Source organism: Amylibacter marinus, assembly GCF_030160015.1.
Lineage (GTDB): Bacteria > Pseudomonadota > Alphaproteobacteria > Rhodobacterales > Rhodobacteraceae > Amylibacter > Amylibacter marinus.
On sequence record NZ_BSNN01000002.1, the window covers coordinates 1,148,871 to 1,236,302 of the forward strand.

92 protein-coding genes (1 of these 92 cut by a window edge) are annotated in these 87,432 nt (G+C 53.0%); 47 read left to right on the top strand and 45 right to left on the bottom strand.

What is annotated here, in order from left to right; translation table 11 throughout:
- From cobU to QQL62_RS06495, 4 genes are all read left to right on the top strand, one after another.
- Positions 1-431, top strand: partial view of a bifunctional adenosylcobinamide kinase/adenosylcobinamide-phosphate guanylyltransferase gene (gene cobU / locus QQL62_RS06480; protein ID WP_284377082.1) — the 3' portion only. It extends 94 nt beyond the left edge of the window; the window shows 431 of its 525 coding nt (coding positions 95-525); the start codon falls outside the window, past its left edge; it ends in the stop codon at positions 429-431.
- Complete coding sequence (locus tag QQL62_RS06485; protein WP_284377083.1) at positions 428-1,009, top strand: histidine phosphatase family protein; 582 nt, start codon at positions 428-430, stop codon at positions 1,007-1,009. Before cobU ends, QQL62_RS06485 begins: the two co-directional genes overlap by 4 nt.
- A 59-nt stretch (positions 1,010-1,068) precedes the next feature.
- Positions 1,069-1,941, top strand: a complete 873-nt coding sequence (locus QQL62_RS06490; protein WP_284377084.1) for a glutathione S-transferase — start codon at positions 1,069-1,071, stop codon at positions 1,939-1,941.
- A gap of 153 nt (positions 1,942-2,094) precedes the next feature.
- Entirely contained in the window at positions 2,095-3,597 is a 1,503-nt protein-coding gene (locus QQL62_RS06495; RefSeq protein WP_284377202.1) for a YifB family Mg chelatase-like AAA ATPase, read from the top strand.
- On the opposite strand, the gene QQL62_RS06500 is transcribed toward QQL62_RS06495, so the two are convergent.
- The 4 genes from QQL62_RS06500 to rsmI form a co-directional block, all read right to left on the bottom strand.
- Complete coding sequence (locus QQL62_RS06500; RefSeq protein ID WP_284377085.1) at positions 3,586-4,497, bottom strand: alpha/beta hydrolase; 912 nt, start codon at positions 4,495-4,497, stop codon at positions 3,586-3,588. The genes QQL62_RS06495 and QQL62_RS06500 overlap by 12 nt on opposite strands.
- On the bottom strand, positions 4,497-5,438 hold the full coding sequence (gene gshB / locus QQL62_RS06505) for a glutathione synthase (protein ID WP_284377086.1): 942 nt from the start codon (positions 5,436-5,438) through the stop codon (positions 4,497-4,499). Before gshB ends, QQL62_RS06500 begins: the two co-directional genes overlap by 1 nt.
- A 68-nt stretch (positions 5,439-5,506) precedes the next feature.
- Positions 5,507-5,854, bottom strand: coding sequence for a YraN family protein (locus QQL62_RS06510; RefSeq protein WP_284377087.1), 348 nt, complete (start codon positions 5,852-5,854; stop codon positions 5,507-5,509).
- The gene (gene rsmI / locus QQL62_RS06515; RefSeq protein ID WP_284377088.1) at positions 5,851-6,708 is read right to left on the bottom strand and encodes a 16S rRNA (cytidine(1402)-2'-O)-methyltransferase; all 858 of its coding nucleotides are present in this window, start codon (positions 6,706-6,708) and stop codon (positions 5,851-5,853) included. The genes QQL62_RS06510 and rsmI overlap by 4 nt, the downstream gene beginning before the upstream one ends.
- 106 nt (positions 6,709-6,814) lie before the next feature.
- On the opposite strand from rsmI, the gene QQL62_RS06520 reads away from it, so the two are divergent.
- From QQL62_RS06520 to murJ, 3 genes are read left to right on the top strand one after another with little or no spacing between them, the layout of a single operon-like run.
- A complete protein-coding gene (locus tag QQL62_RS06520; RefSeq protein ID WP_284377089.1) occupies positions 6,815-8,005 on the top strand; it encodes a penicillin-binding protein activator in 1,191 nt (396 codons plus the stop codon).
- On the top strand, positions 7,971-10,802 hold the full coding sequence (locus tag QQL62_RS06525; protein ID WP_284377090.1) for a [protein-PII] uridylyltransferase: 2,832 nt from the start codon (positions 7,971-7,973) through the stop codon (positions 10,800-10,802). Before QQL62_RS06520 ends, QQL62_RS06525 begins: the two co-directional genes overlap by 35 nt.
- Positions 10,799-12,343: a murein biosynthesis integral membrane protein MurJ gene (gene murJ / locus QQL62_RS06530; RefSeq protein ID WP_284377091.1), complete on the top strand. Its 1,545-nt coding sequence runs from the start codon at positions 10,799-10,801 to the stop codon at positions 12,341-12,343. Before QQL62_RS06525 ends, murJ begins: the two co-directional genes overlap by 4 nt.
- Here murJ and galE read toward each other — a convergent pair.
- Positions 12,340-13,353 (bottom strand): UDP-glucose 4-epimerase GalE, encoded by a 1,014-nt coding sequence (galE, locus tag QQL62_RS06535; protein WP_284377092.1) that lies wholly within the window; start codon positions 13,351-13,353, stop codon positions 12,340-12,342. The genes murJ and galE overlap by 4 nt on opposite strands.
- Positions 13,354-13,633: 280 nt before the next feature.
- Here galE and QQL62_RS06540 point away from each other — a divergent pair, with 280 nt between their 5' ends.
- On the top strand, positions 13,634-13,858 hold the full coding sequence (locus QQL62_RS06540; protein ID WP_284377093.1) for a hypothetical protein: 225 nt from the start codon (positions 13,634-13,636) through the stop codon (positions 13,856-13,858).
- 82 nt (positions 13,859-13,940) lie between these two features.
- Here QQL62_RS06540 and QQL62_RS06545 read toward each other — a convergent pair whose 3' ends face one another.
- Positions 13,941-14,639: a rhomboid family intramembrane serine protease gene (locus tag QQL62_RS06545; protein WP_284377094.1), complete on the bottom strand. Its 699-nt coding sequence runs from the start codon at positions 14,637-14,639 to the stop codon at positions 13,941-13,943.
- Positions 14,640-14,725: 86 nt separating this feature from the next.
- On the opposite strand from QQL62_RS06545, the gene trpS reads away from it, so the two are divergent.
- Complete coding sequence (trpS, locus tag QQL62_RS06550; RefSeq protein WP_284377095.1) at positions 14,726-15,742, top strand: tryptophan--tRNA ligase; 1,017 nt, start codon at positions 14,726-14,728, stop codon at positions 15,740-15,742.
- 33 nt (positions 15,743-15,775) lie between these two features.
- Here trpS and QQL62_RS06555 read toward each other — a convergent pair whose 3' ends face one another.
- From QQL62_RS06555 to QQL62_RS06565, 3 genes are read right to left on the bottom strand one after another with little or no spacing between them, the layout of a single operon-like run.
- A complete protein-coding gene (locus QQL62_RS06555; RefSeq protein WP_284377096.1) occupies positions 15,776-17,161 on the bottom strand; it encodes a sensor histidine kinase in 1,386 nt (461 codons plus the stop codon).
- Positions 17,162-17,183: 22 nt separating this feature from the next.
- Positions 17,184-18,596 carry a dihydrolipoyl dehydrogenase family protein gene (locus tag QQL62_RS06560; RefSeq protein WP_284377097.1) on the bottom strand — a complete coding sequence of 471 codons (1,413 nt, stop codon included), beginning with the start codon at positions 18,594-18,596 and terminating at the stop codon, positions 17,184-17,186.
- On the bottom strand, positions 18,593-19,303 hold the full coding sequence (locus QQL62_RS06565) for a TVP38/TMEM64 family protein (RefSeq protein ID WP_284377098.1): 711 nt from the start codon (positions 19,301-19,303) through the stop codon (positions 18,593-18,595). Before QQL62_RS06565 ends, QQL62_RS06560 begins: the two co-directional genes overlap by 4 nt.
- 279 nt (positions 19,304-19,582) lie before the next feature.
- On the opposite strand from QQL62_RS06565, the gene rpmH reads away from it, so the two are divergent.
- Genes rpmH through yidD form a run of 4 tightly spaced genes read left to right on the top strand, consistent with a single transcriptional unit; the run spans position 19,583 to position 21,895 of the window.
- On the top strand, positions 19,583-19,717 hold the full coding sequence (gene rpmH, locus QQL62_RS06570; protein ID WP_284377099.1) for a 50S ribosomal protein L34: 135 nt from the start codon (positions 19,583-19,585) through the stop codon (positions 19,715-19,717).
- A gap of 25 nt (positions 19,718-19,742) precedes the next feature.
- Positions 19,743-20,156, top strand: a complete 414-nt coding sequence (rnpA, locus tag QQL62_RS06575; protein ID WP_284377100.1) for a ribonuclease P protein component — start codon at positions 19,743-19,745, stop codon at positions 20,154-20,156.
- Positions 20,157-20,201: 45 nt separating this feature from the next.
- Positions 20,202-21,674: an AMP nucleosidase gene (locus tag QQL62_RS06580; RefSeq protein ID WP_284377101.1), complete on the top strand. Its 1,473-nt coding sequence runs from the start codon at positions 20,202-20,204 to the stop codon at positions 21,672-21,674.
- A complete protein-coding gene (yidD, locus tag QQL62_RS06585; protein WP_284377102.1) occupies positions 21,674-21,895 on the top strand; it encodes a membrane protein insertion efficiency factor YidD in 222 nt (73 codons plus the stop codon). The genes QQL62_RS06580 and yidD overlap by 1 nt, the downstream gene beginning before the upstream one ends.
- Before the next feature lie 15 nt (positions 21,896-21,910).
- On the opposite strand, the gene QQL62_RS06590 is transcribed toward yidD, so the two are convergent.
- Positions 21,911-22,780, bottom strand: coding sequence for a DMT family transporter (locus QQL62_RS06590; RefSeq protein WP_284377103.1), 870 nt, complete (start codon positions 22,778-22,780; stop codon positions 21,911-21,913).
- 196 nt (positions 22,781-22,976) lie between these two features.
- Between QQL62_RS06590 and ttcA the strand changes: the two genes are divergently transcribed.
- From ttcA to QQL62_RS06655, 13 genes are all read left to right on the top strand, one after another.
- Positions 22,977-23,816 carry a tRNA 2-thiocytidine(32) synthetase TtcA gene (gene ttcA / locus QQL62_RS06595; protein ID WP_284377104.1) on the top strand — a complete coding sequence of 280 codons (840 nt, stop codon included), beginning with the start codon at positions 22,977-22,979 and terminating at the stop codon, positions 23,814-23,816.
- A gap of 79 nt (positions 23,817-23,895) precedes the next feature.
- Positions 23,896-25,734: a membrane protein insertase YidC gene (gene yidC / locus QQL62_RS06600; protein WP_284377105.1), complete on the top strand. Its 1,839-nt coding sequence runs from the start codon at positions 23,896-23,898 to the stop codon at positions 25,732-25,734.
- Positions 25,734-26,483 carry an MOSC domain-containing protein gene (locus QQL62_RS06605; RefSeq protein WP_284377106.1) on the top strand — a complete coding sequence of 250 codons (750 nt, stop codon included), beginning with the start codon at positions 25,734-25,736 and terminating at the stop codon, positions 26,481-26,483. Before yidC ends, QQL62_RS06605 begins: the two co-directional genes overlap by 1 nt.
- A complete protein-coding gene (yihA, locus tag QQL62_RS06610; RefSeq protein WP_284377107.1) occupies positions 26,480-27,130 on the top strand; it encodes a ribosome biogenesis GTP-binding protein YihA/YsxC in 651 nt (216 codons plus the stop codon). Before QQL62_RS06605 ends, yihA begins: the two co-directional genes overlap by 4 nt.
- Positions 27,131-27,207: 77 nt before the next feature.
- Positions 27,208-28,053 (top strand): acetylglutamate kinase, encoded by an 846-nt coding sequence (argB, locus tag QQL62_RS06615; protein ID WP_284377108.1) that lies wholly within the window; start codon positions 27,208-27,210, stop codon positions 28,051-28,053.
- Positions 28,054-28,063: 10 nt separating this feature from the next.
- Positions 28,064-28,855, top strand: a complete 792-nt coding sequence (locus QQL62_RS06620; protein ID WP_348520657.1) for a sterol desaturase family protein — start codon at positions 28,064-28,066, stop codon at positions 28,853-28,855.
- Entirely contained in the window at positions 28,852-29,502 is a 651-nt protein-coding gene (locus tag QQL62_RS06625) for a ferredoxin (RefSeq protein WP_284377109.1), read from the top strand. Before QQL62_RS06620 ends, QQL62_RS06625 begins: the two co-directional genes overlap by 4 nt.
- The gene (locus tag QQL62_RS06630) at positions 29,499-30,002 is read left to right on the top strand and encodes a SixA phosphatase family protein (RefSeq protein WP_284377110.1); all 504 of its coding nucleotides are present in this window, start codon (positions 29,499-29,501) and stop codon (positions 30,000-30,002) included. Before QQL62_RS06625 ends, QQL62_RS06630 begins: the two co-directional genes overlap by 4 nt.
- A gap of 53 nt (positions 30,003-30,055) precedes the next feature.
- Positions 30,056-30,886 carry an SDR family NAD(P)-dependent oxidoreductase gene (locus QQL62_RS06635; protein WP_284377111.1) on the top strand — a complete coding sequence of 277 codons (831 nt, stop codon included), beginning with the start codon at positions 30,056-30,058 and terminating at the stop codon, positions 30,884-30,886.
- 17 nt (positions 30,887-30,903) lie between these two features.
- Positions 30,904-31,107, top strand: a complete 204-nt coding sequence (locus tag QQL62_RS06640; RefSeq protein ID WP_284377204.1) for a twin transmembrane helix small protein — start codon at positions 30,904-30,906, stop codon at positions 31,105-31,107.
- Positions 31,107-31,679 (top strand): cob(I)yrinic acid a,c-diamide adenosyltransferase, encoded by a 573-nt coding sequence (locus QQL62_RS06645; protein WP_284377205.1) that lies wholly within the window; start codon positions 31,107-31,109, stop codon positions 31,677-31,679. The genes QQL62_RS06640 and QQL62_RS06645 overlap by 1 nt, the downstream gene beginning before the upstream one ends.
- 134 nt (positions 31,680-31,813) lie before the next feature.
- Complete coding sequence (locus QQL62_RS06650; RefSeq protein WP_284377112.1) at positions 31,814-32,575, top strand: electron transfer flavoprotein subunit beta/FixA family protein; 762 nt, start codon at positions 31,814-31,816, stop codon at positions 32,573-32,575.
- Entirely contained in the window at positions 32,575-33,501 is a 927-nt protein-coding gene (locus QQL62_RS06655) for an electron transfer flavoprotein subunit alpha/FixB family protein (RefSeq protein WP_284377113.1), read from the top strand. Before QQL62_RS06650 ends, QQL62_RS06655 begins: the two co-directional genes overlap by 1 nt.
- Before the next feature lie 76 nt (positions 33,502-33,577).
- Here QQL62_RS06655 and QQL62_RS06660 read toward each other — a convergent pair whose 3' ends face one another.
- From QQL62_RS06660 to QQL62_RS06690, 7 genes are read right to left on the bottom strand one after another with little or no spacing between them, the layout of a single operon-like run.
- Positions 33,578-34,444 (bottom strand): lysophospholipid acyltransferase family protein, encoded by an 867-nt coding sequence (locus QQL62_RS06660; protein WP_284377114.1) that lies wholly within the window; start codon positions 34,442-34,444, stop codon positions 33,578-33,580.
- Positions 34,444-34,710, bottom strand: coding sequence for an HPr family phosphocarrier protein (locus QQL62_RS06665; RefSeq protein ID WP_284377115.1), 267 nt, complete (start codon positions 34,708-34,710; stop codon positions 34,444-34,446). The genes QQL62_RS06660 and QQL62_RS06665 overlap by 1 nt, the downstream gene beginning before the upstream one ends.
- Positions 34,711-34,725: 15 nt before the next feature.
- Entirely contained in the window at positions 34,726-35,121 is a 396-nt protein-coding gene (locus QQL62_RS06670; protein ID WP_284377116.1) for a PTS sugar transporter subunit IIA, read from the bottom strand.
- The gene (gene rapZ, locus QQL62_RS06675; protein ID WP_284377117.1) at positions 35,118-36,017 is read right to left on the bottom strand and encodes an RNase adapter RapZ; all 900 of its coding nucleotides are present in this window, start codon (positions 36,015-36,017) and stop codon (positions 35,118-35,120) included. Before rapZ ends, QQL62_RS06670 begins: the two co-directional genes overlap by 4 nt.
- Before the next feature lie 14 nt (positions 36,018-36,031).
- The gene (locus QQL62_RS06680) at positions 36,032-36,460 is read right to left on the bottom strand and encodes an HPr kinase/phosphorylase (RefSeq protein ID WP_284377118.1); all 429 of its coding nucleotides are present in this window, start codon (positions 36,458-36,460) and stop codon (positions 36,032-36,034) included.
- The gene (locus QQL62_RS06685) at positions 36,457-38,136 is read right to left on the bottom strand and encodes a sensor histidine kinase (protein WP_284377119.1); all 1,680 of its coding nucleotides are present in this window, start codon (positions 38,134-38,136) and stop codon (positions 36,457-36,459) included. The genes QQL62_RS06680 and QQL62_RS06685 overlap by 4 nt, the downstream gene beginning before the upstream one ends.
- 20 nt (positions 38,137-38,156) lie before the next feature.
- A complete protein-coding gene (locus tag QQL62_RS06690) occupies positions 38,157-38,861 on the bottom strand; it encodes a response regulator transcription factor (protein ID WP_284377120.1) in 705 nt (234 codons plus the stop codon).
- 289 nt (positions 38,862-39,150) lie between these two features.
- Here QQL62_RS06690 and QQL62_RS06695 point away from each other — a divergent pair, with 289 nt between their 5' ends.
- The 3 genes from QQL62_RS06695 (at position 39,151) to QQL62_RS06705 (ending at position 42,270) form a co-directional block, all read left to right on the top strand.
- A complete protein-coding gene (locus QQL62_RS06695; protein WP_284377121.1) occupies positions 39,151-40,755 on the top strand; it encodes a phosphoenolpyruvate carboxykinase in 1,605 nt (534 codons plus the stop codon).
- Positions 40,756-40,828: 73 nt separating this feature from the next.
- Positions 40,829-41,215, top strand: coding sequence for an META domain-containing protein (locus tag QQL62_RS06700; RefSeq protein WP_284377122.1), 387 nt, complete (start codon positions 40,829-40,831; stop codon positions 41,213-41,215).
- A 50-nt stretch (positions 41,216-41,265) separates the two neighbouring features.
- Positions 41,266-42,270: a LacI family DNA-binding transcriptional regulator gene (locus QQL62_RS06705; protein ID WP_284377123.1), complete on the top strand. Its 1,005-nt coding sequence runs from the start codon at positions 41,266-41,268 to the stop codon at positions 42,268-42,270.
- Here QQL62_RS06705 and QQL62_RS06710 read toward each other — a convergent pair whose 3' ends face one another.
- The 12 genes from QQL62_RS06710 to folK all read right to left on the bottom strand — a co-directional run bounded on the left by QQL62_RS06710 (position 42,271) and on the right by folK (position 51,460).
- Positions 42,271-42,936, bottom strand: coding sequence for a DNA-3-methyladenine glycosylase I (locus tag QQL62_RS06710; RefSeq protein ID WP_284377124.1), 666 nt, complete (start codon positions 42,934-42,936; stop codon positions 42,271-42,273).
- Positions 42,927-43,664 carry a DNA repair protein RecO gene (gene recO, locus QQL62_RS06715; protein WP_284377125.1) on the bottom strand — a complete coding sequence of 246 codons (738 nt, stop codon included), beginning with the start codon at positions 43,662-43,664 and terminating at the stop codon, positions 42,927-42,929. The genes QQL62_RS06710 and recO overlap by 10 nt, the downstream gene beginning before the upstream one ends.
- Before the next feature lie 8 nt (positions 43,665-43,672).
- A complete protein-coding gene (locus QQL62_RS06720; protein WP_284377126.1) occupies positions 43,673-44,005 on the bottom strand; it encodes a DUF1491 family protein in 333 nt (110 codons plus the stop codon).
- Positions 44,002-44,913 (bottom strand): GTPase Era, encoded by a 912-nt coding sequence (era, locus tag QQL62_RS06725; RefSeq protein ID WP_284377127.1) that lies wholly within the window; start codon positions 44,911-44,913, stop codon positions 44,002-44,004. Before era ends, QQL62_RS06720 begins: the two co-directional genes overlap by 4 nt.
- The gene (rnc, locus tag QQL62_RS06730) at positions 44,910-45,596 is read right to left on the bottom strand and encodes a ribonuclease III (protein WP_284377128.1); all 687 of its coding nucleotides are present in this window, start codon (positions 45,594-45,596) and stop codon (positions 44,910-44,912) included. The genes era and rnc overlap by 4 nt, the downstream gene beginning before the upstream one ends.
- A complete protein-coding gene (lepB, locus tag QQL62_RS06735) occupies positions 45,593-46,375 on the bottom strand; it encodes a signal peptidase I (protein WP_284377129.1) in 783 nt (260 codons plus the stop codon). The genes rnc and lepB overlap by 4 nt, the downstream gene beginning before the upstream one ends.
- A gap of 59 nt (positions 46,376-46,434) precedes the next feature.
- The gene (gene acpS / locus QQL62_RS06740) at positions 46,435-46,839 is read right to left on the bottom strand and encodes a holo-ACP synthase (RefSeq protein WP_284377130.1); all 405 of its coding nucleotides are present in this window, start codon (positions 46,837-46,839) and stop codon (positions 46,435-46,437) included.
- Entirely contained in the window at positions 46,836-47,588 is a 753-nt protein-coding gene (locus QQL62_RS06745) for a pyridoxine 5'-phosphate synthase (protein WP_284377131.1), read from the bottom strand. Before QQL62_RS06745 ends, acpS begins: the two co-directional genes overlap by 4 nt.
- A gap of 39 nt (positions 47,589-47,627) precedes the next feature.
- Entirely contained in the window at positions 47,628-48,263 is a 636-nt protein-coding gene (locus QQL62_RS06750) for a DUF2062 domain-containing protein (RefSeq protein WP_284377132.1), read from the bottom strand.
- Between the two features lie 14 nt (positions 48,264-48,277).
- A complete protein-coding gene (locus QQL62_RS06755; RefSeq protein ID WP_284377133.1) occupies positions 48,278-50,413 on the bottom strand; it encodes a RelA/SpoT family protein in 2,136 nt (711 codons plus the stop codon).
- 42 nt (positions 50,414-50,455) lie between these two features.
- On the bottom strand, positions 50,456-50,806 hold the full coding sequence (rpoZ, locus tag QQL62_RS06760) for a DNA-directed RNA polymerase subunit omega (RefSeq protein ID WP_284377134.1): 351 nt from the start codon (positions 50,804-50,806) through the stop codon (positions 50,456-50,458).
- 69 nt (positions 50,807-50,875) lie between these two features.
- Positions 50,876-51,460 (bottom strand): 2-amino-4-hydroxy-6-hydroxymethyldihydropteridine diphosphokinase, encoded by a 585-nt coding sequence (folK, locus tag QQL62_RS06765; RefSeq protein ID WP_284377135.1) that lies wholly within the window; start codon positions 51,458-51,460, stop codon positions 50,876-50,878.
- Between the two features lie 113 nt (positions 51,461-51,573).
- On the opposite strand from folK, the gene QQL62_RS06770 reads away from it, so the two are divergent.
- The 3 genes from QQL62_RS06770 to rnhA all read left to right on the top strand — a co-directional run bounded on the left by QQL62_RS06770 (position 51,574) and on the right by rnhA (position 53,665).
- Positions 51,574-52,161, top strand: coding sequence for a LabA-like NYN domain-containing protein (locus QQL62_RS06770; protein ID WP_284377136.1), 588 nt, complete (start codon positions 51,574-51,576; stop codon positions 52,159-52,161).
- A gap of 84 nt (positions 52,162-52,245) precedes the next feature.
- Complete coding sequence (ispH, locus tag QQL62_RS06775; RefSeq protein WP_284377137.1) at positions 52,246-53,196, top strand: 4-hydroxy-3-methylbut-2-enyl diphosphate reductase; 951 nt, start codon at positions 52,246-52,248, stop codon at positions 53,194-53,196.
- Between the two features lie 10 nt (positions 53,197-53,206).
- On the top strand, positions 53,207-53,665 hold the full coding sequence (rnhA, locus tag QQL62_RS06780) for a ribonuclease HI (RefSeq protein WP_284377138.1): 459 nt from the start codon (positions 53,207-53,209) through the stop codon (positions 53,663-53,665).
- Here rnhA and QQL62_RS06785 read toward each other — a convergent pair whose 3' ends face one another.
- Genes QQL62_RS06785 through def (QQL62_RS06800) form a run of 4 tightly spaced genes read right to left on the bottom strand, consistent with a single transcriptional unit; the run spans position 53,666 to position 55,903 of the window.
- Positions 53,666-53,920: a GlsB/YeaQ/YmgE family stress response membrane protein gene (locus QQL62_RS06785; RefSeq protein WP_284377139.1), complete on the bottom strand. Its 255-nt coding sequence runs from the start codon at positions 53,918-53,920 to the stop codon at positions 53,666-53,668.
- A gap of 44 nt (positions 53,921-53,964) precedes the next feature.
- Entirely contained in the window at positions 53,965-54,876 is a 912-nt protein-coding gene (gene fmt, locus QQL62_RS06790; protein ID WP_284377140.1) for a methionyl-tRNA formyltransferase, read from the bottom strand.
- Positions 54,876-55,385 carry a peptide deformylase gene (gene def / locus QQL62_RS06795; protein ID WP_284377141.1) on the bottom strand — a complete coding sequence of 170 codons (510 nt, stop codon included), beginning with the start codon at positions 55,383-55,385 and terminating at the stop codon, positions 54,876-54,878. The genes fmt and def (QQL62_RS06795) overlap by 1 nt, the downstream gene beginning before the upstream one ends.
- Positions 55,385-55,903, bottom strand: a complete 519-nt coding sequence (def, locus tag QQL62_RS06800; RefSeq protein WP_284377142.1) for a peptide deformylase — start codon at positions 55,901-55,903, stop codon at positions 55,385-55,387. Before def (QQL62_RS06800) ends, def (QQL62_RS06795) begins: the two co-directional genes overlap by 1 nt.
- Before the next feature lie 82 nt (positions 55,904-55,985).
- Between def (QQL62_RS06800) and QQL62_RS06805 the strand changes: the two genes are divergently transcribed.
- The 3 genes from QQL62_RS06805 to QQL62_RS06815 all read left to right on the top strand — a co-directional run bounded on the left by QQL62_RS06805 (position 55,986) and on the right by QQL62_RS06815 (position 59,663).
- The gene (locus QQL62_RS06805) at positions 55,986-57,416 is read left to right on the top strand and encodes a protein adenylyltransferase SelO (RefSeq protein WP_284377143.1); all 1,431 of its coding nucleotides are present in this window, start codon (positions 55,986-55,988) and stop codon (positions 57,414-57,416) included.
- Between the two features lie 55 nt (positions 57,417-57,471).
- On the top strand, positions 57,472-58,638 hold the full coding sequence (locus tag QQL62_RS06810) for a MalY/PatB family protein (protein WP_284377144.1): 1,167 nt from the start codon (positions 57,472-57,474) through the stop codon (positions 58,636-58,638).
- Positions 58,639-58,703: 65 nt separating this feature from the next.
- A complete protein-coding gene (locus QQL62_RS06815) occupies positions 58,704-59,663 on the top strand; it encodes an acetyl-CoA carboxylase carboxyltransferase subunit alpha (protein WP_284377145.1) in 960 nt (319 codons plus the stop codon).
- A 31-nt stretch (positions 59,664-59,694) separates the two neighbouring features.
- On the opposite strand, the gene QQL62_RS06820 is transcribed toward QQL62_RS06815, so the two are convergent.
- The 4 genes from QQL62_RS06820 to QQL62_RS06835 form a co-directional block, all read right to left on the bottom strand.
- Positions 59,695-60,711 (bottom strand): hypothetical protein, encoded by a 1,017-nt coding sequence (locus QQL62_RS06820; RefSeq protein ID WP_284377146.1) that lies wholly within the window; start codon positions 60,709-60,711, stop codon positions 59,695-59,697.
- 118 nt (positions 60,712-60,829) lie between these two features.
- Positions 60,830-61,564 carry a lysophospholipid acyltransferase family protein gene (locus QQL62_RS06825; protein ID WP_284377147.1) on the bottom strand — a complete coding sequence of 245 codons (735 nt, stop codon included), beginning with the start codon at positions 61,562-61,564 and terminating at the stop codon, positions 60,830-60,832.
- Complete coding sequence (locus tag QQL62_RS06830; RefSeq protein ID WP_284377148.1) at positions 61,564-62,466, bottom strand: cell division protein FtsX; 903 nt, start codon at positions 62,464-62,466, stop codon at positions 61,564-61,566. Before QQL62_RS06830 ends, QQL62_RS06825 begins: the two co-directional genes overlap by 1 nt.
- Positions 62,466-63,143 (bottom strand): cell division ATP-binding protein FtsE, encoded by a 678-nt coding sequence (locus QQL62_RS06835; RefSeq protein ID WP_284377149.1) that lies wholly within the window; start codon positions 63,141-63,143, stop codon positions 62,466-62,468. The genes QQL62_RS06830 and QQL62_RS06835 overlap by 1 nt, the downstream gene beginning before the upstream one ends.
- A 148-nt stretch (positions 63,144-63,291) precedes the next feature.
- Here QQL62_RS06835 and QQL62_RS06840 point away from each other — a divergent pair, with 148 nt between their 5' ends.
- A complete protein-coding gene (locus QQL62_RS06840; RefSeq protein ID WP_284377150.1) occupies positions 63,292-65,106 on the top strand; it encodes a zinc-ribbon domain-containing protein in 1,815 nt (604 codons plus the stop codon).
- A 34-nt stretch (positions 65,107-65,140) separates the two neighbouring features.
- Here the strand turns inward: QQL62_RS06840 and QQL62_RS06845 are convergent, their stop codons facing one another.
- The 5 genes from QQL62_RS06845 to argH are packed head-to-tail and all read right to left on the bottom strand — an operon-like array spanning position 65,141 to position 70,839.
- A complete protein-coding gene (locus QQL62_RS06845; RefSeq protein WP_284377151.1) occupies positions 65,141-67,795 on the bottom strand; it encodes a DUF4175 domain-containing protein in 2,655 nt (884 codons plus the stop codon).
- A gap of 29 nt (positions 67,796-67,824) precedes the next feature.
- Complete coding sequence (gene lysA / locus QQL62_RS06850; RefSeq protein WP_284377152.1) at positions 67,825-69,090, bottom strand: diaminopimelate decarboxylase; 1,266 nt, start codon at positions 69,088-69,090, stop codon at positions 67,825-67,827.
- A gap of 5 nt (positions 69,091-69,095) precedes the next feature.
- The gene (locus QQL62_RS06855; protein ID WP_284377153.1) at positions 69,096-69,362 is read right to left on the bottom strand and encodes a DUF2834 domain-containing protein; all 267 of its coding nucleotides are present in this window, start codon (positions 69,360-69,362) and stop codon (positions 69,096-69,098) included.
- Positions 69,344-69,466 (bottom strand): hypothetical protein, encoded by a 123-nt coding sequence (locus tag QQL62_RS06860; protein WP_284377154.1) that lies wholly within the window; start codon positions 69,464-69,466, stop codon positions 69,344-69,346. Before QQL62_RS06860 ends, QQL62_RS06855 begins: the two co-directional genes overlap by 19 nt.
- Positions 69,445-70,839 carry an argininosuccinate lyase gene (gene argH / locus QQL62_RS06865; protein ID WP_284377155.1) on the bottom strand — a complete coding sequence of 465 codons (1,395 nt, stop codon included), beginning with the start codon at positions 70,837-70,839 and terminating at the stop codon, positions 69,445-69,447. Before argH ends, QQL62_RS06860 begins: the two co-directional genes overlap by 22 nt.
- A gap of 25 nt (positions 70,840-70,864) precedes the next feature.
- Here argH and QQL62_RS06870 point away from each other — a divergent pair, with 25 nt between their 5' ends.
- Positions 70,865-71,458: a TlpA family protein disulfide reductase gene (locus tag QQL62_RS06870; protein ID WP_284377156.1), complete on the top strand. Its 594-nt coding sequence runs from the start codon at positions 70,865-70,867 to the stop codon at positions 71,456-71,458.
- A gap of 95 nt (positions 71,459-71,553) precedes the next feature.
- The gene (locus QQL62_RS06875; RefSeq protein ID WP_284377157.1) at positions 71,554-72,096 is read left to right on the top strand and encodes a CAP domain-containing protein; all 543 of its coding nucleotides are present in this window, start codon (positions 71,554-71,556) and stop codon (positions 72,094-72,096) included.
- Between the two features lie 300 nt (positions 72,097-72,396).
- On the opposite strand, the gene QQL62_RS06880 is transcribed toward QQL62_RS06875, so the two are convergent.
- Positions 72,397-74,307, bottom strand: coding sequence for an ABC transporter substrate-binding protein (locus QQL62_RS06880; RefSeq protein WP_284377158.1), 1,911 nt, complete (start codon positions 74,305-74,307; stop codon positions 72,397-72,399).
- A 337-nt stretch (positions 74,308-74,644) separates the two neighbouring features.
- On the opposite strand from QQL62_RS06880, the gene QQL62_RS06885 reads away from it, so the two are divergent.
- The 5 genes from QQL62_RS06885 (at position 74,645) to QQL62_RS06905 (ending at position 82,062) form a co-directional block, all read left to right on the top strand.
- Positions 74,645-75,628, top strand: a complete 984-nt coding sequence (locus QQL62_RS06885; RefSeq protein WP_284377159.1) for an ABC transporter permease — start codon at positions 74,645-74,647, stop codon at positions 75,626-75,628.
- A 46-nt stretch (positions 75,629-75,674) separates the two neighbouring features.
- Positions 75,675-76,769 (top strand): ABC transporter permease, encoded by a 1,095-nt coding sequence (locus QQL62_RS06890; RefSeq protein ID WP_284377206.1) that lies wholly within the window; start codon positions 75,675-75,677, stop codon positions 76,767-76,769.
- Between the two features lie 12 nt (positions 76,770-76,781).
- Positions 76,782-78,524 carry an ABC transporter ATP-binding protein gene (locus QQL62_RS06895; RefSeq protein ID WP_284377160.1) on the top strand — a complete coding sequence of 581 codons (1,743 nt, stop codon included), beginning with the start codon at positions 76,782-76,784 and terminating at the stop codon, positions 78,522-78,524.
- Positions 78,525-78,645: 121 nt separating this feature from the next.
- Positions 78,646-81,255, top strand: a complete 2,610-nt coding sequence (gene acnA, locus QQL62_RS06900; RefSeq protein WP_284377161.1) for an aconitate hydratase AcnA — start codon at positions 78,646-78,648, stop codon at positions 81,253-81,255.
- Positions 81,256-81,351: 96 nt separating this feature from the next.
- Positions 81,352-82,062, top strand: coding sequence for a GntR family transcriptional regulator (locus tag QQL62_RS06905; RefSeq protein WP_284377207.1), 711 nt, complete (start codon positions 81,352-81,354; stop codon positions 82,060-82,062).
- Here the strand turns inward: QQL62_RS06905 and QQL62_RS06910 are convergent.
- The gene (locus QQL62_RS06910; protein ID WP_284377162.1) at positions 82,059-82,925 is read right to left on the bottom strand and encodes an amidohydrolase family protein; all 867 of its coding nucleotides are present in this window, start codon (positions 82,923-82,925) and stop codon (positions 82,059-82,061) included. The genes QQL62_RS06905 and QQL62_RS06910 overlap by 4 nt on opposite strands.
- Positions 82,926-83,007: 82 nt before the next feature.
- Between QQL62_RS06910 and QQL62_RS06915 the strand changes: the two genes are divergently transcribed.
- The 4 genes from QQL62_RS06915 to QQL62_RS06930 are packed head-to-tail and all read left to right on the top strand — an operon-like array spanning position 83,008 to position 86,872.
- The gene (locus QQL62_RS06915) at positions 83,008-83,928 is read left to right on the top strand and encodes an SMP-30/gluconolactonase/LRE family protein (protein ID WP_284377163.1); all 921 of its coding nucleotides are present in this window, start codon (positions 83,008-83,010) and stop codon (positions 83,926-83,928) included.
- Positions 83,929-83,966: 38 nt separating this feature from the next.
- Positions 83,967-84,509, top strand: a complete 543-nt coding sequence (locus QQL62_RS06920) for a TRAP transporter small permease (RefSeq protein ID WP_284377164.1) — start codon at positions 83,967-83,969, stop codon at positions 84,507-84,509.
- Positions 84,506-85,825, top strand: a complete 1,320-nt coding sequence (locus QQL62_RS06925) for a TRAP transporter large permease (protein WP_284377165.1) — start codon at positions 84,506-84,508, stop codon at positions 85,823-85,825. Before QQL62_RS06920 ends, QQL62_RS06925 begins: the two co-directional genes overlap by 4 nt.
- Positions 85,826-85,870: 45 nt before the next feature.
- A complete protein-coding gene (locus QQL62_RS06930; protein WP_284377166.1) occupies positions 85,871-86,872 on the top strand; it encodes a TRAP transporter substrate-binding protein in 1,002 nt (333 codons plus the stop codon).
- Positions 86,873-87,142: 270 nt separating this feature from the next.
- Here the strand turns inward: QQL62_RS06930 and QQL62_RS06935 are convergent.
- A partial coding sequence (locus QQL62_RS06935; protein WP_284377167.1) for a hypothetical protein occupies positions 87,143-87,432 on the bottom strand: 290 nt, incomplete at its 5' end.

Sequence of the window (87,432 nt, forward strand, 5' to 3'; positions counted from 1 at the left end):
TGCAAAAAACCTATATAGCGACGGCGCAATCCTTTGATGATGAAATGGCCGCTAAAATCAAACACCACCAAATCACACGCGGCGATGGATGGCACACACGGGAATGCCCGCTGGATTTCGCCACCCAGCTAGGCGCAGGCATTACTTTGGTAGATTGCCTGACCATGTGGATCAGCAATCACCTAATGGCGCAGACCACGCCAGATGCTGATGCGGCCATCGCATCCCTTGATGCCCATCACGCCCCCGTAGTCTGTGTCTCTAACGAAACGGGCCTTGGGGTGGTGCCCGATAATGCACTGGCGCGGCGGTTTCGCACCCTGCAGGGGCGCATAAACCAACAGATGGCCGCGCGCGCAGATTTGGTGATCTTTGTAGCCGCTGGCCTGCCAATGGTTCTAAAGGGCACGTTGCCTAAGGGTATGCCATGACCAATTGGTGGTGGGTACGCCATGGGCCAACGCATCACGCGGGCCTTGTGGGATGGTCTGATATTGCGGCCGATCTATCGGATAGCGATGCGATTGCGCGTCTTGATGCGCATCTGCCTGATGATGCGCTTGTGGTGTCGTCGGATTTGATCCGCTGTGTCGCCACCGCGGACCGCCTATCTGGAACGCGTGAACGTCTGCCCCATACATCTGATCTGCGCGAATTACACTTTGGAGATTGGGAATTGAAAGGCTTTGGCGAGGTGGCGGCCCAAGACCCCGAAATCTCGCGCGCTTATTGGGAAGATCCCGGCGATATCGCCCCCCCCAATGGTGAGAGCTGGAATGAAGCGGCGGCGCGTATTGCCCGCGCGGTGGCCCGTATTACCGCCGCACATCAGGGACGCAATATCGTGGCCGTAGCCCATTTCGGGGCGATCCTGACCCAGATACAGCGCGCCACCAACATCCCGGCTAAATCAGCGCTGGGATTCAAAATCGACAACCTGTCCGTGACACGGCTAGAACATCTGGGCCAAGACGATTGGCGTGTTCATGGGGTAAATCACGTTTTGTGATGGGCATCCGCACAAGTTGCTGATTGCGAAAAATTCCGTTTTCGCGCAAATCTACGCTCATGACTTATGAACTTGCTATTGGCGACAGAACCTATTCCAGTTGGTCCCTTCGGGGCTGGTTACTGTTTGCCGCATTCGATCTGCCCGTGAATGTCCGGGCGGCGCGTATGTATTCCGATGAATTCAAAACTCTGCTGATGGATTTTCAGCCCTCTCGTCTGGTTCCCGCCGCGCGCCTTGATGGCACGGTGGTCTGGGATACGCTGGCCATTGCCGAAGAATTGGCGCAGCGCCACCCAGATGCTGGTCTGTGGCCCAGCAATCCACGCGCACGAGCAATGGCACGCGCCATGTCTGCAGAGATGCACTCAGGCTTCGCCGACTTGCGCACAGATTGCACCATGAACCTGCGCCGTCACTATCCGAGCTTTGCCCCCAGTGACGCGGTGCTGGCCAATTGCGCCCGCATCACCGATCTATGGGCCAGCGCGCGCTCCGAATTTGGGGCTGACGGTCCATGGTTGTTTGGAAAATACTCGATTGCCGATGTGTTCTATGCCCCCGCCGCCACCCGCTTTGCCACCTATGATTTGCCAACAGATGAGATCGGCTCAGCCTATATCGATGCACATCTAAACGAGCCAAATTTCCGCCGCTGGCGCGCAATGGGGCTGGCGGAAAACTATGTCCAACCCGGCTATGACATTGACCTGCCCGAAGGCGAGTGGACAGGCCCAGCGCCCCTAAGCGCGCAGGCAGTTGACGACGGTTCAGATGTCGAAAACACCCACTGCCCCTATTCCGGCGATCCGGTCACACATTTCTTCAAGATCGAGGGCCGCGTTTTTGGCACATGCAATGCGTTTTGCCGCGATAAGACAGTAGCGGATCCCGCGGCTTGGGATCAATTCATGGCAATATATAAAGGCTAGTGATAGATGTCGCGGGGTAACCCGCGGCATTTTCAGCGTCCGAGAAGAGATGTGCGGAGCCAAGTAATTTAGTTTTTCTGAATTCCTGCGCAAACTTAACCAAAAATAAACCATACTGCTCCTAGCTGTTAACCAAAGTTAACGCGAGGGAATATAATCACACGGGCCTACACAGTTGCCTTTCAGGGGTTAGAGGGCCGCCTAATCGAGGTGCAATGCGCCCTGTCCCCCGGCATGCCCGGCTTTCAAATCGTTGGCCTACCAGATAAGGCCGTTTCAGAGGCCCGCGAGAGGGTTCGATCCGCAATTTGCGCCATGGGTCTGGCCATGCCCAGCAAGAAAATCACCGTTAATTTGTCTCCTGCGGATCTGCCTAAGATCGGTTCGCACTTTGATCTGCCCATTGCACTGGCGCTGTTGGCCGCTATGGAGGTTGTCCCCGCAGAGGCAATTGCCCGCCAGATTGCCTTGGGAGAGCTGTCGTTAGATGGTAGATTATCCCCGATTGTTGGCGCACTACCTGCGGCCATGGCCGCCGCCGAGGCGGATTTTGACCTGATTTGCCCCTTTGCCTGTGGCCCCGAGGCCGCATGGGTTGGTGCCGTACAGGTGACCGCCCCCAGAACCCTGCTGGAGGTAATGAATCATTTCAACGGTCGCGCGCCCCTACCCGCCGCACAACCCGGCGAAGTATCCGCCCCGCCCGAACATCGAAACCTTCAAGACGTAAAGGGCCAAGAGCGCGCCAAACGCGCAATGGAAATCGCCGCCGCTGGGCGCCATCACCTATTTATGGTCGGTGCACCAGGATCGGGGAAATCCATGATGGCCGCCCGCATGCCCAGCCTGATGCCCGACTTAGACCCAAGTGAGGCCTTAGAAACATCGATGATCCATTCCTTGGCGGGCATGCTATCCGAGGGCGGCATTTCCAAAACACGCCCCTACCGCGCGCCCCATCACACGGCCTCGATGGCGGCAATTGTTGGGGGCGGGCGCGGCGCTAAGCCGGGGGAAATTTCGTTGGCTCACAATGGCGTTTTGTTTATGGACGAGTTCCCCGAATATGCGCGCAGCGTCCTTGAAACCCTACGCCAACCTATCGAAACCCGACAGGTCAATGTATCGCGGGCTAATGCGCATGTCTCTTATCCCTGTGCCTTTATGCTGATTGCGGCGGCCAATCCGTGCAAATGCGGCCACCTGACGGATGCGGGGCGTGCCTGCTCGCGCGCACCAATTTGCGGCGAGGATTATTTGGGGCGTATATCCGGCCCGATGATTGATCGGTTTGATTTACGCGTTGATGTGCCGCCGGTATTTTTATCTGACCTGATAGATGCGCCCGCCGGTGAAACCAGCACGGCAATCGCCGCGCGCGTGAAATCCGCATGGGCACACCAAGCCGCGCGATTCACTGCCGTACCAAATGTCCGTCTGAATTCCGAGGCCGAGGGCAAATTGTTGGATGAAATTGCCACACCAGATCGCGAGGGCATGGCGCTGTTAAGCGCGGCGGCGGATCGCTTTGGGCTTAGTGCGCGGGGCTATCACCGCGTTCTGCGAGTGGCACGAACAATTGCGGATCTAGAGGGTGCATGCGATGTTGGCCAGCCGCATGTGGCAGAGGCGCTAAGCTATCGCCTAGCCTCCTAGGTGTTTGCAGCAAAAACTGGCCACATCTGCCACGGCCTGATCTGCCTCGGGGACTATGCCGCGCAGAATTTGAAACACATGGAAGTTGTTCTCAAAAATCTGCAACTCAACATCGCACCCTTGCGCGCGTAGCGCATCAGACATCAACTGGCTGTCCCCAAGCAGAATTTCGCCGCGCGAGGCCTGCATTAAAATTGGTGGTGCACCAGCAAAATCCGCAAACAGAGGCGAAATTTTCGCCGAATCCGCCGCAACATCCGGCGCATACATCGCCTTCATATCGTCAAATCGGGATAGCGCCAGAACGCAATCGGATTTCTGATTTTCCATCATCGTTCTAGATGATTTTGATAGATCAGTCACCGCGCCAAAGGTGAATGCACAAGCTGGCATCTGTGTGCCGATTTCCGCTAGGCGCGACAGCAACAAAAGAGCTAAATTCCCGCCAGCGCTATCACCACCAAGCACAATATCATTGGGTGACACCCCTTGATTTAGCAGGGCCAGATAACAGGTCGTGACATCCTCGATCGCGGTGGGAAATGGATTCTCTGGAGCCAATCCATAATTGGGTAAAACCGCCTGTGCACCGATTTTTTGCGCTATATCTGCGGCCAGATGGCGATGGGTGCGCGCACTGCCAAAGATGAACCCACCGCCGTGAATATAGAGCAAGACACGCGTCGTATCATTGGCCGGCTTAGCCCATTCCACGTGCACTGTACGGCCCATATGCGTAAGCCTGTCTGCATGATACTGCACGCCCTTGGGATTGCGCGCATTGCACTTGGTCACCAGATCAAGATAGCGGCGCAAAACCGTCTCATTGCGGATATGCTTCAGAGCGGCCTTGAAAAACACCCGCGAAACACCAGAAAATAGCGCCAAGCGAATTGACATCAAGGGCGCTTGGCCTCGATGGCCTGCCAAATCATTTCCGTCACATTGATATTGTCAAAGCGTTCCAGTTCTTGAATGCCGGTGGGCGAGGTCAGGTTGATTTCCGTCAGGTTGCCACCGATCACATCAATCCCAACAAACACCTGCCCCTTCTCGCGCAACAGTGGCCCAATGGCTGCACAAATCTCTAGGTCACGGGCAGTCAGCTCTACAGGCTCTGGGCGCCCCCCAACATGCATGTTAGAGCGGGTTTCGCCTTTGGCGGGTACACGATTAATTGCCCCAACAGGCTTCCCATCCACCAAAATCACCCGTTTATCACCATTGGATACATCAGGGAGAAACTTTTGCGCAATAAGTGGCTCGTTGTTAATCCCTACAAACAACTCGTGCAACGAATTCAAATTGCGATCATCTGGCCCAAGGCGGAACACACCCGCCCCACCGTTGCCATAAAGGGGCTTAAGAATGATATCCCCGTGCTCTTCCTTGAAGGCCTTTAGAACATCTAAATCCCGAGCAATTGTCGTGGGCGGTGTTAAATCCGGGAATTGCAAAACCAACAGCTTCTCAGGATAATTTCTGACCCAGCGCGGATCATTTACCACCAGTGTGTCCGGATGTACCATATCCAAGATATGCGTTGTAGTAATGTAGCCCATGTCAAATGGCGGATCTTGGCGTAACCACACGACATCAAAATCAGACAAGTTTACCTTGGTCAACGCGCCCTTGGTAAAATGATTACCCCGTTCACGGCGTACCTCAATCGGCCATCCGGTTGCACTCACAATACCATTCTCAAATGCAATTTTATCTGGGGTATAGTAAAACAGGCTGTGCCCACGGGCTTGGGCTTCCTCCATAATGCGAAATGTGCTGTCAGCGGCAATATCGATTGGCTCAATAGGATCCATCTGGATCGCAACAGAAAGGTTCATTTGGGGTCACTCCATCAGATTGTTCCCTGATACATGACCCATGCCCAAAGGCGATGCAAGGGCTGGGCCTAAAATGCGTTTGGGATAACCTTAATGTGACCAAGGCCATCAACCAGCGCGGCATCAAAGCGCATGTTGGTCTCAAGAGGGCGCTTGATCGATACCAAAAACTCCAAGGCAGCGGCGCGGATCCGTGCGATCTGGCGCGGCGTTATCCGTTCCACCGCGCGCTCAAAGGTCTTACTGCTTTTAACCTCGACAAAATAATAGTGATCGTTGTGCTCTGCGATTAAATCGATCTCGCCGCATCTGGTTTTAAACCGCTCGGATACCACCGAGAAACCAGAGGCGCGGTATTTTTGTGCAACGGATTGCTCCGCGGCCAAACCTGTATAATACCCAGTGGCACCTGTCATTTCTGATCCTTTATCAGCAGCGCTATTTCATAGGCTTGTTTGCGCGGAATATTAAAATGCGTACTGGCCGCAGCCGCCGCATCCTTTACGCGAGATGTTTGCAGCAGCTCAATTAAGAATTCATGAATATCTTCTTCCTTCACCACCTTTTCCAGAGGTGGTCCAAGCACCAAGACCACCTCACCTTTGATACTCTCTCGGCCTGCGACAATCTCTTCAACCTCTACCAGAGATCCCCTTATCACTTCCTCGAATTTTTTCGTAAGTTCGCGACAAAGAGAAACAGAACGCTCAGCCCCGAATACCGTGATCATGTCAGACAGGCACGCACGCACGCGTTTTGGAGATTCGTAGTAAACCAATGTAGAATCTAACGGCGCGATTTTTTCCAGCATCGCCTTTCTGTGGCCAGTTTTATTTGGCAAAAACCCCCCAAAGAAGAACCGATCCGTCGGTTGCCCCGCCATACACAGGGCGGTTAGCACAGCGCTGGCCCCTGGCGCCGCTTGGATTTTATACCCCGCTTCGCGCGCGCCAAGCGCTAAACCAAATCCGGGATCTGCAATCAAAGGCGTACCCGCATCCGATGCATAGGCTACGGTTTTTCCCTGCTCTAGGGCCGCCAGTAGCTTGGGTCGCTGAGCATCCCCATTGTGATCGTGATAAGGCACAATACGCCGCCCCTGCAGCGCAATTCCATGGATATCCATCAATCGGCGCAGGTTGCGGGTATCCTCCGCCGCCAACACATCCGCCTGTGCCAAAATGTGAAGCGCACGTAGCGTAATATCATCCGCCGTCCCAATTGGGGTCGCCACAATATACAATCCTGCTGGTAGTTTTTTATCACCCATAAGAAGAATTCTGCCTTATTCTCACAGACCCGTTGAATTACGGGTCTGTGTACCTTAACTTTTGGCACAGGTATTGTTCAATACGCATTCTTTGGGAGAGATTTAAATGTTTGGGAAAAAACCACTAGATTTTGCGCGCCGCAGCACAGTCGCGCTTCTGTTCGCCGGCGGGTTATCCGCATGTGTACCAAGCACGGGCACCACCACCTCTTCGAACGGTGACGGCCCAAGGGTTAACCCCAAAGCCACCGTAAAGGTCGCCCTGTTAGTTCCAAGCGGGTCAGGCAATGCCAACCACGATTCATTGGCCGACAATCTAACCAAAGCGGCGGAAATGGCGCTAAAGGACCACCCAGAAGCCAAAATCCGCCTAAAGGTTTATAGCACAGGCGGTAATGCCCAACAGGCCGCATCGGCCGCTCGCGCCGCACTAAGTGATGGATCCAAGGTGATCATCGGTCCATTGTTTGCCGAGGCAGCAAACGCCGTTGGCCAAGTTGCCGCCACCAAGGGCATCAACGTTCTCAGCTTTTCCAACAACACAGACGTGGCCGGCGGCAATGTTTTCGTGATGGGCAACACATTCCAAAACACCGCCAATCGCATTGTCAGCCATGCCTCGGCACAGGGCTTTAAATCCATTGCCGTCATTGCCCCCCAAAATGCCGCGGGGCAACTGGCCAGCTCTGCGGTGCGCTCTGCGGTGTCCCGTTCTGGTGCGCGCTTTGCAGGTGCCCACAGCTATCCATTTTCTCCGGAGGGTATTTCCAGCTCGATGCCCGGCATTATGTCTAAAATTTCGGGTTCTGGCGCTACTGCGGTTGTCCTAACCGCCGATAGTGCCTCTGGGTTACCAATTATCAGTTCGATGATGCCCACAAGCACTGATGATCTGGAACAATCTGTCAAGGTTCTGGGGCTAGCACGCTGGGATATTCCCTCGACCACCCTATCTGCGCCAGGGTTGCGCGGCGGCTGGTTCACCATACCAGATCGCGCGGCCATCACTGCCTTTAACAGCCGCTTTAGCCAAACATATGGCACCACCGCCCATCCGCTGGCAGGGATTGCATATGATGGTGTTTCGGCAGTAGCAGAACTATTGACCGAGAAAAACCCAGGCGCTGTACAGCGTAGCCAGCTGACCCGCACCAAAGGGTTCTTTGGCGCGTCAGGGGCCTTTCGCTTGATCAAAGATGGCTCTACACAACGTGCCCTTTCTGTGGCAGAAGCAGGAATAGGCTCATTCAAGGTTATCTCGAATGCGCCAACTTCTTTTGGCGGTTCAGGGTTATGATTTAATGGATCAATCACAGGTTTTGTTTGAAACGGGCGCGCTCATTGGTGCGCCCGAATTGCTTTTCGATGCACAGGAGTTTTATGCCAATGTGCGATCTGTGTTCGACCAAGAAGGTAAATCCGCCGTCAAAGCGCAGGTGGCAAAAATTCTAAGCCAAGCCAATACCAATGGGCGCGCGTTTATTGAACAAAAACTTACAGAAGATCCCTATGATGCACGCCGCGCCATCCATTCCTATTCCTATCTGACCGATTGTCTGGTCGCCGCTGCCTATGATGTGGTGGCAACCTATCTGCACCCCAACCCAACGCCCACCAAAAATGAAACCCTTAGCATCGTCTGTGTCGGCGGGTATGGGCGCGGGGAAATGGCGCCTTTCTCGGATGTAGATCTGCTGTTCCTAACCCCCAACAAGATAAGCCCATGGGCCGAGAGCACGATCGAAAGCATGCTATATATCCTGTGGGATATGAAGTTAAAGATCGGCCATTCCACCCGATCCGAGATTGACTGCGTGCGCTTAGGCAAGGCCGATCAAACGATCAAAACCGCCCTAATGGAATGTCGCTATCTGTGCGGGAACGAGCCCCTGTACGATAGCCTGCAAAAACGCATGTGGCATGATCTGTTCAAGGCCAAAGCCAGCGACTATGTGGACGAAAAACTAGAAGAGCGCGCCGCGCGCCATGCCCGACAAGGCGGCCAACGCTATGTGGTGGAACCCAATGTCAAAGAAGGCAAAGGCGGGTTGCGCGATTTGCAATCTCTGTTCTGGATCACCAAATACGTGGCCGGCGCTAAGACGCACTCTGAAATGATCGCACAGGGCTATTTCACACAGGATGAATATGATGCCTTTGAGCAGGCCCATGAATTCCTATGGACGACACGTTGCCACCTGCATCTGGCTGCCGGGCGCGCCACAGAACAGCTGACATTTGACCAACAGGTGGATGTGGCCCAACGTCTGGGGTATAAATCAGACGAAGGCATGCGCGCAGTCGAGCATTTCATGCAAGATTATTTTCGCCACGCCACCCATGTGGGCGAGTTGACCCGCGTCTTTATAACCGCCCTAGAGGCACAACACCTAAAAGAAACACCATCGCTGGGTAACCGGCTGCGCAACATGGTTTGGCGCCGCAATGCAGGCAACGATGGCCTGTCTGCGGACTACGCGCTGGAACAAGGCCGAATTAATCTGGCTAACCCAGACACCTACCTAGACGATCCTGTGAATATCTTGCGCCTATTCGAGGCCGGTCTGCGCACAGGCTATTTGATCCACCAAGACGCCATGCGCGTGATCACCGCGAATTTGGATTTGATCGATGATACCGTACGTGCCAGCCCAGAGGCGCGGCGTATTTTCATGTCCTTGATGCTGGATTATGGCAACCCGGAACGCGCGCTGCGCCGAATGAACGAGTTGGGCGTATTGGGTGCCTTTATCCCTGAATTCAAGCGTATCATCGCGCTGATGCAGTTCAATATCTACCATCATTACACGGTGGACGAACACACAATTCAGTGCATTTCAGTACTCGCACGTATCGAAGAAGGCGAGCTGGAAGAAGAGCTACCGATTGTATCGAAAATACTAGACCAAGGCGTGAATCGCCGCGTGCTCTATGTGGCCTTGCTGTTGCATGATATCGGCAAAGGGCTGCCTGAGGATCATTCGATTGCTGGCGCGCGGCTGGCGGGCGAGATCTGCCCCGCATTGGGCATGAATGAGGCAGAAACCGAAATCGTGGTCTGGCTGGTGGAAAGCCATCTGATCATGTCAGATTTCGCCCAAAAACGAGACCTGTCCGACCCGCGCACCGTATCCAATTTCGCCGCCGTTGTGAAATCAACCTCACGGCTGAAATTGCTAACCGTGCTGACCGCCTGTGATATCATGGGGGTTGGGCCGGGCACATTGAACAATTGGCGCGCCCAGCTGATCCGCGAGCTGTATCTGGCAACACGCGATATCATCAAGGGCGGCCTAGATACCCAAGGTAAGCATAACCCAGTGCATGATGCCCATAAGGCATTGGCGACGGCGCTGCCCGATTGGGACAAGGGCGCGATCGACACCGAATTGGCCCGTCACTATGATCATTATTGGCAAGGGCTGGACACCACTGCCCATGTGGGATTTGCGGAAATGTTGCGCGAAAATACCAACAACCGCTTGATCACCAAATTTGAGCAAGACCCCGATCGCGATGCCACCCGCGCCATGTTCGCCATGCAAGATCACCCCGGGATCGTTTCGCGTATTGCAGGTGCACTCGCACTCGCCAATGCCAATGTTGTGGATGCACGCAGCTATACCTCGTCTGATGGGTTTGCCACGTTGCTGTTTTGGATCCAAGACGACAAAGGGCACCAATTTTCGACCCAAAAATTCAAACGCTTGCGAGAAACCATCGAAAAGATCCTGCATGGTGATGTAATCGCCAGCACCCTCTTAAAGGACCGCAACAAGCTGAAAAAGCGCGAGCGCGATTTTCAGGTTCCTACCGAGATTGTATTCGATAATCAGGGGTCCGAATATTACACTATTATCGAGGTCGACACCCGTGACCGCCCCAGTCTGCTATACGATCTGACACGCACACTCACAGATTCCAACATCCAAATCGATAGCGCGGTAATTGCCACATATGGGGTACAGGCAGTGGATGTTTTCTATGTCAAAGATATCGTTGGGCTAAAAATTCACTCGCGAGACAAGCAAAAGAAAATTGCCAAGCGATTGGAAGATGCCATTCAGCGCGGCGCGAAGGCGGCGATGGCATGAAACGCGGCATAAATCTGATCGGCGCATTTGTTACGGTGGGCGGCTGGACATTGCTCAGCCGCGTTGTGGGATTGGTGCGCGATTTGATGTTGGCGGCCTATCTGGGCACCGGTGTTGTGGCCGAGGCCTTTCAGGCGGCATTTGCCCTACCAAATCTATTTCGCCGTTTTTTTGCCGAGGGGGCCTTTAACCTAGCCTTTGTACCGCTCTATGCGAAAAAACTAGAAAATGCTGATGATCCGGATCGCTTTGCCTCTGATGCTCTGTCCGTGCTGGCAGGTATGTTGATCATGCTGACACTGGTCGCACAGCTGTTCATGCCTTATTTGGTATACGCACAAGCCAGCGGATTTGCGGGCACTGCGCGGTTTGATCTGGCGGTTGCGCTGTCTCGGATCATCTTTCCGTATGTTCTGTTTATCTCGCTGGCGGCTGTGTTCAGCGGGATGTTGAATGCCCATGGTCGCTTTGCCGCCGCCGCCGCCGCGCCGGTGTTGCTGAACGTGATTTTGATCGGCGCGATGATTTTGGCCAGTTACGCGGGCTGGGATATGGGCAAAACACTGGCGATTGCGGTGGCCATTGCGGGGATTGCTCAGATGGGGCTTGTCTGGGGGGCCATTCGAAAATTGGGCATTCGCATCAAATTCCACCTGCCCAAACTCACGCCTGATTTGAAACGCCTGTTTGTGATTGCTGTGCCTACCCTGCTGACAGGGGGGGTTATACAGATAAACCTGTTGGTGGGGCGGAATGTCGCCAGCCATTCCGAAGGCGCCTTTGCTTGGCTATATTATGCGGATCGGTTGTATCAGTTGCCCCTAGGGGTTGTGGGCATTGCCATTGGCATTGTGCTGTTACCCGAACTGGCGCGCAAACTGGCCGCCAAGGATTCTGTTGCAGGACAAGCGGCGTTTAACCGCGCCCTAGAGTTCTCCTGTATGCTGACTCTGCCTGCGGCCGTAGCATTGGCGCTGGTGCCAATTCCCTTGATCTCGGTTTTGTTTGAACGGGGCGCATTCGATGCCGCCGATTCGCGTGCCACTGCAGCGGCTCTGTCGATTTATGCGTTGGGCTTGCCTGCATTTGTGATACAAAAGGTGCTACAGCCCCTGTATTTCGCGCGCGAAGACACCCGCACCCCGTTTCGCTATGCCTTGGTAGCCATGGTCGTGAATTTCGTGCTGGCGGTGGGCTTGTCGCTCTATTGGGGTTATTTGGCCGCGGCCATCGGTACCACGCTCTCGGCATGGGTGATGTTGGTGTTATTATGGCGCGGCACGCGCCGGATGGGGCTGGCTGGCGCCCTTGATGCGCGCATTCGTGCGCGCCTGCCTAGAATTCTGATCTCTAGCATTGCAATGGGCGGCGTTATTTTCGCAGTACAATATTTGCTGTGGGATGCGCTGAATGCGGATGGTATCCGTTATATCGCATTGTTAGGGCTGATTTGTGCAGGTGCTGTTAGCTATGGCGCGGTATTGCTGTTATCCGGTGGCATTCAAAAATCAGACCTGCGCGGATTTATCCGCCGATCCTAGGCGTGCTGGGCACCCGTGGTGATCCAATGCCAGCTAGAGGCGCACATCTCGTCTAGGCCCATTTCCGCCTCAAATCCCAACAACGCTGCGGCGCGGGTGATATCGGCACGCATCTCGGCAATATCACCTGCACGCCGCGGGGCTATCTCATAGGGCAAATCCCAGCCACAGGCTCGCCCATAGGCGGCCAGAACCTCGCGGACAGAATAGCCCCGCCCTGTTCCCAAATTCACCGTGTGCCCGCGCCCAGTGTGCAACAGGCTGTTCAGAGACAAAACATGGCCTCGCGCCAGATCATCCACATGGATGTAGTCGCGAATGCCCGTGCCATCAGGGGTGTCGTAGTCATCGCCAAACACCTGTAGGTGCGGTAGCTCACGGCTGGCGACCTTGGCGATATACGGCATCAGGTTATTGGGAATATCATTGGGATCTTCGCCAATAATCCCCGAGGCATGGGCCCCTACAGGATTAAAGTAGCGTAAAATACCCGCACAGAATTTGGCATTAACGGATGAGATTTGATTTAGTATCTGCTCACCTGTCAATTTGGTATGAGCATAAGGGTTAGAAAAGCTGGTGGGTGCATCTTCTTGGAACGGCAAATCGGCCCCTCCGCCATAGACCGTGGCCGAGGATGAAAACACAATCGTCCCCACATCATTAGCCTGCATCGCAGATAAAACATTGCTTAGCCCCGTTACATTCACGTCGAAATACCGCAGCGGCTGCGACACGGATTCCCCCACGGCTTTTAGCCCAGCAAAATGTACCACTGCGTCGAATTTTTCTGCATGGAACAGCGCCTCTAGGCCCGCGCGATCCAAAATATCCAATTTGCGAAAATCTGTTGGGCGATTGGTGATCTGTGCCAAACGGCCGGCGACAGAGGCCTTGGCATTGGACAGGTTATCAATCACCACCACATCATAGCCCGCCCGAACCAAAGCCACATAGGTGTGTGACCCGATGTATCCCAATCCACCCGTCAACAATATCCGACCCGTCATGCAGCTCTCCTTCAGCCAAATATGCGCCAATTATAACGCCCGTCAGTTCTTTGTTGGGTTTAACTGGATTCTCTAAATTTAAAACCCATTTCTGAAACTAGCGAATCGCCACAACAGTTTGCTACAACTATAGGCAACTAAATCCACGGGTTTCGCTAGTATTCACAGGTGTTATCCCGAAATTAATCAACAACCGCACAAGTAGGTTGAATTTCAGTACCGCAATGTTTAGTTTAGCGGTATCCTCTACTGAGGCAATTTTAATTCTAGGAGCACTATTATGAGCCTATCAAAACTTACTGTGGCAACATTTGCTGCTGCCGCTTTCGCAACTGCCTCATTCGCAGGTACTCTAACTGAGCCAGATGTTATGACAGTAGAAGAGCCAGAAGCAGCTTCTTCGTCTGCTGGTTCTGCAGCATGGTTGATCCCACTTCTGCTAATTGCAGCTATCGCAGCTGCTTCTTCTGATGACACATCAGCAACAAGTGAATCAGAACGCTAAGAATTTTACACCAACACAGTTGGTACTACAGTTTAAAAAAGCGAGGATTAGCCTCGCTTTTTTTATGTCCAAATTTTGATAACTAGCGCGCTCTAATCCGCGTAAGTAATGCGCGCCACCGCGCCGCGGCCTTGGGCTCTAACAATATCGCCAAACTAAACCCTGTTGCGAAACCCGTTAGTTCCGCCGCCAGATCATTGTTACCCCCAAAGGCCAACATATAAAGCAACTGAATAACAATCAAAAATCCTATCAGGCGAAAGGCCATATAGCCATTGTCTCCGCGATCACGCATCAAAACAAATTGGAGCCACGTAAAGGCCCCGATCAGCCCATAGACCGCAGGATACCCCCCCAACAACAGGGTATTCCCTGTGGTAAACAGCGCCTGCGCCAAGGCGCCGAATAACCCGCTTAGCAAAAACATCGCCAGCACCGCCAAGGGATGGCAAATCTCGCCCACATATTTCCCCATTGCCAATGTAAACACGCATACAAACAGCGCATGTATGGCCCCCGTGTGGATGAAAATATAGGTAACAAAGCGAATAATATGCTCGATAGGATAGCTGGCATTCTGGATCATCCAATCAAAAATCGCCCCCACAAAACCAAATGCCCGGCTGTATTCCAGCCGCCAACCTATGGCCTCGCGCCCGCCAATAAATCCCGCCTCGCCCAATTGAAAGATCACCTCTATCCCCGCCATCAACACCACCAGAACCACAATAACCGCAGGCACCGAATTAAAAGGTGATGCATTTGCATTTGGATCAAACATTCAGATGGTCTCCATTGGTTGACGTTCATTGGGTGTTTTGTGATAACCCACCCAACAGCATCTAATCCAAACGGAGCACAATTGCCATGACAGAAGCGCAGATCACCCCGCGCGTATTTTCAGGAATCCAACCATCGGGAAACCTGACCCTTGGGAATTACCTAGGCGCGCTACGCCGGTTTGGTAAAATGCAAGATGACGGTATTGAAACCATCTACTGCGTGGTAGACATGCACGCCATAACGGTATGGCAGGATCCAGCCGCCCTGCGCAACCAGACCCGCGAACTGGCGGCGGCCTATATCGCCTGTGGACTAGATCCCCAAAAGTCCATTCTGTTTAACCAGAGTCAGGTGCCCGCACATGCCGAATTGGCTTGGATCTTGAACTGTGTGGTGCGTATTGGCTGGATGAGTCGCATGACCCAGTTCAAGGACAAGGCCGGTAAAAACGCCGAGAAAATGTCCCTAGGGCTCTATGTGTACCCTGCGTTGATGGCGGCGGATATCTTGACCTATAAGGCCACACATGTGCCCGTTGGTGAGGATCAGAAACAGCATGTTGAGCTAACCCGTGATGTGGCCGCTAAATTCAACCATGATTACGGTGTCGATTTCTTCCCGATCCCCGATCCCGTAATCGAGGGCACCGGCACGCGTGTGATGTCCCTGCGCGACGGTAACAAGAAAATGTCGAAATCCGATCCGTCAGACAAAAGCAGGATCAATTTGATTGATGATGCGGATACAATTGCCGCCAAAATTCGCAAGGCCAAGACCGATCCAGATGCCCTGCCATCCGAGGCCGCTGGCCTTGCGGATCGCCCAGAGGCCCGTAATTTGGTAAATATCTATGCAGGCCTTGCTGACATTTCTGTAGACGATGTTTTACGTGAATTTGGTGGCCAACAGTTTGGCGCATTCAAGCCCGCCCTTGCGGATTTGGCTGTGAACCATATGGCCCCGATCAGCTCTGAAATCGCGCGCCTATTGGCACAGCCAGACGAGATCGACCGCATTTTGGCCAATGGCGCAGAACGTGCCGATGCAATCGCTGCTCCTATTTTGGCAGAGGCCAAACAAATCGTCGGATTTATTAAATAAAGCTCGGGTGTAATGGCGGGCCCCCTTGGGGCCCTAGCCTGCCTTGGGCAGTCGAATTTCAAAGATCGTGCCCATGTCATCACTTTGGATTAGTTCCAGTGTACCATTGTGATTTTGAATCAACTCGGCCGAAATGGCCAAGCCCAGACCCGATCCACCAACCCGCGCACTGCCCTCAAAGGGTTTGAACATATTCTCACGCGCGCGTGGCGGCATACCCGGCCCATTATCGCTGATCCGCATTACAAAGCTCTGCCCATCCTCGCTGGCATCTAGTGTAATCAGCCCTGACGTTCCACGGGCTGTCAGAACCTGACGCGCATTGCGGGTTAAATTCGACACCACCCGAAATACTTGATCCTTATCCGCCCAGCAGCTAAGCGTCGGATCAGCCGCAATGTCTATTTGCACATCCCCATCCCCAATCGCCAGACGCTCTGCCTCGGCCACATCCTCGAACATCTCTAGGATCGGGAATTTAGACAGCTCAGGCGTGGGCTCTTCGGCTTTGCCAAAAGACAGGGTGCGCTCGCACAGGTTTACCGCCCGCGACAGGCTGTTCACCAGCTTTGGCGCAATGCGTTGAATGCGGGGATCATCACTAATCTCCATGCGATCCGCCAACAATTGTGTGGTGGTCAGAATATTGCGTAGATCATGGCTGATCTTTGAGACAGCCCCCCCCAAGGCAACCAGCCGTTTGCGTTCCAGCAAGGATTGGTTCAGCTGTGTTTCCATTTCCGCCAAGGCCTGCTCGGCTTGATACAGCTCAGTTACGGGAGCCTTGGGTTGAATGATTTTCTTGGCATCTTCGGGCGCAGATTGGAAATTTTGGATTTGGGTCACCACACGGCTGATTGGTGCGCCGATTAATTTGCGCGTGGCTACAAACAACATCAATCCAATGGCCAAAGATAGCCCCAAAGACAGCCAATAAATCCGCCAACCATACCCCACCATAGCATTTCGCAGAGGCCCCTCGGCCATGGTGGCCTCGATCAACGTGCCGCCCCCTTTGACCGGTGCGCCAACGACACGGATGACACGATCTGATCCATTAATCAGTGTATCAAAGGCATCGCGGATCAAAGTCCACGCGCCGTTTTGGCGCAAATCTACCGTCATATCCACCGCAGCAGGCATTGGGCTCGCCAACACCAATTCGCGCATTTCATTGCGGTTTAGCACAATATTCAGCACCTCAGCATTGTCCAATAGCTCTTCTTGTAACTCTAATGAGATCATCGCATCCGGTGCCGCCAATAACGTCAGCGAAGCGATCTGCGATCTTTCAAGCCGCTCGCGCAAATAATCCTCGCGAAAGCGTGCAACCGAGGGCACAAAAATCATTACCTCTGCCACCATCACAAATATGATAGTCAGCAACAAAAAGCGCCCCGAAAGTGTTCTTAGAAACATATACCTGCCTTGCTTGGGGTGTTCAGAACCTTTGAACCAAACCCACTACGTTTTTTACGACCTTACTATCAAATAGGCGAGGGGTAAAATAGGCCCCTGCGGCGCGTTTATTCACCTCGCCAAGAGTGGGATAGGGGCTGATCATCGCGGCCACCGCCCCCATTTTCAACCTATTTGCCAAGGCCAAGGCCCATATCTGGATCAGCTCGCCCGCTTGTTCACCAACAATAGATGCGCCCACAGGGCGCCCCTTGACCACCATCACCTTTACAAATCCCTTGGTCAGGTGGGATGCGCGGGCGCGGTCATTATCGGCGTAGTCTGCGCGCACAACGCTTAGCGCCTCTCCATATTTTTCTCGGGCCTGCGCCTCTGTTAACCCTACCTGCGCCAATTCAGGGTCGGTATAGGTTACCCACGGCACATGATCCATGCGTTGTTTGCTGGGCAGACCGAAAAGCGCCGATTTGATGATCACCCCCGCATGATACCCCGCCACATGGGTGAATTGTAACCCCGCCGCCACATCACCAATGGCATATACACGTTTATTTGTGGTCTTTAACGATGCATTCACTTTGATGCCCCCGCGCGTCGGTTCTATGCCCGCCGCCTCTAGGTTCAGGCGATCAACATTGGGTTTTCGCCCCACGGCCATCAAGAGATGCGATCCGCTATAGCTGGGCCCATCTTTGGTGTTCAGGGTAATCCCGTGCCTGTCTTGGGCAACATCGGTGACCAAGGCCCCCTCGACAATATCAATACCCTCAGCGCGCAGCGATTCTATAACTACGGCTGCTAATTCTGGATCATCATTGCCCAGCGCCTTTGCGCCCTCTAGCACCGTTACCTTGCACCCAAGGCGGGCATGGGCCTGTGCCATTTCCATGCCGATCGGCCCGGCACCGATAATGATCAGATGTTCTGGGCGCTCTTGTAACTCAAACACATTTTCATTGGTCAGGTAATCCACATCAGCTAGCCCAGGAATGGGCGGCACAAAGGGCGCAGACCCTGTAGAGATCACAAACCGGCGCGCGGTAATGATCGTATCCCCCGCCTGCACCTCGCGCGGTGAAATGAAGGTGCCGAACTCAGAAATCACATTCACCCCCAGCCCCTCGAAACGCTCGACACTGTCGTGGGGTTCTATCCCCTTGATCACAGATGCCACATGGGCCTTGGCGGCGGCGTAATCCACCACCGGCACCTGTGGGGTTACCCCCATTGCGGCGCCCTTGGTCTGGCTATGGGCGGCCTTGCCCGCGGCCAACAGCGCCTTGGACGGCACACAGCCATAATTCAGGCAATCACCGCCCATTTTGTGGCCCTCTAGCAGAACCACATCGGCCCCCATCTGCACAGCACCCGCCGCTACAGACAGGCCACCCGAACCCGCCCCAATTACACAAAGATCCGTTTTGATACGTTTCATGGTGCTGTTTCCTTTTTAAATTTTGAAATCAAGATCGGTAATGCGGCCAATGCCGCCAACCCTAGAATTGGCCCCAAAATATGAGGTTCGAATATAATACCAAGATTTGGCGTTTCTCCGCGGGCAAATATTTCACCTAGGCCCGCCCCAACAGAGGTATAGACCACCGCCCCCGGCATGATCCCGAAAAACGTGGTCCATGCAAAACGGCGTAGAGATACCCCAACAAACGCTGGTGCAAGGTTGGCCACGAAAAACGGCACCGCAGGTACAAGGCGCATCAGTAACAGATAGCTCACCTCGTTCTGACGAATTTCCTTTTCCATCTTATCCAAAAAGCCGCTTTTCTGGCTATCGCCCAGCTTTGCGGCGAAACTATCCCCCAATCCCGTCTTGGCGGCGATGAAAATCGCACAGGCCCCGATGCTGGCCCCAAGTATATTAAACAGGGCACCCGGAAATATCCCGAATAGAAATCCACCCGTTAGGGTCAGAATTGTGGCACCCGGCAGGGAAAATGCCACCGCCACCACATAGAGCGCCACAAAGACCAAGGCGGCGATCACATAGTTATTGTCGCGCCATTGGCTCAGGGCCTCTTGGTTAGCGGCAAGATTTTCAAAACTGACGATATCACGTAGGAAAAACGCACCCAATCCAGCCCCCAACGCAATAACCCCTAGGGGAATCATTTTGCGAATATTCATAGCAATCTACCTTTGTTGTCCTGTGTTGCATCTTTAATGCGCGATTGGTCTTTTTGACGCTAGCCCCATCACGCGGGGTTGATCTTGGGTGATCAATTGTTTCAATTCTCCCAAGTTTTAGGTCACCATCAGCGGTTTTGGCATTTTTTTTCAATTTCCTGTAATAAAACTGATGCAATGCGAATTGACTTAGCCCCAGCATCGGCCTAAAGAGCAACTCTCGAACACCACGGGCTTCGAATCCTTTGTGGTTTGGCCCAAGACGATCAGGAGATCGAAATGAAACGTACATATCAACCAAGTAACTTGGTTCGCAAACGCCGCCACGGCTTTCGCTCACGCATGGCTACCAAAAATGGCCGCAAGATCTTGAACCGTCGCCGGACACAAGGTCGTAAGAGCCTGTCAGCATAGGCTGACGTTTTTTGCGTTTTTGCACATGAAACCGCCAGAGGCAAAATCAGACCCCACTTTGGGCGCTGGTGATCCTCCGCTGGCGGTTTTTCCACGTCTGGAAACCCTGAAAGTGCGTGCGGATTTTCTAAGTGCTTCGCGCGCGGCGCGCCGTGGCACATCAGGCCTATTGCTACAGGCACGGTTTCGCGATGACGGAAATCCACACATTCGCGTGGGTTACACCTGCTCTAAAAAAATTGGCAATGCGGTGGCGCGCAATCGCGCCAAAAGACGCCTGCGCGAAATCGCCCGCGCAGTTCTGCCCAAACACGCCAAACCGGGCTGGGATTATGTGTTGGTGGGCAAACCCCGCGCCACGATTGATCGTGCCTACGATGCCTTGCTAGGCGATCTGCGCTATGCATTAAAAAAAATCCATTCCCCCTCCAAGGATTGAATTCTACCCTGAGCAAGTCTATCCTATGACTAAAAAGATAGACATATGCCAGACAGCGCCCCCCACATCGAAATCCCAGACGTTCCGAATGATGCCAAATTCACGGATGCCGCCGCCGCGGTAGAACGCATCATCGATATTTATCAGCATTCCCAGGGCTTCTTGCGCGCAGCGTTTCTAAATGTACTGGGAGGCACAGGTGCAGAGCAGAAATACCGCGCCTTCTATCCCGAAATTCGGGTGCGTGTGACCAGCTATGCCGCCGTCGACACCCGCCTATCGTTTGGTTATGTGGCCGAGCCGGGCAAATACGCCGCCACCATCACCCGCCCAGAGCTGTTCCGGGGTTATCTGACCCAACAATTACAATTGATTATCGACAATCACAATGTTCCGATCGAAGTAGGCATTTCAAAAATGCCAATGCCGGTACATTTCGCCATGAAATCCAGCGATGTAATCACCACCACCGAAGATGCTCCAACCCTGCCCCTGCGCGATATGTTCGATGTGCCACAGCTCGATGAGATCGATGATGCGATTATGAATTTTGGTGCCATGGGCACATCTGACGAGGATCGCCACCTTGCGCCTTTCACGGCCCTGCGCGTGGATTATTCTCTGGCCCGCCTAGAGCATTACACAGCCACCTCGCCAGAACATTTCCAAAACCATGTTCTGTTCACCAACTATCAGTTCTATATCGAAGAGTTTGTGAAATATGCCAAAGCCGCCATCGCAGACCCTGCATCGGGTTATGTGGCGCTGGTGGAACCCGGCAATGTGATACACGATGCCGATGGAACCAATGATGCGGATGCCAAATCTCCACAAATGCCTGCCTACCACCTAGCGCGCGCCGATGGATCGGGGATTACCATGGTGAATATCGGGGTTGGGCCTAGCAACGCCAAAACCATCACCGACCACATCGCCGTTCTTCGTCCCCATGCGTGGATTATGGTCGGCCACTGTGCTGGCCTGCGCAATTCACAAAAGCTTGGGGATTACATTCTAGCCCATGCCTATGTGCGCGAGGATCACGTCTTGGATGATGATCTGCCCACATGGGTGCCAGTCCCCGCTTTGGCTGAAATTCAGGTGGCCCTAGAAGAGGCCGTAGAAGAAGTCACAGCCCTGAAGGGCTATAACCGCAAGAAGGTTATGCGCACTGGTACTGTCGCCACCATTGACAATCGCAATTGGGAATTGCGCGAGCAGTCTGGCCCCGTGCACCGGCTATCACAATCGCGAGCCGTGGCGCTGGATATGGAAAGCGCGACAATCGCCGCCAATGGCTTTCGCTTTCGTGTGCCCTACGGGACATTGCTGTGCGTTTCAGACAAACCCCTACATGGAGAGCTAAAGTTACCGGGCATGGCCTCGGCCTTTTACAAGCAGCAGGTCTCTCAGCATCTGCATATCGGGATCAAGGCCATGGAGCGCATCCGCGATATGCCAATGGAGCGCCTGCATTCGCGCAAATTGCGCAGCTTTGATGAAACGGCATTTTTGTAATGTCGCCACTTGCATGGGTGTTTTCGATGATCGTGCGGTTCTATCGCATGGTTGTCAGCCCCCTATTGGGCGGTAACTGCCGCTTTCAGCCCACCTGCTCGTCCTATGCCCTAGAAGCGCTAAAGAAACACGGCGGCATCAAGGGCGGCTGGCTGGCCCTGCGCCGCATTTCAAAATGCCACCCATGGGGCGGGTCTGGTGTGGACAATGTGCCGGATTAAAAGAAATCCCCCGCGCTATGCTTGGCGTGCGGCGATTCTCTCGCGCCATACGGTATAGATCCCCGTTACAATCACAATTGTTGCCCCCAACAGCGTCCATAGATCTGGTCGTTCACTAAAGATAAAGAACCCAACCACCAACGAGAAAATCAGCCGCGAATAGCGAAAAGGTGTCACAATCGCCGCCTCTCCGATACGCGTGGATAATACCAGCCCAAAATACCCGATCACCCCAAAAGAAACCCCACCGGCGATAAACGCCCACTGTACCCCCGAGGGCGCTTGGAATGTGGTCTCGCCAAACATCACCATGCCACCACCAACCACAGCCACCGCATAAAACGCCTGAAAGGACAAAACCGCCGAAGGCACATCCGCAGGCAACCACCGCGTTATCAAATCGCGCATAGAAACGAACAGAACCGCGATCAAAACAAACACTATATCGGCATTAAACACCGCAAATCCAGGCCGAATGATAATAAGGACCCCCGTAAATCCGATCAAGATCGCCGCCCAGCGCCGCCAGCCAACCGCCTCGCCCAGAAACAGGGCCGCACCCATAGTAATCACCAAAGGCGTCACCTGAAACACCGCCGCAACCGTAGACAGAGGCAAGATGCTAATCGCATACACAAAGGATACCCCCGAGGCTGCCTCTGATAGAAACCGCAGGATCATCCCCCGATTCCAATACCGACCGGTGGCCAGCCGGTGCCCCTTAGCCAGGGCAATCGCCACGAAAATGGTGCCCCCGCCCAGCCCAAGCATCAACAATATTTGCCCCGTGGACAAATCCGCGGACATTTTCTTCACAAACAAATCTTCCATAGTAAAGCCAGCCATGGCCACTAACATCAATAAGATGCCCTTGATATTATTCATCACAAAACTTTCAGAAGGGTATTGCCCGTATCAAGACAGGGAACCAAGCGACTTCGCAACCCCAAAATCATTCTAACCAAAACTATCGCATGTTTCACCGCTATAGGGCCAGCGCACGCCCTTAGGCCGACAGAATTCTCCCCCTAGCCCCCCCCGCAGATCCCCGCTATAAGGCCCCCGCGCGAAGGAGCCAGCTATGCTAGACCAACAATCAGAAATTCACGCCCTTTTCGAAGGCGCCCCCAGCACCACAGAATTCAAAAAACTGCGCAAGCGGATCATTCGCCAAACCCGCGAAGCGGTCGAGCAATATGGCATGATCGAACGCGGCGCCAAATGGCTGGTCTGCCTATCGGGGGGCAAAGACAGCTATACATTGCTAGCCGCCCTAACCGAGCTACAGTGGCGCGGCCTGCTGCCCGTGGAAATTCTGGCCTGCAATTTGGATCAGGGCCAACCCAATTTCCCAGCCACGGTTTTGCCTGAATTTCTAGAAAAAATGGGCGTGCCTAATCGGGTAGAATTCGAGGACACCTATTCCATCGTCAAAGACAAAGTGCCAACAGGGCGCACATATTGCGCCATGTGTAGCCGCCTGCGCCGCGGCAACCTCTACCGCATTGCCCGCGAAGAGGGATGCTCGGCAGTGGTTTTGGGCCACCACCGCGATGATATCTTAGAAACCTTTTTCATGAACCTATTCCATGGCGGGCGGCTGGCCACCATGCCGCCCAAACTGGTCAATGACGAGGGCGATCTATTCGTGTATCGCCCGCTGGCCCATGTGGCCGAGGCCGATTGTGAGAAATTTGCCAATGCCATGAATTATCCCATTATCCCCTGCGATCTGTGCGGTTCCCAAGATGGGCTACAACGTCAACAGGTGAAACAAATGATCGATCAATGGGAACAAAACAGCCCCGGCCGACGCCAAGTGCTGTTCAAATCCTTAACAAATGCGCGTCCCAGCCACCTGTTGGATGAAAAACTGTTCGATTTCGCAGGGCTTACGCGCCCCAATCCCAAAACCCCATAGCCGATCAATCTCTTGACCTTTGGGCCAAGAGTCTATTGAAGCTATCTAACCTCAAAATTCCAGTTATTCGGGCCTAGAAATGCAAGACGATAGTAACAAGAATATGATCCTTGCCACCGTGCTAAGCATGTTGGTTCTGTTGGTGTGGTTTATTATTTTCCCACCAGAGCAACCCCAACCTGTACAACAAACACAGGTGGTGAATGCAGATGGATCCGTGCAACCCCCACAAAACAGCACAGGTTCGCTGGCCCCCAGCATTACCACCACCGCCACGCAAACCCGCGACGGTGCCTTGGCCAGCAGTGCACGTCTACCCATTAAAACAGACCGCCTAGAGGGGTCGTTGTCGTTGACGGGTGCACGCATCGATGATCTGCGCTTGATCGATTACAATCGCAAACAAAACGACGATAGCGAAAAGGTCACCCTCTTGTCCCCTGCGGGCGGGCCGGCGGCCTATTATATCCTGCACGGCTTTATTCCCGCGGGATCCCTGACCTATGATGATGTCCCCGGCGCCAGCACCCCATGGGCGATCGAGGCAGGCAACACCCTAACCCAAAACACCCCCGTAACATTGAAATGGGAAAATGCTTCTGGCCTGATTTTCCGCCGCACCTTGTCGATCGATGACAACTATATGTTCAACGTTCAGCAAACCGTCGAAAACACCGGCCCCGGCGATGTGATCCTGCAACCCTACGGCATGATCGTACAGCGCGGCCCAATTGCCCGCGCCGCCTATGGCCGCAAAGAAAGCTCGACCGGCGGTGTATACATCCTACACGAGGGTATCATCCTAAATGATGGTGAGGCCCGCGAAGAAATCGACTACAAAGATATGCCAGACGAGGACTACTCTGATCGCGAACGCGCCAACCTGCGCATTATCCCCGCCGACCAAAACGGCTGGATCGGCTTTACAGGTAAATACTGGATGACCACGCTGATTCCGGATGCGGTCAACGGCTTTGATGCGGTATCGAAATACACCGAAGGCGCGGATCGCTACCAAGCAGAGGCCCGCCAAAAGCCGATCACAGTGGCCGCAGGCTCCTCCACCACCGTGACATCGCGCCTATTTGCTGGCGCCAAGGAATACCAAACCATCAAGGACTATGGAAATGAGGCCGGTATTGCCGATTTCATCGATAGCATTGACTGGGGCTGGTTCTTCTTCCTAACCAAGCCGATGTTCGCCGTACTGCATTGGCTGAATGGCATCATTGGCAACATGGGTTGGGCAATTATCGCCCTGACCGTGCTGATCAAGGCCATCCTATTCCCGCTCGCCTATAAATCATTTGTCTCTATGGCCCGCATGAAAGAATTGCAGCCAGAAATGGAGAAACTGAAGGAAAAACACGGCGATGATCGTGCAGCCATGCAACAAGAGGTGATGAAGCTGTACCGCACCAAGAAGGTGAACCCTGCGGCGGGTTGTCTGCCGATCTTGCTGCAAATCCCGATCTTCTTCTCGCTGTACAAAGTGATCTTCGTAACTCTGGAATTGCGCCATGCGCCATTTATTGGCTGGCTAACAGACCTGTCAGTGCCTGATCCAACCTCTATCCTGAACCTCTTTGGCCTATTGCCATGGGGTGTTCCGGGGCCAGAAAACTTCTTTGCTATTTTCTCTATTGGTGTTTGGCCGATCATCATGGGCATAACCATGTGGCTACAACAAAAGCTGAACCCAGCCCCCACGGATAAAACACAGGCACAGATTTTCGCATGGATGCCCTTTATCTTTATGTTCATGCTGGGCGGCTTTGCCTCTGGTCTGGTGATTTACTGGGTGGCCAACAATACGCTGACCTTTATTCAGCAATACACCATCATGCGCTCACAGGGTGTGAAACCAGACATTCTAGGCAACATCTTTAAGCGCCTGAAAAAAGAAGAGGCAAAATAATGGGAACCGTCACCAACCTGTGGCGGCATCCGATCAAGGGGGTCGGATGCGAACCCCTAACAACCAGCCTGATGATCCATGGGCAATGCATGCCAATGGATCGTCACTGGGCCCTAGCCCACAGCGCCAGCAAGGCCGATTTTGATAATCCGCAATGGGCCCGCTGTTTGAATTTTGCGCGCGGTGCACGTACCTATTCGTTGATGGCCGTCACCGCATCCCTGGATGAAACCAGCGGTGAAATCACCCTTAACCACCCAGATCAACCCAGCATCACCCTAGATCCAGAACAGGACGAACCCGCCCTGATCCAATGGGTGCGCGCCATTTCTGACCCAGACCGCGTGATGCCAGAGCGCCTTTACAAGGCTGATCGCGGCCTAACCGACAGCCGAGAACAGACGGTCTCGATCCTCAGCAATTCCAGCCTAAGCGCCCTTGGACAGTCCATGGGAATGGATCTCGATCAACGCCGCTTTCGCGGGAATATCTGGCTAGATGGTCTGGCCCCATGGCAAGAGTTTGATCTGGTCGGTCAGGTTCTGCGCATCGGTAGCGCTGAATTTGATATCATCGACCCAATCGAACGCTGTATGGCCACCACGGTGAACCCCGATTCCGGCACATCAGATGCCCCCACCCTAGCAACACTAGAGCGCGACCATGGCCATAGAAATTTCGGCATCTTTGGTGTGGTGCGAAAAACCGGCACCATAACTCTTGGCGATACAGCACAGGTCATCTCATGAAAATCGACTATACATTGGCCCCCGATCCTGAAAAACCGGAAATCGAGGCCGCGCGTTTGCTCTTTGCACAAGAAACTGATTTCTTAAAGGGCGTGGTGGCCATGGATGGCATGCCCCCCGCTGATCGCCTAGAGGTTTGCTTTGCGGGACGCTCGAATGTAGGTAAATCCAGCCTGATCAATGCCCTAACCGGGCGTAAATCTCTGGCCCGTACATCCAATACGCCCGGCCGTACCCAAGAGATCAATTTCTTCACCCTACACGACAGCCATTATCTGGTGGATGTGCCCGGCTATGGTTTTGCCAATGCCCCCCTGCCCGTTGTCAAAAAATGGCAAGCCCTGCTAAAGGCCTATCTCTCGGGGCGCGCCTCTTTGCGCCGCGTGTTCCTGTTGATCGACAGCCGCCACGGCCCCAAGGCGGTGGACGAGGAGATCATGGCACTGCTGGGTAAATCGGCTGTGACCTTTCAGGTGGTTTTGACCAAATCAGACAAGCCCAAGAAGGGCGAGCTGGACAAAATCATCACCAAAACCAAAGAGGTGGTTTCAAAATACCCCGCCGCCTATCCGGAATTCATCTTGACCAGTTCAGAAAAAGGCGATGGCATAGCCACCCTGCGCAATACCATCCGCACACTGGTTTAAACCTTTGAAATTCGCACCAATCACGCTATCCAAGTAGAAAACAACAAATGGCCGCGCAAATGGAGAAATCACAAGCAATGAAACGCGACTCTATCGCCACCGCTCGCATGCTGTCTGAGGCCCTGCCTCATATTCAGCGCCACGATGGATCGATCATCGTGATCAAATTGGGCGGGCATGCCATGTCATCCCCCGATGCTATGGCTAGTTTTGCGCGTGATATTGTGATGATGCACCAGTGTAATCTAAAGCCAGTGATCGTGCACGGCGGCGGGCCCATGATTAATGCCATGCTGGAAAAGCTGGAAATCCCAACAGAATTCAAAGACGGCAAGCGGATATCAACCCCGGAAACGGTAGAGGTGGTTGAAATGGTGCTGTCTGGTACCGTGAATAAAACCATCGTTCAGGCTATCAATGATCAGGGCGGGCGCGCGGTGGGCCTATCGGGCAAGGATGCTAAGCTGTTAGTCTGTGATCAGGCCGAAGGCGGGTTGGGACTGGTAGGTGCCCCCAAGAAGGTTAACGCAGGTGTTATAACGGCCATGCTGGATGGCGGGTTCATCCCGGTGATAGCCCCCTTAGGCGCGGGGGAACAGGGTCAGACCTTTAACGTAAATGGTGATACCGCCGCAGGGGCAATCGCGGGCGGATTGGATGCAGATCGCCTGTTGTTGCTAACGGATGTAGCGGGTGTAAAGGATGGCGAAGGCGATGTTTTGACCAACCTCTCGGCTGAGCAGGTACATGCAATGACCCAAAGCGGAGTCATTTCAGGCGGCATGATCCCCAAAACCCAAACCGCCCTAGATGCCATAAGCAACGGCGTTCGCGCAGTTGTGATTTTGGATGGGCGCGCGGATAATGCATGTTTGTTGGAATTGTTTACAGACCACGGCGCAGGATCAATGATCCGCGCCTAAAGGCGGGATAATGAACGACGCAACACTACGACTGGCGATTTTCTTGGGGCTATTGGCCCTGTTGATTGCGGCGGAATATATGGTGCCACAACGCGCGCGCGCACTACCGCGCACATCACGCTGGCGCACCAATATTTCCGTAGCCTTCTTGAATGTTGTCACCCTGTGGATCATGGGCGCACTTCTGCCTGTGATGGCAGTGGGGGCCGCGCTTGATGCTGGGGCGCATGGTTTTGGTCTGCTAAACCACCTCTCTTTGCCCTATGCTGTGGAATTTATGATCGCACTCATCGCGCTGGATTTCTCGATCTGGGCGCAACATCTGATCACCCATAAAATCCCACTGTTGTGGCGCCTGCACCGCGTGCACCATGCGGATCGCGATATGGATGTGACCACGGCTGTGCGCTTCCATCCCGTAGAAATCGCGCTATCGATGGCCTTGAAAATCGGGCTGATTTATGCGCTGGGTCCTGCCGCCTTGGCGGTGCTAACATTCGAGGCATTGTTGAACGGTTTGGCCATGTTCAACCACGCCAATATCAAATTGCCGCCTCGGGTTGATGCGATTCTGCGCCTGTTTATCGTGACCCCAGATATGCATCTGGTGCATCATTCAACAGACCGCGCAGAACACGACAGCAATTATGGCTTTGGGCTGTCGATCTGGGATCGGCTATTTGGCACCTATACCGCCAGACCGCGCAATGGGGTGCGCGATATGCGCATTGGCCTGCACTGGCAGGATGACCGGCCCAGCCGCCTGAAATGGGTGCTTGGCCTGCCCTTTCATAAAAAATGACCCTGTCGCAGATAAACACCGTGGCCCTGGCGCAGGGGCTGGTGATCAACGGGGCCTTCCATCCCGAAATTTCAGATAACATCGCGGCAAAAACCCTTATTTTACTGGGGCCATCTCAAGGGTTCTGGGATATTTTTAGCACCTCGCCAGAATATAATGACCGCAAAGATAACCCTCTGGATCGCTGGTCTATGCGCATCATTACCGCCATAGCACAGGAATTTAACGCCACACCACAATTCCCCTTCGGAGGGCCACCCTATGCGCCCTTTCTAAGTTGGGCCATAGAAAGCCAACGGGCCTGGCCTTCGCCCATTGGTATGTTGGTGCACGACAATCAGGGGCTAATGGTTTCTTATCGCGGTGCCCTGTTGCTGGATCACCCCCTGCCCCTGCCTACACCACCCAGCGCCAGCCCCTGTGGCACCTGCGACGCCCAGCCCTGCACCAGCGCCTGCCCTGTGGATGCCTTTGCGCAGGGCGGCTATGACGTGGCGCGGTGTCGAACATACCTGCACAGCCCCGAGGGCCAAACCTGTCTCGAGGGTGGGTGCCTTGCGCGTAGGGCCTGCCCGATCTCCAAACCCAAGTCTCGCCCCAAGGGTCACAATCTGTTACATATGATCCCATTCAAGGAGAACACATGAAAAAATTGATACTGACCAGACATGCCAAATCAGATTGGAACAACCTGAACGCTTCGGATCACGAGCGCACCCTGAATCCCGCTGGACGATCCGCCTGTGGGATTATAGCGCGCTGGCTAATTGACCAAGCGACCCTGCCCAAGCAGGTTCTATGCTCGGATGCCACCAGATGCGTAGAGACATGGTCTTATCTTGAGGCAGATCTGAATACAGATATCGAGGCGAATTATCTTCGCAACCTCTATAATGCCAGCGCCGATCAGATCAGCGCACAACTAAAATCTGCCTCTGGAGATTGCGTCATGCTATTGGCCCATAATCCAGGCATCGCCGAGGCCGCCAGCCAACTGTGTAAAACCCCGCCAAACCACCATAAATTCGCCAGCTACCCAGCGGCAGCGACTGTAATACTGGAATTCGAGATCGCCAATTGGGCCGATTTGACACCCCATAGCGGCACCGTATTAGGCTTTACCGTACCCAAAGATCATATGGCCTAGCACCGCGCCACAAATCGGGCTATGACCATAGAATACTAATTCACAGGGGCCCCATGCCACAATCGATCTTGATCACAGGCTGTTCGTCTGGCATCGGCTATGATGCCGCACATACATTGCACAAACAGGGTTGGCAGGTCTTTGCCACCTGCCGACAACAGGTTGATTGCGACCGCCTGCGCACCGAGGGGCTAAACAGCTTGGTATTAGATTATGCTGATGAGGCCTCGATCAAACAGGCCCTTGCACAGGTGTTGGATCAAACTGGCGGCACGCTCGATGCACTGTATAACAACGGTGCCTTTGCGCAGCCTGGGCTGGTTCAGGATTACCCCCGAGATGCATTGCGTGCAATATTCGAGGTAAACCTGTTTGGCTATTTTGACCTGATAAACCAAGTCCTGCCCGTGATGTTCAAACAAGGCCATGGGCGGATCATAAACTGTTCGTCGGTGCTAGGGCTTGGGGCATTGCGCGCCCGCGGCGCCTATAATTCCACCAAGTTCGCCATGGAGGGCCTGACCGATACCCTGCGCCTAGAGCTTAGGAAAACCCCCATCCACATTTGCCTGATAGAACCCGGGCCCATCACCACCGATATCCGCACCAAGGCCCAACCGCATTTTGAAAAATGGATCGATTGGGAAAAATCACAGGGACGCCTTTTCTACGAAAAACAATTGATACCGCGCCTCTACGCCACCAACACCACCCCAGATTTCGGCGAATTGCCCGCCAGCGCCGTGACCAAAAAGCTGATCCATGCGTTGACGTCCAATCGACCAAAGCCGCGCTACTATGTCACCGTGCCAACCTATATGGTAGGGATTATGAAACGATTGCTCAGCACCCGCGCGCTTGATCGCGTACTGGGGCGGATGTAACCTAAACCAAAGGCCACCTGATGTTTGACCCTCTCTATATTCTTGTTTTGCTTGCGCTTTTGGCCGTTGTGGTGGTGCTCACCATCGGGCTGTTAGGCTTTATGACTGGTGGCGAGTTTAACCGCAAATATGCCAATAAGCTGATGCGCTTGCGCATCGTCATGCAGGCGGTTGCGGTGGTTCTGATTCTAATCTTTATCGCACTACGGGGTGGCAGTTGATGGTTCGCCTAGACAAAATATATACCCGCAAGGGCGACAGCGGCAAAACCGCATTGGGAAATGGCGCGCGTGTTGCCAAACATGATCCACGGGTCAATGCTTATGGCACCGTCGATGAAACCAATTCTTGCGTCGGCCTTGCCCGCCTACACGCCACGGGCGATATGGATGTAGCATTGGCACGCATCCAAAATGACCTATTTGATCTGGGCGCAGACCTCTGCCGCCCCGATATGGCCCGCGACAAGGATGCCGAGTACCAACCGTTGCGCGCAAATGACGCACAGGTCGCACGCCTAGAGGCCGAAATCGACGAGATGAACACCGAACTGGCCCCCCTAAGCAGTTTTATCCTACCCGGAGGCACCCCAGTGGCGGCACATTTGCACCTATGTCGCACTGTTTCGCGCCGTGCGGAACGTTTGGCGGTAGAATTAGCGGAATCCGAGGATATAAACCCCGCGGTTATTCAATATTTGAACCGTTTATCCGATTGGTTTTTCGTTGCCAGCCGCTGGGCGAACGAAAAAGGCGCCTCAGACGTGTTGTGGGTGCCCGGTGCGAACCGTTAATGAACACTATCGCACTTACGCGACGTTTTCCGACAGTTGACTGGTTATTTTGCACTTTTCTGTGCGAAACACATTGTTTAAACCAATCACAGTATGTTCCGCCCAAAACCTTGGGCTCTTAGAGGAGAAACGCAGTGAAGGTTATTGTACCCGTCAAACGCGTGATCGATTATAACGTAAAGGTACGTGTAAAAGCGGACGGAAGCGGTGTTGATCTCGCCAATGTAAAAATGTCTATGAACCCATTCGACGAAATAGCCGTCGAAGAGGCGATTCGCCTGAAAGAGGCTGGAAAAGTAGAAGAGATCGTTGCGGTTTCTATCGGTGTTAAGCAATCCCAGGAAACATTGCGCACCGCCTTGGCCATGGGTGCAGATCGCGCGATCCTGATCGTCGCATCCGAGGATGTGCACAACGATATCGAACCTCTGGCCGTTGCAAAATTGCTAAAGGCTGTGATCGACGAGGAAAAACCAGAATTGGTTCTTTGCGGTAAACAAGCCATCGACAACGATATGAACGCCACCGGCCAAATGCTATCTGCATTGCTGGGCTGGTCACAGGCCACATATGCATCCGAGGTTGCCCTTGAGAGCGATAGCGCCACAGTCACACGCGAAGTGGACGGCGGCTTGCAAACCATCAAGGTGAAGTTGCCTGCGATCATCTCTGTTGATCTACGCCTGAACGAGCCGCGCTACGCATCTCTTCCCAATATCATGAAGGCCAAGAAAAAGCCGCTGGACGAGAAAACCGCCGCTGATCTAGGTGTCGATGTAACACCACGCCTTGAAATTGTGAAAACATCAGAGCCAGCCGAACGCGCTGCAGGTGTGATCGTATCCGACGTGGCCGAATTGGTTGCCAAACTTAAAGACGAAGCAGGGGTGATATAATGGCTGTTCTTCTACTTGCCGAAGTTAACGGCGCTGACATTTCTGTTGACCAAACCGCCAAGGCCCTAACAGCCGTTGCATCACTGGGTGATGTAACCGTGCTATGCGCCTCTGCTGGCTGTGGTGATGCGGCGGCCACGGCGGCCACGCTTGATGGTGTTGCGCGCGTAATCTGTGCCGACGATGCGGCCTATGGCAATGGCCTAGCCGAGCCTGTGGCTGATTTGATCGCATCGCTTGCGGGCGACTATGATCACATTGTGGCCCCGGCTACCTCTTCTGCCAAAAACATCCTTCCCCGCGTTGCGGCATTGCTGGATGTGATGGTGATTTCTGATGTCACCGCCGTAGTTGATGGCGATACATTCGAGCGCCCAATCTATGCAGGCAACGCGATCCAAACCGTTAAATCATCCGATGCAAAGAAGGTTGTTTCTATCCGTACCGCAGGATTTGATGGTGCTGGCGAAACAGGTTCTGCTGCTGTGGAAAATATTGCCGCTGTTGCAAACCCTGGCCTATCGGAATGGGTTGAGGACAAGGTGCAAGAATCAGATCGCCCAGACCTGACCAGCGCAAAGGTGGTGGTATCTGGCGGTCGTGGTGTTGGATCTGAGGAAGACTTCAAGATCATCGAGGCCTTGGCAGACAAGCTAAATGCAGCGGTTGGTGCATCGCGCGCAGCTGTGGATTCTGGCTATGCCCCCAATGATTGGCAAGTTGGACAAACAGGTAAGGTGGTTGCACCCGATCTCTATATCGCCTGTGGTATCTCTGGTGCAATTCAGCACCTTGCAGGTATGAAAGATTCCAAAGTAATCGTGGCTATCAACAAAGACGAAGAAGCCCCGATTTTCCAAGTGGCTGATTATGGTTTGGTTGCAGACCTGTTCGACGCGGTTCCCGCCCTAACAGACGCACTATAAGCCCCTGAAATACCAAAAGGCCCTCGCATTTGCGGGGGCCTTTTTTGTGGCCTACGGGCCGCGTATGACAATGACGCTATTTCTTGCTTGGCTTCAACTTTAGTGTCTCTTCGCGCAAAAATGCCATCATACCCTTGGAATCTTTCTCAAAGGGCTTTAACGCCTCTGGATCAATCAATTCCCCGATCACAGGGCTTTGGTTTTTGTTAAATGCTGCGCGGATTTCATACAAAAGTAGACTTTGGCGCAATGTGTCGCCCAGCTTGTTCGCTATGTGAAACAGCCGTGTGTTAGACCCTGTAAAATAGATCGGTAGAACCCGCGCGCCGGATTGACGGATCATTTTTGAGGTGAAGGTCGCCCATTCACGCTCTTCCGGCTCGCCAAAAAATGTCGGCGATGTAGAAACAGTGCCCGCAGGGAACAGGGCGATGCAATGCTGATCCTTTAGCGCCTGAACCGCCGCTTGGCGCATCTTGATGTTTTTTCGAACGCTGTCTTCCTCATGTGGGAAACTCACCGGCAGCAAATATTTCTCTACCCGTGTGACCCCCACCAACAATGCACGGGTCAGGATCTGGTAATCATCACGCACATGGCTGATCAAATGTGCCATCACGATGCCATCAATCAACCCATGGGGATGATTGGAAACAATCACCAACGGCCCCTCTGCGGGAATACGCGCAATATCCTCTTTGGACGTGGTCAACTTGATGTTCATCTCTTCCAATACAGAGACCCAGAAATCAGGATCCTTGTTTGGATTGCGCTCCCATTTGCGCATTTTGTACAGCAGATAATAGCGCGCGGTTAGCGCTTCGACGATCGAAATAAACCAGCGTTTGTAAAATTGTGGAAAGGAGTTCGCATAAGTAAGATCAGATCGATCATATAGCTTGTTCGGATCAAAATCCTTTGGGTTTTGGTTTTGCTCTACCATTACTTTCCCTCACCAAAGTAGCCTTCAACCAACTCTTTAATCGCAATCCCCAGCTGCTCTGCTTGGGCACCCGATGTTTCCACCTCTATATCACAGCCCTTTGAGGCCGCCAACATCATCAGCCCCATAATACTGTCACCGGAGACATCCAGCCCATCCTTGATCACAATAGCCTGTGCATCATGCTCTTCAACTGTGGCTACAAATTTTGCTGAGGCGCGGGCATGCAGGCCCTTTTCGTTGATTATAGTCAGGGTTTGTTTCACTGAAACCTCTATTCTCTATATTCCAGCGGTGCCCTGGCAACAATTAATGTACTTGCGCCCCGCGTCCATGCTTGCCTGTAAGGCTTTCTCAACGCTCAGACCTCGCGATTTCGCCAGCTTTATCAACATCGGAAGGTTGGCGCCATATAAAATGCGTCGCTGGCTGGGCATACAGGCCTTCATGGACAGATTAGAGGGCGAACCACCGAACATATCGGTCACAACGATCACGCCATCCCCTTGGTCGACCTCGTTGGCGATTCTGCAGATCTCTTCTTGCTTAGAGCTTCGGTCGCATTCCGCCGCGATTGGCACAGCAACGATGCCACGCTGGGGGCCCATTACGTGCTCAATTGCCGCTAAATATTCCTGCGCCAATCGGCCATGTCCGACTATCACAATACCTATCAAAGCAAACCTACTCCTGCATCTTTAGCTATGTCTGCACGGCGCTCTAGTTCACGATGACGCACCGAAATTTGCCACCCCAGGTCAGACAGCTGTGTTGCTAATTCTTGTGTAACACAAACGGAACGATGCCGACCACCCGTACAGCCCAGACCGATTGTGAAATGTGCCTTACCCTCTTCGCGATAAGCTGGCAATAACATCTGCGCCATTTCCAACAATTTATTGAAAAATGGTAAATACCGCGTGTCTTCCTGGACATAGGCACGAACCAACGAATCCATGCCTGTTAGATCGCGCAAATCAGGGCTCCAGTACGGGTTGCGCAGAAACCGGCAATCCAAAACCATATCAACACCGCGCGGCACACCGCGTTTGTAAGAAAAGGAATGCACATTCACCGCCAAACCCTTGCTCAGCACACCACCAAACAGCTTGCCCACCTCTTCTTTCAAATCATGTGGGCTCATTTCTGATGTATCCAAATGCACATTGGCGCGCCTCTTTAGGCGCTGTAACAAATCTTTCTCGCGGGTAATGCCGTCGCTCGGGGCGCCATCGGGGGCCGATGGATGTCTGCGACGCGTCTCGCTATAGCGGCGCAGCAAAACCTCTTCGCCACAATCAATATAGAACAAGGATACCTCTACATCTTCGCGCGCGGATAGGGTTTCTAACAGCTCCAGCACCCCGCGGACACTAAAATCGCGGGTGCGCATATCCACCGATAAAACCAAACCACGTTGTAATATCGGCCCCTTAACCAATCGGGGCATCAATGAAATCGGTAAATTCTCGATGGTTTCAAACCCCAAATCCTCGAAACTGTTCACCGCAGTACTGCGCCCCGCCCCCGAGGGGCCGGTGATCAAAACAACAGTAGAGGGTTGGGTATTCATTCTGAAGCCTGTTACTATCCCTGTGGAGTGCCGCCTATCGCTAGCTGTTTTATTACATAGTGTAAGTGTGGGATATTTTTAGCGTGAATCAAGCGAACTCTCAATTGTTTGAACACTGCGTGATGCTTTTTGGGTAGCCGCTCAGGTTCTTCCTGATCCAAATCCACCACCAATTGCAATGGCCGAGGCCCAGACAATCTAGCATCTATCAATCCCACGCCGCGTACCTCGATCTTGGCGATTGCGGTTTGAGGGGGCGAGATCATTATGTCCGTGCCGTGCGAATCTATCTCGACCATATCGTCGCAAATCAGCCCCGCACCGACGCCCATACAGGCCAGCGCCAAATGAGATTTTCCCTGCCCCGAGGCACCAGAAATTAAAACCCCAAAGTTTCCAAAACAAATACCACTAGCGTGCATATGCCCGCGCGTCAGGATCATAGGAACGCAGGCAGGCCAACCACAAAGCGCGCGCCTAAAACCTCGCTCTGTCCGCCCTCTTGGCCACTGCGGATATTCTCTGCCCATATCGTACCGCCATGGGCCTCGATAATCTGCTTGGATATCGCCAAACCCAGCCCCGAATGCGTGCCAAAATCATCTGTCGGCCGCTGGGAATAAAAACGGCGAAAAATATCCTCAAGGCTGTCCTCGGGAATGCCCGGTCCGGTATCCTCGACCACCGCTAAAATGCGATTGCCCCGCACCCGCGCCCATACACGAATGGCATCATTTTCCACACAGAACGACGCCGCATTGGTCACCAGATTCACAAATACCTGCGCCAGCCGCTCTTCCAACCCTTCAAACATGATCGGTCGGGTCGGGCCCTCCCAGAATAGATCAACGCCGTTTTTATTGGCCTCGATGCGGTGAAATTCTACGATGTTACTTAGCATCTTACCCAAATCAAAGGCCTCGGTCTCTTCTTTCACCAATTCCGCATCCAGACGTGATGCATTGGATATATCAGAAACCAAGCGATCGAGGCGCTGAACATCCATTTCCAGAATATCCAACAGCTTGCGTCGCCCAGTGTCATCGCGCGCAACACGCAATGTTTCGACCGCCGATCGCATCGAAGCCAGCGGGTTTTTAATCTCATGGGCCACATCCGCGGCAAAGCTCTCGTTGGTTTCTATGCGGCTATAGAGCGCCTGTGTCATATCCCCCATGGCCGCCGCCAAACGCCCAACCACATCATGACGTCCCGCCAAATCAGGGATCAGCACCTTGCGCGCATCCTCTTGGCCCAGCTCTGCGGTTTTGCCGATTTCGGCGGCACGCGCCAGATCATTCAGCGGATCAGTGATAGAGCGCGCCAACACCACCGCAAAACAAAAGGACACAAACAATGACAACCCGAAGAAGGCAAAAATCCCGCGGGTACGCGCCGACAAAATACTGCTCAGCAACCCACGCGGCGTGGTCAGCACAATATAGCCCACCTCTTGCCCATCAAAAGAGATGCTGCGCGCAACGCCCAACACCGTGTCATCACCGCGCAACACCGCCGATTGCACCTTTTGATTGCCCTGCGATAGCAATGTTAGCAAAACTGTGTTGAATTCCTCTGGTTCCATCACATCATCAATCGGCAGACGATCACCCTGCATCACCTCGATCAGCATCCTCAACAGTTCAGGCGTACCAGACATGGCCCCCTCAGCCTCCGAAACCTGTGATGCATTCTGAAATGGTCGCGCCGCCTTCTCTCCGATTTTATCAAGAACGTCCGAATACAATACCAGTCCCGCGCTTGAATTTTGTGGCAACCCCTCCATAGCCTGTAGCAAGCTGGTGTTCATATCCGCCGCACGGGCCTCGGGCATCACCCTTAGGGCGTATTCGATCACACTTTTTTGCAAATCCGCCTGTTGCTCGATATAGCCGCGCAGCAGGTTCAAGGTCTTGTTTTGTGGTTGGGTAATAAACAAAACCCCAATCAGAAACAGACCCGTAGCGATAAAACTGGTTAGGAAAATTCTACGCACCAGATTAAAGCTGCGAAATATTCGGAAAGCGCCGCTATGATTGTTGTCCCCTGCCGAGACGATAAGATCGGGATTCCCAACCCATCCATCTATGGATTGCAACTCTTTTTCATTCTCGGCCAACAGATTTCCAGTCGTGCAGGTTAACTCTCGGTGTATCGGTATCCGATACCATATAATGTCTCTATTGCACTAAAATCTTCGTCAGCAGAGCGCATTTTCTTGCGCAGGCGCTTAATGTGGCTGTCAATAGTACGATCATCAACATAAACCTGATCATTATACGCCAAATCCATCAACTGATCGCGGCTTTTTACAAACCCAGGGCGCACAGCCAATGCATGCAGCAGCAAAAACTCTGTAACCGTTAGATTGACCGGCTTGCCACACCAAGTAACAGAATGGCGCATTGGATCCATTGTCAGACGTCCACGCTCAATCAATTCATCATCAGGGGCGCGAGCGGTATCCTCAATATCATCAGCGGCACCGCGGCGTAGCAACGCTTTTATGCGCTCAACCAGTAGGCGCTGAGAGAACGGTTTTTTGATATAATCGTCTGCCCCCATTCGCAGCCCCAACACCTCGTCAATCTCGTCGTCCTTTGAGGTTAGAAAAATGACGGGAATTTGCGATATCTGGCGCACCCGCGTTAGCAGATCCATCCCATCCATGCGCGGCATCTTTATGTCAAACACCGCTAAATCAGGCAATGCGCCATTGGAAATCGCGGTCCAGGCCTCTAGACCGTCATTGTATTTTTCTACATCAAATCCTTCTGCCTCTAATGTCATAGAGACCGAGGTCAGGATATTTTGATCGTCATCAACCAGTGCAATTTTCGCCATTATTCCGCAAAACTTTCTATATTCACCCAATTTCGCCCCATAGAAGGAACGAATTATCTACCACCTCTCCTTAAAGGAGATTAAGAAATAATGATATTCCCTATTTATTTAAAAACACTACCCTATGGCCCGCCCAAATCAAGTACCGAGTTGGTTTGTGTAACTGTTCTGTAACGTTTCTACCGGTAGATGGGGCAATACGCCCTATTTATAGCTGTCGACTCACTAGAAACCATTGGGTATAGCTCGATTACCAAAGCAAGACGAAAGCATCATGAAGGAGCACATAATGGATTTCGGTCGTTTTAACCCCGCGGAAAAACTCGAGAAAATGGGAATTACTGGGCTAAAAGCAGTCCATTATAACCTACTTGAGCCGCAAATTATTCAAGAATCCCTTAAAAGAGGCGAGAGCGATCTCGGACAAGGGGGCGCATTATTGGTTGAAACTGGCGAATATTCAGGCCGTTCCCCCAAAGATAAGTTCGTGGTTAACGAACCATCGGTTCAAGATAGCGTATGGTGGGAAAACAACCCCCCCCTTGAAATGGATGCGTTCGAACAACTGAAAACAGATATGTTTGCACATATGTCTGGCCGCGAATATTTTGTGCAAGACCTTTTCGCAGGGTCAGACCCAGAACACCGCCTAAACACCCGCATGATCACAGAGCTGGCATGGCATAACCTGTTTATTCGCCACATGTTGCGCCGCCCAGAACAGGCCGAGCTTGAAACATTCGCCCCCGAATTCACAGTCGTAAATTGCCCATCATTCAAGGCAGACCCTGAAAAACATGGCTGTCGTTCCGAAGTCGTGATCGCCATTTCCTTCGAACAAAAGCTGATCCTGATTTGCGGCACCGAATATGCCGGTGAAAACAAAAAATCGATCTTCTCGATCATGAATTACCTATTGCCCGCCAAAGGCGTGATGCCAATGCATTGCTCTGCCAACCACGAAATTGGCAACCCAGACGAAACGGCCGTGTTCTTTGGCCTATCTGGCACTGGTAAAACCACCCTTTCTGCCGATCCCAATCGCACGCTATTAGGCGATGACGAGCACGGCTGGTCAGACAACACCACCTTCAATTTCGAAGGCGGCTGTTATGCCAAAACCATTTCTCTATCTGCCGAGGCCGAGCCTGAAATTTTCGCAACCACATCCAAGTTTGGCACCGTGATCGAAAATATGGTCTACGACCCCTACACCAAAGAATTGGATTTTGAAGACGATAGCATCACCGCCAACATGCGCTGTGCATATCCCCTCGATTACATCTCTAACGCATCCGAAACAGCCATTGGCGGCACGCCTAAAAACATCATCATGCTGACCTGTGATGCTTTTGGTGTTTTACCCCCAATTTCGCGCCTAACACCAGCACAGGCCATGTACCACTTCTTGTCTGGCTTCACATCCAAGGTGGCAGGTACAGAGCGTGGCGTTACAGAACCACAATCGACATTCTCGACCTGCTTTGGAGCCCCGTTCATGGCCCGCCGACCAGAGGTATATGGCGCGCTACTGCGGGATAAAATCGCATCCAATGGCGCCACCTGCTGGTTGGTAAACACCGGCTGGACAGGCGGAGCATATGGCACTGGATCGCGCATGCCCATCAAGGCAACCCGCGCCCTCTTAACGGCGGCGCTGAATGGATCTTTGAACAGTGTTGATTTCCGCAAGGATGCGAATTTCGGGTTCGAGGTTCCAACAGCCGTCGCCGGGGTTGATTCCCAACTGTTGAACCCGCGTGCGACATGGGCCAGTGGCGATGCCTATGATGCCGCTGCCGCGCGCTTGGTTGCCATGTTCTCGGATAATTTCGAGCAATACGAACAACACGTTAGCGCAGATGTTTTGGATCAGGCCATCAAAGCCTGCTAAAACAACCTCAGAATCTCCTAAAACCCGCCCCGAGCGGGTTTTATTTTGCCCAAATTTTCCCTAATCTAGCTCAATGTATAAATTTCTTGTTCTATGCGCCCTGCCCCTATCTGCCTGCGCGGCCGATGAAACCATTTCTGGCTATGTAGATGCAGATGCCATATGGGTCTTGCGGCAAATGGATCAGCAACCCGTGCACGCCCAAATCACCCTTCAGTTCCCAGCCAAGGGTCAAGCGCGCGGGCAAGCCCCCTGCAACAGCTATCACGCCCAGCAAACAGCGCCTCTGCCGTGGTTTCAGCTGGGCCCCATCGCTGCAACCAAACGCGCATGCCCAGACCTGCCCTTAGAAACCCGCTATTTTTCCGCCCTTAGCCGCGCCACGATGGCCGAAAGCACCGGCAACACGCTGATACTATCCGATGATGATGGGCTGGAATTGATCTACCAGCGTCGCTAAATTCGTGATTTGATGCGTGACAAACCAGCTAGAAAGGCTAGTGTCAGCCTATGACAAAACGCCTAACTCTCCGAGACATAGCCGAAGCCGCCGGCGTCAGCGAAATGACCGCATCACGTGCATTACGCAATGCTGGTGATGTATCTGATCGCACCCGCAAGCGTGTAAAAGAGGCAGCAGACCAGCTGGGCTATGTACGCAACAAAATCGCCGGCTCTTTAGCCTCGAGCAAAGTCGATCTGGTCGGCGTGGTTATACCCAGCGTCAAAAGCTATGTATTCTCCGAAGTTCTAGATGGTATTTCCAGCGTCCTTGCGGACACCAATCTGCGGCCGGTTTTTGGGCTGACCAATTACGATCTAAAAACCGAAGAAGATGTCATTAACGAAATGCTGTCATGGCGCCCCAGCGGCCTGATCATCGCTGGCCTAGAACACACCGATACCGCAGCGCGCATGTTGCACGCAACGGATACGCCCGTGATCGAGATCATGGATACCGATGGTACCGCCATCGATGCATGCGTGGGTATTTCGCACTATCAAGCCGGCTATGATATGGCCGATACAATCCTGCAAAAGGGTTACCGTAACATCGGCTTTATTGGTACGAAAATGGAGAGCGACTTTCGCGCCACCAAGCGGTTAAACGGCTTTCGTGATCGCCTAGAACAAGATGAAATCTCCCTGATCGATCAAAAACTATATTCATCCGGTTCCTCAATTGAAAACGGCAAGCGCTACACCGACGCCCTCATACGGCAAAACCCCAATATGGACTGCATCTATTGCTCGAATGATGTCAGCGCCGTTGGCGCATTAATGTATTGCATCGAGAACAAGCTATCAGTACCCGATGATCTGGCATTGGTCGGATTTAACAACCTTAACCTGCTGGATGGCCTGCCCGTTAATCTGGCCACGATGGATTCCATGCGCTTCGAAATCGGCCGACGGGCGGCGCAAATTGTGATTGATCGCAACGCCACCCCTCCCTTATCCCCCCCTAGGGTGCAACAACTATCCCCCAAGATCATCACCGGCAACAGCCTGTAATCAAACAGAAAACGCCAATGTTCTGCTAATACGGGTCAGGCTTTGGCCGCTCTCCTGAGCCCATTGGTTAAACGCGGCTTGTATTTTCGCCTGTGCGCGCTTTGATGTGGCAGGCCCATCAATCACCCCCGCAGACGTCAGCGCATGCACCACGTCACTGCTTAGGATAAAGGTGTCTTTGCCCATAAATCGCAGAGCATATTGCCCAGTCACCCCACCCAAACGCGCACCTCGGGCCTTCATCATCTGCCACAGGCCCACCAAATCCTCACTGGGCCAATCCGCAATACACCGCGCGGCCGATCCGTGCGTATGCGCCAAATCAGATAGAAAAATCGCATTGTCACGTACCGACAAAATCTTGGTGGCATGGCGGATGATATCAGTGTTTTTCAGATGCCGATCCAAATCCTCGTCGTTCATCATCGCATTGCGCCCGAGATCGAATTGATGAAAGGCCGCCTCAAAACCCTGCCATTTGTTTTCCACCACCGACCAATTGAACCCCGCCTGAAAAACCCGTTTGCTGAATTCTGACAAGATCCGATCATCCGTCAGCGCAGAAATATCCTGCGCGGGGGGGCTATCCGCTAATAGCGCCTCTAACGCGCCGTTCTTGTTGTCATTCGCGCGGGCCGCGATACTGGCGAAACTGCTTATTGGCATGACACAGTATCCTTCTCTAATCGTTTCATCAATCGATCGCGCGCGGCCGGCAGCGGCCTATTCCCCAGCGCTGGCGCAAGCGCAGTCTCTAGGAAATGTCCCGTGGTCTTTAGCGCATTCAACACCTCTATGCGATTATCTTCGGCAAAACTGTTGCGCAGAAAATCCGGTAACGGCAGTAGTCGATCCGCCCATTCAGCCCCGCCAGCGCGGCTAACCGCACGCCCAGTACGGGGGCTAACATAGATCAAGTCCTGGGTCACGCCACTGGCGGCACATGCACTTAAATCCAACCCATGACCCAGATCTTCGAGCACGGATAATTCCCACAACGCATAGGCATCCGCCCATGCACCCGTACCATCAATTCGATCCATCAAATCAATGGTTCGGGCATATAACCCCGCCAATTCCATACGCTCTGGGAAGGCAAAGCAGGCCAATGCGCATGTAGCCGTCAGCCCCGCCAACCGCAGGCGATCCTGCAGAGCATTTGCCCGCGATTTCAGGGGCTCTACTCGGTATGATCCCAAATGTTCTTCTAGGCGGGCGCGCCATTCCACCGCCACCTGTGTGCCGGGCTGTAATATCGGGGCCATCTTGCGCGAGGCACCTGCGCGCACAACGCCTGCATGACGCCCACGATCAGGGGTAAATACATCAATAATTGCAGAGGTTTCCCCGTGTTTACGCACGGATAATATCACCCCTTCACCAGACCAGTCCATACCGCATGCTAACTGCTAAGGCCCTCGTCGCCAAGCAAATGTCGCCCTGCGCGGTCTTCGACCTCGATCACCCATATATCAGGGTCAAATTGGCGCTGTTTGCGCACCATCTCATCTATATCGCGATCACTGCCTTGTGCAAGGGTGACCCAAATGCGCGCACCATCCAGATCAAACGAGCGTTGGAATAATTCCGCATTCCCATCTAGCGTATTCAACTTTATCAATATCGCCCCAGCGGTGGCATCGCCGCGCGCGGTAATAAAGACGGGGATATTAAGCATGCCCAACCGGCGCCGATAGGCCCCAACCCAAAAATCGCTGGTAACCTTGGGGGTCATTTGGTGTCTTTGAAATCCAGACCCATCTCGCTATAGCGCTCGGCCTCGTTTTCCCAATTCGGGCGCACCTTCACCTGTAGGAACAAATGTACTTCGCGCTCCATCATCTCCTTCAGCTCTTTGCGTGATGCCATGGACACACCTTTGATGGTTTCGCCCTTGGGGCCAAGGGCAATGCCCTTGTGGCCTTCGCGCGCCACATAGATCACCTGATCAATGCGCACGGATCCATCCTTGCGTTCTTCCCATTTTTCGGTTTCGACCGTCAGGGTATAGGGCAATTCTTGGTGCAGGCGCAGCATCAGCTTTTCTCGGGTCATCTCGGCCGCAATCATGCGCATGGGCACATCGGCAATTTGATCCTCTGGGTATAGATACGGCCCATCGGGTAGGTTGGCCGCCAAGAAATCCAACAGCACAGGTACGCCGTAGCCCTTTTCCGCAGAGATCATAAAGGTCTCCTCGAAATCTAATCGCTTATTCAACTCTTCGGTCAAAGCTAACAACTCTTGGGATTTCACCTTGTCGATTTTATTGATCGCCAGCACAAGGCGCTGTTTGGGGGCGTCACGTTGCTCTAGGCCCTCCAGGATCATCTCGACGCCTTTGGTAATACCGCGGTGTGCCTCTACCAGCAATACCACCGCATCGGCATCCGCCGCACCCGTCCAAGCGGCGGCCACCATGGCGCGATCTAGCTTGCGACGCGTGCGAAACAGGCCAGGAGTATCCACAAAAACGATCTGCGCATTATCCTGCATGGCAATGCCGCGAATACGCGCACGCGTGGTCTGTACCTTGTGGGTTACAATGGACACCTTGGCCCCCACCATCCGGTTCATCAGGGTGGATTTACCGGCATTCGGCTCACCGATCAGTGCTACAAAGCCGCATTTGGTGTTGCTCATGATGTCGTTTCCAATTCTTTTAATAGGAGTGCCGCCGCCTCTTGGCTGGCCGCGCGTTTCGAGGGCGCGCTTGCCTGTGCCGATTGCCCTGTTTCTAGGCGAACTTCAATACTAAATACAGGCGCGTGGTCAGGGCCGCTGCGGGCCACCTCGATATATTGGGGTGGGGGCAGCTTGCGCGCCTGTGCCCATTCTTGCAATGTGGTTTTGGCATCGCGCGCATCATCGGCGGCATTCGCCACCCGGGCGCCCCACAGGCGTAGGATCATTGCGCGCGCCGCATCAAACCCGCCATCCAGATAAACGGCGGCAATCACGGCCTCCATGGCATCCCCCAAAATCGCCTGCTTGCGCCGACCACCAGAGAGCATCTCGCTACGCCCCAGCTTTAGCACCTCGCCCAGCCCAATCTCTTGGGCGACCTCAGCACAGGCCTCCTTGCGTACCAAGGAATTAAACCGCGGGGCCAATTGCCCCTCTTGGGCCTCGCTATCATGATCGATCAATGCGTTGGCAATCACCAAACCCAGAACCCGGTCTCCCAAAAACTCTAGGCGCTGATTATCCTCGCGCGTGGCCGAGGATAATGACGAATGCGTCATGGATTTGATCAGCAAATCAGGATCTGCAAACCGATACCCCAAACGGGTGCTAAAATGATCTAGGTCCTTGGAAAGTTTCACTTCAATGCCTTAAAGAATCGATCCTTGCGCCATGTCCAAAAATACATAATCCGCGCACCAGCGGAGGAAAATATCACCCGATCCGCCCGCCCGATTAGATTTTCAAATGGCACAAAGCCCACGCCATTGGCGCTAACGGGAATGCGGCTATCGCCTGAGTTATCGCGATTATCCCCAACAAAGAAATATTTGCCATCAGGCACGGTATAGGCGGGGGTGTTATCGGCGAAACTGTCACCAATATTCAAAACGGCATGCTCAACACCACCGGGCAATGTCTCTATGGCCAATTGTTTTTCACAATCAGCGCCCTCGCCCACCACGCGGTTGGAACAACGCGGCGTGTGGCGCATGGGGCCTTGCTGTGCCATGGCCTCGACAAATACGCCTTGATCCTCTTGGGGGGCGGCTACATCATTGATGTATAAAATACCCTCGCGCATTTGCACGCGATCCCCTGGCAACCCCACCAAGCGCTTGATGAAATCCACATTGGTGACAGGGTGCTTAAATACGATGATATCGCCGCGCTCGGGTTCTTCGCCGAAGATGCGCCCCGAAATTGGACAGATAGACCACGGACAAGAATGGCGCGAATAGCCATAGGCCATTTTATTGACGAACATAAAATCGCCAATCAACAGCGTGTTCTTCATAGAGCCAGAGGGAATCCAAAACGGCTGAAAAAACAATGTGCGCACAACACCGGCAATCAATAATGCATAAACGATGGTCTTGATATTCTCGCCGAGCGTGTCTTCTTTTTTGGCAGTGGCCATGGGAATTCCTTAGATTTGCTTGGGGTTTTCTTACGCACAGCTTTGGCTAAGTCAACCGATCATTCACTATGAGGCAAAGCCTCGATCACCACAAAGGCCTGCGCCCAGGGGTGATCATCGGTCAGGGTTACATGCACCACGGCGCGATGCCCATCCGGGGTCATCTCATCCATCTTCTTGGCCGCCCAGCCTGATAGGTGCATCGTCGGTTGCCCCGAGGCCAAATTGGAAACAGCCATGTCTTTCCATGATATCCCCATCGCCAGCCCCGTGCCCAGCGCCTTGGAACAGGCCTCTTTGGCAGCCCAGCGTTTGGCATAGGTGCTGGCGACATCTCGGCGGCGCTCGGCTTTGGTCTGTTCAATTTCGGTGAATACGCGGTTTTTAAAACGATCGCCAAAACGATCCAGCGTTTTCTGAATGCGCTCTATATTTGCCAAATCCGTGCCAATGCCCAAAATCATTTACGTGCCGTATCCATGGCCGCGCGCATCTGGCGCATGGCCGCCTCTAGGCCAATAAAGACGCTCTCGCCGATCAAGAAATGCCCGATGTTCAGCTCTGCTACCTGTGGGATGGCAGCAATGGGGCCAACACAGTCATAGGTTAGCCCATGGCCCGCATGCACCTCTAGCCCTAGATGCGCCGCTACGCCGGCCATATCGCGCAGGCGCTCCAGCTCTGCGTCGCGCGCATCGAAATCGCCCTCTGCATGGGCATCGCAATAGGCACCCGTATGCAGCTCGATCACCGGCGCACCAATGCGCGCTGCTGCCTCGATTTGCCCTCGATCAGCGGCAATGAATATGGATACACGACACCCCGCCGCGCGCAAGGGGGTAATGAATTCAGTCAGGCGCGCCTCATCTCCCAGAACATCTAATCCGCCCTCGGTGGTACGCTCCTCGCGCTTTTCTGGCACGATACACACCGCATGCGGGCGGTGGCGCAGGGCAATGGCCTGCATTTCATCCGTCGCCGCCATTTCAAAATTCAGCGGTACCTGCAAAACCTGCATCAACATGTCTATATCACCGTCGCGAATATGGCGGCGATCCTCTCGCAGATGTGCGGTGATGCCATCTGCGCCCGCGGCCTGTGCCAAAAGTGCCGCGCGCACAGGATCAGGAACCATTCCACCACGCGCATTGCGTAGGGTTGCCACGTGATCAATATTCACACCCAATCGTAATTTATTGCCGTGCTCTATCATCTCTTTAATCCTTCGCTTTGCATCGCTGGGGGCCGCGCCCTATTCTACTGTATCAGTTTTTTTGGCTAGGCGCTCTTTCAGCCGGCGGTACAGATATTTTTTACGCCGCTGTTGATAGGCCGCCACCAAGGGCTTGGTGGTGAAGTACATTACCAATGCAGTGATAAACCCAGGAATAAGGCCACCGATAAAATAGGGCACCATAAAATCGTGAAACAGATCCACAAACCCATCCCAGCGGCTGGGCCCATAGCCAAATATCGATTTTACATTGGCCCAAGAAGATTCCGCAAAATCCACCAACCCATCGCGTGCCTTGCGCCATGCATTGCGCTCGGTTGAATTTCCGGTCATCCATTGGCCCAATGAATAGCTGATCGCGCCAATAAACGGGAAGGTGATCGGATTGCCGAAAAACGTGCCAATCAAGGACGACAATACATTGCCGCGCAAAACATAGGCCAGCCCTGCTGCCAAGAAAAAATGCAATCCAAACAGCGGCGAGAAACACACGAATGCCCCGCAAGAGAACCCAAGCGCAATGCGATGGGGTGTATCAGGTAGGCGCTTGACGCGGTGTCCAACATAATTCAAAACCCGTCGCCACCCCGCCTTTGGGTAAAAACCTTCTTTGAACCATTGCCAAAGGGTTACTGGATTACGTCTTTTGAACACTCAATACATCTTTCTTACTGCGCGTTTGACACTGAGCTTCGCCGCGATTGCACCACACCGGCCACATCCGAATCTGCCTCAACAGCCGTGATCACATTGGCCAAATGTTTCACATCCCGCACCTCTATATCAATGGCAATCCGGAAATAATCCTGCTTGCGATCCGAAAAATGCATGTCGGCGATATTGGCCTCTTGTTCCGAGATCAAGATGCAAATGCGACCCAGAACCCCCGTATAATTGGCCATCGTCACCTCTAATGTAACGATATGTACGGTTTCTGTACGCCCCTGTGTCCAATTTAGGTCAATCCAGCGTTCGGTCTGATCTTCGTAATCTACCAATTTCTCACAATGAATTGAATGTACTTCCACGCCGGTACCACGGGTGGTAATCCCCACAATCCGTTCGCCAGGCAAGGGCTGACAGCAATTCGCCCCCTGTACATACTGCCCCGCACTAAGGCCGACAATTTTCGCCAATGGCGTATCTGCCTGATCCGCTTGATCCTGTAGCAATGCAGGGTATAGCGCACGCACCAGATCCACACCTGTGATCTCGGCACTGCCGATTTGGGCCAATAACTCGTCGCGATCCTTTAGGCCCATTTTCCTCGCCGCGGTTTCCAGCGCCTTGGGGGAGGCACTTTTGCCTACATGCTCTAATGCAACCCGCGCCAATTCTTGGCCCAGCTTGCGATATCCCACCTGATGATCCTCGCGCAGGGCCTTACGAATGGCCGATTTGGCGCGCCCGGTTTTTACGATATCAATCCATGTGGCCTGCGGGCGCTGTGCCACCGCAGTTTGGATCTCTACAGATTGCCCATTGCGCAGGCGCGTCCAGAGGGGCACGCGGCTACCATCAACCTTGGCCCCCACACAGGCAGACCCGATGCGGGTATGGATCGCAAAGGCAAAGTCAATCGGTGTTGCACCGCGGGGTAATTTAATCACATCCCCCTTAGGGGTGAAACAGAACACCTGATCCGAGAACATTTCTAGCTTTACATTTTCTAGGAATTCTTCGTGATCTTCATCATCAACATTGCCAAAACCATCCGTTAGCTTGGACAACCATTCCAGCGGATCAACAGAGAAGCGGTTGTGCGTGCGTTTGCCATCCTTGTAGGCCCAATGCGCGGCCACGCCGACCTCGGCCACCTCGTGCATTTCTTTGGTGCGGATTTGGATCTCCACCAACTTACCATCACGCCCGGCCACCGAGGTATGGATCGAACGGTAACCATTGGATTTGGGGGCGGATATATAATCCTTGAACCGGCCGGGCACACAGGTCCAGCGCTGATGCACTGCCCCTAAGGCCGCATAGGCATCCTGCTCTGTCTCGGTGATAATGCGAAATCCGTAAATATCTGAGAGGCGAGAGAAGCTCTGCTGCTTTTCCTCCATTTTACGCCAGATAGAATAGGGTTTCTTCTCGCGGCCCGTGATTGTGGCCTCGATGTTATTGGCATCAACCAAGATATGAATATCTTTGATAATACGCGGGATCAGATCATCACTTTTGTCACGCATGGTGATAAAGCGGCGCATGATAGAGCTGCGCGCCTCTGGATTCAGCACCTTAAAGCACAGATCCTCCAGCTCGTCGCGCATCCACTGCATACCCATACGCCCCGCTAGCGGGGCGAACACATCCATAGTCTCGTGGGATTTCTGCACCTGCTTGTGCTCGGGCATATGTTTGATGGTGCGCATATTGTGCAACCGATCGCCCAGCTTTACCAAAATAACCCGCAGGTCCTTGGACATTGCCAGCAATAGCTTTCGGAAATTCTCGGCCTGTTTGGTTTGCTTGGATGATAGCTCTAGGTTGGTAAGTTTGGTCACCCCGTCTACCAATTGCGAAATCTCTTCGCCAAATTCGGCGGCCAACATTTGGTGGGTTAGTTTGGTGTCCTCGACGGTGTCATGCAACAGAGCGGTCACAATGGTAGCATCATCCAGCTTCTGTTCGGCCATAATATCGGCCACGGCCACCGGGTGGGTAAAATAGGGCTCGCCTGAATGGCGCTTCTGACCCTCGTGCATCTTCATACCATAGGCATAGGCGCGACGAATCAAATCAGCATTGGTTTTCGGGTTATATTCTCTGACGTGATCGACCAGCGTCTCAACATCGATCATTCGGCAAGCTCCTTTGGGGAGGGAGACCTCCCCAGAATCACCTTATTTTACTTCTTGCGCTTCCATCAGCGCACGCAACAGGTTCTCATCGTTCATATCGTCGCCTGGCTTGTCATCACCCGCTCCCATCAACAATGCCATTTCGTCTTCTTCTGGCTCATCAACTTCGATTTGGGTTTGGTGGCTCTGAATCGCGGCCTCTAACAATTGATCCGCGGTCAATGTCTCGTCGGCGATCTCACGCAAGGCCACGACAGGGTTCTTGTCATTATCGCGGGGAATAGTGATTTCTGAACCAGATGCAATTTCGCGCGCACGATGTGCCGCCAGCAAAACCAAATCAAAACGATTCGGTACTTTATCAACGCAATCTTCAACGGTCACACGTGCCATTCTAACATTCTCCAGCCAAATGCGGTTACAAGACCAGCCGTTTACGCATTTTTACAGCGATTTGCAAGCCTAAGACGACGCATCATACAGAGATATCTCATCTCTGTCCATCTGCGGTAAATTGGCCAACATTTCCAATGTGCTGAACCCCAGCACAGGATGGCGCCAATGCGGCGCGATATCCGCCATAGGCCGCAGCACAAAGGCACGATCCTGTAGCCGCGGATGAGGCAGCAACAGATGCTCCGGCGTGCGCTGCATCTGCTGATCCAACGGCAGATCAATCCAGCCCTGTAGCGTCTCTAAATCTGGCGCAATTTCGCCATGATGGGCGATCAAATCCAGATCAATACTACGTTGCCCCCACCTGAGGCTACGCACCCGCCCCAGCTGTTTCTCTATATTATGCAGTGTTTCTAGTATTTGATTGGCCGACCGCATGGTCTCGCACAAAACAGCACAGTTAATAAAATCAGGCCCAGCCCCCTTTGGGAACGCTGGGGTGCGGTAGAATTCACTAATTTTTAAGGCCTTTAGATCATTCCTTGACAGAAGGTCAATTGAGGCTACGATTTGAGAATGAGCTTTGCGCATATCTTTTGAAGTATTCGATCCGATGGCGATTATAGTGGTGTTCGAAATACTACGTGTCATTTTATCTTGCACATTCCAATCGGGTGCGTATTTTGCACATGCTTTTGAGATGGGTCTAACACGCAACGGACTTAACTGTCGATTAAGCAATTAAAGAGAAAAAAGGAAAAAGAATGTTTTATCGAGACGAGCGTCTTGCGCTCTTTATTGATGGGTCAAATTTATATGCCGCCGCCAAAGCATTGGGCTTTGATATCGACTATAAACTGCTCCGTACCGAATTTATGCGCCGTGGGAAGATGCTCCGCGCATTCTATTACACCGCTCTACTAGAAAGCGAAGAGTATTCGCCCATACGCCCACTGGTTGACTGGCTCAACTATAATGGGTTCACCATGGTGACCAAGACCGCCAAGGAATACACCGATTCCATGGGCCGACGTAAGGTTAAAGGAAACATGGATATCGAATTGGCCGTGAATGCGATGGAATTAGCCCCGCATGTCGACCATATCGTGCTGTTCTCTGGCGATGGCGATTTCCGCCCCCTCGTTGAATCTCTACAGCGCCAAGGCGTGCGCGTTTCTGTGGTGTCCACCATTCGCTCCCAGCCACCAATGATTTCAGACGATCTGCGTCGCCAAGCCGATAATTTCATCGAACTAGACGAATTACGTGACGTGGTTGGCCGCCCCCCCCGCCCCGAGGGCGATGCACCGGGTTTTGCCCCCGCAGAGGTGGGCGAACACGCCGAAGATTAAAAGATAAAGCCCTACGGGGCTTTTTTCTTGCCTTATCGGCGCATCTGCTTGCGCGCCGATTGAATTGCGGTTTAAAACCGCATCATGACAAAACAACCTCTCTCTTTATATTTGGCCGCACCGCGTGGATTTTGTGCCGGCGTTGATCGTGCCATTAAAATCGTTGAAATGGCGCTAGAAAAATGGGGGGCACCCGTCTATGTCCGCCACGAAATCGTGCATAACAAATTCGTGGTTGATGGGCTGCGCGACAAAGGGGCGGTGTTCGTCGAAGAACTGTCTGAATGCCCCGATGACCGACCCGTGATTTTTTCCGCCCATGGTGTGCCAAAATCCGTGCCAAATGCCGCGCAGGCGCGCAATATGGTCTATGTTGATGCCACCTGCCCCTTGGTATCCAAGGTGCACATAGAGGCTGAACGGCACTCCGCCAATGGCCTACAAATGGTGATGATCGGCCATGACGGCCACCCCGAAACCATCGGCACCATGGGGCAATTGCCCGAGGGCGAAGTCCTGCTGGTAGAAACAGCAGACGACGTGGCCAAATTGGCCCCTCGCAATCCAGATCAGCTGGCCTATATCACCCAAACAACCCTCAGCGTAGACGATACGACCGAAATCGTAGCGGCCCTACAGGCGCGCTTCCCCAATATCGTTGGCCCCCACAAAGAGGATATCTGCTACGCCACGACCAACCGCCAACAGGCTGTCAAAGATGTGGCCCCAAATGTGGATGCATTGCTGGTGATTGGTGCGCCAAATTCGTCTAATTCCAAACGTTTGGTCGAGGTCGGGCGCAAATCGGGCTGTGCCTATTCGCAATTGGTACAACGCGCGGCTGATATCGACTGGCGCGCCTTGGATGGCATTAAATCCATCGGCATCACCGCTGGCGCATCCGCCCCAGAGGTTTTGATCGCCGAGGTGATATCCGCCTTTACAGACCGCTATGATGTCACCAGTCATGTGGTCGAAAGCGCCGTCGAGAACATCGAATTCAAAGTACCGCGCATCCTGCGCCAACCCGCCTAAGGATCCCATCATGGCCGAGTTATTTGCATATACCGATGGCGCCTGTTCTGGCAATCCCGGCCCCGGAGGTTGGGGGGTATTGTTATTTGCAAAACAGGGCGAAACGGTTCTAAAATCACGCGAGCTATCTGGCGGTGCGCCAGACACAACCAACAACCAGATGGAACTGATGGCCGCCATCACCGCCTTGGAAACATTGGAAAAACCCAGCGCCCTGACCTTGGTCACCGATAGCAATTATGTGAAAGACGGCATCACCAAATGGATTTTCGGCTGGAAAAAGAACGGCTGGAAAACCGCCGCCAAAAAGCCCGTGAAAAACGCAGACCTCTGGAAGCGTCTGGATGAGGCCACCAAACGCCACGACATCACTTGGAAATGGATCAAGGGCCACGCAGGCCATGCCGAAAACGAGCGCGCCGACGAACTGGCCCGCGCTGGCATGGCGCCCTTTAAACCCGCGAAATAGCTATTTATCTTTGCGAAACAGCACGCGGTACAGGATTATCAGCACTGCCGAGCCAAATAACGCGGCCACAAACAGGCTGGCCACCGTAGAGGCCCCCGCCATCAAAACCATCAGCCCACGCAAGCTAATCATGCCCAAAATCGTCCCGATCACCCCAATAGCAATCGCCACGAAGGGCGAAACCTTCAACTTTAGCAAATACGCCACCAGCATTCCTGCCGCGGCCCCAACGATTATTGTCAATAAAATAGGCATCAGCCCTCCTTATATCCTATAAATAGGAACTAATCGCATGGATTTTAAGAACCAAGCAGGGTTTTCTCTGCAATTTCAAAGCCGCGCTGAAAATCAGAGGCCGCCATTGGCCCCTTGCCCGCGCGTTGCAGAGTAACCAAGCGCACCGCCCCAGATCCGCAGGCCACTGTCAATGAATCATCCAGCACCTGCCCCGCAGGCCCGGAGGCATCCACAACCTCGCTCATCAACACCTTGATCCGCGCATCCCCAATGGCAAACCACGCCCCAGGAAAGGGCGACAACCCGCGAATATGCGCATCCACCTGATCCGCAGATCGCATCCAGTCTATCTGGGCCTCTGCCTTTTGGATTTTTTTGGCATAGGTCACGCCATCCTCGGGCTGTGGCACAGGTACCAAGCCCGCCAATTGCCCCAGCGCATCACAAATCATTTGCGCGCCCATACCCGATAATCGATCATGCAGCGCCTGTGTCGTATCAAGGCGCGTAATATCCGTGGTGGCACGCAACAAAACCGGCCCCGTATCTAGGCCCGCCTCCATTTGCATTATGCAAATACCAGTCTGCGCATCCCCTGCCATAATCGCACGGTGAATAGGTGCCGCCCCGCGCCAACGCGGCAACAGCGAGGCATGTATATTCAAGCAACCCGCGCGCGGCGCATCCAAAATCACCTGTGGCAATAACAGACCATAGGCCACCACCACGGCCACATCTGCCTTTAAGGCTTGAAACTCTGCCACATCGGCCGGATCCTTAAAATTTAGGGGCGTGCGCACCAGCAACCCAAGTGCATCCGCACGGGCATGTACGGGGGTTGGGCGCTCTTTCTTGCCCCGCCCAGCGCGGCGCGGCGGCTGGCAATAAACAGCGGCAATGTCATGCCCCGCATCCACCAATGCATCCAATACAGACACAGAAAAATCAGGCGTGCCCATAAAGATAACCCGCATTATTCTGATCCTTTTTTGGCAATCTTGGCGGCCTTGGCCAGCAGCATCTTGCGCTTCACAGGGCTTAGATGATCAAAATACATCTTGCCATTCAGATGATCAATTTGATGCTGTACGGATGTGGCCCATATACCGATCAAATCCTTTTCTACCACCGCACCACTTTCATCGCGATAAGCTACGGTTACGGCGCGCGGTCGGCTGATCTTGGCCCAAACACCAGGCAGGTTTGGGCTGCCTTCCTCATGTTCGCGCAACTGCGCCGACGCATGTAGTATCACAGGGTTTGCCATCATCAGCGGCCCGCTGAAATCATCCTGACAATCAACCACCGCAAGGCGTTGCATCACCCCAATTTGATTGGCACCAAGCCCAACACCGGGCATGGCATACATGGTGTCAAACATATCTTTCCATGCGTCTTTCACCGCATCGGTGATCTCTGTTACATCTGCACAGACGCTGCGCAATCGCTTGTCGGGATAGGGTATAAACCGCTTGATCGCCATCAACCACGCGCCACTTCTTTTTTGTATTTCACCATCTTTTTGGTCATCATAGAGCGCTTGATCCGTGACAGGTGATCAATAAACAAAACCCCGTTCAGATGATCCAACTCGTGTTGCGCACAGGTGGCCCACAACCCATCATATTGCTCTTCACGGGGTGTGCCATCGATATCCAAAAACTTGATGCGTACCTCTTTGGGGCGCTCGATATCTTCGAAGAGATCCGGCAAAGACAGACAACCCTCGTTGTGGGTATTCAACTCTTCCGACACCCATGTGATTTCTGGGTTGATCAAAACCGTCGGCTCATCGCGCACTTCTTTATCGCCGCAATCCATAACAAACAGGCGGTTCAAGGTACCGATTTGCGGCGCGGCCAAGCCAACACCTGGGGCGTCATACATGGTTTCCAGCATCGAATCTGCCAATTGGCGCAACTCTTTGCTGACGGTTTCAACAGGATCACAGGTTTTCTTCAAACGTGGATCTGGGTGCAGGATAATCGGTAAAATGCTCATGCCTTGCCATAGGCCAATCCGCGTCTGGGTTCAAGTTGCCTAGCACCTTTTCATTCCCTTTCGAAACGGGCACAGTGGGCGAATGAAATTCGACAACACATTCTACGATCAAATGCAGGGCTTCTATGCAGAAGTGGGCCCAGAAGCCCCCCCTAGCCCCGAACTGCTGCTGTTCAACACTGCCCTAGCAGATGAATTGGGGCTTGATCTTAGAGATCAAAACAAGGCGGCGCTGTTCTCCGGTGCTGAAATCCCCGCCGGGGCGGCCCCACTGGCACAGGTCTATGCGGGGCATCAATTCGGCGGGTTCTCGGCGCAATTGGGCGATGGGCGCGCGATTCTGTTGGGCGAGATCACCAGCCCCAGCGGTGCGCGCATGGATATCCAGCTAAAAGGCTCTGGCCAGACGCCATTTTCGCGCAATGGCGACGGCAAGGCCGCCCTTGGGCCAGTGCTGCGCGAATATATCATGGGCGAGGCCATGCATGCATTGAATATACCCACGACCCGCGCCCTGGCCGCCACCACAACTGGCGCGCGGGTACAACGCGAGACCGGCCTGCCCGGCGCGGTGCTAACCCGCATCGCCAGCAGCCATATCCGCGTTGGTACCTTTCAATTCTTTGCGGCGCGCGGCCAAAATGATCAGGTAAAGCAACTGGCCGATTATGCAATTGCGCGCCATTTTCCCGACATCAGCACCAGCGACACCCCCTATTTGGATTTCCTGCGTGCGGTGGCGGATCGACAGGCAGCATTGATCGCCAAATGGATCGCCGTTGGGTTTATCCACGGGGTGATGAATACCGACAACATGGCCATTTCTGGCGAGACCATCGATTACGGCCCCTGCGCTTTTATGGATACTTATGACCTAAAAACCGTGTTCAGCTCGATCGATCGGCAGGGACGTTATGCCTATGGTAACCAACCCTTGATCGCGCGCTGGAATTTGGCCCGACTGGCCGAGACCCTGCTCCCGTTGCTTAGCAATGATGACGACACGGCCATCCAACTGGCCACAACAATCATCGATGATTTTGCCCCCACCTACGAGGCCGCTTGGCTCGCTGAAATGCGTAAAAAATTCGGGTTGATCTCAGCGGACGGCGGGGATGCAGATCTTGCCAATGATTTTCTAAACCTGCTGGCACAGCATAAATTAGATTTCACCACAGCATTTCGCGCCCTTACATCTAGTAGCGAACACCCAAACCTGTTTCAGGATATAGATGCATTTGCGAATTGGAAGGCCCGCTACCGCGCGCGATGCGCCGGCGAACATAAGACAAAATCCCGCGCCTTAATGCGCGCCAATAATCCCATCTATATCCCGCGCAATCATCTGGTGGAACAGGCCCTTGATGCCGCCCAATCAGAGGGTGATCTTGGCCCCGTCAAGTCCCTGCTGACACGCCTGAAATCGCCATTTGACGATACCATGGTCGATACCAAATACGCACAGCCCCCCGCCACCGTTAACAGCGGTTATAAAACCTTTTGTGGGACATGATTTCGCCCTTGCACCGCCCTCACCTTGCGCTAGTCTCGACCCAAAGGAGTCCCCCATGAATTTCGACACACGAATTGATCGAGTAAATACCCAATGTGCCAAATGGGACTTAATGGAAAAGCTGTACCAAGTTTCCCCATCCGAGGGCACCGCGATGTGGGTGGCAGATATGGACTTCCAACCGCCTCAACAGGTGCTGGATGCGCTGGATGCCATGCGCCAACACGGTGTATTTGGCTATTATGGTGACGACAGAAATTATCGCCACGCTATCGCGGACTGGATGTATCGTCGCCATCAATGGGATCTGAACCCCGAACATATCTTTTCAACTCATGGCTTGGTGAATGCGGTGGCTCTATGCCTTCAGGCCTTTACCAAACCTGGTGATGGGATCATCCTATTCACACCTGTTTATCACGCCTTCGCCAAAATCATTAACGCCAGCCAGCGCCAGTTGGTCAGCTGTGAATTGGCCAATAACAATGGCCGCTATGAGATGGATTTTGACGCCTATGAGGCGCAGATGACCGGCAACGAGAAGGTAATGGTTCTTTGCTCGCCCCACAATCCAGGCGGACGGGTTTGGTCGGTGGCCGAGCTGGAACAGGCGGCGGAATTTGCCCAGCGTCATGATCTGCTTATTTTATCCGATGATATCCACCATGACCTAACATTTGGGGCCAAATACACCCCCATGCCAGTGGCCGTCCCCGAGATTCGAGACCGCTTGGTCATGCTGACCGCCGCCTCCAAAACCTTTAATCTTGCGGCGGGGCATTGTGGCAATGTATCCATCAGCAATCCAGACTTGCACAAAACCTTCGCGGCAACCATCGCTGCAAACGGAATTTCGGTAAATAATTTCGGCATTGAAATCACCCAAGCCGCTTATACCTTTGGCGATGCATGGCTGACAGAACTCCTTAAATACCTAGATGAAAATCGCAAGTTGTTCGACCAAGCGATCACAGAAATACCCGCCCTGTCGTCGATGGAGCTAGAGGCCACCTACCTAGCATGGGTTGATTTCAGCAAAACCGGCATGAGCGCCTCGGAATACCAACAGCGTGTGCAAAAACAGGCCCGTATTGCCGCCAATCACGGCGCAACATTTGGTCAGGGCGGCCAAAACCACCTTCGGTTTAACTTCGCCCTGCCCCGCGCACAGTTGATCGAGGCATTGGCCCGCCTAAAAACCGCCTTTGCCGATTTACAATAACCCGCCAAGCGTTGTATTGCGTAACGTCATTGGGCATATACGGCCCACCAAACAAGAGTAAGTAGATGCAGAATTATCTAGACTTTGAAAAACCGCTATCCGAAATCGAAGGCAAGGCCGCAGAGCTGCGCGCCATGGCCGCCAATTCCGAGGACGCACTGGATGTAGAAAAAGAAGCATCAGCCCTAGATGCCAAGGCCAAAACAATGCTGGCGGATCTGTACAAGGATCTGAACCCATGGCGTAAATGCCAGGTCGCACGCCATGCAAACCGCCCCCATTGTCAGGATTATATCAACGCATTGTTCACCGAATACACCCCCCTACAGGGTGATCGAAACTTTGCAGATGATTTCGCGATCATGGGTGGATTGGCGCGGTTTAACGACCAACCCGTTATGGTAATTGGCCACGAAAAAGGCACAGATACCGCCAGCCGCATCAAGCGGAATTTCGGCATGGCCCGCCCAGAGGGCTACCGCAAGGCAATCCGCCTGATGGAAATGGCCGATAAGTTTGGCCTGCCGATCATCACCTTGGTGGATACCCCTGGTGCATACCCCGGCAAAGGTGCCGAGGAACGCGGCCAATCCGAGGCCATCGCCCGCTCCACGGAAAAATGTCTACAGGTTGGCGTGCCTTTGATTTCGATTATCACTGGCGAGGGCGGATCAGGCGGCGCAGTTGCCTTTGCCACCAGCGACAAATTGTTGATGCTGGAACATTCGGTTTATTCCGTGATCTCGCCCGAGGGCTGTGCATCTATCCTATGGAAAGACGCCGAAAAAATGCGCGAAGCCGCCGAGGCCCTGCGCCTAACGGCCCAAGACCTAGAGAAACTGGGTGTCGCAGATATGGTTCTGCCAGAACCCGTGGGTGGCGCCCAGCGCGACCACGCCGCCACATTTGAAACCGTGCGCAGCGCCATAGAAAAAGCGCTTGGCGAACTGTCAAAGAAAAAGCCAGCGAACCTGATTAAATCGCGCCGGCAAAAATTCTTGGATATGGGATCACTGTCCCTGTAATTGGCTGGTGGGCCAGATCGGCCCACCCCCATTATCTCTGATACTGACTGAAAATCTCTAGGGCGGGCTTGGGCTTCGCGCGCTTGTCATATAGGCCAGAATGTTTATGGATTGATCCATCATCATCCAAAAGCTTGAAATAATAGGCCCGTTTAATCGGCAAGCGCCCAATCACATCCAAATAGGCCCGCAATCTTTGGGACTGATAGGCAGGGTCTTTTGGCTCTAGCTCGGGTGTTGGCCCGCCAAATTCGGTTACCCACACCTCCCGTCCGCGGCTAAGCGCCGTAAGCCACTGCACCGCCGCTGGCCACAAATCCTCGGTATCATATAGATGGATATCCACGGCATCAAAATCGGCGTGCGCCAGCACATGGCGCACATCCGCCTGCGCCCGCGCATTTCGCCCAGCCTCTTTCCGGCAGAATTTATGCACCTGCGCGGAAATTTCCAAATTTGGAATATGCACTTCTACACCCTCCACACAGGCCGCCTGTGCATATGCGGCACGCCCTGTGATCCCGCCCAATACAATGGGTAGTTCGGGGCGTTCTGCGCGCACCACAGAGCTAAAGCGTTGGTGCAAATTCAAAAAATCTGCACTGGTTCCCACAAATTGATTGTCCCATTCATTGCCAAACTGAATGGCCTCAATATGGTCGCCAACCGCAGCCAGTAACCCCGTTAGATAGTCCTCAAATGGCGCATCTTCTCGGATCAAACAGGAATGCGCATTGCGCCGAGCACAGGCCGCATTGGGCCCATTGCTTTGTACAGTCAGCAAGACCTTTATTCCGGCGCCGTTTAGATGTGTGATGCGCTGTACAAGTGGGGAGAAATCAGGATCCATGCCGCGTCTGCGCCAATTTTCAACAATACGGATATGCTCGATATCCAGATTTCCTAAGGCACGAATGGTAAAATCTCGATGGGCGGCCTGTGATACGGGTGGAAACCCCATGCCGATAATCGGATTGGCACCCCCCGTAACAACAGAAGCCATGCCAACCACAATAGCGCAGGATAGATAACGGATCAGCTTTTTCATATATACCTTCCCTCAACAAGCGCATCAGCTGCGATGGCCCGATAGGTTCTTTAATATCTATGGCCCGCCGCATGGCTGAGCGCAACTCAGGCTATAGCCTAGAAAGAGTTAGCATTGCCTAACCCCGGCGCTTAAACCCTGCTTCATCCAGCAGTCTATTGGACTTGTCTTCGATTTTCTCTTCCATCACCTTCACAAATTCGCTCAGCTCCAGCCCCTCTGGCATGGTGTCGAAATACTCAAATATCACCGTACCCGGCTTGCGCAGCATAGATCGCTTCGGCCAGAAATACCCTACATTGGTGGCGGCCAATACACAGGGACGCTCCATGCGTTGTGCCAAAACCCCCGCACCCACCTTATACGGGCGATGATCGCCAGGGGCGACGCGGGTGCCCTGTGGATAGATCACCAATTGGTTTCCGCCATCCGATGCGCCCTTTTTCGCGCCCTGCATCATCTGTGATACCGCCTTAGATTTCTGACCACGCTTTACGGGGGCTGCGCCGATACGCATGGCATAAAATCCCAATATTGGCGCATACTTCAGTTCTTGTTTCATCACAAAATTAGCCCGTGGCAGGTAGTACATGTGCAACATCACATCAAAAAAGCTCTGATGTTTTGATGCCACGACCACATTGCCGCTGGGGATTTCACCGCGCTGTTCCACATGTAACCCACATATTACCCGCGCTAAAAAAATAACCGAGGCACAGTAGAATTTCAAAACCCAATAGGTGGCGTTTTTGGAAAATGCCGCAGGGATCGCGCCCAATAGGCCCACAACGATCATCCATAGATACATCACCACAATAAAAACAAACGAGCGCATATACTGTAAAAAAATCATCAATTCATCCTTGCCAAGGTGCGGTTCGCCGCAATCCGTGTTGCCCAAAACGCCAAAATGGCCGCTATCAACGGGATCAGCAAGGGGATAAACCATTGCATCCCAGAAAATCCAAGCCCGGTTAGAAACGCCCCCTCTGCCGCCGCCGAGGGCAACAAAAATATCGCCACCATCCCACAAACAGAACCAAACAGCGCACCGAAAAACCCCCGCAGTGTAAAGCGCCGCACAAAGGCCTTGGCGATGTATTTGTCCTTCGCCCCGACCAATCGCAATACCTGAATCACCTGCGTATTCGCCGCCAGGGCCGCCTGCGCCGCCAGTGTAATCATTGCCGCCAAAGCGCCACCGATCAAACAGATCGACAAAACCGCCAGCATGCGCAACCGCGCCGCGGCATCCACCAACGGGCGACGCCAGCGTGTGTGATCATCTAAAACCGCGCCCGGGGCCTCTGCCGCTAAGCGAAATCTCAAACCCTCCATATCAGGGCCCACACTTTCCTCAACCACCTCGATTAGACGCGGAATTGGCAAATTGTCCAAGGGCAGATCGGGCCCAAACCATGGCTCAAGCAAGGCATGTTGTTCATCGGCGCGCATCAATCGTGCCGAGGCTATTCCCTTTGTGGTTTCCAATATTTCCATGACCCGCTCTGATTGAATTTCCAGCTGGGCCTCTGGGGCGGAAATGCGCACGGTCGATGTCCGCGATAGCTCCGCCGACCAGCGATCGGCCAAACGCCCCGTTGCCATGGAGAGCGCCAGCGCAAAAACCACCAAAAAGCTCATCACAGCAGCCGTGAAGCTGGTTAGCCGCGCGGTAAATCCCGCCGGTGGCACCACACGGTCGGCCTGTTTATCACCGGCCAAAATCATCTGAATCCCGTTGACTATACCCATTATAAATCCGCCCCGGCCAAATGAACCCGCTTGCCTTGAATACGTAATACGCGCGCGGCGACATGCGGGCGCGCCGCGCGGATCAAATTCATATCATGGGTTGCTACCAAAATCGTCTTGCCCATTTTGTTCAGCTCTATCAGCAGGGTCAGCAAGCGCTGAGCCATATTCCAATCCAAATTTCCCGTGGGTTCGTCGGCCAAGATCACCTCTGGCGATAGAATCACCGCACGGGCCAGCGCCGCGCGCTGACGTTCGCCACCAGACAGCTCTGGTGGCAGTTGATCAATATTTTCTTCCAGCTCAACCCATTTTAACAGCTCACGTAGATTACGCTGATCATCCAATCCATCACGCCCAGCAACAAAGCTGGGCAACAGCACATTTTCCCCAACTGATAGATGGTTCAAGAATTGACAATCCTGATGCACGACGCCGATGCGGCGGCGTACCAAGGCCACATCATCGCGATTCATCGCGCGGACATCGCGACCAAACACCTTTATCGTACCCGAATCTGGCATTAATGCCTGATAGCACATCTTCATCAACGTGGTTTTGCCAGTGCCCGAAGGCCCTGTAAGAAAATGAAAGGTGCCCTGCGCCAGATGCAGATCCACATCTCGGAAAATCTCACCGCCACCATAGCTAAAACCAGCTTTTTTAAGCTCTATCACGCGGTTCTCCGTATTTTTGTCACGATTCTATGTTTCGTGTGACCTTAGTGTAAAATAATCTAGTTATGCTAGATAATTGGGCTATTATAGCGCTAAATAAAGCTGGTAAGAAATTATCGGATAAAACGAAATCGACTAAGGGAATGAAATGCGGATTATTTGCCCCAACTGTGCCTCTCAATACGAAGTAGCGGATACCGCGATCCCTGAAACGGGTCGCGATGTTCAATGCGCAAAATGCTCCCAGATATGGTTCCAAGAACCACCAATGTTACTGGCACCATCTGCCGAAACCTCGGCCCCAATCCCCGCCGCTGATCCAACACCAGAGCCACAGCCCAGCGCAGCATCACCGTTTGAGCGCCAAGAGTCCGCCCCCCCCACGCCCTCACAGGGCGCAGAAATCTATACAGAACAACACAGCGAATCCGCCTCTGTTTCCGATGTATTCGAGGACTTGAAACGCCAACAGGCCCTGCGCGAACAAGAAGAAGAGGCCCGTCGCGCCGCCCAAGAGGAAGCCCGCATTGCGGCCCAAGAAGAGGCCGACCGCCTAGAAGCACAGCGCATTGCCGCCGAACAAGCCGAGGCAGAAGAAGCCGCTCGCCAACAGGCAGAACAAGCCGCGCAACAGTTAGCCGCGGAAGAAGAAGCGGCACGCATACAAGCGGAACAACAGCCGGCGCAAGATGCCCCGACAGAGCACACACTGGATCTTCCTGAAATCGCAGACCCAGAGGGCGCAGCACCCGAAGACCCAGCGCCTGAGGAACCAGTCGCACAACCTGCATCCGCCCCAATGCCCGAGGCAGCACCTGCGGTATTTCGTTCGTTGCGCGCAACGCGTCGCGCCCCCGCTCCGGAAGCCGCAGTCGAAGTCGCCCCCGAGCCAGAGGAGCCAACCCCGACAGAGGAACAGCCCCAAGCCACCGAAGAACAGAGTGACGAATTCACAGATACAGCCGGCGATGAAACCACCCCCGATCCACAAAGTGGTATCACCCCAGAAGTGAAGGCAATTTTGCAAGAAGAGGCCGAGTATTCTTCAAACGCCCGAATTGAAGAACCCTCGTTCACACCACCAGAGGTCGTTGAACAGCCCGCCGTGGCCGCAACAGAGGCCGCCGAAATCGAGGATGTCCCACGGGTCAAATACATAGATCCCGCACCAATAGACCCTGCCCCTGCCCCAGAAACACCTGCGGCGGATGAAGAGATCGCAAGCGAAACCAAGGCCAGCCCATTTGATGGCGGTATTCGCCGGCTGAGGATTTCGCATCCCGACGCGAATATAGATGCGGACAAGCCCGAAATCACGCCTCCAATGCTCAGCAATCGCAAGGAAATGGATCCCATTCCCGATGTTAGCGAGCTGAAACAGCAAATCGAGAACATCGAGGCCCTAGAGGCCGACCCAGATGTCAAACTGGCCACCGCCAAGAGCTTGCGCGATGTGCTAAACGCCCAAGAGGACGACCCAAAGGCAGAGCAAAGCGATACCCCCAAAGAATCAGCGCCCAAGGGTTTTGCGCGGTTCAAAGATGCGGCCCTGCCCATCAGGAAACCAGCCCCCAGCACCGACTTGTCCACCGCAATCCCCGCGGCCCCCAAAAGCGGCAAGGCCGTGTTCACAGATATCGACGAGATCAATTCCAGCATCGAAATTTCCCCCGATGAAGACGAACCAGAGGTAGATTTCGACGAGCTGGAGGAACCCGCAAAGCGCGGGCCGTTTAACACAGGGTTTATCACCGCTGTGGCCCTGTGTGTGGTGACATTACTGATGTATATCATCGGCCCAATGTTGGCCAATTCTGTTCCGCAGACAGCCGATTTCGTATCCGCCTTTAATGGCAAAATCGATAGCGGACGGATGGTATTACAGGATATGTATTACCAAGGCGGTACACCTGGACTTTCAAATCTATTTGAAAACTTCAAAGGCCAATTCAGCGGCGGTTGATCTCAAATAGGATCCGCCCAAGGGGGCGGATTTCCTAAAATCTATCCAGCAAACGCTTTAGGTAATCCAATTCGTACTCTGGGCGGGTTTGATCCTGTGATCTGTTGCGCAGATCCTCAAACAGCTCTTGGTATTTTTTGCGCCGCCCAGTGGCATCCAAGCCATCGTTACGGGCATTCTCATCGGTGCGTCGCCCGGTGCGAGATTGGTCCTGTGGCCGCCCCAGCGGATCAAAACTGCGGCCTTGCCCTTGGCCGGCCTGATCACGGGTCTCGCCGTTGTTCCCTTGGTTTTGAGCCTGACGTTGCTGATCGCGCAGCGCCCGAAGCCCCTGTCGGATCGAATCCAGCACCTCGGATTGGTCGCCCAGCGCCTCACCTAGATTTCCCTCTTCGATGTTTTCCTCGGCGCGACGTGCCTGCTCTTGAGCATTACCCAAGGCATCTCGGGTGCCCTCACCGGTCTCACCGCCGCCCTGTCCCAACGCGCCCAATTGGCGTTCTAGCATTTCGCGCAGCGCTTGTTGACGTCCAGCCAGATCAGACGATTCATCACCACCCGTTCCAGATTGCCCCGCCTGACCTTGGCCCTGTCGCCCGCTCTGGCCCTGAGCGCCCTGTTGTTGGCCCTGCTCCCCCCCCTGTTCGCCGCTTTGCTGACCGCCCTGCTGTTGGCCACCAGATTGTTGACCCTGTTCCTCACCCTCGCCGGTGCCGTCTTGGGGTTGGCCCTCGTCGAATTGTTCTTGCAACTCGCGGAATGTGTCATCAGCCAGCTCTTGTTGCTCTCGCAACAGATCCTGCATCTCTTCTTCTTGGCGCTGTTGTTCGCCGCCCCCGCCACCCTCTTGGCGCACCACCTGCATATTCTCCATCATGGCCTGCAATTCACGCAACAACTCTTGCGCCTCGTCCATGCGCCCCTGTTCCATCAATTCTTGGATGCGGTCCATCATTTCTTGCAGCTGATCTTGGGAGAGTGTTTCGCCCTCCCCCCCCGATGGTGCGGCATCGCCATCGGGCCCTTGGTCGGCCAAATGGTTCATGTAGTTCTGCGTAGCGGCGCGCAACTCTTGCATCAGCTCGGCGATTTCTTCATCTGTCGCACCATTTTCCATCGCCTCGTTCAGCCGCTCTTGGGCGCGGCGCAACCTATCGGCGGCATCGGCCAAATCGCCATCCTCGATCAAAAGAGCCGCGTTCCACAACAGCTCGGCGACCTCATCCAGCACCTCGTCACTTAGACCACCCTGCTCGGCACCATATTCCAGCCGCCGCAATGCGGTTCTGGTCATCAAATAGGCCTTGTCCTGTGGGAAAACGCCGTCGGGGCGATGACTCATTGCGCGTAAAAGAAACTCTGCGCGTGTGGCATTCAAACGGTTCCACAGGAGCTGCCTGCGCACATCAACCAGCGCAGCAGACAGCGGATCAAAGAACCGCTTCTTGGCCAGTTCGGTGCGCAACGGGGATATTTCTCCCAGATTTCCTGCCGCATCCTCGGCACTTAGCCCCAGCACCACCGGCAGCCCCGCCCAGACATGTTGTGCAAAATCCTCTTCGATCATACCCTCGAAATCATCGGTTCCACCTGAAAACGGCAGAGGCAGATCGCCGCTAAGGGCCGCACGTGGTTCTGGATCTAGGGCCAGCCCAAACTTGCGCGGTACCGCATCCAGATCCAATTCTATATGTAGGCCACCCCCGACAACACCGTAATCATCGCGCGCACGAAACGGCAGGCGCATCGCACCCTGAAGGCTGCGGGTCATCTCGCCCGTGACCTCGATGCTGGGCGCGCGATCCGCGCGCATAGAGATCACCCATTCGCGCGTCTGCCCACCATCAGGAGAGATGCGCATGATCCCAGAACGCGCAACATTAAATGTGACCTCGGCCAGCTCGCCAGCCTCTTGGGGAATTGCGGCATTCCCCGCCACGCTGATATCCTCTGATAATTTCACAGACCCCGCAGGCCCATAGGCGCGCACCAAGATTTGGCTACCCACGGCCAAGGGCACCGATTTGTTAACCTCGACCTCGTTCAAATAAATGCTGGGCAGGTGGGTATACAGCGGTGGCTTGGCCCAGATTTCATAACTAGAGCCGGCGGCGGTGGCCTGAATCGTGGTCTCTGCGGTGCTGGCACGGCCAACGCGGTACTCATTAGGGGCGAAAACCGCTGCCGAAACCGCCGCCAACAACGCAATCAGGCGCATCCCATAGGGGTCACGCCCCGATAACCTGTGCTGAACACCGCGAATTTGGGCCTGATTGGCCCGTGCAGCCATGCGCTCTAGGTGCAGTTGCCACAGTGCCTCGGTGTCCTCATTATCCCCACCAATGCCCAATTGATCATGCAGGCTACGCACCGGCGCACCGGGCATACCAGAATCAAGGCGGGCATAGACCTCGTCCTGTTCTGGGAAGCGGTACGCCAACTGCCCCCGCCAAACAGCCCAGACCACCGCGCAAGAAAATACCCCAATTAAGGCCCACGCAAGCCCCAAAGGCAATACCCCCAGCCCGCCCCAGCGCAACACCGCAAACCCAGCAAAACAAAGGGCGATCAACTGCCAATAGGCGCTAAGAAAGCGCTCTATCACCAAGACACATCCCGTAACCGCAACCTTGGCGCGCAGTGCATTCATGGCGCGTTTTACCGTGGCGGATGTATCTGGCAGAGGCATCTATTTCCTTTCAGCGTGGTCCTGTATTCCTACAGCCACTCTGGTAGTGTATCGCGATTTATCATCTCGTCAATTGTAGGACGTGCGCGAATAACGGCGAATTGATCATCCTTCACCATGACCTCGGGGATCAAAGGGCGCGAATTATATTCAGATGCCATCACCGCCCCATAAGCACCGGCAGAGCGAAAGGCGATCATTTCGCCGTCCTGCACCGCAGGCATATCGCGCTGTTTGGCAAATGTGTCACCAGATTCGCACACTGGCCCCACGATATCTACGGGTGCAGGTTCCACGCCAAGGGCTGGTTCGATCACCGGAATAATATCGTGATGGGCCTCGTACATGGCAGGGCGGATCAAATCATTCATCGCCGCATCCACAATCAAGAAATCGCGGCCCTCGCCCTCTTTGTTATAGATGACCGAGGTGACCAAAATCCCAGAATTCCCCGCAATCAAGCGCCCGGGTTCGATTTCAATCTCGCACTCCAAATCGCCCAATGTTTCCCGTATCACCTGTCCATAATCCATCGGCAAGGGTGGCGCCTCGTTTGAACGCGCATAGGGAATACCCAGCCCGCCACCCAAATCAAGACGGCGAATGTTATGCCCATCGGCGCGCAATTCAGCCGTAAGCTCCGCCACCTTTTGATAGGCCAAACGGTAGGGTTCCAGATCTGTTAGCTGACTACCGATATGCACATCAATACCCACAACCTCGATGCCCTCCATGGCCGCCGCTTCGGCGTAAACGGCACGGGCCTTGGCGATCGGAATGCCGAATTTGTTTTCCGATTTACCGGTGGCAATCTTTGCATGTGTCTTGGCATCTACATCGGGATTAACGCGCACGGTAATCGGGGCAACTACGCCCAAATCCAGCGCAACCTCGTTTAACAGCCGCATCTCCGGCTCGCTCTCGACGTTGAACTGACGAATGCCACCGGTTAACGCCACGCGCATTTCCTCGCGGGTTTTGCCCACACCAGAAAACACAATTTTATCCCCCGAAACACCCGCCGCCTTGGCGCGCAAATATTCCCCCATGGACACCACATCCATGCCCGCGCCCATTGCGGCCAGTGTTTTCAACACTGCCATGTTCGAGTTGGCCTTCATCGCATAACAGATTAAATGGTCCATCCCCGCCAGCGCCTCTTCAAACACCTTGAAATGGCGCTGAAATGTGGCGGTAGAATAGACATAAAACGGGGTGCCGACCGATGCCGCGATTTCGCTGATCGCCACATCTTCTGCATGCAGAGCGCCGTTTTTATATAAGAAGTGATCCATGATATTTACCTAAAACTGCGGGATCGGAAAAACAAATACAGTGGCAAGCCACACCCCACCCCAATCCCAAAGGTGGCAAAAATACAAAGCGGCGCTAGCCAATAATCATGACGCACATATACCTCGGCGATGATCCATATGCACAGGGTGATACCGGCAAAAATCTCGACGCGCGCCAATGCGCCACCAAGGATAGGCGCATCGCCAAAATATACCGACATACCCGCGCCACACAGCGCCAGCACCAGATAGATCACTCGCAGAACAGACATGGTGCCCCCGCATCGCCCACAGGCACTGGATCACCCTTGATCCCACAGCCCATCAGCACCAAACAGATCACCAAGGCCCGCATTACGCCAAAATCTCTTTCCAACGCGCCACCTGTGTACGCACCTGTGCAGGGGCCGTACCACCGTAACTAACGCGGCTTGCCACCGAATTATGCACACCCAGCACCCCAAAAACCGTATCGGTAATGGCGCCGTTTACGGATTGCATATCCGCCAAGCTTAGATCAGGTAGATCGCATCCCTTCTGCTCGGCCATGGCCACCAAGGCGCCGGTCACGTGATGCGCATCGCGAAAGGGCATGCCCAATTCACGCACCAGCCAATCAGCCAAATCCGTAGCCGTGGAAAATCCGGTGGCCGCCGCCGCCTCTAATTCGGCCGTGTTCGGTGTCATATCCGCCACCATTCCCGCCATAGCGGCCAGCGCCAACATCAGACTATCCGCCGCATCAAACACCTGCTCCTTGTCTTCTTGCATATCCTTGGAATAGGTCAGCGGCAGGCCCTTCATTACGGTCAGCAACCCAACCATAGAACCGGTAATCCGCCCGACTTTGGCGCGGATCAATTCCGCCGCATCGGGGTTTTTCTTTTGCGGCATAATGGATGATCCGGTGCTGAAACGATCCGATAGGGTCACAAAACGGAACTGCGCGCTGGACCAAATCACCAACTCTTCGGCAAGGCGCGACATATGTGTGGCACAGATAGAAGAACAGGATAGAAACTCCAGTGCAAAATCGCGATCCGCAACCGCATCCAATGAATTGGCCGCAGGGCGATCAAACCCAAGTGCCGCCGCAGTTGCATCGCGATCAATCGGAAATCCGGTACCCGCCAAAGCCGCCGCCCCTAAGGGGCTTTCGTTCATCCGCGTACGCGCATCCTGAAAACGGGATTTATCGCGCGCCAACATTTCCACATAGGCCATCATGTGATGCCCCCATGTGACCGGCTGTGCCACCTGTAAATGCGTAAACCCTGGCATTACCATATCCGCACCAGCATCCGCCTGATCCACCAAGGCGCGAATCAGCGCATCAATTCCCAAGATCGCCGCATCCATTTGGTCACGCACCCATAATTTAAAATCGGTCGCCACTTGATCGTTGCGCGAACGCCCAGTGTGCAAACGGCCCGCTGGCTCCCCCACAATCACCTTTAGGCGCGCCTCGACATTCATATGAATATCTTCCAGAGCTTTGGAATATTCAAAAGACCCATTCTCGATTTCTGACAAGACCGTGAGCAACCCTTCCTTAATGGCCGCGGCATCGTTATCAGTGATGATACCTTGTTTGGCGAGCATCGCGCTGTGGGCGATAGATCCGGCAATATCTTGGGCCGCCATACGTTGATCAAAGCTGATCGACTCGTTGATGGCCTCCATGATTGCGTCTGGGCCACTGGCGAACCGCCCGCCCCACATTGCGTTTGATGAATTCTTGTCAGACATGCCTATACCATTTGAAAGGGTCAAAATGACCAAATTAAAACTTCTCTTTCTTACGCTCTACACTGCCCTGCTTTTGGGTGCAAATCCTGTATTAGCACAACAGGCCGATATAGAGGCCCTACGTGAAATACGTGCCGGCGATATGCGCAAACTGGTAATCCACGACACGCCCCGCGCGGTGATCGATACGCCGTTTCTGGATATAGACGATAGCAATATCACGCTGTCGGAAATGAATGGCAAGATCACCCTGTTGAATTTCTGGGCCACATGGTGCGCACCCTGCCGCGCCGAGATGCCGGCACTGGATGCGCTAAATGCCACCCTAGGCGGCGAAAATTTCGAGGTCGTCACCGTCGCCACCGGTCGAAATCCCCTTAAAATGATCGATGTGTTCTTTAAGAAAGCCGGGGTAGAAACGCTGCCACGTTACCGAGATCCCCGTATGCAATTTTCGCGGGCATCAGGGGTACTGGGCCTGCCAGTGACCCTGATACTGGATGAGCAGGGGCGTGAAATCGCCCGCATGCAGGGCGAAGCTGATTGGAATTCCCCGGATGCACATCGCCTGTTACAGGGGGTTATTGAGCAATTCGGCACAGAGACGCCAAAACTCTGATTTTGGTTAACCCGTCACATTTTAGACGTAAACTTGTTTTCAAATGCGTCAATGATGATATGAATTAGGGAAAACCAGCCGTTAGTTGGGCCAAAATGATGATGAAAACAACCAAAGTCGCCGCGCTTTTTGCAATCCTTATCAGCCTAGGGCTGGCCCAACCAACCTTTGCCCTCGAGGGCGAGCGCCCTGAAACCCTTTCTGAAATTCAGAGAAAAACCCTAAAGCTGGTGAACAAAGAGCGCCGCAAGCGTGGGCTGAGCGCACTTACCCGCTCTAGCAATCTAAACCGCGCGGCAATGGCCTATGCCAAAGAGCTGACCAGACGCGGCTATGGGCTGCACTCCACATTCAATTCTCACGTCGGCCTAAATGGATCCAACGTCACCAGCCGCACGCGCGCCGCCGGTATTAACGCCTGTGTATCCCTAGAAAACCTTGCGTGGGGCCAGAAAGATACCGACGAGGTCTTCAGGGATTGGATGACCTCTGCGGGGCACAAGAAAAATATCCTGTATCCCAAAATCACCCATTTTGGCATGGCCCATTACGGGCGCACATGGGTGATGATGGGGTCAAAAAATTGCAAAAGACGCGCCCCATGGCGCCGCCTAATAAAAACATCCGCTGCGCGCTAGCCCACTATTATAACAGGGGATTTGCTCGCTGGATGCCACCGAAAGTAAAATTCCAACAATAGCGCATGCGGATCATAATCGGCCGGAATATAGCGCAACCTTGGCCAAATGTATTCGGGTAGATTGCATAAAAGTGCCCTAGATAGGTCATCTCTTCCTTGAATTTCGCGTCTTGATCTCTTTCATGATCCCGCTCTTATTTGCTTTGGATGTGTGCGCTGGCATCAAAGACAAAAGGCCCTCGGGATGTGGGCGCAGATGGGCCGCGCCGATGGCGCGACCCCTTAACTAACCGGAAGGTTATTTTTTCCAATACCAAGCTTGTGGCATAAACACATTGGCCGGGCTTGGGAACTGGCCTGTACTCTTCATACCCTCAAGGATATTCATCAGGCCATTTTTGCGCACGCCATAGGTCGATGCGTTTTGGGCGATTCCAAAGGCCTCGAATTGATCTGCGGCAATGTCAGCCAATTGATGATACCGACGGATTTGTTCTGCAGGATCAGCTGTGGCATAGACAGTTTCCCAAATCCGGTAGCGTTCCATCACATGCTCGGGGGGCTTGATGCCGTCCTGACCATTGGTTTGGTACCATGCAGTCCATAGTGGGGCGTGACGAGAGCTGCTATCAATCGGCAATAGCGCTGAGGGCAATTGACCAGGTAGCCAAGTAGCGTTCCCACTGTCGGCGGTCATATCATGATCACCTTGACGCGACCGTTGACGATGAACCGAACGATCTACCACGTTAAGGTCAATTTGGATGCCTAGCACCTCTTCCCATTGTGGCTTAACAATAGTCATCATGTCGATGATGTGTGGATGCCCATTGCGAATATCAATCAGAAACTTCGCTGGGCGCCCATCGGACATTAGACGAATGCCATTCTCATCACGATCCTTAAGGCCAAGGCTGTCTAGCAATTCATTAGCGCGATCGGGATCATAGTCTAGGTACTGAGTAGAAATTCGCTCATGATGTAGCGGGCTATCTTTGAAGGGGCCCGTTTGCCATGGAATACCTACACCCAACAGTGCTGTATCGATCACCTCTTGCCGATCTGTACCAATTGAAAGTGCTACGCGGAAATCACGTTGATTGAACAACGCATTAACCACAGGGTCCTTATGGTTTAGGTTGGGCTGAATCCAGTTATAGCTCCCACCTGCCGCAGTGACTTCGTACAATTGATAGTCCCCAGCTTCGCGGTTTTCGGCCAGCACGGGGCGGTTGCCCGGCGCATCGATTCGGCGATATTGAAAATCAAAATCCCCAGCAATTGCGGCGATCAGCATTGCCTCGGCATCCTGATAAATGGTTGCTTCCATTTTCCCGATATATGGGAGTTGGTTACCTGCTTCGTCGACTTGCCAGAAGTAAGGGTTGCGTTCGAACAACACGCTTGTCGTCCCACCACGTAAAGGGCTCGTCAATATCCAAGGATCAAGTGCTGGGCGTTCTGGGTTGATCCAGCGGACCTCGTCACGAACATCCCCGCACTTCTGATACATCAACTCCTGCCATGACTCGAGGCCGGCTTCGGCAACCACCGTATCAATATTGTCGTTATAGCTTGGGTGGAATTGGCTGCAGTAGTGCTTGGAGTAGTGGTTCAGCCGCGCGCCCTCTTCGCGGGCCATTTGGCCAAGGAACCCGCCATTGGGATGTTCGAAGCGGATAATGAAGGTATATTTGTCGACTATTTCTAGACTTAGGGGTTTGCCGCCAGACTTGTACCGAGTAGAAATTTCTTCCCAATCTGGATTTAGAAGCAAGTCGTTTATACTAAACGCAATATCTTCCGAGGTAAAATCATGACCGTCAGACCATTTCATACCTTCGCGCATATTGAACGTGAATTCACGGGCATCTTCAGAAACAGTGTATTCTCGTATGACGTTTGGAACCAAATCAGAAAGATTATGATGCCAACGCACCAAACCATTTGTTCCGACCGCCTGTCGAAGAGTACCCTCATCTGATACGCCACGCATGCCGAACCGTATGGTGCCGCCATATGTTCCTAGCTCGCCATAGTTGATCACCTCGGGCTGTAGAGATGCGCGCTCTTCTACTGGTGGTAACGTCTTCGCCGCAACCAATGCCGCCAGCTCTGGCGCTTCGCCAGTCGCTTGCGACATAGCGCTGTTTGGCATTGACGCCGTAAGTGCGACTAATACTAGCCCACTTTTGATTTTATTCCTCATTCGTTTCTCCCTTAATATCTATTGTCGGCTCGCCTAAGCGAGCTAGACCTCCCAATTGGCCGACAAAGAGTTGCTTTTAACTCACTTGGGTTAAATTCCGACTTTAAGGCCGCGGTTACGGCGCAAAGCCGTCCCCAAGTACAGCATGCAATCCGATTTTGGTTTTTACAAGATAAAAATGCAACTTAGCTATCGACATAGTATTTTTACGCGTTATTATAAAAGGTTAACTACCAGAGTTTTTCGTAATTTTGCTTTTTGATTCATTTAAAGCCAAATTGGAGGACGAGAGATTTTGGGGGATTTTTACGCGTGATAACGCAATAAGGGAGGCGAAATGTACGCATATATCTTGCGAAGGATAGCTTGGTCGATCCCGTTTTTGTTTGCCGCCTCGTTTCTAGCGTTTACCATTATTCAATCACCGCCAGGCGATTATGTGGAGAGCTATGCAGCCAAGCTTGAGGCTGATGGCAGACAGGTTGATGAGGCTCGCCTGCGGTCCTTGAGGGATAGATTTGGGCTCGATGAGCCGTTTCTGGCGCAGTATTGGAAATGGATTAGCGGAATTGCCAAAGGTGATTTTGGACTATCCTTCCAGTGGCAACAGCCAGTGTCCGAATTAATTGGGGACAGGATGATACTGTCCGTCATTCTTGCGACATCTACCCTTTTATTCACATGGGCAATCGCGCTCCCGATAGGAATTTACTCTGCAGTAAAGCAATATAGTTGGGGGGACTACTTCTTTAGCATTATCGGCTTTATTGGGTTGGCCACTCCGAATTTTCTAGTGGCTCTTATTTTAATGTATGTAGGTGTTGTTCACTTTGGCACAAACGTAACGGGGCTGTTTTCCGCTGAATACGTCAATGCCAGTTGGTCTTGGGATAAATTCGTAGACCTAGTGAAGCATTTGATTATCCCCGTTGTGATCATCGGCACATCAGCAACAGCCAGCCTAATCCGTATTATGCGGGCCAATCTGCTGGACGAGCTGTACAAACCATATGTCACCACCGCACGCGCCAAAGGCCTAAGCGAATTTAAAACAATCATGAAATATCCGGTAAGAATTGCTCTGAACCCATTTGCGTCAACAATTGCATGGGTGTTCCCGCAAATCATATCCGGTTCGACCGTCGTGGCTGTCGTATTGTCGTTGCCAACTGTTGATCCGCTGATGCTCGACGCACTCCTCACCCAAGATATGTATCTCGCTGGTGCTTTCATCCTGCTTCTAAGCGTCATGTCCATCATCGGGATGATCGTGTCAGACATTGTTCTGGCGATGATCGACCCTCGTATTCGGTATCGTTAATATGTCCAACACTGTAGATCACATTGACCCACGTCTTCCTAAAGACATCGCAGAGGCGTCTCAATGGCAACTAATGTGGCGCAAATTCAAGAAGCACAAACTGGCGTTAATCAGTTTGTACTTCGTCGGCTTTCTTTATGTAATTGCGGCATTTGCAGAATTCTTTCAGCCATTTGACCCGGAGGTCACATCTAGAAGAGACGTCTTCCATCCACCACAGGCAATTAAATTCCTTGACCGAACCGAAGATGGCACGCGTTTTCGCCCCCATGTGCTGGGCACGACACTGTCGCGTGATCCTGAAACTCTGGCGACCTCTTATGAAATTAATGCAGATGAAAAAATCTACATTTCCATTTTGGGAAAAACAAAACCCTACAAATTAGCAGGATTCATTCCAATGTCGCGGCGCATCATCGCGCCAACAAAGCAAGGCGAACGGTTTTACCTGTTCGGTGGCGACAGACTAGGCCGTGACATGCTAAGTAGAACGATAGCGGGCACGCGGATTTCAATGTCTATTGGTCTGGTTGGCGTGGCAATGAGCCTGTTCTTGGGAACGCTTATCGGCGGAATGGCTGGATACCTAGGCGGCTGGATAGATTCCGTCTCAACGCGTGCGATCGAATTGATCCTCTCAATGCCTACGATCCCAATCTGGCTAGGATTAAGTGCAACAATCCCAGCCGATATTGACCCGTTGATGCGGTATTTTGCGATCACTGTGATCCTGTCATTGATTGGTTGGACAGAACTGGCACGCGTGGTTCGGGGGCGCTTTTTAGCGCTTCGTACCGAAGATTTCGTAACCGCGGCCAGGCTTGATGGCGCCAGACCACGCAGGGTCGTGTTCCGACATATTATGCCATCGTTGATGAGCCACATCATCGCATCGGTCTCGCTCGCGATCCCTGCAATGATCCTTGCGGAAACGTCTCTTTCATTCCTCGGACTAGGCCTGTTACCACCGTCGATCTCTTGGGGCGTGCTCTTGAAAGAGGCTCAGAACATCCGGTCAATTGCACAAGCACCTTGGCTGTTTACACCCGGAGTATTCGTCCTGTTTGCGGTTCTAGCACTGAATTTCCTCGGTGATGGGCTTCGTGATGCGGCGGACCCTTACGCACAAGATTTAGGATAGGAAAAGCAAAGCATGACACAGCAACAGGCGTCAGCAAATCGCCCCATCCTCGAAGTCAAGAACCTTGTCACCGCGTTTGATACACGCCACGGTACGTTCACAGCCGTCGACGATGTATCGCTGGAACTTGTTCCTGGTGAAACCCTTTGCTTGGTCGGCGAAAGCGGATCCGGCAAAAGTGTTCTTTCTCGCTCGATCTTACAGCTGGTCGACCGCCCCGGTCGGATCGTGTCAGGTGAAATCTTGCTACACGAGGCCCATCCTGACCCCAAGCAAGACACCACAACCGAATTGGATCTGGCAAAGCTTGAACCGCGCTCTGGTATAATTCGCAATATTCGCGGACGTGATATCGGGATGATTTTTCAAGAACCGATGAGTTCGCTGTCGCCGGTGCACACCATCGGCAGCCAGATTTCAGAAAGCCTGAAACTTCATGAAGGTTTGAACAAAAAACAGGCCCGCGAACGCGTGATTGAAATGCTGCGCCGCGTAGAGATTCCCAACCCCGAACGTGCAATCGACCAGTACCCATTCGAGTTTTCAGGCGGAATGCGTCAACGGGCAATGATCGCAATGGCGCTTGTGTGCAATCCCAAGGTACTCATTGCCGACGAGCCGACAACAGCCCTAGATGTTACGATTCAGGCCGAAATCCTTGATCTGTTAGAAGAGCTAAAAACCCAGAACAATATGGCAATTCTATTCATCACCCACGATATGGGTGTTGTTGCGGAAATCGCGGACAAAGTAGCGGTTATGCGATACGGCAAGCTGGTCGAGAATGGAAATGTGAAAGACGTCTTCGCTAATCCCCAGCACGATTATACAAAATCTCTGCTGCAGGCGGCCCACCAAACCCAATTGCCCTCCACCGAACGCTTAGCGATGAGAGAAGAGCGCCCCCTCGGTGATCCAATCTTAGAAGCCAAATCATTGCGCAAGGAATTTTATGGTAAAACGGGTCTTCTTGGCATGAAGAAGACCACGTTGGTGGCCGTAGATGACGCTAACTTCACTTTGCGAGAGGGCGAGAGCCTTGGTATCGTTGGTGAAAGCGGCTCTGGAAAAACCACTTTGGCACGTTGCATTCAAAGGGTTCTATCGGTCAATTCGGGCGAACTTCACTATACCGATCGCAGCGGCGCTTCTACTGAAATCACCCAATTGGATGACAAACAGCTTCAACCGACATGGCGCGATATGCGCACCGTGTTTCAAGATCCCTTTGCCTCACTCAACCCAAGAATGACTGTTTCCCAAATTATTGGTGAATGCCTTTTGCTAAACGGCATGCACTCAAAGGCAGACAGGCGCGCTCGAATACTGGAATTACTAGATCTCGTCGGCCTGCCTTCTTCGGCTATGGAACGCTTCCCCCATGCCTTCTCTGGTGGGCAACGCCAACGCATCAGTATTGCGCGTGCCATTGCACCCAACCCACGCATTGTGATCGCAGACGAGGCCACCTCGGCGCTTGATGTTAGCATTCGTATTCAGATTATGGATTTGTTGCTTGATCTTCAGAAACAACTGAACCTCAGCTATATATTCATTAGCCACGATGTCGGCTTGGTTCGCTTCTTCTGTGATCGGGTTCTAGTGATGTACAAGGGCCAAATCGTCGAATCTGGTGATAGCGAACAGGTCTGCACCAAACCAAACCATGAATATACCCAAGCTCTACTATCCGCCGTTCCAATCGCCGATCCCACCCAGAGGGGGCAACAAAAAAGAGTCCGCTATCAGCAATGATCAGCAGACGATGGGCGTGCCCCTTGCCACAGGACATGCAAACCGCATAGCCTGACCAAGTCGTATAGCAAATCTTTCACTTATCTAGGCCACTATGGTTTAAAACTGGCAACACTTAATCATGCATAAACCGCAACGCACACAGGCAAAGCAATCTACCCCTAATCACACAGATATCGTTGGTATTCTTGGGGCCAGAACCCAAAACCTACCCCATGTTTTACGCCTACTTTCGGAAAATCACCTGCGAAATGGCGGTGATCCAGATAGTCTTTTGGACAGTCTGGATAGTTGGCTTGAAACAGGAAAAGGCACCTCTGAACTTTTCTTTCGCCCCAATCGAATTTTGATGCACGATACCACCTGCACACCTGCACTTGCCGATATAGCGGGGTTGCGCGATGCACTGGCAGAGGCGGGTCAGGATCCCAACCTGCTGACACCATCACTGCCGGTAGAGGTTTCCGTAGACCATTCTCTTGCCGTGGATACCTATGCACGGAAAACTGCGTTCGAAACGAACAGCAGAAACGAAATCGCCAGAAACAAAGAACGCTATGCGTTTATGAAATGGGCCTCGCAAAACATGGCTGGTGTTCGGGTAAATCCACCCGGAACGGGGATTATGCACACGATAAATCTTGAACAATTGGCAACTGTTATCGTGGTGCAACAGGATGGTTTGATGCATCCGGATATGCTTTTGGGTACGGACAGCCATACCCCGATGATAAATGGGATCGGTGTTTTGGGCTGGGGTATTGGTGGGCTTGAAGCCGAAAGTGTTATGTTTGGCCAGTCCGTCTCTTTGGCACTTCCCCAAGTTGTTGGCGTAGAGCTTACGGGAACCTTGCCCGCGGGAACGATGCCCACAGATTTGGCCTTGGTCGTGACGCAAACCCTTCGAGAGGTTGATGTTACGGGATGTTTTGTAGAGTTCTTTGGTCAGGGCGTTAGCTCCTTGTCCGCTGACGCACGTGCAGTGATTGCAAATATGGCTCCAGAGTACGGCGCTTCCACAGGTTTCTTTCCTGTGGACAAAACCACGACCGATTATTTGCACCGTACCGGTCGGGATCCGAAGACTGTTCAAATGATAGAACCGCTGTTTCGGAAAATGGATCTTTGGTTTAATCCAACGCACCGGCCGAAATTCAATCGAACAGTCAAAATCGAGCTTGATCAGATTGGCACAAATATTGCCGGCCCTCGCAGACCCCAAGACCGGCGGCAGCCAAAGGATGCCACCCATGGGGTAGAACAAGCGATTGGCCGAGAATTGGCAACAGAGGTCGTCAAAGACGGATCGGTTCCCGATGGTGCAATCGGTGTCGCCGCTATCACCAGTTGTACGAATACATCTGACCCGCGAATGCTCATTGCGGCAGGATTGCTTGCGCGCAAGGCGCGCCGCTACGGTCTGACTCCCCCCGCTTGGGTTAAAACCTCTCTCGCACCGGGCTCTCCCTCAGCGCGGTCTTTTCTGCAACGTGCGGGTTTGATGCCTGACCTTGCTTCCGTTGGATTTGATATTGTCGGATTTGGGTGCACAACCTGTATTGGAAATTCTGGCCCCCTACCACCCGTGGTAGAACAAGCCCTGGCCGATGGTAAGGCGATCAGCGCAGTTCTTTCGGGGAACCGAAATTTTCCAGGACGAGTGCACCCTAAACTGGATCTGGGCTACATTATGTCACCGCCCTTGGTTGTGGCCTATGCGATCAAGGGTGATTTGCATGGCAATATTTTACAAGATCCTATCGGTGCTGACACGAACGGCAGAGACATTTTCCTTTCTGATCTATGGCCCACAGAAGACGAAATAGAAGAGGCTCTCAAAATTGGCTTCAGAACCGAAGATGTACCACGTGATTTCGAGCAATCTTGGAAAAACAAACAATGGCAGGACATAAAATCTGCCACCGCAGCCCAGTTTCCATGGGATCCAACCTCGCGTTATCTACGGCGACCCAAGTTTGCTTCGCTAAACGAGAAATCGCGCTTGGGGCACTATAGTGCCGCACCTTTGATGGTATTAGGCGATGATATGACCACCGATCATATTTCGCCCGCTGGATGGGTCGATCCGACAGACGAGGCCGGTCAATGGCTGATAGAACGCGGTGGAGACCCAAGTGATTTGAATGTTTACGCGGCCTATCGCGGAAATTGGGAGGTGATGCTGCGCGGTCTGTTTACAAATCGTTTGGCTACAAACTACCTTTCGGATGGATTGGCCCCGTCTCATACGGTCTTGGAAGACGGCAAATCACGCCCTGTCTTCGAGGCCGCTGCTATACTTGAAACTGCCGCCCAACCTACCGTCATTCTCGCAGGAGCCCGCTATGGTATGGGATCAAGTCGCGACTGGGCCGCCAAAGGCACTGCTTTGCTAGGGGTGCGCGCTATTATTGCCAACAGCTTTGAGCGCATACACCGAAGCAATCTGATCGGTATGGGGGTATTGCCCTTGCAAATCACCGACGACTTTATCGCACACAAAGCAGGGCTAACCGCTTTTGATCGGGTTGAGGTGTCAATTGACGAGAAATCTCTTTGCCCTGGGCTAACCACAGAATTCATTCTGCGGCACAAGGACGGGGAAACAACACGCGTGAGCGCTCAGGTAGCGGTGGAAACATGGCAAGAGGTTGAAATCTTGCGATGCGGTGGGATTTTGCCCTCAATTCTACAACGTATGGATACACGCAAGCAATCCCATTCAAAATGACTATATCTTTCCAGCGATTTTGATAATATCAGCTAAAATTCAACAAATTCAGGAAACTGGAGTTATCTCATCGCTGGCGGCACCGCAAAACAGAAGATTTATGACCACTTCATGGATCAACTTAGATCCAATGAGCTGAAGGTTGGTGAGCGCCTGCCCACAGAAAAGCAAATCGCCCAAACCTTCAAGGTTAGTAGATCCACCGTTCAAGCGGTGATGACACGATTGGCGCTTGAAGGCGCTGTTCGTCGACAAGCGGGCCAAGGGACATTTGCTTCCCGTCTTGATGATGACATGATGGTGCGCGTCGATTTGGATATTCATAATATTCAGTCATTCGAGAGCGAAATGGCCGTATCGGGCGATCACGTTACATATAAACTGATTTCATTTTCACGTGGCAAGGTTCCCGCCATGGTAGCTGGAAAACTTGGTATCGAAAATGGCACCGAGGTGAATACCCTAGAACGACTGCGTTTGGTTTCAGGCGATTGTATCGGTTCCGAGGTAAGGTATTTCTCGCCTGAAATAATCCTAAACGTGTCTGCGCATGATCTGGAAACGCAAGGCGGGCATGACCTGATCGAACAAGGCCTCGGCCTGAAAATCAAACGGATTGATGCGGCGCTACGGGCTGTTAAGGCCTCTGAGGATCAAGCCGACCAGATGGGCATTTCTGTTGGTGCGCCATTATTGGTGCGTTCTCACACATTATATTCTGAAGATGACAAGATCATTCTGCATGGCGAATCCTACTATGTAGAGCCGTTTTCTTTCCGATATACAGCCACTGTCAGAAGCACCTAAAACCCGTATATTTCCTTCGAAGTACCGTAGGTGATGTTTCTAAATTCAGCTTCACTGCGGCACCATTCCCTGATGTAGCCAAGCGATTTTGCATCGTCAATTTCCATGAATGGTTCGATCTCAGACAAAGGACGCGCCGCGCGTTCGGACGATTTTCCCGTATGTGGCCAATCACTGCCCCATACAATTCTGTCCTTAGCTGCATCAAATAATGCCGGAATGAACGGCTCCATAGCCACTGGCGTATCCGCATAATCCGTGGCCCGAACCGACCCAGAAACCTTTAGCACTACATTAGGTAGCACGAGCACCTCTTGAAGCCCGTCTAAAGTACTGGAAAAATTTGGATCACCAATTTTCAAGCCTGCAAAATGATCCAGAATGGTCAGTCGGCCAAGCCCCCTTATTGTGTCTTTCAACTCAACAATCACATCTGCTGGTAAAAATATCTGCAAGGCCATGTCCGTGCCCGATAACCGATCCGCCAGCTGCTCTAGCTGCCTTCGCGCAGTATCAATCCCTGTTTGCCCGCTGGTTTTTAAATTCGCACGCACACCACGCACACCAGAATGCCACAGCGAGCTGACGAATTCAGGGGCTGTTCGTTCCGGGTCTATCACCGCAATCGCACGTGCTACATCCTGGCCTAATATCTCCACAGCTTGAACAGTGGCTTGATTGTCGGCGCCATATGGGCTGGGCTGCACAATAACCACCTTGTCTGCCCCGATTCGCAGCATGTGATTTCGTAGATTTTCAGCCGTTGCCTCACCAGGTGTATAATTTCTTTTGGTGGCATATGGGAACTTTTTTGGTTCAAAAACATGAACATGAGCGTCGATAATACCCAAAGGAGTAGTCATTTGATATTTCCACCATACATTTTGATTGCATCTTTAGTTTAATTGCTTTTATCATAGCAAAAATGCAAATCGAAAGTGCAATATGTTCTTTTCACCACCAACAGAGCTTACAGCAGAAGTATTCGCCCAAGTCCCAAAAGAGCTTGCACCTAGTGGCTGTTCAGATTGGGGGGATGTTCAGCACCCAGGAAAAAAATTCCGAGCGTTTCTCGAAGGCCCCTCCTTTGATCGAGATGGCAACCTATTTTGTGTAGACATCTGTCATGGTCGCATATTGCGATGTGATCCCTCGGGCGAGTTTTCCGTCGCCGCGGATTACGACGGAGAGCCAAATGGCCTAAAATTTCACAAGGATGGGCGCATATTTATTGCCGACCATGCGCATGGTATCATGGTGATGGACCCCGTATCCGGCAAGGTAGAGCCATTCCTTACGCGCCCTAGACTCGAGCGTTTTCACGGTGTGAACGATCTGCATTTCGCTTCGAACGGGGATTTGTATTTCACCGATCAAGGTCAAAGCGGACTGCAATCAGCGCATGGTCGTTTATTTTGTCAACGCCATTCCGGTGAACTGGAATGCCTTATCGATAACATCCCCAGCCCAAACGGCTTGGTCTTGAACGAAGATGAAAGCCAGCTCTACCTCGCCGTTACGCGCATGAATGCTGTTTGGCGGGTCAGGTTTCTCCCCGGTAGCCGGACCGTCGTCAAATCGGGAACGTTTATTCAGCTTTCTGGTGGATTGGCGGGCCCTGACGGTTTGGCGCTGGGAGCAGGAGGAGAGCTTGTTATTGGGCACATGGGTTTAGGAACTGTTTGGGTGATGTCGCGGCTTGGCGAGCCCTTATATCGCATTCGATCGCCAAAGGGGATTTTAACCGCGAATTGCGCCTTTGGTGGGCCTGACAATCGGCACCTCTATATTACGGAGGCCGAGAGTTCTTCTATCCTGAGGGTGGAATTGCCGATTACAGGTCAGAAAATGTTTGCCCATGCCTGAGAAAGTGCACCCACACCAGCCGCTTTTAGGAGGAAAAGATGCTAAAGAAATTTGATGGTTTGCTCAGCGTTATCGAAACTTGGTTTATGGTTTCATTGTTTTTGCTGGGCCTCGCTTTAGCAACGCTACAAGTTGTTCTGCGTTATGTGTTTAATACCGGAATCCACTGGCTTGAAGCAGGGCTTGTTACTGCGCTTATATGGGCGATGTTGTTTGGCGCCGTTCGCGCGGTTCGGGATGGATTTCACCCAAGAGTTGACCTTGTCCCCAGCCTAGCGTCACCCAAAGTTAGGGCCGTTTTGAATTTTATTGGCATCGGTTCTGCATTCGCACTCTCGACCTATGTTCTGATCGATGCTGTGTTTTATGCCAAATTTATAAACATGATAAATGTGCTGCATCCGGAACTAGAAATAAAAATGGTCTATCCGTTTCTAATTGTTCCAATCATGGCCGCACTGATGACCCTTCGCTACGCACTGGTTCTCTATACGCTTTGCTTCAATCCCTCTGCGACATCTCCTGACGGACAATATCGTGATCACATCGGCGCTAAGCCTACAAAAGGAGTAGTCGAATGACCGTTCTCGCCCTCGTCGTCATATTTTTTGCACTCATCATCGTAGGCGCACCTATCGCGGTTGCACTCGGCGGTTCGGCATTGATTGCATCCTTCCTCTTTTCGCCAATTCCTGATGGGATTACCGGACAAAAATTCTTTGCAAACCTGAACCACTTTACCTTGATGGCCATTCCGTTCTTCTTCTTGGCCGCCGGTCTGATGGAACGGGGGGGCTTGGTGCAACGATTGGTTGGTTTTGCTCAGGCGCTGGTAGGCCATCTACGTGCTGGCTTGGGGATGACAACGGTTCTTACTTGTATCTTCTTTGCCGCGATTTCTGGGTCCAGCCCAGCAACCGTCGCAGCTGTCGGAAACATCCTCTACCCTTCACTAAAGAAGGAAGGATACTCAGATAACTATTCAATAGGGGCCTTGGCTACATCTGGATCCATCGGCATTCTGATACCACCTTCGATCCCGTTGATCCTCTACGGATTTGTAACCGAAACGTCTATCCCAGACCTCTTTTTGGCGGGGATCATTCCTGGAATCCTATATGGTACATTGTTGCTGTTTACAGCGCGTTTTCTTGCCGTGAAGGAGGGGATAAAAGTACGCCCCAAGGCAAGCCGCAAAGAAGTCAAAACCGCATTTAGATCAAGCCTACCTGCTCTTTCATTGCCATTGTTTATCGTGGTTGGCATCTATGGCTTTCCCGAGTTCAACCTATTTGGGTTTTACTATGATGGTGGCGCGATATTTACCCCCACCGAAGCCGCGGCCATTTCTGCGGTATTGGCCATGGGTATCGGATTTTTCATCTACAAAGAACTATCCCTAAAGGAACTCCTGACCGTTACTGCAGAAACAGGCCCGCGCGTTGGCATGATTTTCTGGATCACCGCAAATGCATTGTTGTTTGGGTTCTTCTTAACCAAGATCGGCGTTCCCGCTGCAATGGCACAGTTTGTACTGGATATGAATGTATCACCGATCGTATTTTTGCTCTGTGTTAATGTGCTGCTGGTGATCGTAGGGTTCTTCTTAGAAGGTGTGCCCACCATATTGATCTTTTCGCCATTGTTGGTGCCGGCCGCCGAAAGCCTAGGCATCGATCCCGTGCACTTTGCGATCATCATGGTCGTCAATATTGAGCTCGGATTGATCACGCCACCAGTGGGCATCAACCTATTTGTCGCAAGCTCGATTTCGGGCCTGCCTGTCATGTCAGTCTTCAAGGCCACATTACCTTGGATGATTGCCACAATCGTCACGCTTATGATCGTGACGTTTTTCCCACCGCTGTCCCTGTTTTTGCCAAATTTAGGGCAGTGACGGCCTTTGAAAACCGAAACACACATTATCTGAGGAGGAGAAGATATGTTTCTTAACAAAATACAAGCTGCGACCGCAGTCCTAGCGCTAGCTTTGACCGCAACGGCCGCATCGGCAGAGATCAAAATGATCATGTCTAACGACAACAATAACAAGGGGTTGAAGGGGCAAACCTTTGACTATCTCGTTGCCAATTTAGAAGAGCGCCTAGGCGATAAAATTGACGTCGAGATGCATCACGGCGGAACCCTGTTCGACCAACAAAGCCAAATTCAAGGTTTGCAATTGGGCGGTGCGCATATCATTTCGCCAACCGCTGGTATCTATAGCTCGGTGAACCCCAAGGTTGCCGCCCTACAGTTGCCATTCTTGCTAAACACTCCCGAGAAAATCCAAGCGGCCGTCGCAGACCCAATAGTACGCGATGCAATCATGCCTGGACTGAACAACCAAAACATCGAAGTGGTGGCCGTTTGGATGAACGGACCGCGGGATCTTGGCTACAAAGGGAAAGACCCCATTCTGTTACCTACCGATGCCAAGGGGCTAAAGGTACGTGTTCAATCCGCACCGATCTTCGTTAAAACATGGGAAGCAATCGAGGCCAACCCAGTAGGTATTAACTGGTCAGAGGCACCAACAGCGTTGCAACAAGGCGTTATTGATGCAGGTGAGGTTACTCCTAACTCTTGGCGTGGCTCTTCTACCTATCAATTCGTTGATCACATCACGATGACAGACCATCAGTATTCTTTCTACTTGGTGGGTGCTAACAAACAGTGGTGGGATAGTATTCCAGCATCAGAGAAAGCAGAAATCAACGCAGCCTTAGCTGATGCAACCAAGTGGAATATGTCAAAAAACACCGAAATTAACGGTGCAGCTGCCGAATTTATGGCCGGCGAGGGTGTTGGCATTCACTACCTATCCGATGAACAGCGCGCCGCATGGGCCGAAGCAATGAAGCCAGTATGGCAAGAGCTTGGTAATGGTCTGGTAGGCGACGATGTAATGAATCGTCTAAAAGAAATCGCTGGCGTAAACTAAACGTCAACTCATACATCGGCAGGGAGGCTATTGCCCCTGCCGATGTATTACTTTCAAAAACACCTAGTATCACCTTTGAACATCCCTTAGCCCGCTTCTGCCGCGCCCAATGCTTAGGTGACTCTGTCCCGAACAGAAAAATGTCGATTGCCCCAGTATTTGACATCTCTACGATCGGCTCAAAATCCATTCCTTCCCCATAGAACAGATAGTATCCTATCAAAGCCCCAGAGACGGCTCATTTCGTTCTGTGAAAAGTAGATCTCCCCCCTAGCGCAAAGAGTGAGTGGCGACAAACGCACTGTCAGGGCCATATGAAACTGTCATTGGCCCAGTCATGGGAACTCCACACAAGATAAGCTGGGCGTTTCTGCTAAGGAGAGCATCTGGCTCTGCCACGGTTTGATGTAATTCCATGAGTTCATCGATACCGCGTATACTTTGAATCCAATGGTTTTTTGCTTCCATTGTTCGAGTATTTTTTAACCCGGTTGTTCTTTCACAGGCACCGTTAGATCGCACTATGAATTCAAGTAACGGGGCGCTGGGGGCATAAAAAA

Bases quoted from the DNA above. Each gene is read 5' to 3' on its own strand.
- QQL62_RS06485 (WP_284377083.1), top strand. From the start codon at position 428: ATGACCAATTGGTGGTGGGTACGCCATGGGCCAACGCATCACGCGGGC.
- QQL62_RS06490 (WP_284377084.1), top strand. From the start codon at position 1,069: ATGACTTATGAACTTGCTATTGGCGACAGAACCTATTCCAGTTGGTCC.
- QQL62_RS06500 (WP_284377085.1), bottom strand. From the start codon at position 4,497: ATGTCAATTCGCTTGGCGCTATTTTCTGGTGTTTCGCGGGTGTTTTTC.
- gshB (WP_284377086.1), bottom strand. From the start codon at position 5,438: ATGAACCTTTCTGTTGCGATCCAGATGGATCCTATTGAGCCAATCGAT.
- QQL62_RS06510 (WP_284377087.1), bottom strand. From the start codon at position 5,854: ATGACAGGTGCCACTGGGTATTATACAGGTTTGGCCGCGGAGCAATCC.
- rsmI (WP_284377088.1), bottom strand. From the start codon at position 6,708: ATGGGTGATAAAAAACTACCAGCAGGATTGTATATTGTGGCGACCCCA.
- QQL62_RS06520 (WP_284377089.1), top strand. From the start codon at position 6,815: ATGTTTGGGAAAAAACCACTAGATTTTGCGCGCCGCAGCACAGTCGCG.
- QQL62_RS06525 (WP_284377090.1), top strand. From the start codon at position 7,971: ATGCGCCAACTTCTTTTGGCGGTTCAGGGTTATGATTTAATGGATCAA.
- murJ (WP_284377091.1), top strand. From the start codon at position 10,799: ATGAAACGCGGCATAAATCTGATCGGCGCATTTGTTACGGTGGGCGGC.
- galE (WP_284377092.1), bottom strand. From the start codon at position 13,353: ATGACGGGTCGGATATTGTTGACGGGTGGATTGGGATACATCGGGTCA.
- QQL62_RS06540 (WP_284377093.1), top strand. From the start codon at position 13,634: ATGAGCCTATCAAAACTTACTGTGGCAACATTTGCTGCTGCCGCTTTC.
- QQL62_RS06545 (WP_284377094.1), bottom strand. From the start codon at position 14,639: ATGTTTGATCCAAATGCAAATGCATCACCTTTTAATTCGGTGCCTGCG.
- trpS (WP_284377095.1), top strand. From the start codon at position 14,726: ATGACAGAAGCGCAGATCACCCCGCGCGTATTTTCAGGAATCCAACCA.
- QQL62_RS06555 (WP_284377096.1), bottom strand. From the start codon at position 17,161: ATGTTTCTAAGAACACTTTCGGGGCGCTTTTTGTTGCTGACTATCATA.
- QQL62_RS06560 (WP_284377097.1), bottom strand. From the start codon at position 18,596: ATGAAACGTATCAAAACGGATCTTTGTGTAATTGGGGCGGGTTCGGGT.
- QQL62_RS06565 (WP_284377098.1), bottom strand. From the start codon at position 19,303: ATGAATATTCGCAAAATGATTCCCCTAGGGGTTATTGCGTTGGGGGCT.
- rpmH (WP_284377099.1), top strand. From the start codon at position 19,583: ATGAAACGTACATATCAACCAAGTAACTTGGTTCGCAAACGCCGCCAC.
- rnpA (WP_284377100.1), top strand. From the start codon at position 19,743: ATGAAACCGCCAGAGGCAAAATCAGACCCCACTTTGGGCGCTGGTGAT.
- QQL62_RS06580 (WP_284377101.1), top strand. From the start codon at position 20,202: ATGCCAGACAGCGCCCCCCACATCGAAATCCCAGACGTTCCGAATGAT.
- yidD (WP_284377102.1), top strand. From the start codon at position 21,674: ATGTCGCCACTTGCATGGGTGTTTTCGATGATCGTGCGGTTCTATCGC.
- QQL62_RS06590 (WP_284377103.1), bottom strand. From the start codon at position 22,780: ATGAATAATATCAAGGGCATCTTATTGATGTTAGTGGCCATGGCTGGC.
- ttcA (WP_284377104.1), top strand. From the start codon at position 22,977: ATGCTAGACCAACAATCAGAAATTCACGCCCTTTTCGAAGGCGCCCCC.
- yidC (WP_284377105.1), top strand. From the start codon at position 23,896: ATGCAAGACGATAGTAACAAGAATATGATCCTTGCCACCGTGCTAAGC.
- QQL62_RS06605 (WP_284377106.1), top strand. From the start codon at position 25,734: ATGGGAACCGTCACCAACCTGTGGCGGCATCCGATCAAGGGGGTCGGA.
- yihA (WP_284377107.1), top strand. From the start codon at position 26,480: ATGAAAATCGACTATACATTGGCCCCCGATCCTGAAAAACCGGAAATC.
- argB (WP_284377108.1), top strand. From the start codon at position 27,208: ATGAAACGCGACTCTATCGCCACCGCTCGCATGCTGTCTGAGGCCCTG.
- QQL62_RS06620 (WP_348520657.1), top strand. From the start codon at position 28,064: ATGAACGACGCAACACTACGACTGGCGATTTTCTTGGGGCTATTGGCC.
- QQL62_RS06625 (WP_284377109.1), top strand. From the start codon at position 28,852: ATGACCCTGTCGCAGATAAACACCGTGGCCCTGGCGCAGGGGCTGGTG.
- QQL62_RS06630 (WP_284377110.1), top strand. From the start codon at position 29,499: ATGAAAAAATTGATACTGACCAGACATGCCAAATCAGATTGGAACAAC.
- QQL62_RS06635 (WP_284377111.1), top strand. From the start codon at position 30,056: ATGCCACAATCGATCTTGATCACAGGCTGTTCGTCTGGCATCGGCTAT.
- QQL62_RS06645 (WP_284377205.1), top strand. From the start codon at position 31,107: ATGGTTCGCCTAGACAAAATATATACCCGCAAGGGCGACAGCGGCAAA.
- QQL62_RS06655 (WP_284377113.1), top strand. From the start codon at position 32,575: ATGGCTGTTCTTCTACTTGCCGAAGTTAACGGCGCTGACATTTCTGTT.
- QQL62_RS06660 (WP_284377114.1), bottom strand. From the start codon at position 34,444: ATGGTAGAGCAAAACCAAAACCCAAAGGATTTTGATCCGAACAAGCTA.
- rapZ (WP_284377117.1), bottom strand. From the start codon at position 36,017: ATGAATACCCAACCCTCTACTGTTGTTTTGATCACCGGCCCCTCGGGG.
- QQL62_RS06680 (WP_284377118.1), bottom strand. From the start codon at position 36,460: ATGATCCTGACGCGCGGGCATATGCACGCTAGTGGTATTTGTTTTGGA.
- QQL62_RS06690 (WP_284377120.1), bottom strand. From the start codon at position 38,861: ATGGCGAAAATTGCACTGGTTGATGACGATCAAAATATCCTGACCTCG.
- QQL62_RS06695 (WP_284377121.1), top strand. From the start codon at position 39,151: ATGGATTTCGGTCGTTTTAACCCCGCGGAAAAACTCGAGAAAATGGGA.
- QQL62_RS06700 (WP_284377122.1), top strand. From the start codon at position 40,829: ATGTATAAATTTCTTGTTCTATGCGCCCTGCCCCTATCTGCCTGCGCG.
- QQL62_RS06705 (WP_284377123.1), top strand. From the start codon at position 41,266: ATGACAAAACGCCTAACTCTCCGAGACATAGCCGAAGCCGCCGGCGTC.
- QQL62_RS06710 (WP_284377124.1), bottom strand. From the start codon at position 42,936: ATGCCAATAAGCAGTTTCGCCAGTATCGCGGCCCGCGCGAATGACAAC.
- recO (WP_284377125.1), bottom strand. From the start codon at position 43,664: ATGGACTGGTCTGGTGAAGGGGTGATATTATCCGTGCGTAAACACGGG.
- QQL62_RS06720 (WP_284377126.1), bottom strand. From the start codon at position 44,005: ATGACCCCCAAGGTTACCAGCGATTTTTGGGTTGGGGCCTATCGGCGC.
- era (WP_284377127.1), bottom strand. From the start codon at position 44,913: ATGAGCAACACCAAATGCGGCTTTGTAGCACTGATCGGTGAGCCGAAT.
- lepB (WP_284377129.1), bottom strand. From the start codon at position 46,375: ATGGCCACTGCCAAAAAAGAAGACACGCTCGGCGAGAATATCAAGACC.
- acpS (WP_284377130.1), bottom strand. From the start codon at position 46,839: ATGATTTTGGGCATTGGCACGGATTTGGCAAATATAGAGCGCATTCAG.
- QQL62_RS06745 (WP_284377131.1), bottom strand. From the start codon at position 47,588: ATGATAGAGCACGGCAATAAATTACGATTGGGTGTGAATATTGATCAC.
- QQL62_RS06755 (WP_284377133.1), bottom strand. From the start codon at position 50,413: ATGATCGATGTTGAGACGCTGGTCGATCACGTCAGAGAATATAACCCG.
- rpoZ (WP_284377134.1), bottom strand. From the start codon at position 50,806: ATGGCACGTGTGACCGTTGAAGATTGCGTTGATAAAGTACCGAATCGT.
- folK (WP_284377135.1), bottom strand. From the start codon at position 51,460: ATGACACGTAGTATTTCGAACACCACTATAATCGCCATCGGATCGAAT.
- QQL62_RS06770 (WP_284377136.1), top strand. From the start codon at position 51,574: ATGTTTTATCGAGACGAGCGTCTTGCGCTCTTTATTGATGGGTCAAAT.
- ispH (WP_284377137.1), top strand. From the start codon at position 52,246: ATGACAAAACAACCTCTCTCTTTATATTTGGCCGCACCGCGTGGATTT.
- rnhA (WP_284377138.1), top strand. From the start codon at position 53,207: ATGGCCGAGTTATTTGCATATACCGATGGCGCCTGTTCTGGCAATCCC.
- QQL62_RS06785 (WP_284377139.1), bottom strand. From the start codon at position 53,920: ATGCCTATTTTATTGACAATAATCGTTGGGGCCGCGGCAGGAATGCTG.
- fmt (WP_284377140.1), bottom strand. From the start codon at position 54,876: ATGCGGGTTATCTTTATGGGCACGCCTGATTTTTCTGTGTCTGTATTG.
- def (WP_284377141.1), bottom strand. From the start codon at position 55,385: ATGGCGATCAAGCGGTTTATACCCTATCCCGACAAGCGATTGCGCAGC.
- def (WP_284377142.1), bottom strand. From the start codon at position 55,903: ATGAGCATTTTACCGATTATCCTGCACCCAGATCCACGTTTGAAGAAA.
- QQL62_RS06805 (WP_284377143.1), top strand. From the start codon at position 55,986: ATGAAATTCGACAACACATTCTACGATCAAATGCAGGGCTTCTATGCA.
- QQL62_RS06810 (WP_284377144.1), top strand. From the start codon at position 57,472: ATGAATTTCGACACACGAATTGATCGAGTAAATACCCAATGTGCCAAA.
- QQL62_RS06815 (WP_284377145.1), top strand. From the start codon at position 58,704: ATGCAGAATTATCTAGACTTTGAAAAACCGCTATCCGAAATCGAAGGC.
- QQL62_RS06820 (WP_284377146.1), bottom strand. From the start codon at position 60,711: ATGAAAAAGCTGATCCGTTATCTATCCTGCGCTATTGTGGTTGGCATG.
- QQL62_RS06825 (WP_284377147.1), bottom strand. From the start codon at position 61,564: ATGATTTTTTTACAGTATATGCGCTCGTTTGTTTTTATTGTGGTGATG.
- QQL62_RS06830 (WP_284377148.1), bottom strand. From the start codon at position 62,466: ATGGGTATAGTCAACGGGATTCAGATGATTTTGGCCGGTGATAAACAG.
- QQL62_RS06840 (WP_284377150.1), top strand. From the start codon at position 63,292: ATGCGGATTATTTGCCCCAACTGTGCCTCTCAATACGAAGTAGCGGAT.
- QQL62_RS06845 (WP_284377151.1), bottom strand. From the start codon at position 67,795: ATGCCTCTGCCAGATACATCCGCCACGGTAAAACGCGCCATGAATGCA.
- lysA (WP_284377152.1), bottom strand. From the start codon at position 69,090: ATGGATCACTTCTTATATAAAAACGGCGCTCTGCATGCAGAAGATGTG.
- QQL62_RS06855 (WP_284377153.1), bottom strand. From the start codon at position 69,362: ATGTCTGTTCTGCGAGTGATCTATCTGGTGCTGGCGCTGTGTGGCGCG.
- argH (WP_284377155.1), bottom strand. From the start codon at position 70,839: ATGTCTGACAAGAATTCATCAAACGCAATGTGGGGCGGGCGGTTCGCC.
- QQL62_RS06870 (WP_284377156.1), top strand. From the start codon at position 70,865: ATGACCAAATTAAAACTTCTCTTTCTTACGCTCTACACTGCCCTGCTT.
- QQL62_RS06875 (WP_284377157.1), top strand. From the start codon at position 71,554: ATGATGATGAAAACAACCAAAGTCGCCGCGCTTTTTGCAATCCTTATC.
- QQL62_RS06880 (WP_284377158.1), bottom strand. From the start codon at position 74,307: ATGAGGAATAAAATCAAAAGTGGGCTAGTATTAGTCGCACTTACGGCG.
- QQL62_RS06885 (WP_284377159.1), top strand. From the start codon at position 74,645: ATGTACGCATATATCTTGCGAAGGATAGCTTGGTCGATCCCGTTTTTG.
- QQL62_RS06895 (WP_284377160.1), top strand. From the start codon at position 76,782: ATGACACAGCAACAGGCGTCAGCAAATCGCCCCATCCTCGAAGTCAAG.
- acnA (WP_284377161.1), top strand. From the start codon at position 78,646: ATGCATAAACCGCAACGCACACAGGCAAAGCAATCTACCCCTAATCAC.
- QQL62_RS06910 (WP_284377162.1), bottom strand. From the start codon at position 82,925: ATGACTACTCCTTTGGGTATTATCGACGCTCATGTTCATGTTTTTGAA.
- QQL62_RS06915 (WP_284377163.1), top strand. From the start codon at position 83,008: ATGTTCTTTTCACCACCAACAGAGCTTACAGCAGAAGTATTCGCCCAA.
- QQL62_RS06920 (WP_284377164.1), top strand. From the start codon at position 83,967: ATGCTAAAGAAATTTGATGGTTTGCTCAGCGTTATCGAAACTTGGTTT.
- QQL62_RS06925 (WP_284377165.1), top strand. From the start codon at position 84,506: ATGACCGTTCTCGCCCTCGTCGTCATATTTTTTGCACTCATCATCGTA.
- QQL62_RS06930 (WP_284377166.1), top strand. From the start codon at position 85,871: ATGTTTCTTAACAAAATACAAGCTGCGACCGCAGTCCTAGCGCTAGCT.